Origin of the sequence: Streptomyces melanogenes (assembly GCF_014649795.1) — a bacterium.
GTDB classification, from domain to species: Bacteria; Actinomycetota; Actinomycetes; order Streptomycetales; family Streptomycetaceae; genus Streptomyces; species Streptomyces noboritoensis.
Map to the genome: position 1 here is coordinate 1 of NZ_BMTS01000012.1, position 115,343 is coordinate 115,343.

At 72.4% G+C, this 115,343-nt stretch carries 97 protein-coding genes, 3 tRNA genes and 3 pseudogenes (1 of these 103 running past the window's edge); 69 read left to right on the forward strand and 34 right to left on the reverse strand.

Features of this window, described 5'->3' with window-relative positions:
• The 9 genes and pseudogenes from IE252_RS24765 to IE252_RS24805 all read left to right on the forward strand — a co-directional run.
• Positions 1–420, forward strand: a pseudogene (locus IE252_RS24765) (hypothetical protein); the annotation flags it as partial.
• 14 nt (positions 421–434) lie between these two features.
• Positions 435–1,292 carry a class I SAM-dependent methyltransferase gene (locus IE252_RS24770; RefSeq protein ID WP_190091691.1) on the forward strand — a complete coding sequence of 286 codons (858 nt, stop codon included), beginning with the start codon at positions 435–437 and terminating at the stop codon, positions 1,290–1,292.
• A gap of 1 nt (position 1,293) precedes the next feature.
• Entirely contained in the window at positions 1,294–2,718 is a 1,425-nt protein-coding gene (locus IE252_RS24775) for an NAD(P)/FAD-dependent oxidoreductase (protein WP_190091692.1), read from the forward strand.
• Positions 2,715–3,872 (forward strand): hypothetical protein, encoded by a 1,158-nt coding sequence (locus IE252_RS24780; RefSeq protein WP_229848781.1) that lies wholly within the window; start codon positions 2,715–2,717, stop codon positions 3,870–3,872. The genes IE252_RS24775 and IE252_RS24780 overlap by 4 nt, the downstream gene beginning before the upstream one ends.
• A complete protein-coding gene (locus IE252_RS24785; RefSeq protein WP_190091693.1) occupies positions 3,869–4,642 on the forward strand; it encodes a DUF6182 family protein in 774 nt (257 codons plus the stop codon). Before IE252_RS24780 ends, IE252_RS24785 begins: the two co-directional genes overlap by 4 nt.
• On the forward strand, positions 4,620–5,249 hold the full coding sequence (locus tag IE252_RS24790; RefSeq protein ID WP_190091694.1) for a LysR substrate-binding domain-containing protein: 630 nt from the start codon (positions 4,620–4,622) through the stop codon (positions 5,247–5,249). The genes IE252_RS24785 and IE252_RS24790 overlap by 23 nt, the downstream gene beginning before the upstream one ends.
• Entirely contained in the window at positions 5,246–6,019 is a 774-nt protein-coding gene (locus IE252_RS24795) for an alpha/beta fold hydrolase (RefSeq protein WP_190091695.1), read from the forward strand. Before IE252_RS24790 ends, IE252_RS24795 begins: the two co-directional genes overlap by 4 nt.
• The gene (locus tag IE252_RS24800; protein ID WP_190091696.1) at positions 6,013–6,924 is read left to right on the forward strand and encodes a class I SAM-dependent methyltransferase; all 912 of its coding nucleotides are present in this window, start codon (positions 6,013–6,015) and stop codon (positions 6,922–6,924) included. The genes IE252_RS24795 and IE252_RS24800 overlap by 7 nt, the downstream gene beginning before the upstream one ends.
• A gap of 147 nt (positions 6,925–7,071) precedes the next feature.
• Positions 7,072–7,863: an alpha/beta fold hydrolase gene (locus IE252_RS24805; protein WP_190091697.1), complete on the forward strand. Its 792-nt coding sequence runs from the start codon at positions 7,072–7,074 to the stop codon at positions 7,861–7,863.
• Positions 7,864–7,954: 91 nt separating this feature from the next.
• Here the strand turns inward: IE252_RS24805 and IE252_RS24810 are convergent, their stop codons facing one another.
• The 9 genes from IE252_RS24810 to iolC form a co-directional block, all read right to left on the reverse strand.
• Positions 7,955–8,842: an ABC transporter permease gene (locus IE252_RS24810; RefSeq protein ID WP_190091698.1), complete on the reverse strand. Its 888-nt coding sequence runs from the start codon at positions 8,840–8,842 to the stop codon at positions 7,955–7,957.
• Positions 8,839–11,460, reverse strand: a complete 2,622-nt coding sequence (locus IE252_RS24815) for an alpha/beta fold hydrolase (protein WP_190091699.1) — start codon at positions 11,458–11,460, stop codon at positions 8,839–8,841. Before IE252_RS24815 ends, IE252_RS24810 begins: the two co-directional genes overlap by 4 nt.
• A 112-nt stretch (positions 11,461–11,572) precedes the next feature.
• Positions 11,573–12,367: a maleylpyruvate isomerase family mycothiol-dependent enzyme gene (locus IE252_RS24820; protein WP_190091700.1), complete on the reverse strand. Its 795-nt coding sequence runs from the start codon at positions 12,365–12,367 to the stop codon at positions 11,573–11,575.
• 83 nt (positions 12,368–12,450) lie between these two features.
• A complete protein-coding gene (locus IE252_RS24825; protein WP_190091701.1) occupies positions 12,451–13,848 on the reverse strand; it encodes an APC family permease in 1,398 nt (465 codons plus the stop codon).
• Between the two features lie 441 nt (positions 13,849–14,289).
• Positions 14,290–15,792 carry a CoA-acylating methylmalonate-semialdehyde dehydrogenase gene (mmsA, locus tag IE252_RS24830; protein WP_190091702.1) on the reverse strand — a complete coding sequence of 501 codons (1,503 nt, stop codon included), beginning with the start codon at positions 15,790–15,792 and terminating at the stop codon, positions 14,290–14,292.
• 13 nt (positions 15,793–15,805) lie between these two features.
• Entirely contained in the window at positions 15,806–17,686 is a 1,881-nt protein-coding gene (gene iolD / locus IE252_RS24835; RefSeq protein ID WP_190091703.1) for a 3D-(3,5/4)-trihydroxycyclohexane-1,2-dione acylhydrolase (decyclizing), read from the reverse strand.
• Complete coding sequence (gene iolB / locus IE252_RS24840) at positions 17,683–18,504, reverse strand: 5-deoxy-glucuronate isomerase (RefSeq protein WP_190091704.1); 822 nt, start codon at positions 18,502–18,504, stop codon at positions 17,683–17,685. Before iolB ends, iolD begins: the two co-directional genes overlap by 4 nt.
• A gap of 9 nt (positions 18,505–18,513) precedes the next feature.
• Positions 18,514–19,413, reverse strand: a complete 900-nt coding sequence (locus IE252_RS24845; protein ID WP_444545960.1) for a Cgl0159 family (beta/alpha)8-fold protein — start codon at positions 19,411–19,413, stop codon at positions 18,514–18,516.
• Positions 19,410–20,366, reverse strand: coding sequence for a 5-dehydro-2-deoxygluconokinase (iolC, locus tag IE252_RS24850; RefSeq protein ID WP_190091705.1), 957 nt, complete (start codon positions 20,364–20,366; stop codon positions 19,410–19,412). Before iolC ends, IE252_RS24845 begins: the two co-directional genes overlap by 4 nt.
• Before the next feature lie 131 nt (positions 20,367–20,497).
• On the opposite strand from iolC, the gene IE252_RS24855 reads away from it, so the two are divergent.
• The 5 genes from IE252_RS24855 to IE252_RS24875 all read left to right on the forward strand — a co-directional run bounded on the left by IE252_RS24855 (position 20,498) and on the right by IE252_RS24875 (position 25,779).
• Positions 20,498–21,400, forward strand: coding sequence for a sugar phosphate isomerase/epimerase family protein (locus IE252_RS24855; RefSeq protein ID WP_190091706.1), 903 nt, complete (start codon positions 20,498–20,500; stop codon positions 21,398–21,400).
• A 4-nt stretch (positions 21,401–21,404) separates the two neighbouring features.
• Positions 21,405–22,424, forward strand: a complete 1,020-nt coding sequence (locus tag IE252_RS24860; RefSeq protein WP_190091707.1) for a Gfo/Idh/MocA family protein — start codon at positions 21,405–21,407, stop codon at positions 22,422–22,424.
• Between the two features lie 300 nt (positions 22,425–22,724).
• A complete protein-coding gene (locus tag IE252_RS24865; RefSeq protein ID WP_101388375.1) occupies positions 22,725–22,928 on the forward strand; it encodes a helix-turn-helix transcriptional regulator in 204 nt (67 codons plus the stop codon).
• 130 nt (positions 22,929–23,058) lie between these two features.
• Positions 23,059–23,370, forward strand: coding sequence for a heavy-metal-associated domain-containing protein (locus IE252_RS24870; protein WP_190091708.1), 312 nt, complete (start codon positions 23,059–23,061; stop codon positions 23,368–23,370).
• Positions 23,371–23,496: 126 nt separating this feature from the next.
• Complete coding sequence (locus IE252_RS24875) at positions 23,497–25,779, forward strand: heavy metal translocating P-type ATPase (protein ID WP_190091898.1); 2,283 nt, start codon at positions 23,497–23,499, stop codon at positions 25,777–25,779.
• Positions 25,780–26,094: 315 nt separating this feature from the next.
• Here the strand turns inward: IE252_RS24875 and IE252_RS24880 are convergent, their stop codons facing one another.
• Together IE252_RS24880 and recD2 are read right to left on the reverse strand one after the other, a co-directional pair.
• Positions 26,095–27,393 (reverse strand): citrate synthase, encoded by a 1,299-nt coding sequence (locus IE252_RS24880; RefSeq protein ID WP_190091709.1) that lies wholly within the window; start codon positions 27,391–27,393, stop codon positions 26,095–26,097.
• A gap of 179 nt (positions 27,394–27,572) precedes the next feature.
• Complete coding sequence (recD2, locus tag IE252_RS24885) at positions 27,573–29,789, reverse strand: SF1B family DNA helicase RecD2 (protein ID WP_190091710.1); 2,217 nt, start codon at positions 29,787–29,789, stop codon at positions 27,573–27,575.
• Between the two features lie 288 nt (positions 29,790–30,077).
• On the opposite strand from recD2, the gene IE252_RS24890 reads away from it, so the two are divergent.
• Positions 30,078–30,485 (forward strand): DUF937 domain-containing protein, encoded by a 408-nt coding sequence (locus IE252_RS24890; protein WP_190091711.1) that lies wholly within the window; start codon positions 30,078–30,080, stop codon positions 30,483–30,485.
• Between the two features lie 48 nt (positions 30,486–30,533).
• Here IE252_RS24890 and IE252_RS24895 read toward each other — a convergent pair whose 3' ends face one another.
• Both IE252_RS24895 and IE252_RS24900 read right to left on the reverse strand, forming a co-directional pair.
• Positions 30,534–31,340 (reverse strand): SDR family NAD(P)-dependent oxidoreductase, encoded by an 807-nt coding sequence (locus tag IE252_RS24895; RefSeq protein WP_190091712.1) that lies wholly within the window; start codon positions 31,338–31,340, stop codon positions 30,534–30,536.
• Between the two features lie 142 nt (positions 31,341–31,482).
• A complete protein-coding gene (locus tag IE252_RS24900) occupies positions 31,483–32,550 on the reverse strand; it encodes a LacI family DNA-binding transcriptional regulator (RefSeq protein ID WP_190091713.1) in 1,068 nt (355 codons plus the stop codon).
• Positions 32,551–32,766: 216 nt separating this feature from the next.
• Between IE252_RS24900 and IE252_RS24905 the strand changes: the two genes are divergently transcribed.
• The 7 genes and pseudogenes from IE252_RS24905 to IE252_RS24935 all read left to right on the forward strand — a co-directional run bounded on the left by IE252_RS24905 (position 32,767) and on the right by IE252_RS24935 (position 40,140).
• Positions 32,767–33,930, forward strand: coding sequence for a Gfo/Idh/MocA family protein (locus tag IE252_RS24905; protein WP_229848782.1), 1,164 nt, complete (start codon positions 32,767–32,769; stop codon positions 33,928–33,930).
• Complete coding sequence (locus IE252_RS24910) at positions 33,927–35,081, forward strand: dihydrodipicolinate synthase family protein (RefSeq protein WP_190091714.1); 1,155 nt, start codon at positions 33,927–33,929, stop codon at positions 35,079–35,081. Before IE252_RS24905 ends, IE252_RS24910 begins: the two co-directional genes overlap by 4 nt.
• Entirely contained in the window at positions 35,078–36,013 is a 936-nt protein-coding gene (locus IE252_RS24915) for a sugar phosphate isomerase/epimerase family protein (RefSeq protein WP_190091715.1), read from the forward strand. Before IE252_RS24910 ends, IE252_RS24915 begins: the two co-directional genes overlap by 4 nt.
• A 44-nt stretch (positions 36,014–36,057) precedes the next feature.
• Positions 36,058–36,558, forward strand: a pseudogene (locus IE252_RS24920) (GNAT family N-acetyltransferase); the annotation flags it as partial.
• A 5-nt stretch (positions 36,559–36,563) separates the two neighbouring features.
• Positions 36,564–37,400, forward strand: a complete 837-nt coding sequence (locus IE252_RS24925) for a sugar phosphate isomerase/epimerase family protein (protein ID WP_190091717.1) — start codon at positions 36,564–36,566, stop codon at positions 37,398–37,400.
• Positions 37,401–37,680: 280 nt separating this feature from the next.
• Positions 37,681–39,501: a glycoside hydrolase family 3 protein gene (locus IE252_RS24930; protein WP_190091718.1), complete on the forward strand. Its 1,821-nt coding sequence runs from the start codon at positions 37,681–37,683 to the stop codon at positions 39,499–39,501.
• Between the two features lie 60 nt (positions 39,502–39,561).
• The gene (locus IE252_RS24935) at positions 39,562–40,140 is read left to right on the forward strand and encodes a hypothetical protein (RefSeq protein WP_190091719.1); all 579 of its coding nucleotides are present in this window, start codon (positions 39,562–39,564) and stop codon (positions 40,138–40,140) included.
• A gap of 181 nt (positions 40,141–40,321) precedes the next feature.
• On the opposite strand, the gene IE252_RS24940 is transcribed toward IE252_RS24935, so the two are convergent.
• The 6 genes from IE252_RS24940 to speB form a co-directional block, all read right to left on the reverse strand.
• Positions 40,322–41,725, reverse strand: coding sequence for a S28 family serine protease (locus IE252_RS24940; protein WP_190091720.1), 1,404 nt, complete (start codon positions 41,723–41,725; stop codon positions 40,322–40,324).
• 129 nt (positions 41,726–41,854) lie between these two features.
• On the reverse strand, positions 41,855–42,235 hold the full coding sequence (locus IE252_RS24945) for a hypothetical protein (protein ID WP_190091900.1): 381 nt from the start codon (positions 42,233–42,235) through the stop codon (positions 41,855–41,857).
• 412 nt (positions 42,236–42,647) lie between these two features.
• On the reverse strand, positions 42,648–46,355 hold the full coding sequence (locus IE252_RS24950; RefSeq protein WP_190091721.1) for an ABC transporter ATP-binding protein: 3,708 nt from the start codon (positions 46,353–46,355) through the stop codon (positions 42,648–42,650).
• A gap of 143 nt (positions 46,356–46,498) precedes the next feature.
• A complete protein-coding gene (locus IE252_RS24955) occupies positions 46,499–47,485 on the reverse strand; it encodes a serine hydrolase (RefSeq protein WP_373298608.1) in 987 nt (328 codons plus the stop codon).
• A 154-nt stretch (positions 47,486–47,639) separates the two neighbouring features.
• The gene (locus IE252_RS24960) at positions 47,640–49,310 is read right to left on the reverse strand and encodes a thiamine pyrophosphate-binding protein (protein ID WP_190091722.1); all 1,671 of its coding nucleotides are present in this window, start codon (positions 49,308–49,310) and stop codon (positions 47,640–47,642) included.
• On the reverse strand, positions 49,307–50,278 hold the full coding sequence (gene speB / locus IE252_RS24965) for an agmatinase (RefSeq protein ID WP_190091723.1): 972 nt from the start codon (positions 50,276–50,278) through the stop codon (positions 49,307–49,309). The genes IE252_RS24960 and speB overlap by 4 nt, the downstream gene beginning before the upstream one ends.
• A 156-nt stretch (positions 50,279–50,434) precedes the next feature.
• Here speB and IE252_RS24970 point away from each other — a divergent pair, with 156 nt between their 5' ends.
• The 3 genes from IE252_RS24970 (at position 50,435) to IE252_RS24980 (ending at position 53,972) form a co-directional block, all read left to right on the forward strand.
• Positions 50,435–51,880, forward strand: coding sequence for a PucR family transcriptional regulator (locus IE252_RS24970; RefSeq protein ID WP_229848783.1), 1,446 nt, complete (start codon positions 50,435–50,437; stop codon positions 51,878–51,880).
• A 77-nt stretch (positions 51,881–51,957) separates the two neighbouring features.
• Positions 51,958–53,115, forward strand: a complete 1,158-nt coding sequence (locus IE252_RS24975) for an acyl-CoA dehydrogenase family protein (RefSeq protein ID WP_101388391.1) — start codon at positions 51,958–51,960, stop codon at positions 53,113–53,115.
• Positions 53,112–53,972 (forward strand): acyl-CoA thioesterase, encoded by an 861-nt coding sequence (locus IE252_RS24980; protein ID WP_190091724.1) that lies wholly within the window; start codon positions 53,112–53,114, stop codon positions 53,970–53,972. The genes IE252_RS24975 and IE252_RS24980 overlap by 4 nt, the downstream gene beginning before the upstream one ends.
• Before the next feature lie 12 nt (positions 53,973–53,984).
• Here the strand turns inward: IE252_RS24980 and IE252_RS24985 are convergent, their stop codons facing one another.
• Together IE252_RS24985 and IE252_RS24990 are read right to left on the reverse strand one after the other, a co-directional pair.
• Positions 53,985–54,764, reverse strand: coding sequence for a phosphatase (locus IE252_RS24985; protein WP_190091725.1), 780 nt, complete (start codon positions 54,762–54,764; stop codon positions 53,985–53,987).
• Between the two features lie 78 nt (positions 54,765–54,842).
• A complete protein-coding gene (locus IE252_RS24990) occupies positions 54,843–55,436 on the reverse strand; it encodes an SACE_7040 family transcriptional regulator (RefSeq protein ID WP_190091726.1) in 594 nt (197 codons plus the stop codon).
• A gap of 121 nt (positions 55,437–55,557) precedes the next feature.
• On the opposite strand from IE252_RS24990, the gene IE252_RS24995 reads away from it, so the two are divergent.
• From IE252_RS24995 to IE252_RS25045, 11 genes are all read left to right on the forward strand, one after another.
• A complete protein-coding gene (locus IE252_RS24995; protein ID WP_190091727.1) occupies positions 55,558–57,189 on the forward strand; it encodes a carboxyl transferase domain-containing protein in 1,632 nt (543 codons plus the stop codon).
• A gap of 14 nt (positions 57,190–57,203) precedes the next feature.
• A complete protein-coding gene (locus IE252_RS25000) occupies positions 57,204–59,249 on the forward strand; it encodes an acetyl-CoA carboxylase biotin carboxylase subunit (protein ID WP_190091903.1) in 2,046 nt (681 codons plus the stop codon).
• Between the two features lie 8 nt (positions 59,250–59,257).
• Positions 59,258–60,187, forward strand: a complete 930-nt coding sequence (locus tag IE252_RS25005) for a hydroxymethylglutaryl-CoA lyase (protein ID WP_190091904.1) — start codon at positions 59,258–59,260, stop codon at positions 60,185–60,187.
• A 6-nt stretch (positions 60,188–60,193) separates the two neighbouring features.
• A complete protein-coding gene (locus tag IE252_RS25010) occupies positions 60,194–61,354 on the forward strand; it encodes an acyl-CoA dehydrogenase family protein (RefSeq protein ID WP_190091728.1) in 1,161 nt (386 codons plus the stop codon).
• Between the two features lie 246 nt (positions 61,355–61,600).
• Positions 61,601–61,777 (forward strand): hypothetical protein, encoded by a 177-nt coding sequence (locus IE252_RS25015; RefSeq protein WP_190091729.1) that lies wholly within the window; start codon positions 61,601–61,603, stop codon positions 61,775–61,777.
• A gap of 99 nt (positions 61,778–61,876) precedes the next feature.
• Positions 61,877–62,905 (forward strand): ABC transporter substrate-binding protein, encoded by a 1,029-nt coding sequence (locus IE252_RS25020; protein ID WP_190091730.1) that lies wholly within the window; start codon positions 61,877–61,879, stop codon positions 62,903–62,905.
• 2 nt (positions 62,906–62,907) lie between these two features.
• Entirely contained in the window at positions 62,908–63,747 is an 840-nt protein-coding gene (locus tag IE252_RS25025) for a siderophore-interacting protein (protein WP_190091731.1), read from the forward strand.
• Between the two features lie 144 nt (positions 63,748–63,891).
• Positions 63,892–65,337 (forward strand): pyridoxal phosphate-dependent decarboxylase family protein, encoded by a 1,446-nt coding sequence (locus IE252_RS25030; RefSeq protein ID WP_190091732.1) that lies wholly within the window; start codon positions 63,892–63,894, stop codon positions 65,335–65,337.
• A complete protein-coding gene (locus IE252_RS25035) occupies positions 65,318–66,592 on the forward strand; it encodes a lysine N(6)-hydroxylase/L-ornithine N(5)-oxygenase family protein (RefSeq protein ID WP_190091733.1) in 1,275 nt (424 codons plus the stop codon). The genes IE252_RS25030 and IE252_RS25035 overlap by 20 nt, the downstream gene beginning before the upstream one ends.
• Entirely contained in the window at positions 66,589–67,140 is a 552-nt protein-coding gene (locus IE252_RS25040) for a GNAT family N-acetyltransferase (RefSeq protein WP_190091734.1), read from the forward strand. Before IE252_RS25035 ends, IE252_RS25040 begins: the two co-directional genes overlap by 4 nt.
• On the forward strand, positions 67,137–68,915 hold the full coding sequence (locus tag IE252_RS25045) for an IucA/IucC family protein (protein ID WP_190091735.1): 1,779 nt from the start codon (positions 67,137–67,139) through the stop codon (positions 68,913–68,915). Before IE252_RS25040 ends, IE252_RS25045 begins: the two co-directional genes overlap by 4 nt.
• Positions 68,916–69,121: 206 nt before the next feature.
• On the opposite strand, the gene IE252_RS25050 is transcribed toward IE252_RS25045, so the two are convergent.
• Positions 69,122–70,690, reverse strand: coding sequence for a beta-N-acetylhexosaminidase (locus IE252_RS25050; RefSeq protein WP_308434557.1), 1,569 nt, complete (start codon positions 70,688–70,690; stop codon positions 69,122–69,124).
• Positions 70,691–70,853: 163 nt separating this feature from the next.
• On the opposite strand from IE252_RS25050, the gene IE252_RS25055 reads away from it, so the two are divergent.
• From IE252_RS25055 to glmS, 3 genes are all read left to right on the forward strand, one after another.
• Positions 70,854–71,735, forward strand: a complete 882-nt coding sequence (locus tag IE252_RS25055) for a DUF4429 domain-containing protein (protein ID WP_190091737.1) — start codon at positions 70,854–70,856, stop codon at positions 71,733–71,735.
• Between the two features lie 132 nt (positions 71,736–71,867).
• On the forward strand, positions 71,868–72,146 hold the full coding sequence (locus tag IE252_RS25060) for a hypothetical protein (RefSeq protein ID WP_190091738.1): 279 nt from the start codon (positions 71,868–71,870) through the stop codon (positions 72,144–72,146).
• A gap of 67 nt (positions 72,147–72,213) precedes the next feature.
• Positions 72,214–74,031 carry a glutamine--fructose-6-phosphate transaminase (isomerizing) gene (gene glmS, locus IE252_RS25065; protein WP_190091739.1) on the forward strand — a complete coding sequence of 606 codons (1,818 nt, stop codon included), beginning with the start codon at positions 72,214–72,216 and terminating at the stop codon, positions 74,029–74,031.
• A 98-nt stretch (positions 74,032–74,129) separates the two neighbouring features.
• Here glmS and IE252_RS25070 read toward each other — a convergent pair whose 3' ends face one another.
• Together IE252_RS25070 and IE252_RS25075 are read right to left on the reverse strand one after the other, a co-directional pair.
• Positions 74,130–74,699, reverse strand: coding sequence for a GPR1/FUN34/YaaH family transporter (locus tag IE252_RS25070; RefSeq protein WP_190091740.1), 570 nt, complete (start codon positions 74,697–74,699; stop codon positions 74,130–74,132).
• A 167-nt stretch (positions 74,700–74,866) separates the two neighbouring features.
• Positions 74,867–75,388 carry a universal stress protein gene (locus IE252_RS25075; RefSeq protein WP_067159339.1) on the reverse strand — a complete coding sequence of 174 codons (522 nt, stop codon included), beginning with the start codon at positions 75,386–75,388 and terminating at the stop codon, positions 74,867–74,869.
• Between the two features lie 517 nt (positions 75,389–75,905).
• Here IE252_RS25075 and IE252_RS25080 point away from each other — a divergent pair.
• The 4 genes from IE252_RS25080 to IE252_RS25095 all read left to right on the forward strand — a co-directional run bounded on the left by IE252_RS25080 (position 75,906) and on the right by IE252_RS25095 (position 78,610).
• Positions 75,906–76,166 carry a hypothetical protein gene (locus IE252_RS25080; protein ID WP_190091905.1) on the forward strand — a complete coding sequence of 87 codons (261 nt, stop codon included), beginning with the start codon at positions 75,906–75,908 and terminating at the stop codon, positions 76,164–76,166.
• A gap of 387 nt (positions 76,167–76,553) precedes the next feature.
• Positions 76,554–77,786 (forward strand): helix-turn-helix domain-containing protein, encoded by a 1,233-nt coding sequence (locus IE252_RS25085; RefSeq protein WP_190091741.1) that lies wholly within the window; start codon positions 76,554–76,556, stop codon positions 77,784–77,786.
• Between the two features lie 5 nt (positions 77,787–77,791).
• Positions 77,792–78,394, forward strand: a complete 603-nt coding sequence (orn, locus tag IE252_RS25090; protein WP_190091742.1) for an oligoribonuclease — start codon at positions 77,792–77,794, stop codon at positions 78,392–78,394.
• Positions 78,395–78,537: 143 nt separating this feature from the next.
• Positions 78,538–78,610: transfer RNA gene (locus IE252_RS25095), tRNA-His, on the forward strand.
• Positions 78,611–78,700: 90 nt separating this feature from the next.
• Here the strand turns inward: IE252_RS25095 and IE252_RS25100 are convergent.
• Positions 78,701–79,741, reverse strand: coding sequence for a LacI family DNA-binding transcriptional regulator (locus tag IE252_RS25100; protein ID WP_190091743.1), 1,041 nt, complete (start codon positions 79,739–79,741; stop codon positions 78,701–78,703).
• Positions 79,742–79,977: 236 nt separating this feature from the next.
• Here IE252_RS25100 and IE252_RS25105 point away from each other — a divergent pair, with 236 nt between their 5' ends.
• The 4 genes from IE252_RS25105 (at position 79,978) to IE252_RS25120 (ending at position 84,752) form a co-directional block, all read left to right on the forward strand.
• Positions 79,978–81,330 carry an ABC transporter substrate-binding protein gene (locus IE252_RS25105; RefSeq protein ID WP_190091744.1) on the forward strand — a complete coding sequence of 451 codons (1,353 nt, stop codon included), beginning with the start codon at positions 79,978–79,980 and terminating at the stop codon, positions 81,328–81,330.
• 2 nt (positions 81,331–81,332) lie between these two features.
• Positions 81,333–82,325, forward strand: a complete 993-nt coding sequence (locus IE252_RS25110; RefSeq protein WP_190091906.1) for a carbohydrate ABC transporter permease — start codon at positions 81,333–81,335, stop codon at positions 82,323–82,325.
• On the forward strand, positions 82,322–83,197 hold the full coding sequence (locus IE252_RS25115; RefSeq protein ID WP_229848784.1) for a carbohydrate ABC transporter permease: 876 nt from the start codon (positions 82,322–82,324) through the stop codon (positions 83,195–83,197). Before IE252_RS25110 ends, IE252_RS25115 begins: the two co-directional genes overlap by 4 nt.
• Before the next feature lie 94 nt (positions 83,198–83,291).
• Positions 83,292–84,752 carry a glycoside hydrolase family 1 protein gene (locus tag IE252_RS25120; protein ID WP_190091745.1) on the forward strand — a complete coding sequence of 487 codons (1,461 nt, stop codon included), beginning with the start codon at positions 83,292–83,294 and terminating at the stop codon, positions 84,750–84,752.
• Positions 84,753–84,828: 76 nt separating this feature from the next.
• Here IE252_RS25120 and IE252_RS25125 read toward each other — a convergent pair whose 3' ends face one another.
• The 3 genes from IE252_RS25125 to IE252_RS25135 all read right to left on the reverse strand — a co-directional run bounded on the left by IE252_RS25125 (position 84,829) and on the right by IE252_RS25135 (position 88,728).
• Positions 84,829–86,286, reverse strand: a complete 1,458-nt coding sequence (locus tag IE252_RS25125; RefSeq protein ID WP_190091746.1) for a glycoside hydrolase family 18 protein — start codon at positions 86,284–86,286, stop codon at positions 84,829–84,831.
• A 376-nt stretch (positions 86,287–86,662) separates the two neighbouring features.
• A complete protein-coding gene (locus IE252_RS25130; protein ID WP_190091747.1) occupies positions 86,663–88,030 on the reverse strand; it encodes a sensor histidine kinase in 1,368 nt (455 codons plus the stop codon).
• Complete coding sequence (locus IE252_RS25135) at positions 88,027–88,728, reverse strand: response regulator transcription factor (RefSeq protein WP_190091748.1); 702 nt, start codon at positions 88,726–88,728, stop codon at positions 88,027–88,029. Before IE252_RS25135 ends, IE252_RS25130 begins: the two co-directional genes overlap by 4 nt.
• A 120-nt stretch (positions 88,729–88,848) precedes the next feature.
• Between IE252_RS25135 and IE252_RS25140 the strand changes: the two genes are divergently transcribed.
• A complete protein-coding gene (locus IE252_RS25140; RefSeq protein ID WP_190091749.1) occupies positions 88,849–89,394 on the forward strand; it encodes a hypothetical protein in 546 nt (181 codons plus the stop codon).
• 13 nt (positions 89,395–89,407) lie between these two features.
• On the opposite strand, the gene IE252_RS25145 is transcribed toward IE252_RS25140, so the two are convergent.
• Positions 89,408–90,322: a spermidine synthase gene (locus IE252_RS25145; protein WP_190091750.1), complete on the reverse strand. Its 915-nt coding sequence runs from the start codon at positions 90,320–90,322 to the stop codon at positions 89,408–89,410.
• A 7-nt stretch (positions 90,323–90,329) separates the two neighbouring features.
• Positions 90,330–90,782: a hypothetical protein gene (locus IE252_RS25150; RefSeq protein WP_190091751.1), complete on the reverse strand. Its 453-nt coding sequence runs from the start codon at positions 90,780–90,782 to the stop codon at positions 90,330–90,332.
• A gap of 230 nt (positions 90,783–91,012) precedes the next feature.
• Between IE252_RS25150 and IE252_RS25155 the strand changes: the two genes are divergently transcribed.
• Positions 91,013–92,446 carry an NsdA family TPR-like regulatory protein gene (locus tag IE252_RS25155; protein WP_190091752.1) on the forward strand — a complete coding sequence of 478 codons (1,434 nt, stop codon included), beginning with the start codon at positions 91,013–91,015 and terminating at the stop codon, positions 92,444–92,446.
• 106 nt (positions 92,447–92,552) lie between these two features.
• Here IE252_RS25155 and IE252_RS25160 read toward each other — a convergent pair whose 3' ends face one another.
• On the reverse strand, positions 92,553–93,158 hold the full coding sequence (locus IE252_RS25160) for a histidine phosphatase family protein (RefSeq protein WP_190091753.1): 606 nt from the start codon (positions 93,156–93,158) through the stop codon (positions 92,553–92,555).
• 193 nt (positions 93,159–93,351) lie between these two features.
• Between IE252_RS25160 and IE252_RS25165 the strand changes: the two genes are divergently transcribed.
• The 7 genes and pseudogenes from IE252_RS25165 (at position 93,352) to IE252_RS25195 (ending at position 99,732) form a co-directional block, all read left to right on the forward strand.
• Entirely contained in the window at positions 93,352–94,233 is an 882-nt protein-coding gene (locus IE252_RS25165) for a phosphatase PAP2 family protein (RefSeq protein WP_190091754.1), read from the forward strand.
• A complete protein-coding gene (locus IE252_RS25170) occupies positions 94,130–95,365 on the forward strand; it encodes a hypothetical protein (RefSeq protein WP_373298609.1) in 1,236 nt (411 codons plus the stop codon). The genes IE252_RS25165 and IE252_RS25170 overlap by 104 nt, the downstream gene beginning before the upstream one ends.
• Entirely contained in the window at positions 95,356–96,942 is a 1,587-nt protein-coding gene (locus tag IE252_RS25175) for a hypothetical protein (protein WP_190091756.1), read from the forward strand. The genes IE252_RS25170 and IE252_RS25175 overlap by 10 nt, the downstream gene beginning before the upstream one ends.
• Positions 96,939–98,282 carry an AAA domain-containing protein gene (locus IE252_RS25180; protein WP_190091757.1) on the forward strand — a complete coding sequence of 448 codons (1,344 nt, stop codon included), beginning with the start codon at positions 96,939–96,941 and terminating at the stop codon, positions 98,280–98,282. The genes IE252_RS25175 and IE252_RS25180 overlap by 4 nt, the downstream gene beginning before the upstream one ends.
• Positions 98,283–98,396: 114 nt before the next feature.
• Complete coding sequence (locus tag IE252_RS25185) at positions 98,397–98,738, forward strand: DUF8844 domain-containing protein (protein ID WP_190091758.1); 342 nt, start codon at positions 98,397–98,399, stop codon at positions 98,736–98,738.
• Positions 98,739–99,058: 320 nt separating this feature from the next.
• Positions 99,059–99,668: pseudogene (locus IE252_RS25190) on the forward strand (bifunctional DNA primase/polymerase).
• Positions 99,659–99,732 (forward strand) — tRNA-Lys (locus IE252_RS25195). Before IE252_RS25190 ends, IE252_RS25195 begins: the two are co-directional and overlap by 10 nt.
• An 81-nt stretch (positions 99,733–99,813) precedes the next feature.
• On the opposite strand, the gene IE252_RS25200 is transcribed toward IE252_RS25195, so the two are convergent.
• Entirely contained in the window at positions 99,814–101,082 is a 1,269-nt protein-coding gene (locus IE252_RS25200) for a M6 family metalloprotease domain-containing protein (protein ID WP_373298610.1), read from the reverse strand.
• 330 nt (positions 101,083–101,412) lie between these two features.
• Between IE252_RS25200 and IE252_RS25205 the strand changes: the two genes are divergently transcribed.
• Complete coding sequence (locus IE252_RS25205) at positions 101,413–103,272, forward strand: putative bifunctional diguanylate cyclase/phosphodiesterase (RefSeq protein WP_373298611.1); 1,860 nt, start codon at positions 101,413–101,415, stop codon at positions 103,270–103,272.
• A gap of 242 nt (positions 103,273–103,514) precedes the next feature.
• On the opposite strand, the gene IE252_RS25210 is transcribed toward IE252_RS25205, so the two are convergent.
• Positions 103,515–105,218 (reverse strand): glycosyl hydrolase family 18 protein, encoded by a 1,704-nt coding sequence (locus IE252_RS25210; protein ID WP_190091759.1) that lies wholly within the window; start codon positions 105,216–105,218, stop codon positions 103,515–103,517.
• 303 nt (positions 105,219–105,521) lie between these two features.
• Complete coding sequence (locus tag IE252_RS25215) at positions 105,522–106,634, reverse strand: LLM class flavin-dependent oxidoreductase (protein ID WP_190091760.1); 1,113 nt, start codon at positions 106,632–106,634, stop codon at positions 105,522–105,524.
• 87 nt (positions 106,635–106,721) lie between these two features.
• Between IE252_RS25215 and IE252_RS25220 the strand changes: the two genes are divergently transcribed.
• The 12 genes from IE252_RS25220 to IE252_RS25275 form a co-directional block, all read left to right on the forward strand.
• Positions 106,722–108,107 carry an amidase gene (locus tag IE252_RS25220; protein WP_190091761.1) on the forward strand — a complete coding sequence of 462 codons (1,386 nt, stop codon included), beginning with the start codon at positions 106,722–106,724 and terminating at the stop codon, positions 108,105–108,107.
• A gap of 42 nt (positions 108,108–108,149) precedes the next feature.
• Entirely contained in the window at positions 108,150–109,004 is an 855-nt protein-coding gene (gene ehuB / locus IE252_RS25225; protein WP_190091762.1) for an ectoine/hydroxyectoine ABC transporter substrate-binding protein EhuB, read from the forward strand.
• A complete protein-coding gene (gene ehuC, locus IE252_RS25230; RefSeq protein ID WP_190091763.1) occupies positions 109,001–109,660 on the forward strand; it encodes an ectoine/hydroxyectoine ABC transporter permease subunit EhuC in 660 nt (219 codons plus the stop codon). The genes ehuB and ehuC overlap by 4 nt, the downstream gene beginning before the upstream one ends.
• A 56-nt stretch (positions 109,661–109,716) precedes the next feature.
• Positions 109,717–110,334 carry an ectoine/hydroxyectoine ABC transporter permease subunit EhuD gene (gene ehuD, locus IE252_RS25235; protein ID WP_067161058.1) on the forward strand — a complete coding sequence of 206 codons (618 nt, stop codon included), beginning with the start codon at positions 109,717–109,719 and terminating at the stop codon, positions 110,332–110,334.
• A complete protein-coding gene (ehuA, locus tag IE252_RS25240; protein WP_190091764.1) occupies positions 110,324–111,109 on the forward strand; it encodes an ectoine/hydroxyectoine ABC transporter ATP-binding protein EhuA in 786 nt (261 codons plus the stop codon). Before ehuD ends, ehuA begins: the two co-directional genes overlap by 11 nt.
• 177 nt (positions 111,110–111,286) lie before the next feature.
• Complete coding sequence (locus tag IE252_RS25245; RefSeq protein WP_190091765.1) at positions 111,287–112,045, forward strand: IclR family transcriptional regulator; 759 nt, start codon at positions 111,287–111,289, stop codon at positions 112,043–112,045.
• Positions 112,046–112,118: 73 nt separating this feature from the next.
• Positions 112,119–112,195 (forward strand) — tRNA-Lys (locus IE252_RS25250).
• Between the two features lie 186 nt (positions 112,196–112,381).
• A complete protein-coding gene (locus tag IE252_RS25255; protein ID WP_190091766.1) occupies positions 112,382–113,278 on the forward strand; it encodes a hypothetical protein in 897 nt (298 codons plus the stop codon).
• A 233-nt stretch (positions 113,279–113,511) separates the two neighbouring features.
• On the forward strand, positions 113,512–113,943 hold the full coding sequence (locus tag IE252_RS25260) for a hypothetical protein (protein ID WP_190091767.1): 432 nt from the start codon (positions 113,512–113,514) through the stop codon (positions 113,941–113,943).
• 134 nt (positions 113,944–114,077) lie between these two features.
• Entirely contained in the window at positions 114,078–114,629 is a 552-nt protein-coding gene (gene abmR, locus IE252_RS25265) for an ATP-binding transcription factor AbmR (protein ID WP_190091768.1), read from the forward strand.
• A complete protein-coding gene (locus tag IE252_RS25270; protein ID WP_190091769.1) occupies positions 114,626–115,108 on the forward strand; it encodes a group II truncated hemoglobin in 483 nt (160 codons plus the stop codon). Before abmR ends, IE252_RS25270 begins: the two co-directional genes overlap by 4 nt.
• Positions 115,109–115,223: 115 nt before the next feature.
• Positions 115,224–115,343: the 5' end (the start) of an MFS transporter gene (locus tag IE252_RS25275; protein WP_190091770.1), read on the forward strand. The gene runs 1,398 nt beyond the window's last position; only the first 120 of its 1,518 coding nucleotides appear in the window; it begins with the start codon at positions 115,224–115,226; its stop codon lies off the right edge, out of view.

Consider the following 115,343-nt stretch of genomic DNA (forward strand, 5'->3'; position numbering starts at 1 on the left):
CTCTCCAACACCGCCGGAGAGCGACTGCGCGACGCCCACGTCCTGCGCGCGCTCACCACCGCGCTCGCCGGAGGCGGCCTCGAACTGCGCAACACCGCCTGCCGGGTGCGCCGGGACGGGCGCGGCACACCGGCGTACGAGTTCGCGCTCGCGCCCCACACCCCCTGGACCGACGACGAGACCGACCGGTTCCTGGGCCGCCTCGACCGGGCCCTCGGGGACGAGTCCCCGGGCTACCGGCGGGCCCGCGCCGAGCGGCGGCTCGGTGCGCCCACGGCGCTGCGGCTGCCCGCCGACGCGTTCGCGCGCGACTGGCAGGAGAGCGTCGCCGGCGGCATCCGCCCCACCCAAGTCAAGGACCGCCTCTTCCGCCAGGACCCGGCGCAGTGGCGACGACTCACCGGCCGTACGCCGGAATAAGGAGACACCCACCCATGACCGCAGCACTGGACGCCGTCGAGCGCACCGCCCTGCTCACCGCGGCCCTGCGCGCCGCCGAGACGCGGCGCGAGGACCGGCTCTACGAGGACTCGTACGCCGCCGCGCTCGCCGGGGACATCGGGGCCGCCCTGCTCGCCGAGGTGCGGGACGCCACGTTCCCGCCGGGCGAGCGGCGCAGCGTGCCGAGCACCCCCGACTACAACGCGATCCGCACCCGGTTCTTCGACGACTACCTCCAAGAGGCCGCCCGCGACCCGGAGATGACACAGATCGTGCTCGCCCCGGCGGGGATGGACTCGCGCGCCTACCGGCTCGACTGGCCCGGCCACATCCGCTGGTTCGAGGTCGACCGGCCCGCCGTCCTCGCGTACAAGAAGGAGCGGCTCACCGGCGTCGAGCCGCGCACCGACCTCCGCTCGGTCGCCGTCGACCTGACCTCGCCCGACTGGGAGCGGGATCTGACCGCCGCCGGGTACGACCCCGCGCTGCCCTCGACCTGGCTCCTGGAGGGGCTGCTCTACTACATCCCCGAGCCGGACACCCACCGCATCCTGGAGCGGGTCGCCGCGATCTCCGCGCCCGGCAGCCGGATAGCCGCCGACATCGTCAACTCCGACGCCCTCACGCTGCCCCGGATGCGCGCGCTGCTCGACGTGTTCGCGGGCTGGGGCTGCCCCTGGCTGTTCGGTACGGACGAGCCGGAGGCGCTCTTCGACCGGTACGGGTTCACGGTGTCGGCCCCGCAGCCCGGCGAGCCGGGCGCGGACTTCGGGCGCTGGCCCGACCCGGTGCCGCCGCGAGCCAAGCGCGACCAGCGCCGGGTGTTCTTCGTCAATGGACGAAGGCGCTGAGATGACGACCACGGACAAGACAGCCGTCGTGGCGGGCGCGGGCGTCGCCGGTCTCGCCGGGGCACTGGCCCTGCACGGCATCGGCCACCGCGTACTGGTCCTGGAGCGCGGCGCCGAGCCGCCGGCCGAGGAGGTGGCCGAGGCGGCCGGGCGCTGGGCGCGGCCGACCGTCCCGCAGGGCATCCACTCCCACACGCTCACCTCGCTAGGGGTGAAGGTCCTGAGCGAGCGGGCGCCCCGCGTCCTGGACGCGGCCCTGGCCGCCGGGGCCCGGCTCCTCGACCTCACCGAGGCGCTGCCGCAGGGCTCCGACGGCGGCCGGGAGCCGGGCGACGAGGAACTGGTGGCGCTCGGCTGCCGCCGCACCGCGCTCGAACTCGTGCTGTACCGGGCCGTGGCGGCCCTGCCTGGAGTGGAGATCCGGCACGGCCGTGCCGTCGGCGCGCTCGAACTCGACCCGGGCGACGGGCGGGTGCGCGCGGTGCGCACGGACGGCGGCGAGCGGATCGCGGCCGATGCGGTGATCGACGCCACCGGGCGGCAGGCCGCCGCCCGGAGCTGGCTGCGCGCCGCCGGGGTACCGGTGGCCGAGGACCGGGTGAGCCCGTCGGGGCTGAGCGGCTTCACCCGCTTCTACCGGCTGACCGGCGAGGGGCGGCCCGGCCCGCTCAACCGGGGCAACGCGGCGGGCGACATCTTCGCCCACTACGCGGGAGTGCTGCACCCCGGCGACAACGGCACGTTCTCCATCGCCCTGGCGACCCTGCCGGGCGACCGGGCGCTGCACGGGCTGCTCACCCCGGCCGGTTTCACCGCCGTGGCCCGGGCCACCCCCGGGCTCGGCGCGTGGCTGGCCGACGGCGTGAGCGAGCCGATCTCGCCCGTGCACGCCATCACCAGCCCGCCCAACACCCTGCGCGGCACGGCCACTTCGACGCAGCGCCCGGTCCCCGGGCTCTTCCCGCTCGGCGACGCGGCCTGCGTCACCAATCCGCTCTTCGGGCGCGGGATGTCGCTCGCCCTGGCCCACGCCTTCCGCCTCGCGGACCTGCTGGCCGCGCACCCGACCGTGGACACGGCCCAGAGCCGGGCGGCGGCGCGGGAGGCCGAGGCGCTGTTCCTGCCCTGGTACGAGCAGTCGGCGGCGGCCGACCGCGAGCGGATCGCCCGCTGGCGCGCCCGGATCGAGGGGCGGCGGGCGGCCGCGGCCTCCGCCGCGCTCGCGGACGCCGCCCGCACCGACGCCACCGTCTGGCGCGCCCTCACCCGCATGCTGATGGGTCTGACCGCACCCGCCGAACTCCTGGCCGACGAGAAGCTCCTCGCCCGGGTGCGGGACGCCGCCCCGGCCCCCGCGCGCCCGCAGGCACCGGCACGCGAGGAGCTCGTACGGCTCGTCCGTGACGCGGAAGGAGCCCTCGGGTGACCACGCTTCCCCTGGAGCGCCCGCGTGCCCGCGCCCGCGCCGAGCGGCGCGAGCGCGTCCTGCTCGCTCCCATCACCGTCACCCCGTCCAAGCCCCTGACGCCCAGTCACCTCAAGGGGCTGCTGTGGACGGACGTGATGTACCGGGCCACCCGGGAGCTGGCCGACGTCACCTTCCGCTCCAGCCAGACCACGTACCACCCGACCGAACAGACCCTGGGGTTCTGGGAGTTCCTCGACCGCACGCACGGCGACCGCGAGTACGCCGAGTGCTCCGAGGAGGAGATCGGCGAGCTGTACGTCGCCTTCCGCGCCGAGGGGACCCGCGCGCCCGCCGAGGCGCTGCGGCCGTACGCCGACGCCGTCGAGCACGGCTGGGTCCACCCGGCGAGCCGCCGGGTGCTCGGCCTGTGGTCCGGGCACTACGCCGGGCTCGGCCTGCACGACCCCGGGCTGCTCGCCCACCAGCCGCCCGGCCTCGGGCTCGACGAGACGATCGCCTGGCTCTCGGCGCTGGGGCTGTGCGTGGACCTGCGCGAGGTCGGCGGCCCCGTCCACCTCGACACCACCCGCTTCGGGCTGCCGCTGCGCCAGATCGTCACGGCCGACGGCCGCCCCAACTACCTCGCCTGCGCCCTGCGCGAACTCATGCCGCTCACCGCGGACTTCGACGAGGTGGTGCTGCTGTACGACCGCGAGCTGGGCCCCGACCACCAGCAGCTGGCGCACGTGCTGGCGCTGCTCGGCCCCCGGGTCCGCCGGGTCCCGATAGGCCGGGTGCCGATCGACGGCCGGGTGCGTTCGGCGCGGCACGGCGGCTGGCAGGACAACCACGCGGGCGCGCTGCTCGCCTCGGCCCGCGCCGGATACGCCGAGCCGGTGGTGCGGCTCGGCATGCGGCTGTACTTCATCGCCACGCTCGGGCCGGGCCAGGCCCAGTCCTTCGACCCCGCTCTCGTACGCCAGTGCCTGAAGCGGGCCGAGCGGCTGCTGGCCGCCGCCGCGGACACGGACCCGTCGGACGACCTGGCCGAGCGGCTCGCCCGCCACCGGAAGGACCATGTGTACGTCGACCCGTACCGCCTGACGTCGAGTCTGCTCGGCAGGCGCGGCCCGGTGCCGGGCCATGACCTGCTGTCGGCGGTGTTCCTGTGAGCCGGGAGGAGTCGGCGGCCCAGGAGAGGCTGCGCGAGGCCGCCGCGGCCCGGATCCGCGCCGCCCGGCCGGAGCTCGCGGACGCCCACGACCTGACCTCGGCCGAGGGGCTGATCGCCGTCCGGGCCCGGATCGCGGAGGAGGCGGCGGCGCCGGAACACCTCGCGGCCGTCGTCGTCGGCCGCTTCGACCTGGCCTCCTGGGCCCGCGCCACCTGCGAGTTCGCCCTCGGCCTCGGCCCGGAGCAGGCGGCCGCCTGGCGGCGGTCGTTCACCCGGACCGTCTTCCTCGCGGGCAACCCGGACAACCTCCGGGAGCGCTTCTCCTTCGCGCACTTCGCCGACGACGGCTCGGCCGCGTGGACGGGGCCCGGCCCGGCGGCGGACTCGGCCGGGCTGCGCAGGCTCCTGAAGCTCTTCGACGGCCCGCGCCCGCTGCCCGTCCGGGCGGACACGGTCGTCGAGGTCCCACCGCGCGCGGGCCGCCGCCCGGACCGCCCCCCCGTCCACCGGGAGCTCCACATCGCCGCGTCCGGCTGCCGTGTCTCCGACGCGCTGGTGCATCTCAACCACCTGCTGGCCGAGGCGGTCCTGGACGGGCTGATCCGCCCCGGAGACACCCTGACGATCCGTCATGTCCCGCGCCTCACCGGCCTCACCGACCATTTCGCCGCCCTGCGCGTCGACACCGACCCCACACTCCCCGGCCGGCTCCGCGCCGCCGCCGGACTGACCGAGGAGGCACTCCTTGTCCCCCACCACCGGCCCTGATCCCGTCATCCGGCTCGGCTACCACGGCTCCGTGGAGTTCGCCCACGAGATCGCCCGGCTCGCCGGTCCCGGCCACGCCGAGGTGCGCACCAGCCCGTACGACGTCGTCGACCCCTTCCACGGGGTGCGGACGGGCGGCCTGGACGTGATGATCGTGAAGTTCTCGCTGCGCGAGCCGGACCTGGCGGCCAGCCGCGTCCTCGCGCACGACGGCCGCGCCGCCGTCGTGGGCGCCCACCACCCGCTGGCCGGGCGTGAGTCGGTCTCCATCGAGGAGCTGGCCGACTACAGCACCTTCCAGCGCCCGGGCGTCTTCCCCGACTACGTGTGGGACGAGGTCGTCCCGCCGCGCACCCCGGCCGGACGCCCGATCGACCGCCGCCACCAGGTCTCCGGCATCCCCCGGATGATGGCCCTGGTCGCCGAGGGCGAGGCGGTGCACATCTCGCTCGCCTCGCTGGCCGACGTCGCCCCGCCCGCCGTCCGGATCGTCCCGATCCACGACCTGCCGCCCGCCCCGGTCGTCCTGGCCTGGCGGCGCGGAGTGGAACTGCCCGCACACGTAAGGGAGTTCGTCACCGCGGCCGAAGAGGCGGCCTCCCGGTGAGCGCGGCCCGCAGGACCCCCGTCGTCCTGCTGCACGCACTCTCGCTCGACGCGTCGATGTGGGACGCGCAGCGCCGTGCGCTCCAGGCCGTCGGGCACCCGGTGATCGTCTCCGACCAGCGCGGCTTCGGGGCCGTGCCGCTCGGCGACGAACCGCCCTCGCTCGACGTGGTCGCCGACGACCTGGCCCGTACGCTCGACGAACTCGGGGCGGGGCCGGTGCTGCTCGCCGGTTCCTCCATGGGCGCCTACACCGCGCTGGCCTTCCTGCGCCGCCACCCCGGGCGCACCGCGGGCCTCGCCCTGCTCTCGGCCCGGGCCACCGCCGACTCCCCCGAGGCGAGGGCCCAGCGCCTGCGGTTCGCGGAGCTGGTCCACAGCGAGGAGGTACGGCCCCAGCTCATCGCGAAGACGACCCCGATGCTGGTCGGCGCCACCACGCGCGCGCGGCGCCCGGACGTCGTCGAGCGGCTGCTCGCCGACGCGGCGAAGGCCGACCCCGCGGCCCTGGCCTGGGCCCAGCGCGCCATCGCGGACCGGCCCGACTCCACGGACACGCTCCGCGCCGCCGACCTGCCCGCCGTGGTGATCGCGGGCGAGGAGGACGAGCTGGTCGGGGCCGAGGAGTCCCGGCGGACGGCGGCGCTGCTGCGCCACGGCCGCCTGGTGACCGTGCCGGGCGCCGGGCACCTCCAGCCCCTGGAGACACCGGACCGCGTGACCCGGGAACTCCTGGGTCTGCTCGACGAGATCGGAGCACCCGCATGCTGAGCGCAGGACCCGAAGGACCGGGCGGCCTCCCGGACGGACCCGCCGGGGACCACGAGGCCTGGGGGTTCACCTCCTCGACCGGGCTCGGCTTCACCCACCACACCATCGTCGACGCCCACTTCCGCGCCTGCGCCGTCCCGTACCAGGAACTCCTGGAGCAGGCCCGGATCCAGCGCGCCTGGCGGGTGCTCGACGCGGGCTGCGGCCCGGGCGAGTTCCTGCCGTGGCTGGCCGAGCTGGTCGGGCCCGAGGGCCGGGTGTCGGCCGTCGACCTGGCCGAGGAGAACGCGGCGCTCGCCGCCGAGCGCGTCGCCCGCTGGAAGTCCCCGTGCCCGGTGGACGTCCGCCAGGGCGATCTGCTGAAACTCCCTTACGCGGACGACTCGTTCGACGCGGTGTGGTGCGCCAACACCGTGCAGTACCTGGACGACGAGCAGCTGGCGCTCGCGCTGCGGGAGCTGGTGCGGGTGGTGCGACCCGGCGGGATCGTGGCCGTCAAGGACCTCGACGCCCATCTGATCACCGCGCGCCCGGCCGACCCGTACCTCTTCTCCGACTTCTTCCGCACGGCCGGGAAGACCCCCGGGTACGCGGCCCAGCTGCTGCGCAGCCGCGATCTGTACCGGTGGCTGCGGGAGGCGGGGCTCACCGGGGTGCGGCAGCAGTCGATGGTGATCGAGCACTACGCGCCCTTGTCGGAACCGGCGCGCGAGTTCTACGGGCTGTCCTGCGCCCGGCTCGCGGAGCAGGCCGGGCAGCTCGGGCTGAGCGAGGAGTGGCGGCGCTTCCTCGACCCGGCCGGCCCGGACCACCCGCTGGACGCGCCCGACGGCTACATCAGCGAGGGCAACGTCCTCGCGGTCGGCACCGTGCCCGCCACCACCGCCGTCGACCACCTCCGGTAATCGGGTAACCGAGCGGCAATTCCCCGCCCATTCCATGCTTGTACATGCAATGCAGCCATGGGTAACTTACGCCCAGGCGCAGACGGCCTTCGGGCCGCGCCCGTTTTCGAGATCCGTCCCGTGAGGGAATTTCACAGAGGAGCCCGCATGCCCACCGTTAAGACTTCCAGCGCCGAGGTGGAGTACTTCGTCACCGGCGAAGGCCCCGGCCTCGTTCTGCTGCACGGCACCGGCGGCGCCGCTGAGGGCTTCGCCCACCTCGTCGAGAAGTTCAGCGACAAGCGCACGGTCATCACGCCCAACTACTCGGGCAGCGGCCAGACCAAGGACAACGGCGAGCCGCTGACCGTCGACGCGGTCGTCGAGCAGGTCGCCGCGGCGATCCGCGACGCGGGCACCGGCCCGGTGGACCTGGTCGGCTGGTCGCTCGGCGCGCTGAACTCGGCCGCGCTGGCCGCCAAGCACCCGGAACTGGTCCGCCGCCTCGTGCTGCTGACCGGCTGGTCGGCCCTGGACGAGCGCCAGCGGCTCTTCTTCGACCTGTGGGACCGGCTCGACCGCCTCGACCACGACGCGTTCGGCCGCTTCCTCCAGCTGCACGGCTGGACGGACACCCAGATCAACGCGTTCGGCGTCGCGGGCGTCGAGGGCCTCCTCGCCGGTGGCATCCCGGCGGGCATCGGCCGCCAGATCGCCCTGAACCTCCAGGCCGACATCACCGAGCTGCTGCCGCAGATCACCGTCCCGACGCTGGTCATCGGCGCCAGCCAGGACCGTGTCGTCCCGGTCGAGCACTCGCGCCGGCTGCACCAGGCCATCGCGGGCAGCCGCTACGCCGAGCTGGACGCCGGCCACTTCGCCCTCTTCGAGAAGGCCGACGAGCTGACCGTCCTGCTCCAGGGGTTCCTGTACGAGGACGTGGCCGCGGCCGCCGCCTGACGGGGAAAAGGCCCGGACGGGGCTCCGCCGAGCGGAGCGCCCGTCCGGGCCTTCTCGTGTTTTCGACGCACCCCGAACCGGGCCCGCCGTCCTACGACACGATGTCCTTCTTCTCGAAGCCCCGGAACGCCAGCGCCATCAGCACCAGCGCGTACCCCACCGACACCCCCGCGCCCTGCGCCATGCCGCTCCACTCCAGATGCGGCTGGAGCGCGTCCGCCCAAGCGAACTGCCAGTGCGCGGGGAGGGCGTCGCGCCAGTCGCCCAGGGCCGTGATCGCGTCCAGGACGTTGCCCACGATCGTCAGGCCGACAGCGCCGCCGACCGCGCCCAGGGGTGCGTCCGTCTTGGTGGACAGCCAGAACGCGAGCCCGGCGGTGACCAGTTGGGAGACGAAGACGAACGCCACGGCGATGGCCAGGCGCGGTACCGCCTCCCCGGCCCCCAGCGAGCCGCCGGTCGGGATCTCCAGCGGGCCCCAGCCGTACGCCGCCGTGCCCACCGCGAGCGCCACCAGCGGCAGCAGCACGATCGCCGCCGCGCTCAGACCCAGCGCCACCGCCAGCTTGCTCCACAGCAGCCGGGCCCGGGGCACGGGCGCGGCCAGCAGATAGCGCAGCGACGACCAGCTGGCCTCCGAGGCGACGGTGTCGCCGCAGAACAGGGCGACGGGCACCACCAGCAGGAAGCCCGCCGAGACGAACAGCGCGGTCGCCGCGAAGTTCGCCCCGGACGCGGTCGCCGTGTCGATCAGGGTGATCCGGCCGTCCCGCCCGGACGGCGTGCCGCCGATGGCGAACGCCGTGACCAGGATGAACGGCAGCGCGGCGAGGATGCCGCCCATCACCAGGGTGCGGCGCCGCCGCAGCTGGCGCGCCGCCTCCACCCGCAGGGGCAGGGTGCGGCGCGGCCGGTAGCCGGGGGCGGTCGCCCGCAGGTCCGGCGCGGGCTCGGCCCCGGTGTGCGTCGGCGCACTCATGCCGATCCTCCGATCAGGGTCAGGAACGCGTCCTCCAGGCGGCGGTGCGGGCCGACGCCCGTCAACGGCACGTCGAGGCGGACCAGTTCGGTGATCAGCTCCGTGGCCGTGGCGCCCTCCAGGCGCACCAGCATGCCCTCGTCGGTGCGGGTCGCCGCGCCGATGCCGGGCAGCGCGGCCACCTTGTCGGCGAGCACCTCGGTGACCGGTCCCTCGACGGTCACCAGGAGCGTGTCGCTCTCGCCGGTGATCTCGGCGACCGGGCCCGCCTGGATCAGCCGGCCCCGGTCCATGACCACCAGGTGCGTGCAGGACTGCTCCACCTCGGAGAGGAGGTGGCTGGAGACGATGACCGTGCGCCCGCCCTGGGCGTAGCGGATCATCACGTCCCGCATCTCGCGGATCTGCGGCGGGTCCAGGCCATTGGTCGGCTCGTCGAGGATCAGCAGGTCCGGCAGGCCCAGCATGGCCTGCGCGATGGCCAGGCGCTGGCGCATGCCCTGCGAGTACGTCCGCACCGCGCGCGCGAGCGCGTCGCCCAGGCCCGCGATCTCCAAGGCCTCGTCCATGTGGGAGTCCTCGGCGGGGCGGCCGGTGGCCTGCCAGTACAGCTCCAGGTTGGCGCGGCCCGACAGGTGCGGCAGGAAGCCCGCGCCCTCGACGAAGGCGCCGACCCGGGACAGGACGGGCGCGCCCGGCCGGATGGCGTGGCCGAAGACGCGGATCTCGCCGCTGTCGGGGCGGATCAGGCCCATCAGCATGCGCAGGGTGGTGGTCTTGCCCGCCCCGTTGGGCCCGAGCAGGCCGAGCACCTGGCCCTTCTCGACCCGGAAGGAGAGGTCGCGGACCGCGTACCGGTCGGTCGACTTGGCGTACTTCTTGGTCAGGTCGGTGATCTGGAGCGGGACTTCGGCCAGCTCCGGGTCGGGGGCGGGGGCCGTGGTGCGGCGGGTGACCAGCAGGCCCAGCGCGATCACCGCTCCCGCCAGCGGCATCCCCCAGGCCCACCAGGGCACCCCGGCGGGCTCGGTCTTCACGCCGGGCGCGGTCGGCACCGCGAGCGAGCCGTCCACCAGCGAGACCTTGTACGTGCCGGGCTCGGCCGGGGAGGCGTAGCCGAGGTCGGTCGCGGCGACCACCAGGCGCAGCCGGTGGCCCGCCTCCACGTTGTGGTCGACGGCGGGCAGGGTGACCTCGACCTCCTTGCCCTCCTTGGCGCCGTCCACCCGGACGGGCGCGACCAGTTGGGCGGGGAGGACCTGCTGCTTGCCGTCGGGGCCGACGTCGTACACCTTGCCGAAGAGCACCGCGCCGTCGCCGCTGGAGGTGACCTTCAGCCGGACCTTGGGCGAGCCGGTGATGCGCAGGCCGGGCTTCAGCGGCGCGGAGTCGAAGCGCGCGTACTGCCCGGGGAAGTCGATGGACAGGCCGCCCACGCCGAGCGAGGACAGGCCCGCGAGGCCGCCGCCGACGCCGGGCACGGCGGAGATGGCGGGCGGGGCGGCGCCCGCCGGGTTCTCGAAGGTCTGCTCGCGGCCGGTGAGCCCGATCGCGCGCGTGCCGTCCGCCAGGCCCGGGTAGCTGCCGCTGGTGGCGCCGCGCAGTTGGGCGGCGCCGTCGGTGGAGCTGATGCCGCCGGTCCTGGTGACGCGGAAGGCGGGTCCGGTGGAGGCGCCCTCGTCGCCCTTCAGGTAGTGGTCGAACCAGGAGGCGATCCGGGCGTTGATCCGCCCCGACTCGCGGTCGCCGCCGTCGTGGCCTCCGGTGATCCAGTCGACCGCGACCGGGGCGCCGTTGGCGCGGATCCGCCGGGCCATGGCGTCGGCCTGGCCGAGCGGGAAGAGGGAGTCGCTCTGGCCCTGGACGATCAGCGCGGGCACCTTGATGCGGTCGCCCACGGCGGACGGGGAGCGGGCCGCGAGCAGGTCGCGCGCCTCGGCGTCCGGCTTCCCACTGACCGCGACCCTCTCGTACATGTCGCAGAGCTGCTTCTCGAAGGTCCTGCAGCCGCCGCCGGTGGAGAAGAAGATCCCGGCCCAGAGCTTCTTGAACACCCCGTCGGGGAAGAGCGCGTCCGCCAGGTTCCAGTAGGTGATCTGCGGCGCGATCGCGTCGATCCGCTTGTCGTACCCGGCGGCCAGGAGCGAGATCGCGCCCCCGTACGACGCGCCGGTGACGCCCACGCGCGGGTCGCCCGCCGCGTCGAGCTTCACCTCGGGGCGCTTGGCCAGCCAGTCGACGAGCCGCGAGACGTCCTTCACCTCGAACGCCGGGTCGTTGAGGCCGATCTCGCCCGTGGAGTCGCCGAAGCCGCGCGCCGACCAGGTCAGCACCGCGAAGCCCTCGCGCGCGAGGCTCCGCGCCTGGCCGCGGACGTCGTCCTTGCTGCCGCCGAAGCCGTGGCCGAGGAGGACGGCGGGGCGCTTCTTCTTCGCGTCGCCCGCCGTGAAGTACGACGTGTCGATCTTCGCCCCGGGCATCTCCATCACCCGGTCCTCCTGGTGCACCGCGGGCGTGCCGCCGGCGCCGGAGGCCGTCCAGATGCCGGCGCCGGCGAGCACCGCGAGGGCGGCGGCCACCGCGGCCGCCGCCCTCCCACGAGGTCTGCGCAGTCTCATGGCTCCACCGTAAGCGCCGGGTCCGACAACCGAGCCTGCCGCCAGGTGGAGGTCGCGGGTGTACTCGCGGCGTACGGCACGCCCGCGCCGTACCGCACCGGGAGTACGCCCGTCAGCCGAAGGAGGCCCGCTGGAGCCAGAAGTCCAGGAGCTCGGCGTCGCCCAGGACCTCGACCCGGGGGCTGTCGGCGGGCAGTCGGCGGTAGAAGACGCCCAGGACGTCGGTGAGCGGGCCACGCAGCGCCACCGTGGCCTTCTCGTGGCCGCGCCGCCAGCTCACCCCGTCCTCGCCGAGCTCGATCAGCCACTCGGCGCCGGGCGCGTCGGTGGCGTGCAGATGGATGCTGCGGCCGGGGCCGCGCAGTTCGGCGGCGGCCGGGGCCAGCTTGGCGGCCTGGACGTAGGTGACGATGTCCAGCCACTCGTCGATGGTGTCGGCGGCCAGCTCCGGCGCGAGCCGGTACTCGGCGCCCACGGTGAGGGCCGCGTCCACACGGTGGACCACCGTCTCGTGGGTCATCCGGCGCGCCCAGAACCCGGCGGTCGCCTCGCCCGCCCAGGTCCAGGCGGCCTGGTCGGGCCCGGCGTCGCGCAGGGCGTCGGCGCAGAGCGCGGCGCCCTGCGCGAGCCATTCGTCCAGCGCCTCCGGTTCGTCCTTCTCGGGGCCGGAGGAGTCGAGCACGCGCTCCTGGGGGACGACGGCGGTGGCCTTCGTACGGATGATCTCGGCGACCCAGCGGTGGGCGCCGCCGACATGCACGGCGAGCTGCCGCAGTGTCCAGTCGGGGCAGGTCGGCACGGTGGCGGAGAGGTCCGCACCGGTCAGGTGCGCCCTCAACTCGTCGGTCTGTCGCAGGATTTCGCAGCAGTAGAAGTCGTGGTCGAGAGGCGTGTGCGCGGCTGTCATACCCCAAACCCTAGGCGGGGCCCGCCCGTTGCGTCCCGCGGAAGTACCGCCGGATCCGGACAGACCCCGCCATGGGCCGGGCGTCAGTTCTGCTCGTCCTCGGGGATGCTCACCAGCCACCGCGTCTCGCGGCGCGGGCGCAGGTAGAAGGCCCAGTAGAGGGTGGCGACGGCGGTGATGCCGCCGGTCCACAGCAGGTACTGGGTCTCCTGCTGGGTGAGGATGTACGCGAGGACGGCGATCAGGACCACCGGCACCGCGGGCCACAGCGGCATCCGCCAGGCGGCGGTCTCGCGGTGCGAGCCGCGGCGGCTGAGCAGCGCGGCGACCGCGACCAGCAGGTACATCCCGGTGACCGAGACGCCGGTGACGCCGTACAGGGTGTCGAGGTTGACGAAGCAGAGGGCCGCGCCGGGGACGCCGACCAGGAGGGTGGCGACCCACGGGGAGCCGAATCGGCCCAGTCGGGACAGCCCGCGGTTGACCGGCTCGGGCCAGGCCTTGTCGCGGGCGGAGGCGAACAGGACGCGGGAGTTCTGGATGACCATCACGATGCCCGCGTTGACGATGGCGAGGGCCACGCAGAGGCTGACGAAGGTGCCGACGGCCGAGTTGGACCAGGCGGTGACCATGCCGCTGATGTCGCCGGAGGTGAGCGCCGAGAGGTCGGAGGCGCCCAGGGTGATGGCGATGACGGGGACGAGGATGACGGCGGTCGAGATGGCGAGGGTGGCGAGCACGGTCCGGGCCACGTTGCGGCGCGGGTGCTCCAGCTCCTCGGAGAGGTAGACGGCGGTCGAGAAGCCCTGGGTGATGAAGAGGGCGATGGCGAGCCCGGAGACGACCATCATCGCGGTGACCGTGGAGTGCGTACCGCCGTCCCCGGCGACCGTGCCGTGGACGAGCGAGGAGGCGCCGCGGTGGCTGTGGGAGAAGCCGAGGACGGCGACGACGGCCGCGGCGACGACTTCGAGCACCAGGAAGATGCCGGTGATCCAGGCGTTGGCCCGCAGGTCGAGCAGTCCGGCGAGGGTGGCGAGCAGCATCACGCCGCCGCCGGCGACCGGGGCCGGGATGTGGACGAGCGGGGCAAGGTAGTCGGCGGTGCCCATGGCGATGACCGGAGGGACGATCATCACCACGAGCAGCGAGAGGACGAACACCAGCCAGCCCGCGAGCCGTCCGGCTAGCGTCGAGACCATCGCGTACTCGCCGCCCGCGCTGGGGATGAGGGTGCCCAGCTCCGAGTAGCAGAACGCGACGCCGATACAGAGCAGCGAGCCGATGGCGATGGTCAGCGCGGTGTACGTGCCGAGGCTGGAGAAGAGGTCGGGCACGACCACGAAGAGGGTCGACGCGGGCGTCACGCAGGAGAGCGTGAGCAGGGTCCCGCCCACGACGCCGATGGAACGCTTGAGCTTCTTGGGGGCCTCGCCCGTGGCCGGGGAGAGTACGTGGGGCGGGCTGAGCGTTTCGGTCATCGAGGGTGCGTCCGATCGCGGGTTCGTGGGTGCTGAGCGGGGAGCGCTATCGACCTCCGGGTGGTGCTCGCGGGGCCCGTCCGGCCCCGGTGGTGAGTGGTGGGTCGCTCCCGGGCCGCCATTTCAATCTCCACGCGATCCGCAGGTCAATAGCTGTTCACCTACGGAATTCGTCGCTCCGACACCCTTACGACACTGATACGGCGTTAAGAGCGCAATAAAAGAGCGTGTTCCGACGGTACGGGAACCGCAGCCTCCGCGCCGAAAAAGTTTGCCGAATTCCGAATACCGGAACGCTTTGGCACCCCGTGCCAGGCCTTCCGGTTACCCCCGGTCACCGCCGCGCGCCAGCCGGTGCGCGGCCGGGGCCGCCCCACAAAACGCGGACGGCCGCGGAACCCCTTCTCCAGGGGTTCCGCGGCCGTCCTTCGGGCCCGTACGTCAGTGGTTGCGCGGGAAGCCCAGGTCGACGCCCGTGGGGCCCTCGGAGGGGTCCGGCCAGCGGGTGGTGACGACCTTGCCGCGGGTGTAGAAGTGCGTGCCGTCGTTGCCGTAGATGTGGTGGTCGCCGAAGAGCGAGTCCTTCCAGCCGCCGAAGGAGTGGTAGCCCACCGGGACCGGGATCGGCACGTTCACGCCGACCATGCCGGCCTCGACCTCCAGCTGGAAGCGGCGGGCCGCGCCGCCGTCGCGGGTGAAGATCGCGGTGCCGTTGCCGAACGGCGAGGCGTTGATGAGCGCCAGGCCCTCGTCGTACGACTCCACGCGCAGCACGCACAGCACCGGGCCGAAGATCTCGTCCCGGTACGCGTCGGCCGACGTGGGCACCTTGTCGAGCAGCGAGAGGCCGATCCAGTGGCCGTTCTCGTAGCCCTCCACGGTGTAGCCGGTGCCGTCCAGGACGACCTCGGAGCCCTGCGCGGCCGCGCCCGTCACGTACGAGGCGACCTTGTCGCGGTGGGCGGCCGTGATCAGCGGGCCCATCTCGGAGGCCGGGTCGTCGCCGGGGCCGATCTTGATCTTCTCGGCGCGCTCGCGGATCTTCGCCACCAGCTCGTCGCCGATGGCGCCCACCGCGACGACCGCCGAGATGGCCATGCAGCGCTCGCCCGCCGAGCCGTACGCGGCCGAGACGGCGGCGTCGGCGGCCGCGTCCAGGTCGGCGTCCGGCAGCACCAGCATGTGGTTCTTGGCGCCGCCCAGCGCCTGGACGCGCTTGCCGTTGGCGGAGGCGGTGGTGTGGATGTACCGGGCGATCGGGGTGGAGCCGACGAAGGAGACGGCGGCCACGTCCGGGTGCTCCAGGAGGCGGTCGACGGCCACCTTGTCGCCGTGCACGACGTTGAAGACGCCGTCGGGAAGACCGGCCTCGCTCAGCAGCTGCGCGATCTTCATCGAGGCCGACGGGTCCTTCTCCGACGGCTTGAGGACGAAGGTGTTGCCGCAGGCGATGGCGAGCGGGAACATCCACATCGGCACCATCGCCGGGAAGTTGAACGGCGTGATGCCCGCGACCACGCCGAGCGGCTGGCGCAGCGAGGCGACGTCCACGCGGCTGGCGACCTGCGTCGACAGCTCGCCCTTGAGCTGGACGTTGATGCCGCACGCCAGGTCCACGATCTCCAGGCCGCGCGCGACCTCGCCGAGCGCGTCCGAGTGCACCTTGCCGTGCTCGGCGGTGATCAGCTCCGCGATCGCGTCGCGGTTGGCGTCGAGCAGCGCGCGGAACTTGAACAGCACCGTCGTCCGTTGAGCCAGCGAGGACTGGCCCCAGGTGGCGTAGGCCTCACGGGCCGCGGCGACCGCCGCGTCCACCTCCTCCACATTGGCGAAGGCGACCTGCGTGGTCACGGCTCCCGTGGCGGGATCGGTGACCGGGCCGTACGTACCGGACGCGCCCTCGACGGTCTTGCCACCGATCCAGTGGTTGACGGTCTTCGTCATGCGAATAGCTCCTTCAGAGATGGCGGCGTCGGGCTGCGACTTGCCGGTCGTACTCCTGACGCGCCTCGACCGCCGACGAGCGGGTCGCGGTCTCGGCCACAGGAACATCCCACCACGCCTGTGCCGGGGGCGGGCCCGACACAGTGTCTGCCGTTTCGGTCTCGACGTAGACACATGTGGGACGGTCCGCCGCACGGGCGGCCGCGAGGGCTTCGCGCAGGTCACGAACGGTCTTGGGGCGCAATACGGCCATCCCGAGCGAGGCCGCGTTGGCCGCCAGGTCCACCGGCAGCGGCTCGCCCGTGTAGGTCCCGTCGGGCGCCTTGAAGCGGTACGCGGTGCCGTAGCGCTCGCCGCCCACCGAGGCCGAGAGGCCGCCGATGGAGGCGTACCCGTGGTTCTGCAGGATCACCACCTTGATGGGGAGGTTCTCCTGCACGGCCGTGACGATCTCGGTGGGATTCATCAGATACGTGCCGTCGCCGACCAGCGCCCACACCGGCCGGCCGGGCGCGGCGAGCGCCACCCCGATCGCCGCCGGGATCTCGTATCCCATGCAGGAGTAGCCGTACTCGACGTGGTACTGGTCGCGCGAGCGGGTCCGCCAGAGCTTGTGCAGGTCGCCGGGGAGCGAGCCCGCCGCGTTGATCAGGATGTCGTCGCCGGTGACCAACGTGTCGAGTGCGCCCAGGACTTGGGCCTGGGTGGGGCGGGCGTCCTCGTCCCCGGGCGTGTACGCGGCGGTGACCCGCTCCTCCCAGGCGGCCTTCGCCTCGCCGTAGCCGGTCGCGTACGCGGGGGCGACGCGGTGCCCGCCGAGGGCGTCCGCGAGCGCTTCGAGGCCCGCGCGGGCGTCCGCGACGAGCTGGAGCGCGCCCAGCTTGTGGGCGTCGGCGCCGTTCACGTTGAGCCCGATGAAGCGCACGGACGGGTTCTGGAAGAGGGTCGAGGAAGCGGTGGTGAAGTCGGTCCAGCGGGTGCCGACGCCGAGCACGACGTCGGCCTCGCGGGCCAGCGCGTCGGCCGTGGCGGTGCCGGTGTGGCCGATGCCGCCCACGTCGCAGGGGTGGTCGTACGGCAGCGAGCCCTTGCCCGCCTGGGTGGCGGCGACCGGGACGCCGGTGCGCTCGGCGAAGCGGCGCAGGGCGTCCTCGGCGCGGGAGTGGTGCACCCCGCCGCCCGCGACGACCAGCGGCCGGCGGGCGGCACGCAGCAGGGCCACGGCCTCGTCGAGCTCCACCGGGTCCGGCTCCTGGGCGCGCACGCGCCACACCCGCCGCCGGAAGAACTCCTCGGGCCAGTCGTACGCCTGCGCCTGCACGTCCTGCGGCAGCGCGAGCGTGACCGCGCCGGTCCTGGCCGGGTCGGCGAGCACGCTCATCGCGGCGAGCGCGGCCGGGATCAGGGCCTCGGGCCGGGTGATCCGGTCGAAGTAGCGCGAGACGGGGCGCAGGCAGTCGTTGACCGACACGTCGCCCGCGTACGGGACTTCGAGCTGCTGGAGGACCGGGTCGGCCGGGCGGGAGGCGAAGACGTCGCCGGGCAGCAGCAGGACCGGCAGGTGGTTGACGGTGGCCAGGGCCGCGCCCGTGACCAGGTTGGTGGCGCCGGGCCCGATCGAGGTGGTCACCGCGTGCGCCGAGAGCCGCCCCGACTGGCGGGCGTAGCCGACGGCCGCGTGCACCATGGCCTGTTCGTTGCGGCCCTGGTGGTACGGCATGTCGCTGCCGGGTTCCAGGAGCGCCTGGCCGATCCCGGCGACGTTGCCGTGGCCGAAGATGCCCCAGGTCGCGGTGATCAGGCGCTGCTCGGTGCCCGCGCGGGCGGTGTACTGGCGGGAGAGGAAGGCGAGCAGCGCCTGCGCGGTGGTCAGGCGCCTGGTCGTACCGCTCATCGGTAGCCCTCCGTGTGGTCGGGGTGGAAGCGGATCCGCCAGACGCGTTCCTCGCCCGGGCCCGCCATCACGTTCAGGTAGTACATGGGGTGCCCGGGCGCGGCGATGGAGGGGCCGTGCCAGCCGTCGGGGACGAGGACGGCGTCACCGGTGCGGACCTCGGCGAGCACGTCGGCGCCGCCGGGGCGCGAGGGCGAGACGCGCTGGTACCCGAAGCCCCGCTCGGACGCGAACTCGAAGTAGTAGATCTCCTCCAGCTCCGACTCCTGCCCGGGGACCTGCTCGTCGTGCTTGTGGGGCGGGTAGGAGGACCAGTTGCCGCCCGGCGTGATCACCTCGACGGCGATCAGCCGGTCGCAGGCGAAGACGTCGGCGGCGGCGAAGTTGCGGACCTCGCGGGCGCTGATGCCCGAGCCGCGCCGTTCGACGGGCACCTCCGGCGCGGGGCCGTGACGAGCGGGGAGTCGGCGCTCGCAGCTCGCTCCTGCCAGGGCGAACCGGCCTCCCGCGCCGGAGGCGATCTGTGCGTGGGCGTCGCGCGGGAGGTACGCGAAGTCGGTGACTCCGGCGAACACGCTCTCCCTGCCCAGCAGTTCCATGGTCCGGTCTTCTACATGTACCGTACAGCCACCTTGCAGGGGCAGCACGATCCACTCGCTGTCGCCGGTGGCGAAGGCGTGGCTCCCGCCCGGCGCCAGCTCCAGCACGCGCAGCCCCGAGTAGCCCCAGCCGGCCCGCTCGGGGCCGATGTCGAGGGCGTACGCCTCGCGGGAGGTGGATCCGGCCCGTACGAACAGCTCGTCCTTGTGCTCGTCCATGCCTCCTCCCTACCCCCTCAGCAGCGCGGCGGCGGTGTCGACCGCGCCCGCCACGTCGCCGTCGGCCGGATAGAGCAGGGTGCGCCCGGCCACCAGGCCCTGGACGGTGGGCAGTCGCAGCGCGCCGCGCCACTTCTCGTACGCCGCCTCCTGCTCCCCCGGCGTCTTGCCGATGTCCCCGCCGAGCAGCACGGCGGGCAGCGTGGTGGTCGCCATCACCCGGGCCATGTCGTCCGGGTCCTCGGTGACGGGCACCTTCAGCCAGGTGTACGCCGAGGTCCCGGCGAGGCCCGAGGCGATCGCGAGCGAGCGCGTGACCGCGTCCGCACTGAGATCGTTCCGCAGCCGTCCGTCGCGCCGGTGACAGATGAACGGCTCCACGAAGACGGGGAGCTGACGCTCCGCCATCTCGTCGATGGCACGGGCCGCCGAGTGCAGCGTGTTGAGCGAGCCGGGGTCGTCGTAGTCGAGCCGCAGCAGCAGTTTGCCCGCGTCGAAGCCGAGCCGGGCGAGGTCCTGGGCGCGGTGGCCGGTGAAGCGGTCGTCCAGCTCGAAGGAGGCCCCGGCGAGCCCGCCCCGGTTCATCGACCCCATGACGACCTTGTCCTCCAGGGCCCCGAGCAGCAGCAGGTCCTCCAGGATGTCCGCGCTGGCCAGCACCCCGTCGACGCCGGGCCGGGACAGCGCGAGGCAGAGCCGTTCGAGCAGGACGGAACGGTCGGCCATGGCGAAGGCGTCGTCGCCGACGCCCAGCGCGCCGCGCGCCGGGTGGTCGGCCGCGATGATCAGGAGCCGCCCGGCGCCCCGCACGAGCGGGCGCCGACCGCGCCGGGCGGCGGCTTCGGCGACGGCCTCGGGATTCCGGGTGCGCACCCGGGCGAGGTCGCCGGGACTGATGCGGATGCTCACGCCGCTCCCCCCGCCAGGACGCGCTCGACCTCGGCCGGGTACGGCATGGCGGAGGAGCAGGCGAGCCGGGACGCGACGATCGCGCCGGCGGCGTTGGCGTACCGCATCAGCCGTTCGGTGTCCCAGCCCGCCAGCAGCCCGTGGCAGAGCGCCCCGCCGAACGCGTCCCCGGCGCCGAGCCCGTTGACCACCTCGACCGGGACGGGCGGCACCTCGGCGGCGCTCCCGTCCCGGTGGACGGCGAGCACCCCCTCGGGCCCCTGTTTGACCACGGCGAGCTCCGCCCCGGCCGCGAGCAGCGCCCGGGCGGCGGCGTGCGGATCCCGCTCCCCGGTGGCCACTTCGCACTCGTCGAGGTTGCCGACGGCGACGGTGGCGTGGCGCAGTGCCTCGCGGTAGTACGGGCGGGCCTGGTCGGGGTCCTTCCAGAACATCGGCCGCCAGTCGAGGTCGAAGACCGTGGTGCCGGTACGGGCGCGGGCGGCCAGCGCCGCCAGCGTGGTGGACCGGCTCGGCTCGACGCTCAGCCCCGTGCCCGTGACCCAGAAGATCCGCGCCGCGCGGATCGCGTCCAGGTCGAGGTCCGCCTCGTACAGCTCCAGGTCGGGGGCCTTGGGCTCGCGGTAGAAGTAGAGCGGGAAGTCGTCCGGCGGGAAGATCTCGCAGAAGGTGATCGGGGTCGGCAGACCCGGCACGCTCTTCACCCAGCGCGCGTCGACCCCGAACTCGCCCAGCTCGGCACGGAGATACTCCCCGAAGGGGTCCTCGCCGGTGCCGGTGATCACGGCCGTGCGGCGCCCGAGCCGGGCCGCCGCGACCGCTACGTTGGAGGGCGAGCCGCCGAGGAACTTGCCGAACGACGTCACCCGGGACAGCGGCACGCCGGTCTGGAGCGGGTAGAGGTCCACCCCGATCCGCCCCATGGTGATCACGTCGTACGGAACCGCCTCCATGCACGCCCCCTTCATCGGCGACCCGTGGAGGTCCCAGGTCTAGCCGCCCCTCCCCGACCCTGTCAATCTTTTGTCCTTACATTCGGACGTAGCCTTGACACCGTTCCGGCGCCCCCGGAAGGCTTGGTCCCATGACGACGGCCAAGACTCGCATCCGGATCGGCTCTGCCCCCGACTCCTGGGGCGTCTGGTTCCCCGACGACCCCCGCCAGGTCCCGTGGACCCGCTTCCTCGACGAGGTCGCCGGGGCCGGATACGGCTGGATCGAACTCGGACCGTACGGCTATCTCCCCACCGATCCGGCGCGCCTCGCCGACGAGACCGCGCGCCGCAACCTGCGCGTCTCGGCCGGGACCGTCTTCACCGGTCTGCACCACGGCCCGGCGGTGTGGGACACCACCTGGGAGCACGTCGCGGACGTGGCCGAGCTGACCCGGGCGACCGGCGCCGGGCACCTCGTCGTCATCCCGGCGTTCTGGCGCGACGACAAGACCGGCGAGGTCCTGGAGAGCTCGACGCTCACCGCCGCCCAGTGGCGCGACCTGGCCGGGCAGACCGAGCGGCTCGCCCGCGAGGTGCGCGAGCGGTACGGGCTGCGGATCGTCGTCCACCCGCACGCCGACACCCACATCGACAGCGAGGAGAACGTCGCCCGCTTCCTCGACGCCACCGACCCCGACCTGGTGAACCTCTGTCTGGACACCGGGCACTACGCCTACTGCGGCGGCGACAGCGTCAAGCTGATCGAGACGTACGGGGAGCGGATCGGCTACCTCCACCTCAAGCAGGTGGACCCGGACGTCCTGGCCCAGGTGCACGCCGAGGAGCTGCCGTTCGGGCCCGCCGTGGCCCGGGGCGTGATGTGCGAGCCGCCCGCCGGGGTGCCCGCGCTCGAACCGGTCCTCGCCGCGGCCCAGGCGCTCGACGTCGACCTCTTCGCGATCGTGGAGCAGGACATGTACCCGTGCGACCCGGACCGCCCGCTGCCCATCGCCACACGTACGCGCGCGTTCCTGCGCTCCTGCGGGGCGTGACCCGATGACCTCCGCACCGCTCGGGATCGCCGTCGTCGGCACCGGAAAGATGGGCGCCGACCACGTCCGCCGCCTCACCACCGTGATCGGCGGGGCCCGGGTCGCGGCCGTCGCCGACGTCGACGCGGAGCGCGCCAAGGCCGTCGCGGGCCCGATCGACGGCTGCACCGCCCACACCGACGCGGCGGCCGCGATGGCCGCGCCGGGCGTCGACGCGGTCCTGATCGCCGCCTCGGGCCCGGCCCACGAGCCCGCGCTCCTGGAGGCGTTCCGGCGCGGCCTGCCGGTCCTGTGCGAGAAGCCGCTCACCCCGGACCCGGGCGGCGCCCTGCGGGTCCTGGAGGCCGAGACCCGCCTCGGCCGCCGCCTGGTGCAGGTGGGGTTCATGCGGCGGTACGACGCGGAGTACGTCCGCCTCAAGGCGCTGCTCGACGAGGGCGGGCTCGGGCGCCCGCTGTTCCTGCACTGCCGCCACCGCAACGCCTCCTCCCCCTCGTTCTTCACCACCGAGATGCTGATCCGCGACTCCGTGGTCCACGAGGTCGACGCGGCCCGCTGGCTGCTCGGCCAGGAGCTCACCGCCGTCCAGGTACTCCGCCCGCGCCCGTCCTCGTACGCCCCGGAGGGCCTGGGCGACCCGCAGCTCGTGCTGTTCGAGACGGCCGGCGGCGCGGTCGTCGACGTCGAGATCTTCGTCAACTGCGGCTTCGGCTACGAGGTGCGCTGCGAGGCCGTCTGCGAGCGCGGCACCGCCTCGACCGGCGCCGGGACCGGCCCGGTGGTCCGCTCCGACGGGCGCTGGGGCGGCGAGGTCCCGCAGGACTTCACGGTCCGCTTCGCCGACGCGTACGACCGCGAGGTGCAGGCGTGGGTCGACGCCACCCGGCAGGGCCGCGTCGAGGGCCCGAGCACCTGGGACGGCTATATGGCGGCCGTGGTCTGCGAGGCGGGCGTCCGCGCCCAGCGCTCGGGCGAACGGGTGGCCGTGGAGGCGGCGGTGGGGCGGCCGGGGCTGTACGGGTAAGCGGCGGGGCACTTACGCCGACGGGGCCGCGTCCAGGGGCGCGCCTGCGCTTTCGCGCGCCCGGGGCGTGCCCCCGCCCCTCCCCCTCGTCCCATTCATCACCCGCGTCACAACCATCCGCTTCACGTCACACATGTCTCCATTACGCGGGTCTTGCGTCACAGAGAGTCGACAGCCACACCCCTGCCTTCACTCTCCGTCGTTCAACGGGCACAGGCTGAGTGATCGTCAAGTGCCCGCGCCCAGCTCCCCCGACGGCCGTCAGACCGCCGCTGCGGCGCACGCAGGGAGGTGTCCACCATGACCGACCGACGGCTCTGGTCGTACAAGGAGATCGCCGCGCACATCCGGGTACAGCCGGACACGGTCCGCTCGTACCGCAAGCACGGGCTGCTGCCCCCGCCCGACACCGTCGAGAACGGCAAGCCCTTCTGGTACGCCGACACCATCCGCACCTGGGTCGCGCGCCGCCCGGGGAACCGGAGCCGTAGGGCGAACGACTGACTGAGGAGGTGGAGCGGGTACTGGATTAATACCCCCTAGGGGTATAACGTGGAACCTGTCAGTGGGCCTCGGCTTCCCCGTGACCCCCTGGTGCACCATGGATCCGTACCGCCCCACAGAGGAGAACTCCATGACCTCCGAGACCGAAGCCGCCGTCGCCACGACCGGCTCCTGCTGCTCGCCCGCCGGTTCCTGCCACAGCGACGGCCCGGCCGGCATCCAGGTCGGCTCCGTCACCACCGTGTACCAGGTCTCCGGCATGACCTGCGGGCACTGCGAGGGCGCCGTGTCGAGCGAGATCGGCGAGATCGCCGGCGTCGGTTCGGTGAAGGCGGTCGCCGCGACCGGCGAGGTGACCGTCGTCTCGGCCGCGCCGCTGGACGACGAGGCCGTCCGCGCGGCGGTCGACGAGGCCGGCTTCGAGCTGGTCGGCCGGGCCTGAAAGCCCGATCTTCCTCTTCCGGGCCGTACGACCAGCGCATCCGCGCCGTACGGCCCGGTCCCTTTTTCAGGAGCTCACGTGGAGACCAACGTGGAAAGCAACCTGGTCGAGCTGACCATCGGCGGCATGACGTGCGCCTCGTGCGCGGCCCGCATCGAGAAGAAGCTGAACCGGATGGACGGGGTCGAGGCGACGGTCAACTACGCGACCGAGAAGGCGAAGGTCGCCTTCTCCGACGGGATCGAGGTGGCAGGCCTGGTCGCGACGGTCGTGAAGATGGGGTACACGGCGGAGTCACTGGCACCGCCGGAGCCCCCGCCGCCTCCGGTGGTCGCGGCGCCCTCGGTGGCCTCGGAGCCTTCCGTGGCCTCGGCGGCCGAGGAGCTGCGGGAGGCGCCCGCGGCCCCCGTCGCCGCACGGCCCGACCCGGCCGCCGCCGCGGAGAGCCGCGCGGCCCAGGCCCTGGCCGCCCTGAAGCAGCGGCTCCAGGTCTCGGCGCTGCTCGCCGCGCCCGTCGTACTGCTCGCCATGGTCCCCTCGCTGCAGTTCGACAACTGGCAGTGGCTGAGCCTCACCCTCGCCGCGCCGGTCGTCGTCTGGGGCGGGCTGCCCTTCCACAAGGCCGCCTGGGCCAACCTGAAGCACAGCACGGCCACCATGGACACCCTCGTCTCGGGGGGCACCCTCGCCGCCTTCCTCTGGTCGCTGTGGGCGCTGTTCTTCGGCGACGCCGGGCAGCCCGCGATGCGCCACGGCTTCGACGCCATGGCCGGCGACACGCACGGCGCGTCCACCATCTACCTCGAAGTCGCCGCCGGAGTCGTCACCTTCATCCTGCTGGGCCGCTATCTGGAGGCCCGCTCCAAGCGGAAGGCGGGCGCGGCCCTGCGGGCGCTGCTGGAACTCGGCGCCAAGGACGTGGCCGTCCTGCGCGGCGGCCGTGAAGTGCGCGTACCCATCGGGGAGTTGCGGGTCGGGGACCGGTTCGTGGTGCGGCCCGGCGAGACCGTCGCGACCGACGGCACGGTCGTGGAGGGCGCGTCCGCCGTGGACACGTCCATGCTGACCGGCGAGTCCGTCCCCGTGGACGTGAGTGCGGGCGACGGCGTCACCGGCGCCACCGTCAACGTGGGCGGCCGCCTGGTCGTCGAGGCGACCCGGGTCGGCGCCGACACCCAGCTGGCCCGGATGGCCCGCCTGGTGGAGGACGCGCAGAACGGCAAGGCCGAGGTCCAGCGCCTCGCCGACCGCATCTCCGGCGTCTTCGTCCCCATCGTGCTGCTGATCTCGCTCGGCACGCTGGTCGTCTGGCTGCTCACCACGGACGACATCACCGCGTCCTTCACGGCCGCCGTGGCGGTCCTGATCATCGCCTGCCCGTGCGCCCTGGGGCTCGCGACCCCGACCGCGCTGATGGTCGGCACCGGCCGCGGCGCCCAGCTCGGCATCCTCATCAAGGGCCCCGAGGTCCTGGAGTCCACCCGACGCGTCGACACCGTCGTCCTCGACAAGACGGGCACGGTCACCACCGGGCAGATGACGCTGTACGACGTGTACGCGACGGACGACACCGACGAGAAGGAAGTCCTGCGGTACGCGGGCGCCCTGGAGCACTCCTCCGAACACCCCATCGCCCGCGCGATCGCCCAGGGCGCCGCCGAGCGGACCGGGGAGCTGCCCGTGCCCGAGTCCTTCCTGGCCCTGCCCGGGCGCGGGGTGGAGGGCGTGGTCGAGGGGCGCGAGGTCTTCGTGGGGCGGGGTGTCGAGCTGCCCGCCGCGCTCGCGACCGCCAAGGAGGCCGCCGAGGCCGAGGGGCGCACCGCCGTCGTGGTGGCCTGGGACGGGGTCGCCCGGGGCGTCCTGACCGTCGCCGACGCCGTGAAGGAGACCAGCGCCGAGGCGGTGTCCCTGCTGCGCGGCCTCGGGCTGCGGCCGGTCCTGCTGACCGGGGACAACCGGGCGGTGGCCGAGTCGGTGGCGGCCAAGGTCGGGATCGCGGCCGAGGACGTCCACGCCGAGGTGCTGCCCGAGGACAAGGTCGACGTGGTCAAGCGGCTCCAGGCCGAGGGCCGTTCGGTGGCGATGGTGGGCGACGGCGTCAACGACGCGGCCGCACTGGCCACCGCCGATCTGGGGCTGGCGATGGGCACGGGCACGGACGCGGCGATAGAGGCGTCCGACCTGACCCTCGTACGGGGGGACTTGCGGGTCGCGGCCGACGCCATCCGGCTCTCCCGGCGGACCCTGGCGACCATCAAGGGCAACCTGTTCTGGGCCTTCGGCTACAACGTGGCCGCGGTTCCGCTCGCCGCGGCGGGCCTGCTGAACCCTATGATCGCGGGCGCGGCTATGGCGTTCTCCTCGGTCTTCGTGGTAACCAACAGCCTACGGTTGCGCTCCTTCACCTGATCTCCACAAAGAGAGCTAGATCACAGAGATTATGAGGTAACCATCGGACCGGTTCGGGAGTCTAAGTGGTCGATGCCGAGGACGTCTTGGGGGACGTCCATGGAATGTCTTGGGGGACGTTCCAGGCAGCGCGTTGGCCGGGGCACGTACAACGGGGAGCTTTGAGCGGCCCACCCGTTACGTACGTACCCCGGCAGACCGCCGGACTCCCGGCCGGATCCCGTGGGGGGAATCCGCACCGGGTAAATGGGAAGCGCCCCGGCCGCCGACCCGTGGGGGGATCGGTGGGCGGGGCGCTTCTGTATGTTTTTTGGCTCAGCGGGCCTCGACGGGCACGAAGTCGCGCAGGACCTCGCCCGTGTAGATCTGGCGCGGGCGGCCGATGCGGGAGCCCGGCTCCTTGATCATCTCGTGCCACTGGGCGATCCAGCCCGGCAGGCGGCCCAGCGCGAACAGGACCGTGAACATCTCGGTCGGGAAGCCCATCGCGCGGTAGATCAGACCCGTGTAGAAGTCCACGTTCGGGTACAGGTTGCGCGAGACGAAGTACTCGTCGGAGAGCGCGTGCTCCTCCAGCTTCAGCGCGATGTCGAGCAGCTCGTCGGACTTGCCGAGGGCCGACAGGACGTCGTGCGCGGCGGCCTTGATGATCTTCGCGCGCGGGTCGAAGCTCTTGTAGACCCGGTGGCCGAAGCCCATCAGACGGACGCCGTCCTCCTTGTTCTTCACCTTGCGGATGAAGGAGTCGACGTCGCCGCCGTTGGCCTGGATGCCTTCCAGCATCTCCAGGACCGACTGGTTGGCGCCACCGTGCAGGGGGCCCCACAGCGCCGAGATGCCCGCCGAGATCGAGGCGAACATGTTGGCCTGCGACGAGCCGACCAGGCGGACCGTGGAGGTCGAGCAGTTCTGCTCGTGGTCCGCGTGCAGGATGAGCAGCTTGTCGAGCGCCGAGACGACGACCGGGTCCAGCTCGTACTCCTGCGCCGGGACCGAGAAGGTCATCCGCAGGAAGTTCTCGACGTAGCCGAGGTCATTGCGCGGGTAGACGAACGGGTGGCCGATCGACTTCTTGTACGCGTACGCCGCGATCGTCGGAAGCTTGGCGAGCAGGCGGATCGTCGAGAGGTGGCGCTGCTTCTCGTCGAACGGGTTGTGGCTGTCCTGGTAGAACGTGGACAGCGCCGAGACGACCGAGGAGAGCATCGCCATCGGGTGGGCGTCCCGCGGGAAGCCGTCGAAGAAGCGCTTGACGTCCTCGTGCAGCAGCGTGTGCTGGGTGATCTCGCTCTTGAACGTCGACTGCTGGTCGACCGTCGGCAGCTCACCGTTGATGAGCAGGTACGCGACCTCCAGGAAGGTCGAGCGCTCGGCCAGCTGCTCGATCGGGTAGCCGCGGTAGCGCAGGATGCCCTGCTCGCCGTCGAGGTACGTGATCGCGGATTTATAGGCGGCAGTGTTGCCGTATCCGCTGTCCAGGGTCACGAGACCGGTCTGGGCCCGGAGCTTCCCGATGTCGAAGCCCTTGTCGCCGACGGTGCTGTCGATCACCGGGTAGGTGTACTCGCCATCGCCGAACCGCAGTACTACAGCGTTGTTAGCGTTCTCGCTCACGTCATCCCTCACCGACGTAGTGCCTCTTCTTCGAGGTGCCCTGACTGTCTCTACCATCCCCCATTTGGCTCAGCAGAGTGCACTCGGGGTCGCCCATTGGGCTTATTAGCGGCACTCAGTGCCGTCAACCTGCTCATCCTGCCCCCTTCGCCCCGGTTCTGGAAGCCCCGGGTGATGTTTCACACCAAGGCGCCCCCTGACAGCCGATGAGCGAGTGCGGTAAAGCGTCTGCCTGCGGAAACCGTACGCACTGCCTGGCCGATCGCCTTGCGGGACCCCACCAGGACGACGAGTTTTCTGGCGCGGGTGACCGCCGTGTAGAGCAGGTTCCGCTGGAGCATCATCCAGGCGCCGGTGGTGACCGGGATCACCACCGCCGGGTACTCACTGCCCTGCGAGCGGTGGATCGTCACCGCGTACGCATGGGCCAGCTCGTCCAGTTCGTCGAAGTCGTACGGCACTTCCTCGTCCTCGTCCGTCAGCACCGTCAGCCGCTGTTCGTCCGGGTCGAGCGCGGTCACCACGCCGACGGTGCCGTTGAAGACACCGTTCTTGCCCTTCTCGTAATTGTTCCGGATCTGGGTGACCTTGTCGCCCACCCGGAACACCCGGCCGCCGAACCGCTTCTCCGGCAGGTCGGGGCGGGCCGGGGTGATGGCCTGCTGGAGGAGGCCGTTGAGGTTGCCGGCGCCCGCCGGGCCGCGGTGCATGGGGGCGAGCACCTGGATGTCGCGCCGGGGGTCGAGGCCGAACTTCGCGGGGATGCGCCGCGCCGCCACGTCCACCGCGAGCCGCCCGGCGTCCTCGGTCTCCTCCTCCACGAAGTGGAAGAAGTCGCTGAGGCCCTGGGTGAGCGGCGGGACGCCGGAGTTGATGCGGTGGGCGTTGGTGACCACGCCGGACTGCTGGGCCTGGCGGAAGATCCGGGTGAGCCGGACCCTCGGCACCGGGCCGCCCTCGGCGAGCAGATCGCGCAGCACCTCGCCGGCGCCGACCGAGGGCAGCTGGTCCACGTCCCCGACCAGCAGCAGGTGCGCGCCGGGGGCGACCGCCTTCACCAGCTTGTTGGCGAGCAGCAGGTCCAGCATCGAGGCCTCGTCGACCACCACCAGATCGGCGTCGAGCGGGCGGTCCTTGTCGTACGCCGCGTCGCCGCCCGGCTTCAGCTCCAGCAGGCGGTGCACCGTCGACGCGTCGGCGCCGGTGAGCTCGGCGAGCCGCTTGGCGGCGCGGCCGGTGGGCGCGGCGAGCACCACCTTGGCCTTCTTGGCCCGGGCGAGCTCGACGACCGAGCGGACCGTGAAGGACTTGCCGCAGCCGGGGCCGCCGGTGAGCACCGCGACCTTGCTGGTCAGGGCGAGCCGCACGGCCTCCTGCTGCTCGGGGGCGAGCTCGGCGCCGGTGCGCGCGGCGAGCCAGGACAGGGCCCGGTCCCAGTCCACGTCCTGGAAGCCCGGCATCCGGTCCTCGCGGGTGCGCAGCAGCCGGACGACCTGGGCGGCGAGGGAGAGCTCGGCGCGGTGGAAGGGGACCAGATAGACGGCGGTGACCCGCTCGGCCCCGCCCTCGGGCCCCGGGACCGGCTCGCGGACGACGCCCTCCTCGGTGACCAGCTCGCCCAGGCAGTCGATCACCAGGCCCGTGTCGACCTGGAGGAGCTTCACCGAGTCGGCGATGAGCTGCTCCTCGGGCAGGAAGCAGTGGCCCTGGTCGGTGGACTGGGACAGGGCGTACTGAAGCCCGGCTTTCACCCGCTCCGGGCTGTCGTGCGGGATGCCGACGGCCTGGGCGATGCGGTCGGCGGTGAGGAAGCCGATGCCCCAGACGTCGGCGGCCAGCCGGTAGGGCTGGTTCTTCACCACGGAGATCGAGGCGTCCTCGTACTTCTTGTAGATGCGCACGGCGATGGAGGTGGAGACGCCGACCCCCTGGAGGAAGACCATCACTTCCTTGATGGCCTTCTGCTCCTCCCAGGCGGCTCCGATGAGCTTGGTGCGCTTGGGGCCCAGGCCCGGCACCTCCACCAGGCGCCCGGGCTGCTGCTCGATGACGTCGAGCGTGTCCGTGCCGAAGTGCTCCACGATGCGGTCGGCGATGCGGGGGCCGATGCCCTTGATCAGGCCCGAGCCGAGGTAGCGCCGGATGCCCTGGATGGTGGCGGGCAGGATCGTCGTGTAGTTCTCCACGGTGAACTGCTTGCCGTACTGCGGGTGCGAGCCCCAGCGGCCCTCCATCCGCAGCGACTCGCCCGGCTGCGCGCCGAGCAGCGAACCGACCACCGTGAGGAGATCGCCACCGCCGCGCCCGGTGTCGACCCGGGCGACCGTGTAGCCGTTCTCCTCGTTGGCGTATGTGATCCGCTCCAGGACCCCTTCGAGCACCGCGAGATTGGACATGATCCGACGCTACCGGTGGGCTCGGACACCGCGGGGCGCCTGTGGACAACTTTCCGCGCGGGGCGGCCCGGGGAATTCAAGGGGGCCCGGTCCGTATGACCGGGCCCCTCGATTCCCTCCCCTATCCCTCCCCAGTCGGTGTCCCCTCGGATCCCCCCGGATCCCTCCCCTGGAACGCCGACGCAAAGTAAGACACCGGTCACGCCACAAGGGTTGTACGACTGCGGGCAGTAATTTTTCCGGAATCTCGACGTGCCGACAAAGGGGGGTGGTCGTAGCGTTTCGCCCATGAGTGACGATTCCAGCTTTGAACAGGACGTACTGAACGAGCTGGGGGACGACGGGCTGCAGCAGCTCGCCCAGCAGCTCGGCACGGACCCGGCCGGCGCCCAGCAGGTCGTGGAGTCGGCGGCCGCCGGTCTCGCGGACGGGCTGCCCCCGGACGCGGTGGCGTCGGAGGCGGCGGCCCCGGAGGACCGGCCCCTGGAGGGCGTGGCCACGCTCGGCGGCCTCGGGGCGGTCGGCGGCGGTCTGATGGCCGGGGTCCTGGCGAAGGCGACCAAGCCGGTGGCCACCGCGGTCGCGAAGAGGACGGGCCTCCCGGTCGCGACCGTCACACGGGGGCTCGAGCTGCTGGTGCCGGTGGTGCTGGCGGTGCTGAGCAAGAGGGCGGCGGGCGGCAAGGGGCCCAAGTAGCCCGCCGGGACCCCGCGCCCAGCCCCCTTTGGGAGCCTCACCAAGGCCTCACACCGCCTTCAAGTACCCCCCGTCCACCACGAAGTCCGCCCCCGTCGTGCTGCCCGACCTCGGGGACACCAGCAGGGCCACCGCGTCCGCTATCTCCTCGGGGGTCACCAGGCGGCCCGTGGAGACGTTCATCATCTGGGGGGCCAGGGTGTCCATCACCGTGTCGCGGTCCGAGCCCGCCATCGCCGCGATGATGTCCGCCGCGCCGCCCTCCTCGGTCCACCACGCCGTCCGTACCGCGCCCGGCGACACCGTGTTGAAGCGGACGCCCTGCGGGGCGTACTCCTCCGAGAGGACCTTGGTGAGGTTGGTCAGGGCCGCCTTCGCCGCGCCGTACTCGGCGTTGCCGACGGCGGGCTGACGCGCCAGGCCCGTCGAGACGCTGACGACGGCGCCGCCGCCGTCGGCCAGCAGGTGCGGCAGGGCCGCGCGGACCGCCCGTACCGCCGAGAACAGGTTGAACTCGAACATCGCGGGCCAGTCCGCGTCCGACGCGTCCAGGAACGACGTGCGCGGCAGGGACACGCCCGGCGGCGGGCCGCCCGCGTTGTTGACCAGGATGTCCAGGCCGCCGAACTCCTCGACGGCACGCGCCACCACGCGCGCGGGGGCCTCGGGGTCCATGAGGTCGGCGGCCACGTGGACGAGCTCGGGGCGGGCCAGCTTCTCCAGCTCCGGGCTGGTGCGGCGGGACACCGCGACCACGCGCGCGCCCTCGTCGAGCAGCGTGCGGACCACCGCGAGCCCGATGCCCTTCGAGGCGCCGGTGACGAGCGCGGAACGGCCGGAAAGGTGCAGGTCCATGGGGTTGTCTCCTCGGGGTGCGGCCCTCGCCCCGGACGGGCGAACCGGAGGCCGTGCACACGATCCTGGTGCGCCGCGCCCCCACCCGCTGGCGGGAATCCGGCACCGAGTTGGACCCCACCGAAGACCCCGGACACCGCCTCTACGCGCGCGTGCGTCCCGTCGAGCCCCGGACCATCAACTCGCCGTGCACCGTGGCGATCCCGCCCGGCGGCACCGGCTCCTTGCCCATCGCGAGCCGGCCCGCCCGCGCCCCGGCCTCGTACAGCGGCAGCCGTACCGTCGTCAGGGCCGGGACCGCGTCCGTGCTGAACGGGAGGTCGTCGAAGCCCGCCACCGAGACGTCGTCCGGGATCGACAGGCCCCGGTCGCGCAGGGCCGCGCAGGCACCGAGCGCGACCGTGTCGTTGGCGGCCACGACGGCCGTCAACGACGGGTCCAGGCGCAGGAGTTCGAGGGTCGCGTCGTAGCCGGAGCGGCGGTCGTACGAGCCGTGGACGAGCGGGCCCGGCGCCACGCCCGCGTCCGCGAGCGCGGCCAGGTGGCCCTCGACGCGGTGCCGGGTCGTGGTGCGCTCCTCGGGGCCCGCGACATAGCCGATGCGGCGGTGGCCGAGCGCCAGCAGGTGTTCGGTCAGACGGCGGCTGCCGCCCCGGTTGTCGAAGGTGAGCGTGGCCGCGACGGCGGGCCGTACGCCCGTACCGGCCCCGGCCCCGGGGAGCACCAGCGGCGGCCGCCCGCACAGCACGATGCGGGCCCCCGCCTCCGCGAGCCGTCCCAGCTTCGCCGCGACCGCCGCCGCGTGCCCGGGGTCCTCCAGGGCGCCGCCGGTGAGGATGACGGCCGCCGCGCGCTGGCGCTGGAGCAGCGTGAGGTAGGTCAGTTCGCGCTCCGGCGAGCCGCCCGTGTTGCAGACCACGGCCAGCTTCTCGCGGGCCCCGGGGCCGCCGCCGATCTCCGACTGGGCCGCGCCCGCCATGATCCCGAAGAACGGGTCGGCGATGTCGTTGACGAGTATGCCGACCAGGTCGGAGGTGGCGGCGGCGAGCGAGCTGGCGGGCCCGTTCAGGACGTAGTCCAGTTCGTCGACGGCCCGCAGGACGCGCTCGCGGGTGGCCGCGGCGACCGGGTAGTTGCCGTTGAGCACCCGCGAGACGGTCGCCGGGGACACCCGGGCGCGCGCCGCCACATCCGCCAGGGTCGCTGTCATCTCTGCCTCCGGGCACGTCTGTTGGGCACTTGGGGTGGTCCGGCCGCGCGCCTCTTGTCGGCGGCGCTGTGCGCAGGCTAGCGTCCCCCTCGATAGAAAGCGCTTGCTACAGCTGTTACCAGTAGCTGAACGCTGAATCACCGCACCCCGGCCGCCGGTACGGAAGGAACGTCGACACCGGTACGGAAGGGGCACAAGGGATGGAGGGGACTTCGGATGACACCGAAAGCCGCACGCCGGACCGTGCGGATCGCCATGAACGGCGTCACCGGCCGGATGGGCTACCGCCAGCACCTCGTACGCTCCCTGCTCGCCCTGCGCGAGGAGGGCGGCCTCGACCTCGGCGACGGCACGGTCCTGTGGCCCGAGCCCGTCCTGGTGGGCCGCCGCGAGTCCGCGCTGCGGGCCATCGCCGAGCGGCACGGCCTCGCCCACTGGTCCACCGACCTGGACGCGGTCCTCGCCGACGACACCGTGGAGATCTACTTCGACGCCCAGGTCACCTCCGCCCGCCAGGAGTCCCTGGTCAAGGCCATCGCGGCGGGCAAGCACGTCTACACCGAGAAGCCCACCTCCACCGGCCTGTCCGGCGCCCTGGAGCTGGCCAGGCTCGCCCGGGACGCCGGGATCAAGCACGGCGTCGTCCAGGACAAGCTCTTCCTGCCGGGCCTGCTGAAGCTGAAACGGCTCGTCGACGGCGGCTTCTTCGGGCGGATCCTGTCGGTGCGGGGCGAGTTCGGCTACTGGGTCTTCGAGGGCGACTGGCAGAGCGCCCAGCGCCCGTCGTGGAACTACCGCGCCGAGGACGGCGGCGGCATCGTGGTCGACATGTTCCCGCACTGGGAGTACGTGCTGCACGAGCTGTTCGGCCGCGTCACCTCCGTACAGGCGCTGGCGACCACGCACGTGCCGCAGCGCTGGGACGAGGGCGGCAAGCCGTACGACGCGACCGCCGACGACGCCGCGTACGGGATCTTCCAGTTGGAGGGCGGCGCGGTCGCCCAGATCAACTCCTCCTGGGCGGTCCGCGTGCACCGGGACGAGCTGGTCGAGTTCCAGGTCGACGGCACCGAGGGCTCGGCGGTGGCGGGTCTGCGCACCTGCCGCGCCCAGCACCGCGCCGCCACCCCCAAGCCGGTGTGGAACCCGGACCTGCCCGCGACCGAGTCGTTCCGCGCGCAGTGGCAGGAGGTGCCGGACAACACCGCGTTCGACAACGGCTTCAAGGCCCAGTGGGAGCTCTTCCTGCGCCATGTCGCCCTCGACGCGCCTTACCGCTGGGACCTGTTGGCGGGCGCGCGCGGGGTGCAGCTGGCCGAGCTGGGGCTGAAGTCGTCGGCCGAGGGCCGTCGTATCGAGGTGCCGGAGATCGCGCTGTGAGCCTGCTGCTGCCGCGCGCGGGCGGGGCGCTCGTCCGGTACGAGCCGCGCCCGGGCCCGGTCGTCGTCGCCCCGGGCGGCCCGCCCGTCTCCCGTACGGTCTTCTCGGCGGCGCACGTCGTCGCCGACCCGTACGCCGACACCGCGCCCGGCGGTCCGGCCGCCGTCGACTGGGAGACCACGCTCGCCTTCCGCCGCCATCTGTGGGCGCACGGACTCGGGGTCGCGGAGGCGATGGACACCGCGCAGCGCGGCATGGGCCTGGACTGGCCGGTGGCCGCCGAGCTGATCCGGCGCTCGGCCGCCGAGGCGCGGGCGGTAGGCGGGCGGATCGCGTGCGGGGCGGGCACCGACCAGCTCGCCCCGGGCGCCTCGCTTCCCGAGGTGACGGCGGCGTACGAGGAGCAGCTCGCGGTCGTCGAGGGCGCGGGCGCCCAGGCGGTCCTGATGGCGTCACGGGCGCTGGCGGCGGTGGCGCGCGGCCCGGAGGGCTATCTCGCGGTGTACGGGCGGCTGTTGGAGCAGACGGCCCGGCCGGTGATCCTGCACTGGCTCGGCCCGATGTTCGACCCGGCGCTCGCCGGATACTGGGGATCACCCGACCTGGACACGGCCACGGAGGCGTTCCTGGTGATCGTCGCCGCCCACGCGGAGAAGGTCGACGGCGTCAAGGTGTCACTGCTCGACGCCCGCCGGGAAGTGGCGCTCAGAAGGCGGCTTCCGGACGGCGTGAAGTGCTACACGGGCGACGACTTCCACTACCCCGAGCTGATCGAGGGCGACGAACAGGGCTTCAGCCACGCCCTGTTGGGGATCTTCGACCCGCTGGGACCGCTGGCCGCCGACGCGGTACGGGCGCTGGACGCGGACGATCCGGCGGGCTTCCGCAAGCGCCTCGACCCGACCGTCGAGCTCGCCCGCCACCTCTTCGCGGCGCCGACCCGCTTCTACAAGACGGGCGTGGTCCTGCTCGCCTGGCTGGCGGGCCACCAGGACCACTTCACGATGGTCGGCGGCCTCCAGTCGGCCCGCTCGCTGCCGCATCTGGCGCGGGCGTACGAACTGGCCGACGGTCTGGGCCTGTTCCCGGACCCGGAGGCGGCCGAGTCCCGTATGCGCACCCTGCTCACGGTCCACGGAGTCACCTCATGAGCCCCCACACCCCTGTTGACCTCTCCCGTCTCAGCATCAACCAGATGACCGTCAAACAGCTCTCGCTGCCCCAACTGGTCGACGCCTGCGTGGAGTCGGGCGTACCGGGCGTCGGGCTGTGGCGCGAGCCCGTGCGGGCGTACGGCGTCGAGGCGGCCGCGCGGCTCGTGCGGGACGCCGGGCTGGGCGTCACCACGCTGTGCCGGGGCGGCTTCTTCACCACGGCCGAGCCCCACGCGCGCGTACGTGCGCTCGACGACAACCGGGCGGCCATCGACGAGGCGGCGGCCCTCGGCACGGACACGCTGGTGCTGGTGTCGGGCGGACTGCCCGAGGGCAGCCGGGACCTGGCCGGGGCGCGCGAGCGGGTCGCCGACGCGCTGGCCGAGCTCGGGCCGTACGCGCACGCCCGGGGCGTCCGTCTGGCGATCGAGCCGCTGCACCCGATGTACGCCTCGGACCGCTGTGTCGTCTCCACCCTCGGCCAGGCCCTGGAGCTGGCCGAGCGTTTCCCGGCCGAGGAGGTCGGGGTCGTCGTCGACACCTACCACCTCTGGTGGGACGACCAGGCACCGGCCGCCGTGGCCCGCGCCGGGGCGGGCGGGCGCATCCACTCCTTCCAACTGGCGGACTGGATCACGCCGTTGCCCGCCGGAGTCCTGACCGGACGCGGCCAGCTGGGGGACGGCGTGATCGATCTGCCGGGCTGGTACGAGCGGGTGGGCGCGGCGGGGTACACGGGCCCCGTGGAGGTCGAGCTGTTCAACGAGGGGCTGTGGGGACGGGAGGGGGTGGAGGTGCTGCGGGAGACGGTGGAGCGGTTCGGGGAGGTGGTGCGGGGAGGGGCGGGCGCGCCGGGTGGATCGGTGCAACCCCTCGCGTCCGCCGGGCCGACGACTGCCGCGCCTCCGTTCGGGTCCTCCGTCCGGTGACCCCCGCCCGGCATACTGGCCCCGTGGCCGACACACACTCCGCCCCGCCCCGCCCCGAGCCCGTCCTGCGGGACCCCCGCCCGGGGGACCTGGGCTGGATCGTGGAGCGGCACGGCGCGCTGTACGCCGCCGAGTACGGCTGGAACACCGACTTCGAGGGCCTGGTCGCCGGGATCGTCGCGGGCTTCGCCCAGGACCACGACCCGCATCTGGAGCGCGTCTGGATCGCGGAGCTGGCCGGGCGCCGCGTCGGGTGCGTGATGTGCGTGCGCGACGACGCCCCGGCCACCGCCCGGCTGCGCCTGCTCCTGGTGGAGCCCGAGGCCCGCGGCCACGGCCTCGGGGACCGGCTGGTGGCCGAGGTCGTCGCCTTCGCGCGCGAGGTCGGCTACCGCGAGCTGGTGCTGTGGACCAACGACGTGCTCGCCGCCGCCCGCGCGCTCTATCTGCGCCACGGCTTCACCCTGGTGGCCGAGAAGCCCCACCGCTCCTACGGCGCCGACCTGGTCGGCCAGGACTGGCGGCTCGGACTGGCGGACCGGTGAACGGCGTGCGCTACGCGTTCTCCACCCTCGGCGTGCCCGGCCTCCCCGTCCCCGAGGTCGTCCGCCTCGCCGCCGCACACGGCTACCACGGCGTCGAGCTCCGCGCCCACCCCGAGGAGCCGGTGCACCCCGGCATCGACGCACGTCAACGAGCAGACGTGGCAAAGCAGTTCGCGGCTGGTGGCGTCCGCGTGCTCACGGTCGCCGGGTACGCGCGCGTGGCCGACCCCGACGACGCCGAGCGGCTGGACGCGCTGGTGGACCTCGCGTACGACCTCGGCGCCTCGTACGTACGTGTCTTCCCCGGCGGCCGGGGCAGTCCGGAAGACGACGGCGTCGCCGTGCGGCGGCTGCGGTCGGTGGCCGCGCTCGCCGCCGACCGGGGGGTGCGCGTGCTGCTCGAAACGCATGACTCGCACCGCACGGGCGCGGCCGTCGCCCGCGTCCTGGACCGGGTCGGCGCGCCCTCGGTTGGCGCGCTGTGGGACGTGATGCACACCTGGCTCGGCGGCGAGAGCCCCGCCGAGTCGTACACGGCACTCGCCCCGCACCTGGGATACGTGCAGGTCAAGGACATCACCTCGGCCCAGGACACCACCCCGCTGCCGCTCGGCGCCGGGGTGCTGCCACTGGCGGACGCATTGGCACCGCTGGGTCCGGACGGCTGGCTGTGCTGGGAGTACGAGAAGCGCTGGTATCCGGAGGCGGCGGAGCTGCCGGGGCTGCTGACGGCCGGGCGGGAGCGGCTGGCCGCGCTGCTCGCGGAGACAAGGACGCCACCCCACCCGACCCCTTGGCCCCGGCCGCCCGGTTCCGTACCTATTTCCCGCAGCGGGCCGTGACCCGGAACCCCTCGGTGGCGGGCTCCGTCCAAGTCCCGTACTGCCGGTGAGTCTCCGCAGAGCGGTGTCGGTCCTCGCTGCTGGCTGCGAACGGCCGACTCCCCTCTCCAACCGCCTGCGGCCGGCAGCACAGCCGCCACCGGCGCGCCCCCCTCCGACTGCGCCGGTGGCGGCCGCTCCCTTTTCCGGGAGCGGCGGTGCGCGCCCCCTTGACCGGCAATAACTTTCCGGTTATCGGTTCGGTTTGGAAGTTTCTTCCAGACCTAGGGATGGAGTGCCCGTGTCGTACCGCACCTCCAGACGCACCCTCCTCGCCACCGCCGCCGCGACGGCCGCCGCGGCCGCCGTCGGGCCCGCGCTCCCCGCGTACGCCGGGACCCTGCGCGCCCCGAGCGACCGCCTGCGCCGGATCGTCTCCCGGATGTCCCTGGCGGAGAAGGTCGGCCAGCTCTTCGTGATGCGGGTGTACGGACACTCCGCGACCGCGCCCGACCAGGCCGACGTCGACGCCAACATGAGCGAGATGGGCGTACGCACCGCCGCCGAGCTCATCGCCAAATACCACGTCGGCGGCATCATCTACTTCAGCTGGGCGCACAACACCCGCGACCCGCACCAGATCGCCGAGCTCTCCAACGGCATCCAGCGGGCGGGCCTGTCCCAGCCCACACCGGTGCCCCTGCTCATCGCCACCGACCAGGAGCACGGCATCGTCTGCCGGGTCGGCTACCCCGCCACCCTCTTCCCGGGCGCGATGGCGCTCGGCGCCGGGGGGTCGCCGCGCGACGCCCGTACGGTCGGGCGCGTCGCCGGGGCCGAGCTGCGGGCGCTGGGGATCCGGCAGAACTACTCCCCCGACGCCGATGTGAACGTCAACCCGGCCAACCCCGTCATCGGCGTCCGCTCCTTCGGCGCCGACCCGGCGGCGGTCGCCCGGATGGTGGCGGCGGAGGTGCGCGGCTACCAGGAGGCGGGGATCGCGGCGACCGCCAAGCACTTCCCCGGGCACGGCGACACCACGGTCGACAGCCACACCGGCATCCCGGTGATCACCCACACCCGGCAGCAGTGGGAGGAGCTGGACGCGCCGCCGTTCCGGGCCGCGGTCGCCGCCGGGATCGACTCGATCATGACGGCGCACATCCAGTTCCCGGCGCTCGACGCGACCAACGACCCGGCGACGCTGTCGCACCCGATCCTCACCGGGATCCTGCGCGAGGAGCTCGGCTACCGCGGGGTGATCGTCACCGACTCGCTGGGCATGCAGGGCGTACGGGACAAGTACGGCGACGACCGGGTGCCGGTGCTCGCCCTGAAGGCCGGAGCCGACCAGCTGCTCAACCCGCCGGACCTGGCGGTGGCCTGGAACGGTGTGATGGCGGCGGTCACCAGTGGCGAGATCGGCGTGGCCCGGCTCGACGAATCGATCCTGCGGATCCTTGAACTCAAGGAGCGGCGGGGCCTGTTCAGCCATCCGTACGTGTCGGGGCCAGGCGTGGACCGGGTGGTCGGCATCCGGCCGCATCTGGCCGCCGCCGACGCGGTGGCCGAGCGGACGACGACGCTGCTCGCCAACACGGGCGGGCTGCTCCCGCTGTCGCGGCGGCGCCACCGGAACGTGCTGGTCGTGGGCGCGGATCCGGCGTCGCCGTCCGGGACGACGGGTCCCCCGACGGCGGTCCTGGCGAAGGCCTTCACGGAGCTCGGCTTCACCGCGACCGCCCTGTCGACCGGCACCCTGCCCTCGCAGGCGCAGATCGACGCGGCGGTGGCGGCGGCGCGGGGCCGGGACGTGGTGGTCGTGGGCACGTACAACGCGGGTCCCGGCGGGGCGCAGGCCCGGCTGGTGGCGGCGCTCGGCGCGACGGGCGTGCCGGTGGTGCACCTCGCGATCCGCAACCCGTACGACATCGCGCACCTCAGCGGGTACGCGGCCTCGCTCGCCACCTACTCCTGGACGGACGTCGAACTGCGGGCTGCGGTACGGGTCCTGGCGGGCCGGGCCGCGCCTGCCGGGCGGCTGCCGGTGGCGGTGCCGCGCGGGGACGATCCGGCCCAGGTTCTGTACCCGATCGGCTACGGGCTGTCGTACCAGAGATAACCCCCGGGCCCTCTGGCGTGTTTTCGCGGTGAGCGGTCACGCTGAGGCAGGGGGTCGGACATGTACGAGTACGGTGCCGCAAGGTCGGTTTGGGTCGTTCCGGCGGCGTTCTGGGCGCTGCTCCTGACGGGCTGCGGCGAGACCCCGACCGCGTCGGCGCCCCCGTCCCCCACTCCCTCGTACGGCGCCACGTTCCTCGGGGCCGGGGACTGTGCGGCGCGGGGGCGGGCGTTCAGCGAGGTGCCGTGTACCAGTGAGCGGGCGGTGGCGCGGGTGTCCGTGCGGAGCGAGGGGGCGGCGCGGCGGGGTGGGGCGGCGGGGTGTCCGCTCGATACGGACTTCGTGCTGTACATCGGGGGTGACGGGGCTTCGGGGTACGCGTGTATGCGCAACCTGGAAGCGCCGCATCCGGGTGACCCGGGGATGGGGGGCGGGCCCTTCACCGTGGTGGGGGACTGTGTGTACCGGGCGGGGGCGGGCCAGGTGAAGGAGGCCGCGTGCGACGGCTCGGGCGCCAACGCGCCGGAGTACCGGGTGACTTCGTCGGTGCCGCGCCGGGCCGACTGTCCGGCGTCGACGGCGCTGTATGTGGAGCTGCCGGGGGGTGGGGAGGGGGTGGGTTGCGCGCGGCGCGTGTGATCCCCCACCCCACCCCTTCCCGAAAGCCCTCTGGCGGGCGGCCGGGTTCGTCGTCTGCGGACCGTGGGTGGCTGGCCGCGCAGTTCCCCGCGCCCCTTAAATGCGCCCCTTCGGGGCGCTCCTAGGGGCGCGGGGAACTGCGCGAGCAACCCACCACGGTCCGCAGACGAACACCGGGCCCCTACGGGCGCAGGGTCGGCTCGCGGTCCAGGGGCTGGTGGTCCAGGGTCGCGTCAAAACGCGCCAGCGGCTTCGCCGTCGAAGACGACACGCCCGCCCAGCGCAGGATCGCCGACGTCGCCGTCGTCTTCTCCTGCGCCGCCAGACCCGCCACCTTCGACCCGTGGTTGCCACCCGCGACCGTGAACACGTATGAGTCACGCGCCCCGGCTCCGAGCCGGAACCGCTCCGCGCCCCACGGGTCGTTCTGCCCGTACACGTACAGCATGTGGTCGGCGTGCTGCCGCACCCACGTGTCGACCGGCGGCATCGCGGCGGGGTGGAAGCGCATCGGGATGGAGCGCGGGACGAAGTTGCGCGGCGGCTGGTAGCCGTAGCGGCTCAGGTCGCCGAGCCAGGGCTGCCGGATGGTCGGCGAGCCGAGCTGCGTACCGGCCTGGTAGTAGTACGGCGTGTACGGCTCAAGACCCTGGTCCGTGTAGAACGAGAAGCCGGAGATCGTGTCGACCGTGTCCCAGATCGCCTGGTCGGTCGCGTGCGGCGCGTCCGCCGGGATGGTGCCGCAGTCCGCCAGCAGGTGATACTGCCAGAAGCCCCACACGTAGTCGAGCACGACCGCCTCGTACGACTTGTCGAGGGAGCCGGTCGTGGTGAAGGTGTAGCCGTTGGCCTTGGCGTACTCCGCGTACTTGGCCTCCAGCGGCTTGCGGCGCACCAGCGCCTCGCGCTGCACCGCCTCCAGCTTGTCGCGGCACTCCTTGGTGCCGACGTTCTGGAAGAAGCGGTCGTACGCCGAGTCCTCGTTGTTCACGACATCGTTGGGGGCGACGTACGCCACCACGCCGTCCATGTCCTTGGGGTAGAAGCGCTTGTAGTACGTCGCCGTCATCCCGCCCTTGGAGCCGCCGGTGGTCAGCCAGTTCTTGGCGTACACCGGCTTCAGGGCCTCGAAGATGCTGTGCTGGTCGCTGGCCGCCTGCCAGATGTCCAGCTTGTTCCAGTCCGCCGGGGCGGGGCGGGACGGGGTGAAGTAGCGGTACTCGACGGAGACCTGGTTGCCGTCCACGATCTGGGTCGGCTCGGAGCGGCTGGGGTTGGTCGAGACGCTGTAGCCGCTGGTGTACATGACCGTCGGGCGGGCGGTGTCCTTGTGCAGCAGGGTGATCCGCTGCTGGAAGGTGCCGGCGGCCGGGTTGTGGTGGTCCACCTGCTGGGTGAAGTTGAGGACGAAGTACCGGTAGCCGGGGTACGGCTTCTCCTCGATGAGACTCACCCCGGGTATCGCCAGGATGCGGTCCTTGATGTCCGGCTCGGCGGCGGTGGCCGCCCCTGCCGCGGCTCCCGCCACGCTCACCGTGCCTATGAGCACGACGAGTGAAAGAAGCCATCTGAGCGTCTTGCGCATGCACTCTCCCCTGGGGTCACGACGTGACGCGATCGTCGTGAACCTAGCGGGGCGAACACCCGTGCCACCAGACCCAATTGCCCTGGCACCGGGTTATGGCAGCGTTGTCATCCTCTGCTCAGGAAGGTCTCAGCACAGGATCCAGCCCGTGGAGCCGCCGCTGCCCGCCACCGAACCCGACGCCCGGACACAGCGGTTGATCGCGTGGACCGTGACCGGGCCCGCCTGCTGGGTGAACCGGCCGCTGTCCGAGACCGGGCCGCCGCCGCGCGCCTGGATCGTCACCGACATCTGCCGTCTCGCGCCGGGCGACTTGGCGACCGCCAGCGCGCACGCGTAGCCGTGCGTCTTGTAGACGCGCAGCTCGCCGGTGGCGAACTGGACCGTCTTGACCTGCCGTCCGCCGCACGAGGCCGCCGCGTCGGCGCTCCCCGCGCCCGGCCCGAGCACGGCCAGTGCGGCCGTCACCAGGAGCACGGCGACACCCGGACCGGCCCGCCCGCCCCGCATTCCCCCACCGAACACGCTTGCCACCTTCCGTCACACGAACGTATGTGAGTACGGACGCGCGGGGGCTACCGGCGGTTGCGCGGGGCGCGCGGGCGGCACCGGCGACGGCGAGGGCCCAGCCGAGCTGGTCGCCGCTCACCCCGTGGGAGGCGCAGTCCGGGTAGTAGTCGCCGTAGGTCAGACACCGGGCAAACCGGTCCGAGCTCGCCACCACGAGCACCGCGAGGACCACCGCCGGGATCAGGCCGAGCGCCGAGAGTACGGCCGCCGAGCGCAGCCGGGGCAGGGAGGTCGTCGGGGTCGGGGCGGCCTGGGACGCGGTGTTCGTGGTCATGCCCCGATCCAACCGGGGACGGCCCGCCGAGCGGACCGTCCCCGGTACTCATTCGCGTCCGTACGCGTACTCAGCCGCTCACACCGCCGCGGGCTCGTCCTCGCCGATGAAGGTGCGCCACAGGCTCGCGTACCGGCCGTCCTGGGCGAGGAGTTCGTCGTGGGTGCCGTCCTCGACGACCCGGCCGTGGTCCATCACCACGACCCGGTCCGCGCGGGCGGCCGTGGTGAGGCGGTGGGCGACGACCAGGGTGGTGCGGCGGCCGGTGAGCCGGTCGGTGGCCTGGTTGACCTGGGCCTCGGTGGCCAGGTCCAGGGCCGCGGTCGCCTCGTCGAGGAGCAGGACGTCCGGATCGACCAGCTCGGCGCGGGCCAGCGCGATGAGCTGGCGCTGTCCGGCCGAGAGGTTGCGGCCGCGCTCGGCGACCTCGTGGAGGTAGCCGCCGTCCAGGGTGGCGATCATGTCGTGCGCGCCGACCGCCCGGGCCGCGGCCTCCACCTGGGCGTCGGTGGCGTCGGGCCGCCCGTAGGCGATGGCGTCCCGGACGGTCCCGGCGAACAGGTACGCCTCCTGCGGGACCACGCCCAGGCGGTGGCGGTAGGCGGTGATGTCGAGCGAGCGCAGGTCGGTGCCATCGGCGGTGACCCGGCCACCGGTCGGGTCGTAGAACCGCGCGACCAGCTTGACCAGCGTCGACTTGCCCGCGCCGGTCTCGCCGACGAAGGCGACGGTCTGCCCGGCCGGGATCCGCAGGTTCACGCCCGACAGCGCCTCCTCCTCGTCGCCGTACGCGAAGTCGACGTCCTCGAAGGCGATCTCGCCGCGCAGCGAGAGCACGTCCAGCGGCTCGGCGGCCGCCTTCGTGGAGGTGGGCTCGCGCAGCAGCTCCTGGATCCGCTTGAGCGACACGGCCGCCTGCTGGTAGCCGTCGAAGACCTGCGAGAGCTGCTGTACGGGGGCGAAGAACAGGTCGATGTAGAGGAGGTAGGCGACGAGCGCACCGGTCGTCAGGGTGCCCGCGTCGACCCGGTGGGCGCCCACGATCAGCACCGCGGCCGCCGCGACCGACGACAGGAGCTGGACGAAGGGGAAGTACACCGAGATCAGCCACTGGCCGCGGATGCGGGCCGTGCGGTAGTCGGCGCTGCGGGCGGTGAACCGCTCGCCGCCGTCGCGCTCGCGGCCGAAGGCCTGGACGATCCGCAGCCCGCTGACCGACTCCTGGAGGTCGGCGTTGACCCCGGCGACCCGCTCGCGCGCCAGCTCGTACGCCTTCACGCTCTGCTTGCGGAAGAAGTACGTGCCGATGATCAGCGGCGGCAGCGTCACGAAGACGACCAGGGCGAGCTGGAGGTCGATGACCAGGAGCGCCAGCATGATGCCGAAGAAGGTGACGACCGAGACGAACGCGGTGACCAGGCCGGTCTGGAGGAAGGTGGCCAGTGCGTCGACGTCGGTGGTCATCCGGGTCATGATGCGGCCGGTGAGCTCGCGCTCGTAGTAGTCCAGGCCGAGCCGCTGGAGCTGGGCGAAGATCTTCAGCCGGAGGCTGTAGAGGACGCGCTCGCCGGTGCGCCCGGTCATCCGGGTCTCGCCGAACTGCGCGGACCACTGGATCAGCACGGTCAGCAGGGCCAGGCCCGCCGCCGCCCACACCGCGCCGAGCGCCAGCTTGGAGACGCCCTGGTCGATGCCGTGCCGGATCAGGACCGGCAGCAGCAGCGACATGCCCGCGTCGACGGCGACCAGCGCGAGGCTGACGGAGAGCGGCTTGCCGAAGCCGCGCAGCAGCCGGCGCAGCCCGTACGACTCCTCGGGCTGTACGGCCCGGGCCTCGTCGATGCCCGGGGTGTCGTCGGCCGGGGGCAGCGCCTCGACCTGGGCGAGGAGTTCGGGGGTCGCCGGCATGCCGCCGGGGGCGGAGGAGACGGGCTTGTCCTCGCGGATCCACAGCGGGGGCGTGATGCCCCGCTCGGCGTCGAACTCGGCGTCCAGCTCGTCCCGTACGGTCCGGTCCTCCACCGCCTCGACGGGCACCACGTGGCCGGGCGAGACCGCGCCCAGCTCGTCGGGGTCGGTCAGCAGACGGCGGTAGAGCGCCGAGTCGCGCTGGAGCTCCTCGTGGGTGCCGAGGGCCGCCAGGCGGCCCCCGTCGAGGACGGCGATGCGGTCGGCGAGGTTGAGGGTGGAGCGGCGGTGGGCGATGAGCAGCGTGGTGCGCCCGGCCATCACGGACTTCAGGGCCTCGTGGATCTCGTGCTCCACGCGCGCGTCCACGGCCGAGGTGGCGTCGTCCAGGACCAGCAGGCGCGGGTCGGTGAGGATGGCGCGGGCCAGGGCGACGCGCTGGCGCTGGCCGCCGGAGAGGGTCAGGCCGTGCTCGCCGACCGTGGTGTCGTAGCCGTCCGGCAGGTCGGCGATGAAGCGGTCCGCCTGGGCGGCGCGCGCGGCGGCCTCGATCTCCTCCTGGGTGGCGTCCGGCTTCCCGTACGCGATGTTGGCGCGCACGGTGTCGGAGAAGAGGAAGCTGTCCTCCGGCACCAGGCCGATGGCGGCGCGCAGCGAGGCCAGGGTGAGCTCGCGCACGTCGTGGCCGCCGACCAGGACGGCGCCGTGGGTGACGTCGTAGAAGCGCGGCAGCAGCAGCGAGACGGTGGACTTGCCGGATCCGGAGGCCCCGACCACGGCGACGGTCTCGCCGGGGCGGATCTCCAGGGAGAAGCCGTCCAGGACCGGGCGCCCGTCCTCGTAGCCGAAGCGCACGTCGTCGAACTCGACGGTGGCCGGGGCGTCGGCGGGCAGCTCCTTGGTGCCGTCGGCGAGGGACGGCTCGGTGTCGATCAGCTCCAGGACGCGCTCGACGCCCGCGCGGGCCTGCTGGCCCACGGTGAGCACCATGGCCAGCATCCGCACCGGCCCGACGAGCTGCGCCAGATAGGTGGAGAACGCCACGAAGGTGCCGAGGGTGATCTCGCCCCGGGTGGCGAGCCAGCCGCCGAGCGCCAGCATGGCGACCTGGCCGAGCGCGGGCACGGCCTGGAGGGCCGGGGTGTAGCGGGAGTTCAGCTTGATGGTGCGCAGTCGGCCCGCGAAGAGCTTGCGGCCCACCTCGCGGAGCTTGCCGGTCTCCTGGTCCTCCTGGCCGAAGCCCTTGACCACGCGGACGCCGGAGACGGCGCCGTCGACGACGCCCGCGACGGCCGCCGCCTGGCCCTGGGCGTACCAGGTGGCGGGGAAGAGCCGGGTGCGGCTGAGCCGGGCGATGAACCACAGCGCGGGCGCCACGGCCAGCGCGACCAGGGTCAGCAGCGGGGAGAGCCAGGCCATGATCGCCAGGGAGATCAGGAAGAGCAGGATGTTGCCGATGGTCATCGGCAACATGAAGAGCAGGCCCTGGATGAGCTGGAGGTCGCTGGTGGCGCGGCCGACGACCTGGCCGGTGGAGAGCTCGTCCTGGCGCCGCCCGTCGAGCCGGGTGATCGTCGCGTACATCTCGGTGCGCAGGTCGTGCTGGACGTCGAGGGCGAGGCGGCCGCCGTAGAAGCGGCGTATGTACGTCAGGACGTACACGACGACCGCCGCGGCTATGAGCAGGCCGGTCCAGACCGCGAGGGACCGGGTGTGGGCCCCGATCACATCGTCGATGATCACCTTGGTGACCAGCGGGACCAGAGCCATCACCGCCATGCCGCCGAGCGACGACCCGAGGGCCAGCACGACATCGCGCCGGTACCGCCAGGCGTACCCGGTGAGCCGCCGTGCCCACCCTTGCTCCGACGCCGCCACTGGTGCCTCCCGTTTGTCCGCTCCGCCGGAAGGCTCCAACGCCGTCACCGGCGGATTTCATCCCGTAGCAACATTCGGAAACGAAAGACCCGCCTCTGGTCCTAGGACCGGGCGGGTCTTCCGGGGGGGTGGGCAGCGGCGCGCTAGTGGGCCTGGACCGTCGAGACGAGGTCGCGGCCCGCGGGGGCCTCGGGCACCGGCGGGATGGCCTCGCTCGCCACGGTCGGCCGCTTCGGCGGGTTCCACGGCTTGCCGCCCTCGGACGGGCGGCCGAGGTCCGCGTGGACGGCGCGGGCGACGGCCTCGATGGTGCTGATGCCCTGGCCCATCGTGCCGTTGTCCTCGGTGAGGACGGCGATGCCGTAGTCGTGGCCGTTGTCGGTGAAGGCGCCGATGCTGTGCACCCGCCAGCCGTGCGTGGCGCGCGACAACCAGCCGTTCTTGACCTGCACGGTCGTCCCGCCCTGGACGCCGGCGGGGGTGCCCCAGCGCTGGTCGGAGCGGACCCGGTTCATCAGGCCCAGCTCGTACTCGCGGGCGTCCTCGCTGAGCACCGAGTTGGGGGAGGTCAGCAGCGCGAGCAGCTTGGCCTGGTCGCGGGCGGTGATCCGGGTCAGGCCCCAGTAGCCGTCGGAGCCCGGCGTCGTCTGGGTCATCCCGGCGGCCTTGAGGAACGCGGACACCTTGCCGGTGCCGAGCTGCTTCCACAGGGTGCTCGTCGAGGCGTTGTCCGACTCGGTGATCATCTTGGTGGCCAGGGCGCGCTCGTTCGAGGTGAGCGAGCGGTGCTGCTTGGTCGCGTCCCACAGCAGCGTCGCCAGCACGGTGGCCTTGACCACGCTGGCGGAGTCGAAGGTGTCGGTCGCCCGCAGCTCGCACTTGGTGCCGGTGGAGCGGTCGTACAGGGCCACGGCCGTCAGCGACGAGCGGCCGCTGAGCGCCGAGGTGATGTCCTTGGACAGCTTGGCGGCGAGCCCGGCCTTGTTCGAGGTGCAGGTCACCGACGCGGCGGCCGAGGCCGGCGCGGCACCCGCGACCACCGGCGCGAGCACACCCGCGGCGACGGCCAGGGAGAGCGCGCCGCGCCGGGCGCGGCGGGATATTCGGGCGGTGCGGAAGTGTCTGGGCAAAGCGTCCCCGTCCCCGGAAAGTCGTGAGGCGGGCGCACCTGTGTGGCGCGCCCGCCTGAGATGACTAGTCGAGGACGGGAAAGTTGCCCGCCGAAGACGTTGAAATCTGTCACAGCTCTGTCACCGGCGGACCCAAAGCGGTCCGATTCCGGCATTACAGATGCGTCGGCGCGAACATCCTCAGCACGGCGGGCAGCACGACCACCGAGGGCCCGGGGGCCGCCAGCGCCTTGCCCAGGTCCTCCCGGAGCGACTCCACGCTCGTATGGACCGCCGGGACGCCGAAGGACTCGGCCAGCGCGACGAAGTCCGGGCGGGCCAGCTCCGTGGCGGTGGGCTCGCCGAACGCGTCCGTCATGTACTCGCGCAGGATCCCGTAGCCGCCGTCGTCGACGATCAGCCAGGTCACCGGCAGGTCGTACTGCTTCGCGGTGGCGAGCTCCGCGATCGAGTACATCGCGCCGCCGTCGCCGGAGACCGCGAGCACCGGCCGTGTCGGGTCGGCGGCCGCGGCCCCGATCGCCGCCGGGAAGCCGTAGCCGAGGCCGCCCGCGCCCTGCGCCGAGTGCAGCGCGCCCGGCCAGGCGGACCAGGCCCAGTACGCCAGGATCGTCATGTCCCAGAAGCTGGGCGCGTCGGCGGGCAGCGCCGCGCGCACATCGGCCAGGATCCGCTGCTCGGCGTCCAGGTCCTGCCCCGCGAGGCGCTCGCGCACCTTGGCCAGGACGGTCCGTACGGAGTCGGCCGCCGCCGGGTCGGTGCGCTCGCCCACGGTCTCCAGGAGCGCGGAGAGCGCGATGCGGGCGTCCGCGTGGATGCCGAGCGCGGGGTGGTTGGACTCCAGCTTGCCGAGGTCCGCCTCGATCTGGATCACGCGGCCGCGCGGCCTGAACGTGTGGTAGTTCGAGGAGAGTTCGCCCAGGCCCGAGCCGACCACGAGCAGGACGTCGGCGTCCTCCAGGAAGTCCGTGGTGTGCCGGTCCTCCAGCCAGGACTGGAGCGAGAGCGGGTGCTCCCAGGGGAACGCGCCCTTGCCGCCGAAGGTGGTGACGACCGGCGCGTCCAGCCTCTCGGCGAGCGCGCGGAGCTTGCCGGAGGCGTCGGCGCGTACGACACCGCCGCCCGCGATGATCGCCGGGCGGGCCGCGTGGGTCAGCAGCTCGGCCGCCACGGCGGTCAGTTCGGGGCGCGGCACCAGGTCGTGCGGGGTCGCGTCCACGGCCGTGACGACCGGCAGGCGGGTCTCGGCGAGCAGCACGTCCTGCGGGATCTCCACCCAGACCGGGCCGTGCGGGGCGGTCAGCGCGGACTCCCAGGCCGCCGCGATCGCGGACGGGATCTGGGACTGGCTGCGGACGGTGTGCACCGACTTCACGACGTCGCGGAACGAGCCCTGCTGGTCGCGGAGTTCGTGCAGATAGCCGTGGCGGCCGCCGCCGAGCCCGGCGGTGGGCACCTGGCTGGCGATGGCGAGCACGGGGGCGCTCGCGGCGGCCGCCTCCTGGAGCGCGGCCAGCGCCATCAGGGCGCCGGGCCCGGTGGACAGCAGCAGCGGGGCGGCCTCGCCCGTGACCCGGCCGTACGCGTCGGCGGCGAAGCCCGCGTTGTTCTCGACGCGCAGCCCGACGTACGCCATCGACGAGCGCCGCAGCGCGTCGAACATCCCGAGGGCGTGCTGCCCCGGCAGCCCGAACACGGTGGTGGCCCCGAGCCCCCGCAGCGTCTCGACGACCAGGTCACCGCCGATGCGGCCGGGGGGCGGGTTCAGCGCCGCGCGGGTCTGCGCCTCGGTGGGGCGCAGCACCACGTCGTGGTCATGCGTCACTTGGACGCCTTGGCCGCCGCGATCTGCCGGGACATGATCGTGGTCAGCTCGTACGCCGTGTGGGACGCGGCCACCGACGTGATCTCGGCGTGGTCGTACGCCGGGGCGACCTCGACGACGTCGGCCGAGACCAGGTTGCAGGAGGACAGGCCGCGCAGGATCTCCAGGAGCTCGCGGGAGGTCATGCCGCCCGCCTCCGGGGTGCCGGTGCCGGGGGCGTGCGCCGGGTCGAGGCAGTCGATGTCGATCGAGATGTACAGCGGGCGGTCGCCGATGCGCTGGCGCAGCTGGTCGGCGATCTCGTCGGCGCCGCGGCGGTAGACGTCGGCCGAGGTGACGATGCCGAAGCCCATCTTCTCGTCGTCGGTCAGGTCCTGCTTGCCGTAGAGCGGGCCGCGGGTGCCGACGTGGGAGAGCGCCTCGGTGTCGAGGATGCCCTCCTCCACGGCGCGGCGGAACGGGGTGCCGTGGGTGTACTCGGCGCCGAAGTAGGTGTCCCAGGTGTCCAGGTGCGCGTCGAAGTGGAGCAGCGCGACCGGGCCGTGCTTCTTGGCGACCGAGCGCAGCAGCGGCAGCGCGATGGTGTGGTCGCCGCCGAGGGTCATCAGCCGGGCGCCGGTGCCGAGCAGGTCGTCGGCGGCGGCCTCGATCGTGTCGACGGCCTCGTTGATGTTGAACGGGTTCACGGCGATGTCGCCGCCGTCCGCGACCTGGGCGAGCGCGAAGGGCGAGGCGTCCTGCGCCGGGTTGTACGGGCGCAGCAGACGGGAGGCCTCGCGGATGGCGTTGCCGCCGAAGCGGGCGCCCGGGCGGTAGGAGACACCGCTGTCGAAGGGCACGCCGACCACGGCGACGTCGGCGGTGCCGACCTCGTCGAGGCGGGGCAGCCGGGCGAAGGTCGCGGGGCCGGCGTACCGCGGGACGCGGGACGAGTCGATCGGACCGCGCGGCGTTTCGTTGCTGCTCATGTCGGGGTGCCCTTCGTGATCGGCATGCGTACGGACCCGACGGCCCGTGGTTCCTCCGGGCCGGTGCGGCCCGCGCTGGCCACCCTAGGTGGCCGTACCGCCATACTGAAGTGTACGTTTCCTACACTTATGGCCTCACCGATGTACGGAGTGCCCATGACTGCCGAGCCCACGGCAGCCCCACCCACCACTCCCGTCCCGCTGGCCGCCCTGCTGGCCCGGCCGGACCTGGGTCTGCGGCAGATCGCGGGGCCGCCGGACGCCGTCGTGCACTGGGTGCACACCTCGGAGATGGCCGACCCGTACCCGTATCTGCTCGGCGGGGAGCTGCTGCTCACGGCGGGCGTGCAGCTCACGGACCCGGAGCGGTACGCGGCGCGGGTCGCCCAGGCGGGCGCGGCGGCGCTCGGCTTCGGGCTCGCGCCGGTGTACGACGCTGTTCCGGCGGCCCTGGTGGCCGCCTGTGAGCGGCACGGGCTGCCGCTGGTGGAGGTGCCGCCGCCGACCACGTTCACGGCGATCGCGCGCGCCGTGTGGGGCCTGATGACCGAGGCCCGCCACCACGAGCTGCGCCGGGTCTCCCAGGCCCAGCAGGGCCTCGCCTCGGCGGCCGCACGACCCGACCCGGTCCCGGCGGTCCTGCACCAGCTCGCGGTGCGGCTGGGCGGCTGGGCGGGGCTGCTGGACGCGGACGGCGCGGTGCTCGCCGGTGCGGGGCCCGACCGGCCGGACGAGGTGCGGGACGCGGTGCGGCGGCTCGCGGGGGTGGTGACGGGTCCGGCCTCCGGCGGCCCCAAGGCGCTGACCGCCACCGACGCCGTCGCCGGGGAGCAGCTCGCCGTCCACGCGCTCGCCGGGACCCGGGGGCTCACCCTCGCGGTCGCCGGTCCCGGGCGCGACCCCGGCGACCACACCATCGCCGGGGTCGCGGCCGTACTGCTCTCGCTGCTGACCGCCGAGCGGCAGGGCGCGGACGAGGCCACCCGGTCGGCCGCGCTGGTGCGGCTGCTCCTTGGCGCGGCCCCGGCCGAGGTCGCGCCGCTGCTCGGCGAGGCGCCCTGGACCGTCGTCCACGCGCGCGGCGAGGGCGCCCCGCCCGACCTCGGCAGCCCGCTGGTGGAGGCGGGCGACGGCCACGCGCGCGTGCTCGTCCCCGGCGGGCAGGACGTCGGCCCGCACCCGGGCTGGACGCTGGGGGCGAGCGCGCCCGTGGCGGCCGGGGAGCTGGCCGCCGCCGACGCCCAGGCCGCCCGGGCGCTGCGCCGGGCGGAGGCGGCCCGTTCGCCCCTGGTGCGCCACCGCACCGGCGGGTACGCCTCGCTGGTGGACCCGGAGGAGGCCGCCGCGTACGCCCGCGGGCTGCTCGCCCCGCTCGCCGAGCCGCTGCTCACGACCCTGCGCACCTGGCTCTCGCTGCACGGCAGCTGGGACCGCACGGCCGTGGCGCTCGGCGTGCACCGCAACACCGTCCGCCAGCGCCTGGCCCGCTGCGCCGCGCTGCTCGACGCGGACCTGGACGACATGGACGTCCGTACGGAGCTGTGGCTGGCGCTGCGGAGTGCGGGCGGACGTGCGCAGGCTCACTCTGGACAGTGCGAGTGACCGCCGGGTAACTTCGTATTTCAAGCTCTGAGCAAGCGCTTAGCCAAAGCCGCCGCCACCGTCGAAGGAGAGGCCCCGTGCGCCGTACGGTATTCAACGAGGACCACGAGGCGTTCCGGGAGACCATCCGGGCCTTCATCGAGGCCGAGGTCGTCCCGGTCTACGACGAGTGGTTCGCCGCCGGCCAGGCGCCGCGCGACTTCTACTACAAGCTCGCCGAGCTGGGCGTCTTCGGCATCCGCGTCGACGAGGAGTTCGGCGGCGCGGGCATCGACTCGTACAAGTTCGAGGCCGTGATGTACGAGGAGACGTCCCGCGCGGGCGTCCACTTCGGCGGCTCCGGTGTGCACGTGCTGCTCGGCCTGCCCTACATCAAGATGCTCGCCACCGACGAGCAGAAGAAGCGCTTCCTGCCGAAGTTCGTCTCCGGCGAGGAGATGTGGGCCCTGGCGATGACCGAGCCGGGCACCGGCTCCGACCTCGCGGGCATGAAGACCACCGCGAAGCTCTCCGAGGACGGCACGCACTACGTCCTCAACGGCTCCAAGACGTTCATCACCGGTGGCGTCCACGCCGACCGCGTGATCGTCTGCGCCCGCACCGCCGCGCCCACCGCCGAGGACCGCCGCCACGGCATCTCGCTGTTCGCCGTGGACACCAAGGCCGAGGGCTACTCCATCGGCCGCAAGCTCGACAAGCTCGGCCTGAAGACCTCCGACACCGCCGAGCTGGCGTTCGTCGACGTGAAGGTCCCCGTCGAGGACCTCCTCGGTGAGGAGAACAAGGGCTTCTACTACCTCGGCCACAACCTCGCCTCCGAGCGCTGGGGCATCGCCTTCGGCGCCTACGCGCAGGCCAAGGCCGCCGTCCGGTTCGCCAAGGAGTACGTGCAGGAGCGCACCGTCTTCGGCAAGCCGGTCGCGCACTTCCAGAACACCAAGTTCGAGCTGGCCGCCTGCCAGGCCGAGGTGGACGCCGCCGAGGCGGTCGCCGACCGCGCCCTGGAGGCCCTGGACGCGGGCGAGCTGACGCCGGCCGAGGCCGCCTCCGCCAAGCTGTTCTGCACCGAGGTCGCCCACCGCGTCATCGACAAGTGCCTCCAGCTGCACGGCGGTTACGGCTTCATGAACGAGTACCCGATCGCCCGTCTGTACGCCGACAACCGCGTCAACCGGATCTACGGCGGCACCAGCGAGATCATGAAGTCGATCATCGCCAAGGACATGGGTCTGTGACCGAGGCTCTGGATGCCCTGCTCGATCTGCTCGACCTGGAGCAGATCGAGCGGGACTACTTCCGGGGCCGCTCACGCTCGGCGCTCGTACCCCGTGTCTTCGGGGGCCAGGTGGCGGCCCAGGCGCTGGTCGCCGCGGGCCGCACGGTCCCCGGGGACCGCCCGCCGCACTCCCTCCACGCGTACTTCCTGCGTGCCGGGGACCCGGGCGCACCGATCGTCTACATGGTCGACCGCATCCGCGACGGCCGCTCCTTCACCACCCGAAGGGTGGTGGCGGTCCAGCACGGCAACCCGATCTTCCACCTCTCCGCGTCTTTCCAGACGTACGAGGAGGGCCTGGAGCACCAGACGGACATGCCGTCCGCTCCGGACCCCGAGTCGCTCCCGACGGCGGCCGAGATGCTGCCGCGCCATCTGCCCGCGGACGTCGCCGAGCGGCTGATCGAGGCCCGCGCGGCCGTCGACCTGCGGTACGCCGACGCGCCGCCGTGGGCCAGCGTCGGCACCGCGCGCGAGCCCCGCTCGCAGGTCTGGTTCCGTACGAACGGCAAGCTCGCGGACGACCCCCTGCTGCACATCGCGCTCGCCACCTACGTCTCCGACATGACCCTGCTCGACTCGGTGCTGCTCGCACACGGCCGGGGCGGCTGGGCGGTCGGCGACGTGGTGGGCGCGTCCCTGGACCACGCGATGTGGTTCCACCGCCCGTTCCGGGCCGACGAATGGCTCCTGTACGACCAGGAGTCCCCGTCGGCCTCGGCGGGCCGGGGCCTGGGCCAGGCCCGCATCTACACCCAGGACGGCCGCCTGGCGGTGACGGTGATCCAGGAGGGCGTGGTGCGGGTGCCGCGCTAGCGGCCCCCGCGCTCAGACCAACTCGGCCGCACCCAGCAGGTACTCGGTCATCGGCTCGTAGTAGCGCGGGTCCACCACGTGGTCGTCGAGCGGCACGGCGACCTGAAGGGTCCCCTCCGCCTCCGCCAGGAACAGCGCGGGGTCGTTGCAGTCGGCGTAACCGACCGCATCGATCCCGCGCTGGGCCGCGCACCCGGCCCAGCCGTGGTCCGCCACGATCAGATCCGGCAGCGGCCGCCCCTCGCGCTCCAGCGCGTCCAGGATCGCCGCCATCGGCGCGGGCGAGTGCGTGTGCCACAGGGACGCGCCGCGCTCGAACAGCGAGACGTCCGCGAACTGCACGACGCAGCCCTCGTCCGCGAGCACCCCGTCCGGAATGCGCACGATCTCGCACCCGGCCGCACGCAGCGCCGCAGCGGTCCGGCTGTGCACGTCGATGAGCGCACCCGGGTGCCCGGTCGCGAACAGCACCCGCTCCCGGCCCGCCACGGCCTTCCGCAGCCGCGCCGCCATCCGCTCCAGCGCGTCGACGGTGAGCTCCGGGTCGATGGTGTCCTGGCCCGTACGGTGCCCGGGGTCGTCGACGACCCCGCAGCGCTCGGCCATCACCGCGAGCACGTCCTGCTCGTCGGTCCAGCGGTCGCCCAGTTCCAGGCCCAGCCAGTAGTGGCGGTCGCCGTTGGCGAGCTTGCGGTAGTGGGAGAGGTTGTTGTCGCGCGGGGTGGCGACGTCTCCGGCGATACGGGTGCGGACGAGGTGGTCGACGAGAGCGGCACGGCTGGGTATCGGCATGCGCCCCATTCTGCCCCGGTGCGCGGCGCCGGGCGCCGTCGTCCGCGCAGTGGACGCGCCCGCGCGCGCGTGGCGGACTCAGCCCCCGAGCGCCGCGAACGCCCCGTGCGCCAAGCGCCGCAGCAGCGCCTCCGTGGCGTTGCGGTCGCGCAGCCCCGCCCCGTACGCCCCCAGGTGCGGCGTCGAGTTGAGCAGGCCGAACACCGCGTGGACGGCCGTGCGGACCTCCGCCTCGGACCCGAGCGGGTACAGCTCCCGTACGACCCCGACCCACAGCTCCACGTACTGCCGCTGCAGCTGCCGCACCAGCTTGCGGTCGCTGTCGCGCAGCCGGTCCAGCTCCCGGTCGTGGAGCGTGATCAGGGCCCGGTCGTCGAGGGCGAAGTCGATGTGGCCGTCGATGAGCGAGCCGAGGAGCGCCTCCGGGCCCCCGGAGGCCTCGGCGACCCGCTTGCGGCCGCCGTCGTACAGCCGCCCGCTGATCCCCACCAGCAGCTCCGCCAGCATCGCGTCCTTGCCCGCGAAGTGCCGGTAGAGGCCGGGGCCGCTGATGCCGACCGCCGCGCCTATCTCGTCGACACCCACGCCGTGGAAGCCGCGTTCGGCGAAGAGGCGGGCGGCCTCGCGCAGGATCTGCTCGCGGCGGGTGGGGGCATCGGTCCGGGTGCTCATGAGAATTCATTCTAGACAACGCGGTTAGCGCTCGTTAACCTGAAGGAAACGAGTTAACGGTCATTAACATCCGGCCGGAAAGCGTCGCCGGAACTGCGTACGGGCAAGGGGGCTCGACACGATGCAGCAGGCACCGGTCCTTGGGAGCGCGGCTGATCCCGCGTCCGAGGCTTGGCGGGCCAACGAGGCGGCGCACCGCGCCCTCGGCGAGGAGCTGCGCGCCAGACTGGCCGCGGCCCGCCTCGGCGGCGGCGAGCGGGCCCGCGAGCGCCATGTCGCGCGCGGCAAGCTGCTGCCGCGCGACCGCGTCGACACCCTGCTCGACCCCGGCTCGCCCTTCCTGGAGCTCGCGCCGCTCGCGGCGAGCGGGATGTACGGGGACCAGGCCCCCGCCGCCGGGGTGATCGCCGGGATCGGGCGGGTCAGCGGCCGCGAGTGCGTGATCGTGGCCAACGACGCCACGGTCAAGGGCGGCACGTACTACCCGATGACGGTCAAGAAGCACCTGCGCGCCCAGGAGGTGGCCCTGGAGAACCGGCTGCCGTGTCTGTACCTGGTGGACTCCGGCGGCGCCTTCCTGCCGATGCAGGACGAGGTCTTCCCCGACCGGGACCACTTCGGCCGCATCTTCTACAACCAGGCCCGGATGTCGGCCGCCGGGATCCCGCAGATCGCGGCGGTCCTCGGCTCCTGCACGGCGGGCGGGGCGTATGTGCCCGCGATGAGCGACGAAGCCGTGATCGTCCGCAACCAGGGCACGATCTTCCTCGGTGGCCCGCCGCTGGTGAAGGCCGCCACCGGCGAGGTCGTCACCGCCGAGGAGCTCGGCGGCGGCGAGGTCCACTCGCGCACCTCCGGCGTGACCGACCACCTCGCCGAGGACGACGCGCACGCGCTGCGGATCGTCCGCAACATCGTGGCCACCCTCCCCGCGCGCGGCGAGCTCCCGTGGAGCGTGGAGCCCGTCGAGGAGCCCAAGGCCGACCCCTTCGGGCTGTACGGGGCGGTGCCGGTCGACTCCCGCACGCCGTACGACGTCCGCGAGGTCATCGCGCGCGTGGTCGACGGCTCCCGCTTCCAGGAGTTCAAGGCCGAGTTCGGCCAGACGCTGGTCACCGGCTTCGCCCGGATCCACGGCCACCCGGTCGGCATCGTCGCCAACAACGGCATCCTGTTCTCCGAATCCGCCCAGAAGGGCGCCCACTTCATCGAGCTGTGCGACCAGCGCGGCATCCCGCTGGTGTTCCTCCAGAACATCTCGGGCTTCATGGTCGGACGGGACTACGAGGCGGGCGGCATCGCCAAGCACGGCGCCAAGATGGTGACGGCGGTGGCGAGCACCCGCGTGCCCAAGCTGACGGTGATCGTCGGCGGGTCGTACGGGGCGGGGAACTACTCGATGTGCGGCCGCGCCTATTCGCCGCGCTTCCTGTGGATGTGGCCCAACGCCAAGATCTCGGTGATGGGCGGCGAGCAGGCCGCCTCGGTGCTCGCCACCGTCAAGCGCGACCAGCTGGAGGCGCGCGGCGAGGAGTGGCCGCTCGACGCCGAGGAGTCCTTCAAGGACCCCATCCGCGCCCAGTACGACCAGCAGGGCAACGCCTACTACGCGACGGCCCGGCTGTGGGACGACGGGGTGATCGACCCGATGGAGACCCGCCAGGTCCTCGGGCTCGCCCTGACGGCCTGTGCCAACGCCCCCCTCCCCCAGCGGGACTACTCGGCGCCCGGCTTCGGCGTCTTCCGGATGTGAGGCGGACCATGACGATGTTCGACACAGTCCTCGTCGCCAACCGGGGCGAGATCGCGGTCCGCGTCATCCGCACCCTGCGCGCCCTCGGGGTGCGCTCGGTCGCGGTGTTCAGCGACGCGGACGCGGACGCCCGGCATGTGCGCGAGGCCGACACGGCCGTGCGGATCGGCCCGGCGGCCGCGTCCGAGAGCTACCTCTCCATCGACCGGCTCCTGGAGGCGGCTGCCAGGAGCGGCGCCCAGGCGGTCCACCCGGGCTACGGCTTCCTGGCGGAGAACGCGGCCTTCGCGCGCGCGTGCGCCGAGGCGGGCCTGGTCTTCATCGGCCCCCCGGCGGACGCGATCTCGCTGATGGGCGACAAGATCCGGGCCAAGGAGACCGTGAAGGCGGCCGGTGTCCCGGTGGTGCCCGGCTCCTCGGGCAGCGGCCTCACCGACGGCCAACTGGCCGACGCGGCCCGCGAGATCGGCATGCCGGTGCTCCTCAAGCCCAGCGCGGGCGGCGGCGGCAAGGGCATGCGGCTGGTCCGCGACGAGGCGGCGCTCGCCGACGAGATCGCGGCCGCCCGCCGCGAGGCCCGCGCCTCCTTCGGCGACGACACGCTCCTGGTGGAGCGGTGGATCGACCGCCCCCGCCACATCGAGATCCAGGTCCTCGCGGACGGCCACGGCAACGTGGTGCACCTCGGCGAGCGCGAGTGCTCCCTCCAGCGCCGCCACCAGAAGATCATCGAGGAGGCCCCCTCGGTCCTGCTCGACGAGGAGACCCGGGCCGCGATGGGCGAGGCGGCGGTCCAGGCGGCCCGCTCCTGCGGCTACGCGGGCGCGGGCACGGTGGAGTTCATCGTCCCGGGCAACGACCCGTCCTCGTACTACTTCATGGAGATGAACACCCGCCTCCAGGTGGAGCACCCGGTCACCGAGCTCATCACGGGCCTGGACCTGGTGGAGTGGCAGGTCCGGGTCGCGGCGGGCGAGGAACTGCCGTACGGACAGGGGGACATCACCCTCACGGGCCACGCCATCGAGGCCCGCATCTGCGCCGAGGACCCCTCCCGCGGCTTCCTGCCCTCGGGCGGTACGGTCCTGGCGCTGCGGGAGCCGCAGGGCGACGGGGTGCGTACGGACTCGGGGCTGAGCGAGGGCACGGAGGTCGGCAGCCTCTACGACCCGATGCTCTCCAAGGTCATCGCGTACGGACCGGACCGGGCGACCGCGCTGCGCCGGCTGCGGGCGGCGCTGGCCGACACGGTGACGCTGGGCGTGCCCACCAACGCGGGCTTCCTGCGCCGACTGCTCGCCCACCCGGCCGTGGTCGCGGGCGACCTCGACACGGGCCTGGTGGAGCGCGAGGCGGACTCGCTGGTGCCGGAGGGGGTGCCGGAGGAGGTGTACGCGGCGGCGGCGCTGGCTGCTGCGCAGGCGGAATTCCCCCACCCCGCCCCTTCCCGCAGCATCGATATGCGGCTCCGCCGCGTGGCCGCCGGGGGCTGGACAGACCCCTTCGCGGCTACCAGCGGCTGGCGCCTCGGCGGCGAACCGGCCTGGACTGTGCGCCACTTCCGGGTGCCGGGCCAGGACCCGCTGGCCGTCCGCGTCCGCGCGCACGCTGGTTTCACGGAGGCCCGGCTGGGCGAGCAGGATCCCGTACGCACCCGGCTCGCTCACGCCGCTGCAGGCCGTGTCTCGGTCGAACTTCACGGCCTCACCCACACCTTCACCACCGTCCCCTCCCCGGAGGGGACCTGGCTCGGGCGGGACGGGGACAGCTGGCACGTGCTGGACCACGACCCCGTCGCGGCGAGCCTCACCGGCGCCGCGCGCGGCGGCCTCGACACGCTGGCCGCGCCGATGCCCGGGACCGTCACCGTCGTCAAGGTGGCGGTCGGCGACGAGGTGGACGCGGGCCAGAGCCTGCTGGTGGTGGAGGCGATGAAGATGGAGCACGTCATCTCCGCCCCGCACGCCGGCACCGTCACCGAGCTGGACGTCTCCCCCGGCTCGACCGTGGCCATGGACCAGGTCCTGGCCGTGGTGACCCCGAAGGAGGAGGACCAGTGACGCTGCCCATGGTCGTACCGGCGCAGGGCCTGCCCGCCTCGGTGCGGATCCACGAGGTCGGGGCCCGCGACGGCCTGCAGAACGAGAAGGCCGTCGTCCCCACCGAGATCAAGGCGGAGTTCATCCACCGCCTGGCGGAGGCGGGCCTGACCACCATCGAGGCGACCAGCTTCGTGCACCCCAAGTGGGTGCCCCAACTTGCCGACGCCGAGCGGCTGTTCCCGATGCTCGACGGCATCGAGGGCGTGGCGCTGCCCGTGCTGGTGCCCAACGAGCGGGGCCTGGACCGCGCGCTCGCGCTCGGCGCCCGCCGCATCGCGGTCTTCGCCAGCGCCACGGAGTCGTTCGCCAAGGCCAATCTGAACCGTACGGTGGACGAGTCGCTCCAGATGTTCGCGCCCGTCGTGGCCCGCGCCAAGGAGCAGGCGGTCCATGTCCGGGGCTATCTGTCGATGTGCTTCGGCGACCCGTGGGAGGGAGCCGTCCCCGTCCACCAGGTCGTCCACGTCGCCAAGTCCCTGCTGGACCTGGGCTGCGACGAGCTGAGCCTCGGGGACACGATCGGGGTCGCGACCCCGGCGCACGTCCGGAGCCTGCTCGCGGCCCTGAACGAGGAGGGCGTGCCGACCTCCGCGATCGGGGTGCACTTCCACGACACGTACGGCCAGGCGCTCGCCAACACCCTCGCCGCGCTCCAGCACGGCGTGACCACGGTCGACGCCTCGGCGGGCGGCCTGGGCGGCTGTCCGTACGCCAAGTCCGCCACCGGAAACCTCGCCACCGAAGACCTCGTGTGGATGCTCCAGGGCCTCGGTATCGACACCGGGGTCGACCTCGGCAGGCTCACCGCCACCAGCGTGTGGCTCGCCGAGCAGCTGGGACGGCCGAGCCCGTCCCGCACCGTCCGCGCCCTCTCCCCCGACTCCCACAAGGAGTGACCCCCCATGTCCCTTGACCACCGGCTCTCCGAAGAGCACGAAGAACTCCGCCGTACGGTCGGGGAGTTCGCGCACGACGTCGTCGCCCCGAAGATCGGCGACTTCTACGAGCGCCACGAGTTCCCGTACGAGATCGTCCGCGAGATGGGCCGCATGGGCCTGTTCGGGCTGCCCTTCCCCGAGGAGTACGGGGGCATGGGCGGCGACTACCTCGCGCTCGGCATCGCCCTGGAGGAGCTGGCGCGGGTCGACTCCTCGGTCGCCATCACCCTGGAGGCCGGGGTCTCGCTCGGCGCGATGCCGGTGTTCCGGTTCGGCACCGAGGAGCAGAAGCGGGAGTGGCTGCCCCGGCTGTGCTCCGGCGAGCTGCTGGGCGCGTTCGGCCTGACCGAGCCGGACTGCGGCTCGGACGCGGGCGGCACGCGCACGACGGCGGTGCGCGACGGCGACGAGTGGGTCATCAACGGCACCAAGTGCTTCATCACCAACTCGGGTACGGACATCACGGGCCTGGTGACGGTGACGGCGGTAACCGGCCGCAAGCCCGACGGGCGTCCGCTGATCTCGTCGATCATCGTCCCGTCCGGCACGCCGGGCTTCACGGTGGCCGCGCCGTACTCGAAGGTGGGGTGGAACGCGTCGGACACCCGCGAGCTCTCCTTCGCGGACGTCCGCGTCCCGGTCGCCAACCTCCTGGGCGAGGAGGGCCGGGGCTACGCGCAGTTCCTGCGCATCCTCGACGAGGGCCGCATCGCCATCTCGGCGCTGGCCACGGGGCTGGCACAGGGCTGCGTCGACGAGTCGGTGAAGTACGCGCACGAGCGCCACGCGTTTGGCCGTCCGATCGGTGACAACCAGGCGATCCAGTTCAAGATCGCCGACATGGAGATGCGGGCGCACATGGCCCGGGTGGGCTGGCGCGACGCGGCGTCCCGGCTGGTGCGGGGCGAGTCCTTCAAGAAGGAGGCGGCGCTGGCGAAGCTGTACTCGTCGACGGTGGCGGTGGACAACGCGCGCGACGCCACGCAGATCCATGGCGGCTACGGGTTCATGAACGAGTATCCCGTGGCCCGGATGTGGCGCGACTCCAAGATCCTGGAGATCGGGGAGGGGACGAGTGAGGTGCAGCGGATGCTGATCGCTCGGGAGTTGGGTCTGCCTGCGTGAGCTTCGGCCCGGGGTTCGTCTGCGGGTGAGTGGGGGGCTGGTCGCGCAGTTCCCCGCGCCCCTTAGATGCCGCTCCGCGGCAATCCCCTGGGCGCCCCGCAGGGGCGCATCTCAGGGGCGCGGGGAACTGCGCGACCAGTTGGGGACGGCCCGCAGACGAACACCGGGCCCGCGAGCTTCGCTCGAAGGGGTGGCCTCGCGCCGTACACCCCGCGCCGCCCCCACCCCCCGCACCACCCTGGGCCCGTGACCCCGCCCACCTGCCCCGCCTGCCCCACGCGTCCGCCGTTGTGGAAGGACACCTCCACCACCGCCCCCGGCGCCGCCGACCACTGGCACTGGCACTGCGTCGGGTGCCGGACGCTCTACGAGCCGACCGCGTCCCACAAGGTCCGCTTCACGTACGCCCCGCTGCGGCGGTAGGCACTCCCGGGAGACCCCTCTACAGATCCTTGTGAGGTTAGGCTAACCTACCCAGGAACTGCCAGAGGCCGACCCCGGCACGTACGAAAGCGGATCGTCATGCCCATTTCCCGAGCGTCCCACCTCTCCCGTCGCGGCCTGCTGGCCGCCGGCGGCGCCATCGGCCTCGGGGCCGCGCTGGCCGCGTGCGGGGACGACGACAAGAAAAAGGGCGACTCGCAGAAGGCCGCGGAGAAGTCCGGCCCCTGGTCCTTCAAGGACGACCGCGGCAAGGCCGTCGAGGCGAAGTCCACCCCCAAGACCATCGTGGCCTTCACCGGCACCGCCGCCGCCCTCCACGACTACGGCATCGAGGTCAAGGCCGTGTTCGGCCCGACCAAGACCAAGGACGGCAAGCCGGACGTCCAAGCGGGCGACCTCGACATCAGCAAGGTCGAGATCCTCGGCAACGTCTGGGGCGAGTTCAACGTCGAGAAGTACGCGGCCCTCGCGCCCGACCTGCTCGTCACGGACATGTGGGAGAAGGACGCCCTCTGGTACGTGCCGGACAACAGCAAGGACAAGATCCTCAAGCTCGCCCCCAGCGTCGCGCTGTGGGCCGCGCAGCTCAGCATGCCGGCCGCGCTCCAGCGCCGCGCCGACCTCGCCGCCGCCCTCGGCGCCGACCTGAAGGCCGCCAAGTTCACCGAGGCCAAGGCCCGCTTCGAGAAGGCCGCCGCCCGGCTGCGCGCCGCCACCAAGGCCAACCCCGGCGTCACGGTGATGATCGGCTCGGCCAGCGCCGACCTGTTCTACGTCTCCGCGGCCAAGACGTCCGCCGACACCGCGTACTTCCAGGAGCTGGGCGTCAAGTTCGTCGAGCCGAAGGTCAACGCGCAGGGCTTCTTCGAGGAGCTCAGCTGGGAGAACGTCGGCAAGTACAAGGCCGACGTGATCATGATGGACAACCGCTCCACCGCCCTCCAGCCGGACGCCCTGAAGTCCAAGCCGACCTGGACCGGGCTGCCCGCCGTCAAGGCCGGCCAGATCACCCCGCGCACCACCGAGCCGATCTACTCGTACGACAAGTGCACCCCGATCCTCGAAACCCTGGCCAAGGCCATCGAGACCGCGAAGAAGGTTGCCTGACCATGACGCTGACAGCCGAGACCGCCACCGTCCCCTTCCGTCTCTTCGACCTGAGCGTGGTACGGACCCGGCGGCTCGGCCCGTCGCTGATCAGGATCACCTTCGACGGCGAGCAGTTGGCGTACTTCGAGGGCGGCGGCCGGGACCAGAGCCTCTCGCTCTTCCTGCCGCACCCCGGCCAGGACGCGCCCGTACTGCCGCACACCCAGAACCCTCAGACGTGGTTCGCGGACTACCGGGCGCTGCCCGACGACATCCGGGCCGTGATGCGCTCGTACACCCTGCGCGAGCAGCGCCGCGACCCCGACGAGGTCGACATCGACTTCGCGCTCCACGAGGACGGCGGCCCGGCGTGCCGCTGGGCGGCGCGCGCCGAGCCCGGGGACCGGGTGGCGGTCCTCGGTCCGGCGGTCGCCGACAACACGGCGGTGCGGTTCCGGCCGCCTGTCGGTACGGACTCCGTCGTCATCTGGGGCGACGAGACCGCGCTGCCCGCCGTCTCCGCGATCCTGGAGTGGCTGCCGGCGGGCACGGCCGCCCGGGTGTGGCTCGAAGTGCCGTTCAGTGGGGACCGGATGCCGTTGCTGACGGCTGCGGACGCGGAGATCACGTGGCTCGTACGGGAGGAAGGTGCGCCCTCCGTCCTGGACGCCGTCCGTGCCGAGCCCGCTCTGCCGGGGGTCGACCCGTACGTGTGGATCGCCGGGGAGGCGTCCACCATGCGGGAGCTGCGGCGACACTTTGTGAATGACCGTCAGGTCGATCGCAGGAACGTTACTTTCGTCGGCTATTGGCGACGGGGGCGTTCCGAGGACCAGTTGCGCGAGGAAGAGGCCGTATAGGTCTCACGAAGCTGCGCCCCAGGGGGCGAGGGCTTGTTGAGATCGAAGTTAGGTTAGGCTAACCTAACTTCGAGATCGCGGTCCTCGCCCCCTTCCTTTCTGCCCGGAGGGCCCGACGAAGTCCCCGATCCGGGAGGACAGTTCATGCGTTCGCACCTGCTCAATGACACGACGGCGGAGAGCTACCGGCGCTCCGTGACCGAAGGAGTCGAGCGGGTGGCGTCGAAACTCGCCGCGACACGCCGCCCGTTCACCGGTGCGGGCGTCGAGGACATCGCCCCGCTCATCGACCGCGTCGACCTCGACCGGCCGCTGGGCGACACCTCCGCCGTCCTGGACGAGCTGGAGGACGTGTACCTGCGCGACGCCGTCTACTTCCACCACCCCCGCTACCTGGGCCACCTCAACTGCCCGGTCGTCATCCCCGCCGTCCTCGGCGAAGCGGTCCTCTCGGCCGTCAACTCCTCGCTGGACACCTGGGACCAGAGCGCCGGCGGCACCCTCATCGAGCGCCGTCTGATCGACTGGACCGCCGGCCGCGTCGGCTACGGCCCCTCCGCCGACGGTGTGTTCACCAGCGGCGGCAGCCAGTCCAACCTCCAGGCGCTGCTGCTCGCCCGCGAGGAGGCCAAGACCGAGGACCTGTCGAAGCTGCGGATCTTCTCCTCCGAGTGCAGCCACTTCAGCGTCCAGAAGTCCGCCCAGCTGCTGGGCCTGGGCCGCAGCGCCGTCGTGTCGATCCCCTGCGACCACGACAAGCGCATGCAGACCGTGGCGCTGGCCCGCGCCCTGGAGCGCTGCGCCGCCGAGGGCAACGTCCCGATGGCCGTCGTCGCCACCGCGGGCACCACCGACTTCGGCTCCCTCGACCCGCTGCCGGAGATCGCCGAGCTCTGCGCCCAGTACGGCGCGTGGATGCACGTGGACGCCGCGTACGGCTGCGGACTGCTGGTCTCGCCGACCCGCCGCCACCTCCTGAACGGCATCGAGCACGCCGACTCGGTCACCGTGGACTACCACAAGTCCTTCTTCCAGCCGGTGAGTTCGAGCGCGATCCTGGTCAAGGACGGCAGCACCCTGCGGCACGCCACGTACCACGCGGACTACCTCAACCCGCGCCGGGCCGCCGAGGAGCGCATCCCCAACCAGGTCGACAAGTCCCTCCAGACCACCCGCCGCTTCGACGCCCTGAAACTGTGGATGACGCTGCGCACCATGGGCGCCGACGGCGTCGGCTCGCTCTTCGACGAGGTGTGCGACCTGGCCGCCGAAGGCTGGCGGCTGCTCGCCGCCGACCCGCGCTACGACGTCGTGGTCGAGCCCACCCTGTCCACCCTGGTCTTCCGCTTCATCCCGGACGCCGTCACCTCGCCCGCCGAGATCGACCGCGCCAACCTCCACGCCCGCAAGGCGCTGTTCGCGTCCGGCGAGGCGGTCGTCGCCGGTACCAAGACCGGCGGCCGCCAGTACCTGAAGTTCACCCTGCTCAACCCCGAGACGACGGTCTCCGACATCGCCGCCGTCCTCGATCTGATCGCCGGCCACGCCGAGCAGTACCTGGGAGAGAACCTTGTCCACGCAGCCTCGTGAGCCGTACGACTTCATCGGGATCGGCCTCGGGCCCTTCAACCTGGGCCTGGCCTGCCTGACCGAGCCGGTCGACGAGCTCAGCGGCCTCTTCCTGGAGACCAAGCCGGACTTCGAGTGGCACTCGGGCATGTTCCTGGAGGGCGCCCACCTCCAGACCCCGTTCATGTCGGACCTGGTCACCCTGGCGGACCCGACCTCGCCGTACTCCTTCCTCAACTACCTGAAGGAGTCGGGCCGCCTCTACTCGTTCTACATACGCGAGAACTTCTACCCGCTGCGCACCGAGTACAACGACTACTGCCGCTGGGCGGCCGGCAAGCTCTCCTCGATCCGCTTCAACCAGACGGTGAAGACGGTGGCGTACGAGGACGAGGTGTACGTCGTACGCACCGAGGACGGCTCCGAGTTCCGCGCCCGGCGGCTGGTGCTCGGCACCGGCACCCCGCCGTTCGTTCCGGAGCCGTGCCAGGGCCTGGGCGGCGACTACCTGCACAACTCCCGCTACCTGGACCACAAGGAGGCGCTCCAGAAGAAGGAGTCGATCACCCTGGTCGGCAGCGGGCAGTCCGCCGCGGAGATCTACTACGACCTGCTGAGCGAGATCGACGTCCACGGCTACCGGCTGAACTGGGTCACCCGCTCGCCGCGCTTCTTCCCGCTCGAATACACCAAGCTGACGCTGGAGATGACCTCACCGGAGTACGTGGACTACTTCCACGCGCTGCCCGAGGCCACCCGCTACCGCCTGGAGACGCAGCAGAAGGGCCTGTTCAAGGGCATCGACTCGGAGCTCATCGACGCGATCTTCGACCTGCTCTACCAGAAGAGCCTCAAGGGCCCCGTCGGCACCCGGCTGCTCACCAACTGCTCACTGAACGCGGCGAGCCACGACACCACCTCCGGCACGTACACCCTGGGTCTGCGCCAGGAGGAACAGGAGAAGGACTTCAGCCTCACCACCGAGGGCCTGGTCCTGGCCACCGGCTACAAGTACGCCGAGCCGGAGTTCCTCGCGCCGGTCGCCGACCGCCTCAAGCGCGACGGCCGGGGCCGCTTCGACGTGGCCCGCAACTACGCCATCGACACCAACGGCCGCGAGATCTTCCTCCAGAACGCCGCCGTGCACACCCACTCGATCACCTCGCCCGACCTGGGCATGGGCGCCTACCGCAACGCGTACATCATCGGCGAGCTGCTCGGCCGCGAGTACTACCCGGTCGAGAAGTCCATCGCCTTCCAGGAGTTCGCCGTATGAGCACCACGCACACCCCCTCCGGCATAGGTGCCTTCACCGTCCGGGACCTCGACCCGCTGAAGGACGCCGAGCTGCTGCACGGCTGGGTCACCCACCCCAAGGCCGCGTTCTGGATGATGCAGGACGCCAAGCTGGAGGACGTCGAGCGGGCGTACATGGAGATCGCCGCCGACGAGCACCACCACGCGCTGCTCGGACTGCACGACGGCGAGCCCGCCTTCCTGATGGAGAAGTACGACCCGGCCCACCGCGAGCTGGTCGGCCTCTACGAGCCCGAGCCGGGCGACGTCGGCATGCACTTCCTGGTCGCGCCGACCGGCACGCCGATCCACGGCTTCACCCGCGCGGTGATCACCGCCGTGGTGGGGCACCTGTTCGAGGACCCGGCGACCCGGCGGGTCGTCGTGGAGCCGGACGTCGGCAACAAGCCCGTCCACGCGCTCAACGCCGCCGTCGGCTTCGAGGTCGTCGGCGAGATCACCAAGCCGGAGAAGAGGGCGCTGCTGAGCGTCTGCACACGGGCCGCGTTCGAGGAGGCCACCCGATGACGACGACCCCCGACATAGCCGTCCCCCACCTCACGCCCGAGCTGTGGGCGCGCGCCAACCGGCTGCTGATCCGCAAGGCGCTCGCCGAGTTCGCGCACGAGCGGCTGCTGACACCGCAGCCGCTGGGCGAGGACCGGTACAGCGTGCGCAGCGACGACGGCACGGTGGAGTACCGCTTCACCGCCGCGCTGTACGCGCTGGACCACTGGCAGGTGGACCCGGAGTCGGTCACGCGGCACGGGTCCACCGGCCGGCTCCCGCTCGACGCCCTCGACTTCTTCATCGAGCTGCGCGCGACGCTGGGCCTGAGCGACGAGATCCTGCCGGTGTACCTGGAGGAGATCTCCTCCACGCTCTCCGGTACGGCGTACAAGCTCACCAAGGAGCAGACCCCGGCGGCCGAGCTCGCCAAGGCGGGCTTCCAGGCCATCGAGACGGGCATGACCGAGGGCCACCCGTGCTTCGTGGCCAACAACGGGCGGCTCGGGTTCGGTGTGCACGAGTACGCGGCGTACGCGCCGGAGGCCGCCACGCCGATCCACTTGATCTGGCTGGCGGCGCGGCGCGACCGGGCGACCTTCACCTCGGGCGCGGGTCTCGACTACGAGACGCTGATCGAGGCGGAGCTGGGCGCGGCGACGCTGGAACGTTTCGCCGCGACGCTGGCGGCGAAGGGGCTGGACCTCGCGGACTACCAGCTGCTGCCGGTCCACCCCTGGCAGTGGTGGAACAAGCTGTCGGTGACGTTCGCGGCGGAGGTGGCGCAGGACAGGCTGGTGCCGCTGGGGGTGGGCGACGACACGTACCTGGCCCAGCAATCGATCCGCACGTTCTTCAACACCACAGACCCGACGAAGCACTACGTCAAGACGGCCCTGTCCGTCCTGAACATGGGCTTCATGCGGGGTCTGTCGGCGGCGTACATGGAGGCGACGCCGGCGATCAACGACTGGCTGGCGGGCCTGGTGGAGCGCGACTCCGTGCTCCAGGCGGCCCGGTTCTCGATCATCCGCGAGCGGGCGGCGATCGGCTACCACCACCGCGAGTACGAGCGCGCCACCGACCGCCACTCGCCGTACCGCAAGATGCTGGCCGCGCTGTGGCGGGAGAGCCCGGTGCCGTCGCTGGCGCCGGGCGAGCGCCTGGCGACGATGGCGTCGCTGCTGCACGTCGACGGGGCCGGGGCGTCCTTCGCGGGCGCGCTGATCGCGGAGTCGGGGGTGGGGGCGACGGAGTGGCTGCGCCGCTACCTGGACGCGTACCTGCTGCCCGTCCTGCACTCGTTCTACGCGTACGACCTGGTCTACATGCCGCACGGCGAGAACGTGATCCTGGTCCTGGCGGAGGACGGCACGGTGTCGCGGGCGATCTTCAAGGACATCGCCGAGGAGATCGCGGTCATGGACCCGGACGCGGTGCTGCCGCCGGCGGTCGAGCGGATCCGGGCGGACGTGCCGGACGACATGAAGCTGCTGTCCGTCTTCACGGACGTCTTCGACTGCTTCTTCCGCTTCCTGAACGCGACGCTGGTGAGTGAGGGCGTGGTCGGGGAGGACGAGTTCTGGGCGGCGGTGGCGTCGTGCGTCACGTCCTACCAGGCGTCCGTGCCGGAGCTGTCGGACAAGTTCAAGCAGTACGACATGTTCGCGCCGGAGTTCGCGCTGTCGTGCCTGAACCGGCTGCAGCTGCGGAACAACCGCCAGATGGTGGACCTGGCGGATCCGGCGGGGGCGCTACAACTGGTGGGCAACCTGCGGAACCCGATCGCGGGTTGATCGTTCGTCTGCGGGCCGTCCCCAACTGGTCGCGCAGTTCCCCGCGCCCCTGAAGATGCCGCTGCGCGGCAATCCCCCTGGGCGCCCCGAAGGGGCGCATCCAGGGGCGCGGGGAACTGCGCGACCAGCCATCTACGGTCCGCAGACGGAGCACCCGGCCGCCCGCCCAGGGCTTTCGGGAAGGGGCGGGGTGGGGGAATCAGGAATCACTCCCACCGCACGACCGGCGACCGGTAGAAGTTCACCCCCAGGGCCGCCAGCCGCGGACCCTGCGCCCCCAACCGGGCCCGGTACGACGGCCAGTCGTGGGTGCGCGCCGGGGACCACCCGAGCTCGGCGATCCCGGGCAGCCGCGGGAACGCCATGTATTCGATGTCCGCGCTCGTCGTCAGCGTCTCGGACCACAGAGGGGCCTCGACACCCAGGACCGACCCCGCCGGGAGGTCCTTGATGAAGGCGTCCGGGTCCCAGGCATAGGACTTGTCCACCTCCACCAACCCCGCCCAGTCCAGCCCGAGTTCCGTGTTCGCGTCGTACTTCATATCCAGGTACGCCCGATTCGCCGGCGACATCACCAGCTTCGTCCCCGCCTTCGCCGCCGCGACGACCTCCGCCTCGTTCCCGTCGGTGCCCCAGTACTGGGCCACCGCCCCGGCGACCGGCCGCGCCCCGGCCAGTTGGTGCCAGCCGACGACCGTCTTGCCGTACTTGCCGACGATCGCCTGCGCCTTGTCCATGAAGGCCACATAGTCCGCGTGGGCCGTCGAGTGCGCCTCGTCGCCGCCGATGTGGATATATCGACCCGGAGTCATCGCCGCCAGCTCCCGCACGACGTCGTCCAGGAACGCGTACGTCACCGGCTTGGGCACGCACAGTGAGCTGAAACCGACGTCCGTGCCGGTATAGAGGGGCGGCGCGACGCCGTCGCAGTTCAGGTCGGCGTAGGAGGCGAGCGCCGCGTTCGTGTGGCCGGGAGTGTCGATCTCGGGGATCACTTCCAGATAGCGGCTCGCCGCGTACCGGACGATCTCCGCGTAGTCCGCCTTCGTATAGAAGCCGCCCTTGCCGCCGCCCACCTGCGTCTGCCCGCCGTACGCCGCCAGCCTCGGCCAGGAGTCGATCGCGATCCGCCAGCCCTGGTCGTCGCTGAGGTGCAGATGCAGCTTGTTGACCTTGTAGAGCGCCAGCTGGTCGATGTACCGCTCCACCTGCGCGGGCGTGAAGAAGTGGCGCGAGACGTCGAGCATCGCGCCCCGGTAGGCGTACCGCGGACTGTCCTCGACCGTCCCGCCCGCCACCTGCCACGGGCCCGGCTGCTTCGTCCTCTTCTCCACCGCCGCGGGCAGCAGCTGCCGCAGCGTCTGGACGCCGTGGAAGAGCCCGGCCGCCCGGTGCGCCGTAAGGGTGACCGCGCCCCGGCCGCTCTCCAGCCGGTACCCCTCCTCCCCCAGCCGCGCGTCGCCGGAGAGCCGCAGCCGGATGCCGCCCGGACCGTCGGCCTTCACCGGCAGGGCGTACCCGGTCGAGGGGCGCAGCACGTCCGCCAGATACCCGGCGATCCGGCGGCCCTCGGCGCCCGAGGCGGCGTCGACCCGGATCGCGGTGGTGGACGTGATCGTGTACGGGGTGCCGCCCGGCGCGACGGACGCGGGCGCGGGGACGATCTGGCCGAGGGGGCGGGGAGCGCGGGCCGCGGTGGGAGGGGAGCCGGTCGCGGCTCCGGCCGAGGTGCTCGCCGCTGCCACCAGCAGCAGGGCACCGAGCAAGAGGGACACAGTTCTGCGCTGACTCACTAGCGGTTCCCTTCAACGGGGGTACGCCGAGCAACCGAACGGAACCCATCACAACCGCCCGCCCCACCGGCGGTCAAGGTGTAGACCACTGCGGACCCACCGCCCAACTGCCCAGCCGCCCAGGGCCGGATGGAAGAATCACCTCATGGCGGAAATCATCCAGAAGGACGGGACCTGGAGCTTCGACGGGGACGCCGTGCGCATCGTGCCCGGCAGCGACAAGGGCGTCAGCCTGCTGCGCCGCACGCTCGGCGAGGTCGCGGTCCCGCTCGTGGCGCTGGCCGGGGTGGCGTACGAGCCGGGGCGCAAGACCGGGCGGCTGCGGCTGAAGCTGCGCGACGGGGCCGACCCGCTGCTCCAGGTGACGGGCGGCAAGCTGGACGACGCGTCCGACCCGTACACCCTGACCGTGGAGACGAAGGCGGCCGCGATAGCCGAGTACTTCGTGGACGAGGTCCGCAACGCCCTGCTGCTCGACTCGGTGCCCACCGGACCCGTAGACCGCTATCTGCTGCCGGGGCCCTCGCTGCCGATGACCGTGGGCGCGGGCGACGGCACGGCCAGCTTCGACGGGCGCACGGTCCGGCTTGAGTGGACCTGGCACACCGACGAGGTGAAGACGGGCTCCGGCCCGGCCACCATCGCGCTGGAGGATCTGCACGAGGTGGAGTGGCTGCCCGCGCGGGGCCTGGTGGACGGGCATCTGCGCTTCGTGAGCTCGCCGAACGCGCCCCGGGTGCCCGCCGGGCGCGATCCGCACGCCGTGGAGCTCAACGGGTTCAAGAAGGACCCGCTGATGGCGCTGCTCGCCGCGGCCGTGGTGGCGCGGATGCCGCACCCGCACGCGCCGGAGCTCGCGGCCGCGCCGGAGCCCAAGGCACTCGGCCCGGCGCCCGGCGCGACCGCCGACGACGACCCCGACGCCCTGCTGCGGCGGCTGCGCGAGCTCGGGGAGCTGCACACGGCCGGGGTCCTCACCGACGAGGAGTTCAGCCTGGCCAAGCAGGCCGTGCTGAAGCGGCTCTGAGGACGCCCATCCCGTACCTCCTGAGCCCTACTGGTCCAGACCATCTCCCGATTCGACCTATGATCATGAGAATCCTGCCCGAAATCGGGCAGGATTCTTGCGTGCGGCCCCCATACCCCTCAATATCGACGAGTGCTCGAACGACGCCCGTCGTCCCACGACGACCTCATCGACCACCTGGTGCGCAGCACCGCGCTCCAGCGCGGCGAAGCGGCCCGGGTGGTGCTCGATGTGCTGGCGTACTTCGACGAGACGTACGAGGAATTCGTCCGCCGCCGCCACCGTGAGCTGCAGTCCGGTGGCCTGGTGAACGCGGAGATCTTCGAGCGGATCGCGGCCGAGCTGCCGCACCGCGCCGTGGCGCCACCGGAGCTCTCGCTCCGGCAGCTGCGCCGCATCGTCTACGGCTAGGTCGTTCGACGGCCCCAGCGGCCGGCACACGTACGAACTTTGAACGTCGATGGAGGGGCAAGACTCTATGTGCGGAATCGTCGGTTATATCGGTAAGCGTGATGTCGCTCCCCTGCTGCTCGAAGGTCTGCAGCGGCTGGAGTACCGGGGTTACGACTCCGCGGGCGTGGTCATCAACAGCCCCAAGTCGGGCGCGCTGAAGATGGTCAAGGCCAAGGGTCGCGTCCGCGACCTGGAGGCCCGCGTCCCCAAGCGCTTCACCGGCACCACCGGCATCGCGCACACCCGCTGGGCCACCCACGGCGCCCCCAGCGACGTGAACTCGCACCCGCACCTGGACCCGGAGAACAAGGTCGCCGTCGTCCACAACGGCATCGTCGACAACGCCGCCGAGCTGCGCGTCAAGCTGGAGGCCGAGGGCGTCGTCTTCGCCTCCGAGACCGACACCGAGGTCATCACCCACCTGATCGCCCGCTCCCAGGCCGACTCCCTGGAGGAGAAGGTCCGCGAGGCGCTCAAGGTCATCGAGGGCACCTACGGCATCGCCGTGATGCACGCCGACTTCGCCGACCGCATCGTGGTGGCCCGCAACGGCTCCCCGGTCGTCCTCGGCATCGGCGAGAAGGAGATGTTCGTCGCCTCGGACGTCGCCGCGCTGATCGCCCACACCCGCCAGGTCGTCACCCTGGAAGACGGCGAGATGGCCACCCTGAAGGCCGACGACTTCCGTACGTACACGACCTCGGGCACCCTGACCAACCCCACTCCCGAGACCGTCGAGTGGGAGGCCGCCTCCTACGACATGGGCGGCCACGACACGTACATGCACAAGGAGATGTCGGAGCAGGCCGACGCCGTGGACCGCGTGCTGCGCGGCCGCATCGACGACCGGTTCTCCACCGTCCACCTGGGCGGCCTCAACCTGGACGCCCGCGAGGCCCGCGGGGTGCGCCGGATCAAGATCCTCGGCTGCGGCACCTCGTACCACGCCGGTCTGATCGGCGCCGGCCTCATCGAGGAGCTCGCCCGCATCCCCGCGGACGCCGAGCCGGCCTCCGAGTTCCGCTACCGCAACCCGGTCGTGGACCCCGACACGCTGTACATCGCGGTCTCGCAGTCCGGTGAGACCTACGACGTGCTCGCCGCCGTCCAGGAGCTCAAGCGCAAGGGCGCCCGGGTCCTCGGCGTCGTGAACGTCGTCGGCTCGGCGATCGCCCGCGAGGCGGACGGCGGCACCTACGTGCACGCCGGTCCCGAGGTCTGCGTCGTCTCCACCAAGTGCTTCACCAACACCGTCGTCGCCTTCGCGCTGCTCGCGCTGCACCTGGGCCGCATCCGCGACCTGTCGGTGGCCGACGGCAAGCGGATCATCGAGGGCCTGCGCAAGCTGCCCGGGCAGATCTCCGAGATCCTGGCGATGGAGCCGGAGATCGAGAAGCTGGCCAAGGAGTACGCGGGCGCCCAGTCGATGATGTTCATCGGGCGCGTGCGCGGCTACCCGGTCGCCCTGGAGGCCTCCCTGAAGCTCAAGGAGATCTCCTACATCCACGCCGAGGCCTACCCGGCCTCCGAGCTCAAGCACGGCCCGCTGGCCCTCATCGAGCCCGCGCTGCCGACGGTCGCCATCGTCCCCGACGACGACCTGCTGGAGAAGAACCGCGCGGCCCTGGAGGAGATCAAGGCCCGCAGCGGCCGCATCCTCGCCGTCGCCCACCGCGAGCAGGAGAAGGCCGACCACACCATCGTCGTCCCGAAGAACGAGGACGAGCTGGACCCGATCCTGATGGGCATCCCGCTCCAGCTCTTCGCGTACCACACGGCGCTGGCCATGGGCCGCGACATCGACAAGCCGCGCAACCTGGCGAAGTCCGTCACGGTCGAGTAGCGGCACCCGCAGCGAAGAGCGGCCCCGCACGCGCCACCAGGCGTGCGGGGCCGCTCCCTTGCCTGCCGGTGCCGCCCAAAGCACCGGCCCGCGGCTGCCTAGCCGGCGGCCGTCACCCCCCGGCCGGCAGCGCGTCGCGGAATCGCCGTCGGCCAGTTGGCCAGGCCCGCCGTCGCCCCGTACCAGGACACGGCACCCGCGACCGCCGCCACCCAGCCGCCGGCCTTCGCGAGGCCGTCGTTGGTGGCGAAGTCGGCGATCGCGAGGAGCACCAGGGAGACGAACAGCAGGGCGTACGAACCCTGCCGGATGGGTCCGGCGCCCGCCGCGCCCGCCGCCAGGCTCAGCGCGAGGAGCCCGAACAGCAGCAGGAACAAGCCCGCCGCGTTGGTCGAGAACTTGGAGTCCGCGCCGCTGGCCCAGGTGAACCAGAAGGCGCCCAGGCCCGCGAACGCGGTACCGGTGAAGGCGTCCTGGTCACGGAACGCGACGATTCCGAGGACGAAGAGGCCGATGCCGCCGACGTAGGTCGCGATCGACACGGCGTCCGCAACGGTGACGCCGTCGACGACCTTGGTGGTGCCGAGGCCGAAGGCGAGCAGGGTGAGTCCGAGTGCGAGGTGGCCGAGAGTGGAAGTGATGCTTCCCGCGGGGGCTTCGTGGTCCACGGCGGGCTCCCTTCATGTGCAGTTGTGCTGCAGGTGGTGCTGCTTCCCAGCGACCCTTATGTACCCTTCACAAGGGCACAATCCACCCCCTACCGGAGGGTAGATTCACCTCGGAACAAAGGGAGTTGACAGCGTCTCAGCTGGGACAACAAACGGACACGGCCGGGTTACGGGATGACGACCACGGGGCGCTGGGCGCGCCGGGCCAGACGGCCGGCGACCGAGCCGAAGATCCGGCCCACGATGCCGTGCGTGGAGCCGACGACGATCGCGTCCGCCGCGTACTCCCGCCCGACTTCTTCCAGTTCGTGGCAGATGTCCCCGCCGCGCTCGACCAGGATCCAGGAGACCTCGGCCAAGTAGTCCGCACAGGCGAGCTCCAGGCCGAGCACTTCCGTCCGGTGGTCCGGCACGTCCACGAAGACCGGTGGCTCGCAGCCCGCCCACACGGTGGTGGGCAGCCGGTTGGCGACATGCACGATGATCAGACCGGAACCTGAGCGTCTGGCCATGCCGATGGCGTACGCGAGGGCGCGCTCGCTCGACGTGGAGCCGTCGAATCCGACCACCACTCCGTGCCGGAAGGCGGGGTCACAGGACAGACGTGGTTCTTCTGCCGCCTGGAGGTCCGACGTCGGGTCGGCTACCTGCTTGCGGTCCGCGGGTTCGGGGAATTCTTGACCGGCCATGGGTGTCTCGGCGTTTGGATCCTCATGGGAGGGCGACAGTTGGCGGCGGAGCTGTGTCCGGGAATCATCTTCCCAAGCCCATACCCCCAAGGGTACGGCGACACTCCTCTCCTGCCCAGAGCCGCCGATGCTGCACGGCGTTCCCCGGAGCATGCACGAGCCCGCCCCGGATGGCAATGGCCGATGGCCGGTACAGAGGTCCCTTCTTCAACATTCTGTGCACGTTCGATCCACTTCGGTGACGCCCGGACGTCCCTGGGCTGTGGGTCGGCTGTGCACGCGCAGTGACCGGAACGCGTACCCGCCCGTTAGACACGTGGCCGTTCCGACGCTGTTCCGACACCCCTCCATGGAGCCCATGCCCGTGCCCTCCCCGCCGCTCGCCCAGGACGCCTCCCCGCCGACCCCACCCGGCGGCTCCCGCCGGGGCGCGCACGCCCCCCAGGGGCCGGGCGCGCCCGCGCCCGCGCAAGGGTCGCGGGGTGCCGAGGGGAGCGCGGAGGGGGGCGCGCACGGCGTGCGGGCGGGCTCCGCGGTTGCCGGGGACTGTGCGGGCGACGTCGTGCGCTGGGCGGCGTTCAGCTGCGTCCTGGTGCCGGTGGTGCTCGTCGTCTACGGTTCCTCGTTCGCCGGAGCCACCGGCTCGGCGGTCGGGCTCGCGGCGATCACCGCGGTCTGTCGGCTGCTGCTGCGCCAATCGGAGCGCGCGGCGGCCCGGCCGGGGTCCGGCCGGCACCGGGACGGCGGGGCGAACGGCGAAAGTTCGCCGTTGGACTGACGCGTTCGTACACACGGACCCGTATGTTTTCAGCCAACTTCCCCTCCCCCCTCTCCCCTGCCCGAAATGGCCTGCCAACCCCCTTGCCACCAGCGGAAAACGGGCAGGGGTGGCGGCTTTGGCCATACGGGTACGGGCCATGCACGCGACGCCCACTTCCCTACGGGCGCCCTGGATGAAACCCTTCGTGATCGAACGCTTCGCGCCAAGTTGCCAAGTCGACATAGCGCTGAGTACCGGACTTGTCACGCCGACGCCACAGAACGCAGTAGATTCGATCATGCGTATCGAAGGCTGGGGGACTCGTGCAAAACCAAGGGGAAAAGTGCAGGAGCGACAAGCCCGACAAGAACGGGGAGCCGCGAACACCGAGGGGGGCTTAGCAAAATGAGCCAGGCCTCCGCTGCCGCATCACCGGAGGCCACAAGGAAGCTCGCCGGCCGTCGACGCCGGGAAGTCGTAGCCGTACTGCTGTTCAGTGGCGGCCCCATCTTCGAGAGCTCCATTCCGCTCTCCGTGTTCGGGATCGACAGGCAGGACGCGGGCGTGCCCCGCTACCGCCTGCTGGTCTGCGCCGGAGAGGAGGGCCCCCTGCGGACCACAGGCGGGCTCGAACTGACCGCGCCCTATGGGCTGGAGGCCATCAACCGGGCCGGCACCGTGGTGGTGCCCGCCTGGCGGTCCATCACCTCGCCGCCACCGGCGGCCGCGCTCGACGCACTGCGCCGGGCGCACGAAGAAGGGGCCCGCATCGTGGGCCTCTGCACCGGGGCGTTCGTCCTCGCGGCTGCCGGGCTGCTCGACGGCCGCCCGGCGACCACGCACTGGATGTACGCGCCGACGCTCGCCAAGCGCTACCCGTCGGTCCACGTGGACCCGCGGGAGCTGTTCGTCGACGACGGGGACGTCCTCACGTCGGCGGGCACGGCGGCCGGGATCGACCTCTGTCTGCACATCGTGCGGACCGACCACGGCAGCGACGCCGCCGGAGCCCTCGCGCGCCGGCTCGTCGTCCCGCCGCGGCGCAGCGGCGGTCAGGAGCGCTATCTCGACAGGTCTTTACCTGAAGAGATCGGGTCCGACCCGCTGGCCGAGGTCGTGTCCTGGGCGCTGGAGCACCTCCACGAGCAGTTCGACGTGGAGACCCTCGCCGCTCGCGCGTACATGTCACGCCGTACGTTCGACCGGCGGTTCCGCTCGCTGACCGGATCGGCCCCGCTCCAGTGGCTGATCACCCAGCGGGTGCTCCAGGCCCAGCGTCTCCTGGAGACGTCGGACTACTCGGTCGACGAGGTCGCGGGCCGCTGCGGCTTCCGCTCGCCGGTCGCGCTGCGCGGGCACTTCCGCCGCCAGCTCGGCTCGTCCCCGGCGTCCTACCGGGCGGCGTACCGGGCGCGCCGGCCGCAGGCGGAGCCGTCCGGGGGTCCGCCGACCCTGGAGACGGTGCCGCCGCAGGCCCTGCCGCAGTCGCGGCGCACGGCCGCGGCCAGCGCTCTGGTCGGTCCGACGGCGATCTCGCACGCGCCGCCGCCGGACCCCGGCAAGTCCGTCTCGGAGCTGTACGCCACCGGTTACATGCGTCCGAGTCTGCCGGGGCAGCGGAGCGGCCCCGTAGGCTGAGACACATGAACGACCGCATGGTGTGGATCGACTGCGAGATGACCGGGCTCTCGCTGGCGGACGACGCACTTATCGAGGTGGCCGCCCTGGTCACCGACTCGGAGCTGAACGTGCTCGGTGAAGGGGTGGACATCGTGATCCGTCCCCCGGACGCCGCGCTGGAGACCATGCCGGAGGTGGTGCGCGAGATGCACACCGCCTCCGGGCTCCTCGACGAGCTGGCCGGCGGCACCACGCTGGCCGACGCCGAGGCGCAGGTCCTGGCGTACGTCCGCGAGCACGTGAAGGAGCCGGGCAAGGCCCCGCTGTGCGGGAACTCGGTCGGCACCGACCGCGGCTTCCTGTCGCGGGACATGTCGGCCCTGGAGGAGTACCTCCACTACCGGATCGTGGACGTCTCCTCGGTGAAGGAGCTCGCCCGCCGCTGGTACCCGAGGGCGTACTTCAACAGTCCGGACAAGAACGGCAACCACCGGGCGCTCGCGGACATCCGTGAATCCATCGCGGAGCTCCGCTACTACCGCGAGGCGATCTTCGTCGCCCAGCCGGGCCCGGACTCGGACACGGCGAAGTCGATCGCGGCGAAGCACGTCCTGCCTGCGGAGTAACCCTTCGGGGGGACTTCAGGGGCGCCCCGGGAGGGGGCCGCGAAACATGTGCGCGAGCACCCTCCCGGACCCTGTACACTTTTTCTCGGCCGGTAGGAAAACCCCCAGGGGCTTCCAAGACCACAACAGTCCGGTCACGCATGGTGGGTATAGCTCAGCTGGTAGAGCACCTGGTTGTGGTCCAGGATGTCGCGGGTTCGAGTCCCGTTACTCACCCTGATCGGGAAGGCCCGGTCCGCTTCGGCGGACCGGGCCTCTCTCGTTCCCGGAAGCTTTCCCGAAAGTGTTCCCGGGAGGCCTCCGGGCTCAGGTCGACGACCGGACGACCAGCTCCGTCGGCAGGACCAGGCGCGGGCGGGACGGCTCGCCCGCCGCGATCTGGGCGAGCAGCAGCTCCGTCATCGCCCGGCCCATCTCCTCGATCGGCTGGCGCACGCTGGTGAGCGGCGGCTCCATGTGGCGGGCGATCGCCGAGTCGTCGAAGCCCACGAGCGAGACGTCCTCCGGAACCCGGCGGCCCCGCTCGCGCAGCACCTGGCGGGCGCCGGACGCCATCACGTCCGAGGCCGCGAAGACCGCGTCCACCTCCGGCGCCCGGCCCAGCAGATCGGCCATCGCCCCGCGGCCGCCCTCCTCGGTGAAGTCCGCCGGGGATATCAGGTGCGGGGCGGCGGGCAGCCCGGCCTCGGCGAGGGCGGCCCGGTAGCCGTCCAGGCGGCGGCGCGCCCCGTACACGTCCAGCGGCCCGGTGATCGTGGCTATCGAACGGCGCCCGCGCGCCACCAGGTGGGCCACGGCCGCCCGCGCCCCGGCGAAGTTGTCCGAGTCCACCGAGGCCAGCGGCTCGTCCTCGGAGCGCGGGCCGCTGATCACCACCGGCATGTCCAGCTGCTCCAGGAGCTCGGGCAGCGGGTCGTCGGCGTGCACGCCCACCAGCAGCACGCCGTCGACCCGATGGCCCGTCAGGTACTGGGCGAGCCGGCGGCGCTCCCGGTCGCTGCCCACCAGGGTCAGCAGGAGCTGCATCTCCGTCTCCGCGAGGGCCTGGCCCACCCCCCGGACGACCTCCGAGAAGTACGGCTCCGCGAAGAAGCGCGTCTCCGTCTCGGGGACGACCAGGGCGATCGCGTCCGTACGGTTGGCGGCCAGGGCGCGGGCCGCACGGTTGGGGACGTAGCCGAGCTCAGCCACCGCCGCCTCGACGGCCGCGCGGGTGCGGTCGCTGACCCGGGGCGAGCCGTTGATCACCCGCGACACCGTGCCCCGGCCGACCCCGGCACGCGCCGCCACCTCTTCAAGGGTGGGCCGCCCGGCTCCGCGGCCCCGTACCGTGCGAGCTGCTGTCATGCCTGCCTCCCCGTCTCGCCGCACATCGCGGAACTGGGGTGAAAGCTAACAGCCCGACCTCGGCCGCGGGCTGCCTTTGTCCGCTCCCTTGACACCCTCCCGGGCAGTCGCCACCCTTCAACACATCACGACTGGGAGCGCTCCCACCCCGGGGTACCCGTACACCTTCCGCACCTTCCCCCACTGCACGACTGACCGTCAATCACCCTGCACGGCAAGCCAGTTGGAGGATCACCATGCGTATACGCACAAGAAAACGCGGGCCCGTCCGGGTCGCGGCCCTGGCCGTCGTCGCGGCGCTCGGCGCCTCGCTGCTCGCGGGCTGCGCCGACGACGGCGGCAGCTTGGACTCCGCCTCGTCCGGCTCCTCCTCCGGCGGCAGCGGGGGCGGCGGCACCAGGACGACGCTCACGGTGGGTGTCTTCGGCGCCTTCGGCCTCAAGGAGGCCGGGCTCTACGACGCGTACATGAAGCTCCACCCGGACATCGAGATCAAGCAGACGTCGATCGAGCGGAACGAGAACTACTACCCGCAGCTGCTCACCCACCTCGGCTCCGGCAGCGGGCTCGCCGACATCCAGGCCGTGGAGGTCAACAACATCGCCGAGGTCACCGCCACCCAGGCGGGCCGCCTCGAAGACCTCGGCAAGGTGAAGGGCGTCGACAAGGACGCCTTCCTGCCCTGGAAGTGGGGGCAGGCCACCACCAAGGACGGCAGGACCGTCGGGCTCGGCACCGACATCGGGCCGCAGGGCATCTGCTACCGCAAGGACCTGTTCGCCGCCGCCGGGCTGCCCACCGACCGGGACGCCGTGGGGAAGCTGTGGGCGGGCGACTGGCAGAAGTACCTGGCGGCCGGTGAGCGCTACAAGGCGAAGGCGCCCAAGGGCACGGCGTTCGTCGACTCCGCCTCGGGGGTCATGGCCGCCATCACCGGCGGCAGCGCCACCCGCTACTACGACGGTGACGGCAAGGTCGTCTACAAGTCCAACCCGGCCGTGAAGGAGGCCTGGGACACGGCGACCTCGTTCGCCACGCACGGGCTGACCGCCAAGCTGCAGCAGTTCCAGCCCAGTTGGGACCAGGGCTTCGCCAACGGCACCTTCGCCACCGTCTCCTGCCCCGCCTGGATGCTCGGCTACATCCAGGACAAGGCGGGCGAGGCCGGCAAGGGCAAGTGGGACGTGGCGGCCGCGCCCAAGCCGTCCAACTGGGGCGGCTCCTTCCTCGTCGTCCCCTCGGCGGGCAAGCACCGTGCCCAGGCCGCCGAGCTCGCGGCCTGGCTGACCGCCCCGGCCCAGCAGGCGACGCTCTTCGAGAAGCGCGGCAGCTTCCCCAGCGCCCGCGCCGCGTACGCCCTGCCCGCCGTCTCCGGCGCCCAGCACGCCTACTTCGGCGGCGCCCCCATCGGGAAGATCTTCGCCAAGGCCGCCGAGGGCACCCCGGTGCAGATCCTCGGCCCGAAGGACCTGATCATCGCGCAGAACCTCGCCGACGTCGGGATGCTCCAGGTCGACCAGAAGGGCCGCTCCCCCGAGGCGGGCTGGAACGCGGCGGTGAAGGCCATCGACAACGCGCTGGACCAGTGACGGTGACCAGCGGCACGGGGGCGGTGGGCGCTCCCGCCGCCGCCCCCGCCGACCCCCTCGACCCCGCCGAGGCACGGCGGCGGGAGCGGCGCAGCCGGTGGTATCGGCGCGATGTGCGCTGGAGTCCGTACGCCCTCGTCGCGCCCTTCTTCCTCTTCTTCGCCGCGTTCGGGCTCTTCCCCCTCCTCTATACGGGCTGGGCCTCGCTGCACCAGGTCGAGCTGACCGCTCCGAACGAGATGCACTGGGTCGGGCTGCGCAACTTCTCCCGGCTGCTGTCGGACGAGTTCTTCTGGAACGCGCTGCGCAACACCTTCACCATCGGCGTCATCTCCACCGTCCCCCAGCTCCTGATCGCGCTCGGCGTGGCCCATCTGCTCCACTTCAAGCTGCGCGGCTCGATGTTCTTCCGGGTCGCCGTCCTCACCCCGTACGCCACCAGCGTGGCGGCGGCGACCCTGGTCTTCGTCCTCCTCTTCGGGCGCGACTACGGCATGGTCAACTGGGCGCTGGGCCAGCTCGGCTGGGGCCCGGTCGACTGGCAGAACGGCACCTGGACCTCCCAGTTCGCGGTCTCCACGATCGTGGTGTGGCGCTGGACCGGCTACAACGCGCTGATCTACCTGGCCGCGATGCAGGCCATCCCGCCCGACCTCTACGAGTCCGCCGCGCTCGACGGGGCCTCGCGCTGGCAGCAGTTCCGGCACGTCACCGTGCCCTCGCTGCGGCCGACCATCCTGTTCACCTGCGTCGTGTCCACGATCGGCGCGACCCAGCTGTTCGGCGAACCGCTGCTGTTCAACGGCGGCGCGGGCGCCACCGGCGGCTCCGACCACCAGTTCCAGACGCTCGGCCTCTATCTGTACGAACAGGGCTGGGTGAACCTCCACCTCGGCCGGGCCTCCGCCATCGCCTGGACGATGTTCCTGATCCTGCTGCTGATCGGCGCCGCGAACTGGCTGATCTCGCGCGCGCTGCGCAAGGAGACGACGTGAGCGCCAAGACGACGGCACCGGCCGTCCCCCGATCCGTCCACCGCGCCGGGCGCCAACTGCACGGCGGACGGCTGACGTACGCGATCCTGATCCTCTTCACCGCGGGCTCGCTCTTCCCTCTGGTGTGGACGGCGGTCGCCGCCTCCCGCAGCAACGAGCGGCTCGCCCAGACTCCCCCTCCCTTCTGGTTCGGCGGCAACCTCTTCAGGAACCTCAAGATCGCCTGGACCGACGCCCACATGGGCACGGCCCTGCTCAACACCACGATCGTGGCGGGCTCGATCGCGCTCGGCACGGTCTTCTTCTCCACGCTCGCCGGCTTCGCCTTCGCCAAGCTGCGGTTCCGCTTCAAGAACCTGCTGCTCCTGCTGGTGATCGGCACGATGATGATCCCGCCCCAGCTCAGCGTCGTCCCCCTCTACATGATGGTGGCGAAGCTGTCCTGGACCGATCAGCTCCAGGCGGTCGTCCTGCCGACCCTGGTCAGCGCCTTCGGGGTGTTCTTCATGCGGCAGTTCCTCGTCGAGGCGCTGCCCACCGAGCTGATCGAGGCCGCCCGGGTCGACGGCGCGAGCAGCTGGCGGGTGGTGTGGCACGTGGTCTTCCCGGCCGCCCGGCCCGCGATGGCCGTCCTGGGCATGCTGACCTTCGTGATGGCCTGGAACGACTTCTTCTGGCCGATCATCGCGCTGACCCAGAACGGCAGCCCCACGGTCCAGGTGGCGCTCACCGGACTCGGCCGCGGCTACATCCCCGACCAGTCGGTCATCATGGCCGGCGCCCTCCTCGGCACCCTGCCCCTGCTGCTCGCGTTCGTGCTGTTCGGCAAGCAGATCGTGGGCGGGATCATGCAGGGCGCGGTGAAGGGCTGAGCGGGTGCCGGTGCCTGCGCCGGTGCCCGTCCTGGTGCCTGAGCCTGTGCCTCACATCAACCTCCTTCCGTACGACCACGATGGGAGCGCTTCCATGTACGAACCCGTGCCCGCGTCCGCATCCGACACCTTCCCGCCCGACTTCCTCTGGGGCGCCGCCACCTCCGCGTACCAGATCGAGGGCGCGGTCGCCGAGGGCGGCCGGACGCCGTCCATCTGGGACACCTTCTGCCGTACGCCGGGGAAGGTGTCCGGCGGGGACAGCGGGGACGTCGCCGTCGACCACTACCACCGCTGGCGGGACGACGTCCGGCTGATGGCGGACCTGAACCTCACCGCGTACCGCTTCTCGGTGTCCTGGTCGCGGGTGCAGCCGACCGGGCGCGGCCCCGCCGTCCAGCGCGGGCTGGACTTCTACCGCGCGCTGGTGGACGGCCTCCTGGAGCGGGGCATCAGGCCCTCCCTCACGCTCTACCACTGGGACCTGCCGCAGGAGTTGGAGTCCGCGGGCGGCTGGCCCGAGCGGGACACCGCCCACCGGTTCGCGGACTACGCGGGGCTGGTCGCCGAGGCGCTCGGCGACCGGGTGGATATGTGGACCACCCTCAACGAGCCCTGGTGCAGCGCCTTCCTGGGATACGGCTCCGGCGTCCACGCACCCGGCCGCACCGATCCGGTGGCGGCGCTGCGGGCCGCGCACCACCTCAACCTGGGCCACGGGCTCGCCGCCCGGGCACTGCGCGCCACGCTGCCGAAGGCCGCCAAACTGGCGATCAGCCTCAACCCGAGCGCGGTCAGGGCCCGCACCCAGTCGCCCGCCGACCTGGACGCGCGCCGGCGCATCGACGCGCTCGCCAACCGGGTGTTCACGGGGCCGATGTTCAAGGGCGCGTACGACGACGACCTGCTGCGGGACACCGCTCGGCTCACCGACTGGTCGTTCGTCCACGACGGCGATCTGAGCATCACCAAGCACCCCCTCGATCTGCTGGGCATCAACTACTACGCACCCTCAGTTGTATCCGCCGCCACTGACAATTACCCCGACAACGGCCCTGACCTGCGCGAACCCCGTCCCGACGGCCACGGCGAGAGCGCGCACTCGCCGTGGCCCGGCGCCGACTCGGTCCGCTTCCACCGGCCGCCGGGCGAGCTGACGGCGATGGACTGGTCGATCGACCCGACCGGCCTCTACGACCTGCTGATGCGCTACACGCGGGAGGCGCCGGGCGTACCCCTGATGATCACGGAGAACGGCGCCGCGTACGACGACAAGCCCGCCCCCGACGGCGCGGTGCACGACCCGGACCGCATCCGCTATCTGCACGGCCACCTCGCGGCGGTGCGGCGGGCGATGCGGGACGGGGCGGACGTACGCGGGTACTTCCTGTGGTCGCTGCTCGACAACTTCGAGTGGGCGTACGGCTACGGCAAGCGGTTCGGGGCGGTGTACGTCGACTACGAGACGCAGGCCCGTACGCCCAAGTCCAGCGCGCGCTGGTACGGGGAGCTGGCGCGGACGGGGGTGCTGCCGGAGGCGGGCCCCGACGCGTGACGCCGACGCGCGCGCCCCGGCCGGGTGGGGGGGTGAACCGGCGGGGCACGCACAGGGGTTGGGGCCTCGGGTCCGGCTACTTCAGGGCGGCGAAGGCCTTCGTGAAGGCCAGCGGGTCCTGGAGGACGGAGGAGCAGGTCGGGTCGGCGGAGTTCTTGGCGCCGCTCGCGCACTGCTTGTCCCGGGCGCCGGACCACATGGCGAGCCGGCCCAGGCCCGTGGACTTGGCGAAGTCCACCAGCTGGGTGGCGTCGTCGACCTTGAACGTCTCAGAGCTGACGTCGTTGACGCCGATCATCGGGGTGACGGCCACGGCCTTCCAGGCGGCGGCGTCGGAGAGCCCCAGGACGCCCTTGATCTGGGCCTGGGTGGCGGTCGCGGCCTGGATGGCGTACGTGCCCATGTCACCGCTGTACGCCGGGCCGTAGTCCATCGCCATGATGTTGACGGCCGAGACGGCGACGCCGTTCTTCTTGGCGTCGGCGACGAGGTCGACGCCGGGCTGGGTGAGGCCCTCCGGCATCACGGGCAGCGTGAACGCCACGTCGAGGCCCGGGTGGGACTTCTGGAGCTGCGCGATGGCCTGTGCGCGGCGGGAGTTGGCGGCGGTGTCCGGCAGGGCCGCGCCCTCGATGTCGAAGTCGACCTTGGTGAGCTTGTACGCGTCGATGACCTTGCCGTACGCGGCGGCGAGCTCGGCGGTGCTCTTGCAGGCGAGGCCGAGTTCGGAGCCGGCCGCGCCGCCGAACGAGACGCGTACGTCGCCGCCCTTGGCGCGCAGGGCGCCTATCTGCGCGGCGACGGCGTCGCTGTTCAGGTCGCTGACCCCGCCCCACTTCGGGGCGCAGCCGCCGCCGGAGGTGACGAAGGCGAGGTGGAACTCCTTCACGCCGGTCTTGGTGGCGGTGTCGACGAGGTCGTACGCGGGGTAGAGGGAGGTGTCGATGTAGGGGGCGAAGCGGGTGGTGGTGCCGGGGGTGGGGGGTTGGGGGGTGCTCGTCTGGGTCTTTGTGGGGGTGGGGGTGGGCTTGCTGGTCGCCGTGGGCGTGGGCTTGGGCTGGGTGGTCGGGCGGCCGGTCGGGGCGGGGGTCGCTCCGGTGTCGACCGAGCACTTCTCCTGGTTGATCAGACAGCCGGTGGGGTCGCCCGCGGTGCCGGTGGAGTCGGTGACGAAGCCGACGGTGACGGAGGCGCCGGGGGCGAGTCCGTTCTTGTCCCAGGCGGCGGGCTTCACGGTGACGTGCTGACCCTTGACGGTCTGCTCGCCGTTCCAGAGGGAGGAGAGCTTGGTCCCGGCCGGGAGGTCGAACTCCAGGGTCCAGTCGGCGAGGGCCTTGCCGGAGTCGTTGGTGACGACGTACTGGCCGGTGTAGCCGCCGCCCCAGCTGCTGGTCCTGGTGTACGCGGCGCCTACGGAGGCGGCCTGGGCGGTGCCGGTGAGCGCGAAGGCCGCGCCGCCGATGACGGCCGCGGCGACCACGGCGCCGATCGCCTTCGTCTTGCCGCTCGCGCGGCGGCGGTGAGTGCGGGTCATTGTGGGTGCGCCTGCCTCTGGGGTTGGGGGTGGGGGGTGGTGCGGGTGGGGGGTGCGGGCAGCACGCTAGCTCTTGGGAAACGGGTAAATGGGGTGCCGGGGGTAGGGGTTGGATCTTTTAGGGTGGGCTTAAGGGGTGGATGCGGCGCGGTTAATCCCCGGGGGGTGAGAGCCCCCACCCCGCCCCTTCCCGAAAGCCCTCTGGCGGGCGGCCGAGTTCTTTGTCTGCGGACCGTGCTGGGTTGCTCGCGCAGTTCCCCGCGCCCCTAGGTGGTCAGGGGCGCGGGGAACTGCGCGACCAGCCACCCACGGTCCGCAGCCGACGGACCCGGCCGTCCGCCGGAGGACTTTCGGGAAGGGGTGGGGTGGGGGTCACTCACGTCGGAGACGGGCGGCGCGGGCGGCGGCGGGCCCTGATCCGCGATGTCGGGCGTGGCGCGCCCAGGCCGATCCAGACGCGGACCTCCGTCCCGCCCAGCACCGACCGCCCCAACCGCACGTCACCCCCCGTCGACTCCGCCATCCGCCGCACGATGTCCAGGCCCAGGCCCGTCGAACCTCCGCCGCTGGACCCCCGCGCCAGCGCCGCCCGAGGATCCGCGATACCCGACCCCGCGTCCGAGACCAGCACGATCACCGCGTCCTCCCCGTTGTGGACGTCGACCGAGAACGCCGTCCCCTCCGGGGTGTGCCGGAACACGTTGCCGAGCATCGCGTCGAGCGCCGCGGCCAGTTCGGGCCGCGCGACCGGGATGCGGACCGGGCGTTCGACGCCCGCGAGCCGTACCTCCCGGCCCTCGTCCTCCGCCAGCGCCGACCAGAACGCCATCCGGTCCCGGATGACCTCGGACGCGTCGCACCCGGCGCCCGCCCCGGCGGGCTGGGTCTGCGGCTTGGCCTCCCGCGCCGTACGGATGATCGTGTCGACCTCGCGCTCCAACTGCTCGACGGCCGCCCGCGTCTGCTCGGCGGCGGGCCCCTCCCCCAGGGAAGCCGCGTTGAGCCGCAGCACCGTCAGGGGGGTGCGTAGTCGGTGCGACAGGTCCGCCGCCAACTCACGCTCGTTCGCGAGGAGTTGGACCACCTGATCCGCCATGGAATTGAAGGCCACCGCCGCCGAGCGCAACTCCGCCGGGCCCTCCTCCGGCACCCGCGCCCCCAGCTTCCCCTCCCCCAAGTCGTGCGCCGCCCCCGCCAGCCGCTGCGCCGGGCGCACCATCCGTACACCCAGGCGGTCCGCCACCGCCACCGAGCCGATGACGAGGGCGATGCCCACGCCCGCCAGGACCAGCCACGCCGTGGCCACGCCGTTGGTGACCTCGGCCTCGGGCACGTACACCTCGACGATCGCGATCTCGCCCGAGCTCAGCGCGGTCGGCTGGAGCAGGGTGGAGCCGCCGGGGACGCTGGAGATGTACGCGCGGACCACCTTCCGCGTCGCGTCCAGGTCCTTGCGCGGCGCCCGCCCCCGGCCGACCTCGACGGGCGCGCCGCCCGGCGCCGCCGGGACGTGCACGGCCATCCGGCCCGCCGCGCCCGCCTGGGTGGAGGCGACGGCCCGTTCGAGCGCGTCGCGGTCGGCGGTGATGGAGAGGGTCGGGCCGATCGCGGCGGCCTGCCGCTCGGCGTTGGAGAAGGCGCGGTCGCGGGCCATCTCCTTGATGACCAGGCCCAGCGGTACGGCGAAGGCGAGCACCACCATCAGCGTGACGGCGACCGCGACCTTCACCAGCGCCCACCTCATCGGCCGGGCTCCGACCGGGGTGGCTCCAGCTTCACACCCACCCCGCGCAGGGTGTGCAGATAGCGGGGTTGCGCGGCCGTCTCGCCCAGCTTCCGGCGCAGCCAGGACAGATGGACGTCGATGGTCTGGTCGTCGCCGTACGACTGCTGCCACACCTCGGCCAGCAGCTCCTTGCGCGGGACGACCACCCCGGGGCGCCCGGCGAGGAACGCCAGCAGGTCGAACTCGCGGCGGGTGAGGTCCAGCGGCAGGCCGTCCAGTTCGGCCTGGCGGCGCAAGGGGTCGATGGAGAGCCCGCCGACCCGTATCAGCGTCGGCGGCGGCTCGGCCCCGGCGGCCCGCGCGCGGCGCAGCACGGCCGTCATCCGGGCGGACAGGTGCTCCACCGAGAACGGCTTGACCAGGTAGTCGTCCGCGCCGTCGTTGAGCAGCCGCACGATCTCCGTCTCGTCGTCCCGCGCGGTCGCGATGATGACCGGTACGTCGGTGATGCCGCGCAGCATCTTCAGCGCCTCGGCCCCGTCGAGATCGGGCAGTCCGAGGTCGAGGACGACCACGTCGAACCGGAAATGGGCCACCTCGCGCAGCGCCTCGAGCGCGGTGCCGACGCTCCGTACGGTGTGGGAGGCCTCGGTGAGGTGGCGGATGAGGGCGGAGCGAACGAACTGGTCGTCCTCGACCACGAGCACACTTGCCATGGGCGGCACCGTACGCCATCCGCAGGACACCGGTCCCGGCCGGGACGGGAGCGGGCGGGCACAGGTGAGAGGGGACACGCGTGGGGCGCGTGGGGCAGTATGGCCCCCGTTATGACGCCCATGCACCGAGGAATCGTCCACGTCTGCGCCTGGTCGCTCGCCACCGGGGCGGCGGTCACGCTCTCCTGGTGGGGCGTCCACACGGTGATGGCCGGGACGGCGTACGACCCTCCGCGCGCGGTCCCGCTCACGGGCGACGGGCACACCACCCAGGGCGCGGTGCGGCCGCTGGCCTCCTCGACGCGACGGCCGAAGGACTCGCCGTCGCCGTCCGGACCTGGCAGCCCCTCGGCCACCCCCTCACAGCCGGGGGATGGGAAGCCGTCCGGGAGCCGTTCCCCCGCCGGGCCGTCCAAGTCGTCCCCTTCGTCCCGCTCTTCGGGGAACGTGAAGGGCTACAACGTCGCCGGCGGCCGGGTCGTCTTCGACATCGGCACCGCGTCGGCGGAGCTGGTGACGGCGACGCCGGACACGGGCTGGCAGATGCAGGTGTGGAAGCAGCCGACCTGGATCCGGGTCACCTTCAGCAAGGGCACGCGCGAGGTGTCGGTCTTCTGCACCTGGTACAACCACGCGCCCACGGTGGAGCTGGACGACCGGGGCTGACCGGCCGGTCCGCCTACCGGAACACCGACGGCGGCGGTACGGGAGAGGGCTTGGCGGTCGCGTCCGTCACCGGGGCCGCCCCGCCCGTGAAGTCGGCCAGCGCACGGCCGTGTTCGACGCGCCCCGGGTGCGGGTCGCTCGCGATGCGGCGGGTGAACTCGGCCACCGGCAGCGGCACGTCCGAGGCGAGCAGGACCGCGTTGCCGAACCGCTTGCCGCGCAGCACGGTCGGGTCGGCGGCGAGCGCCAGCTCGGGGAAGAGCGCGGCGGCGGTGGCTATCTGGGCGCGCAGATGCGCCAGCGGCGGCCCGTCGGCGAGGTTGGCCGCGTACATCCCGCCGGGCCGCAGCACCCGGCGCACCTCGCCCAGGAACTCGGTGCTGGTCAGGTGCGCGGGGGTGCGGGCGCCGCTGAAGACGTCGGCGACGACCAGGTCGGCCCAGCCGTCCGGGAGCTTGGCGAGCCCTTCGCGCGCGTCCAGGGAGCGCACCCGTATCCGCGCCTGCGGATCGAGCGGCAGCTCGCGGCGGACCAGGCCCACCAGGGCCGCGTCGACCTCGACGACCTGCTGGGTGGAGCGGGGGCGGGTGGCGGCCGTGTAGCGGGCGAGGGTGAGGGCGCCGCCACCCAGGTGCACCACCTGGAGGGGGCGGCCCGGCTCGGCGGCGAGGTCGATGACGTGGCCCAGGCGCCGCTGGTACTCGAAGGTGAGCCGCTCCGGCGCGTCCAGGTCGACGTGGGACTGGGGGGCGCCGTCGAGCAGCAGGGTCCAGCCGCGCGGCCGGTCCCGGTCCGGTATCAGCTCGGCGAGGCCGCCGTCGACCGCCTCCACGACGGCCTCCGGGGCGGCCGGACGACCGCGCCGCCCGCCCGGCGCGGCCTTCGGCCCGCCCTTCGCCCCGTTCTTCGTACCGCTTCGTGCCGCCATCCGACCATTATCGGCCGCCGGCCTCGGTGATGCCGTCCGCGGCCTCGATCAGCCGGGCCGCCTCGCCGAGCGCGACGCGCAGCACGGCGGGGTCGGTGACCGCCACCGCGTCCGGCGGCAGCAGCCAGCCGCCGCCGGAGACCGGCGGCTCGGCGGGCAGCCCCGGGATGCGCAGGCCCCGCCCGCTGGTCTCGGTGCAGGCGCTGCCCGGCACGTCCCAGGCGGCCGCGGTGCCGGGCGGCACCAGGAAGCCCAGGGTGTCGCAGGCGCCGTCGTGCACGACCGGGCCGACGGCCGCCGGGGCGACGGCGCGGCGCAGGATGTCCACCGCCTCCAGGCCCTGGCGCGCGGGCACGGTGACGAGGTCGCAGGGCTCCTCGCCGCCCGGCGGTCCGCTGACGTCCTGGGTGGGCCGGTGCCGCGCGGTCGTCGTGGTCGTCCCGGTGCCATTGATGTCCATGCCGGCCTCCAACAAGGCAACCCCCACGTGGTTTTTGCGGGTTGGCGGTATCCGCATGGTTCAACGCGGGTCCGTGTCAACGGCTACGGCGGTACGCCGCCGCAAAGGATGGCAGTTCATAGCAGATCGCGGGTGAGATATCCCTTTTGTAGCCAAACTCCGGTTGTCGGAGCCGATGTTGCCGGTACGTTCTTCCTCCGCACCACCCCGCCAAAGAGAGCTGCTGAGCCATGGCGACGTCAACGGATCCCCGTGCCGGGGCGAACTCCGCCGCACGGGCCCCCGAACGGGGTCCCGCCAAGGGCCCCAACACCGCGTTCCGGGAGCTGCGGGGGCAGCGCTCGCCGGGTGAGTTCGCGGCCGCGGTCCGCCGGGCGGCGCGCGAGATCGGTGAGCAGGTGGCCTGCGACGCGCGGTACGTCGGACGCGTGGAGGCCGGTGAGATCCGCTGCCCCAACTACGCGTACGAACGCGTCTTCCGGCACATGTTCCCGGGTTTGACGATGGCGGAGATGGGGTTCTCGGCCCGTGAGGCGGTACGGGGCCGGGGGGCGCGTGCGGGGTGTGGTGCGACCCCGTCGTACACGACGCATCCGGAACAGGACGACGGCACCACCGACCACGAAGCGGAACGTAACGACGAGGAGAGCGACGTGCTGCGTCGCGCATTCATGACCGGCGGCTCCGCCACCCTGGCGGCCGTCTCCCTGGGACTGCTCCCCGAGCACGCGGCGGCCGCGCCCCAGGACTGCGTACGGCAGCCGGTACGGCGGGTCGGCGAGGCCGAGGTGGGCGCGGTCGAGGAGGCGGTGCGGCGGATCCGGCTGCTCGACGACCGGCACGGCGCGAACGGGCTCTACCGCAGGGCCGCCCAGCCGCTGCGCACCGCGTACGCGCTGCTCGACGCGGGCACCGCGCGCCGCTCCACGGCCGACCGGCTGCACGCGGGCGCCGGGGAGCTCGCCATCTCGGTGGGCTGGCTCGCCCATGACTCGGGCCACTACGAGGAGGCTCGCTCGCACTACGCGGAGGCGCTCGCGACCGCCCGGCTGGCGGGCGACCCGGCCCTTGAGGCGCACGCTTTCTGCAATATGTCGTTCCTGGCCAGGGACGCGGGGCGGCCGCGCGAGGCGCTGCGGGCCGCGCAGGCGGGCGGGCGGGCCGCACGCCGCCTCGGCTCGCCCCGGCTGCTCGCGCTGCTGAGCCTGCGGGAGGCGGGCGGCTGGGCCGGGCTCGGGGACCGGGGGGCGTGCGAGCAGTCGCTCGCCCGGGCGCACGCGCTGTTCGGGCGCGGGCCGGCCGAGCGGGACCCGGAGTGGATGACGTTCTTCGTGGAGGCCGAGCTGGAGATGCTGGAGGCGCAGTGCTGGTCGGCGCTGGGCGACTGGCCGCGCGCGGCCCGGCACGCCCGCCGCGCGGCCTGCCTCCAGGATCCGCACTTCGCCCGCAACCTGGCGCTGTACCGCGCGGAACTCGCCGACGACCTGGCCCGCGCGGGCGCCCCCACGGAGTCGGCGGCGGCGGGCCACCAGGTCCTGGACCTCCTCCCCGAGGTCCAGTCCACCCGAATCCAGGCCATGCTGGCCGACACGGCCCGCATCCTGGCACCCCATGCGACGTGCCCGGAGGTGGCGACGTTTCTGGACAGGAGGGCGACGGTGTGAATTCAGCCCCTCCGGCGCTTCCAGGGGCGCGGGGAACTGCGCGAGCAACCCACCACCGGGCCGCAGACGAACGCGGGGTCCGGGGCGAAGCCCCGGTGAAGGGGGCTTACACCTCCAAGTGGCCCGTGTCGTTCCACCGCTCCACCGCCGGCGCCCCGTACGCCCACCCCAGCACCGACAGCGACGTCGGATCGAGCTTGATCCGGGCCGCGAAGCCGATCGGCTCGCCGAGCCAGCGCGCCGCGATCGACCGCAGGATGTGCCCGTGCGCAAAGACCAGCACGTCCCGCGAGGCGGACCGTGCCCACTCCACGACCTCGTCCGCCCGTGCCGACACCTGCGCCAGCGTCTCGCCGCCCTCGACCCCGTCGCGCCAGATGAACCAGTCGGGCCGCCCCGCCTTGATCTCGGCCGGGGTGAGCCCCTCGTACGCCCCGTAGTCGAACTCCATCAGCGCGTCCCAGTCGGTCGCCCGCTCGCCGAACCCGGCCAGGTCGCACGTCTCACGCGCGCGTACCAGCGGGCTGGTGCGGACCTCGACGTCCGCCAGGCCGTCCCAGGGCGCCCGGTGCAGCCGCTCGCCGAGCAGCTTCGCGCCCCGGCGGCCCTCTTCGAGCAGCGGGATGTCGGTACGGCCGGTGTGCTTGCCCAGGAGCGACCACTCGGTCTGCCCGTGCCGGGCGAGCAGGATGCGCGGTTCGGCGGCTGGCATGTCAGGTCACTCCCTGGTGCGCGTGCAGTACGCCGAAGTTCGGCGGAGGTTCACCTCCATCATCGCGCACCCTTCCGGCCCTCCTCCGCGTCCTTCGGGGGTGGGTGCGAATGCGCGCTCACGACCCCCGTACGGTTGAACACCTGAACGGGGCCCGAAGGGGCCCTGAAGACGAGATGGAGAGGGTCCGGAGATGCAGCACCCCGCGCCTCGGCCCCGCTGGTGGACCGAGCTGCCGCTCATCGCCATCGTCTATGCCGCCTATTCGGCGGGCCGCCTCCTGGTGAGCGGCAGCGAGTCGCAGGCAGTGGATCACGGCCTGGCGATCCTGCGCATAGAGAAGTACCTGCACATCAACGCCGAGCACCCGCTCAACCGGCTCTTCACCCGCACCCCGTCGCTCGGCATACCCGCCGACTTCGCCTACGCGTCGCTGCACTACCTGGTGACGCCCGCGATCCTGGTGTGGCTGTTCCGGCGGCGCCCGGTGCAGTACCGCGCCGCCCGCACCTGGCTGATGCTCTCCACCCTGATGGGGCTGGTCGGCTTCTCGCTGCTGCCGACCTGCCCGCCGCGCCTGCTGGATGCCTCGCACGGGTTCGTCGACACGATGGCGCAGTACAGCTCGTACGGCTGGTGGGGCGGCGACGCCAGCGCGCCGCGCGGCATGGGCGGCATGACCAACCAGTACGCGGCGATGCCGAGCCTGCACGTGGGCTGGGCGCTGTGGTGCGGCGTGATGCTGTGGCGGTTCGGCGGCCGCCGCTGGACCCGGGTCCTGGGCGTCGCGTACCCGCTGACCATCACGTTCGTGGTGATGGGCACCGCCAACCACTATCTGCTCGACGCGGTCGCCGGGGCGGCCGTGATGGGGCTCGGCCTGCTGCTTTCGCGGCCCGCGATGCGGCTCGCGGACGCGGTACGCGCCCGGGTCGCACCCGGCACGTTCGGCGCACGGGCCCCGATTGTCAGTGCCGGATGCAAGACTTCCACGGGTGAGCGAATCCCAGGGCAGCGCGCGTCCGACGACTCCACCGCGGGAGCGGACGACAGCCATCCGTCAGCGGCTCGCTGAGCTGCGCGGACCCACCGCGGTGCCGCGCCCGCTGGACGCCCGGGCGCTGGCGGCCCTGGCCGCCAACCCGGGCTGCCGCCGGCGCGCGCTGCTCGACGGGGCGGGCGTCGACAAGGGCGCGCTCGCCGAGGCGCTGGGCTCCCCGTCGGCGGCGTTCGGCCAGTCCCAGTTCGCCATCGCGCGCGGCAACACGTTCGAGTCCCGGGTGAAGTCCGACGGCGGTACGGAACTGCTGCGGCTGCTGCACGAGCACACCGGCGGCGAGGCCCCGAAGGACGCGGCCGTGCCCGACCTGGCCGCCGCCGGTCCCGAGGGCCGGGCCGCGAGGACCGCGCTGGCCCTGCGGGAGGCGACGGCTGCGGGCGGCTGGACGCTCCTGGACCACCCGATGCTGGCCCTGGAGGTGGCGGGCTCGCCCGCCTATCTGGAGCCGGACGCGGTGGTGGTCGCCCCCGACGGCCGCTGGACGGTCGTCGAGATCAAGTCCTTCCCTATGATCGACGCGGCCGCCGACCCGTCCAAGGTCGGCGCGGCGGCCCGCCAGGCGGCGGTGTACGTGCTGGCCCTCGAGCGGGTGGCGGGCCTGCTGGGCGACACCCCCGGCCCCGCCGACCGCGTCGCGCACTCGGTGCTCCTGGTCTGCCCCAAGGACTTCTCCAACCTGCCGACCGCCTCGCTCGTCGACGTCCGCAAACAGCTGTCGGTGACCCGGCGCCAGCTGGCCCGGCTCACCCGGATCGAGGAGATCGCCGACGCCCTGGCGCCCGGTGCCAGCTTCGCGCTCGACCGGCCCGCCCCCGAGCTGACCGAGACCGTCGAGTCGGTCCCGGCGGCGTACGCACCGGAGTGCCTGGCCGCCTGCGAGCTGGCCTTCCACTGCCGCGACCGGGCCCGCGCGGTGGACGCGGTGACGGCGCTCGGCCGGGGCCTGCGGGCCGAGCTGGGCGGGCTGGGCGGGCTGGGCGGGCTGGGCGGGCTGGGCGGGCTGACGAGCGTCGGCGCGGTCCTGGACGCCGCGCGCGGCCGTGCGGGCGACCCGTCGGACCCGGCGGTGGCGGCGCTGCGCAGGGCGGCCGCCCTGCGGGCCGAGGCGCTGGAAGGCGCGGCCGCGGGAGGCGCCGTATGTCGCTGATCGCCACCCTGGCCCGCCTTGAGGCCGTCGAGACCGGGCGGGCCGCACCGCTGGCCACCGTCCGCCACCGGCACCTGTCCGAGCGCCCGCTCGTCCTCGTCCCGCTGACCACCTCCGGAGAGGCGGGCGCGCCGCTCGGTGCGCTCGTCGGCACCGACCGCGAGGCGCCCCGGCTGCTCGTCGTGCCGCAGCCGCGCGACCGCGAGCTGCGGTTCGCCTTCCTCGCCGAGCTGGCCGACGCGGTCCTGCCGCACCTGGACGCGTACGCGGACGAGGTGGAGGCCGCCGAGCGCAACGAGACCGACCCGGAGACCGGCAAGAAGGTCAAGGTCGAGGTCGAGCTGTGCGCCGACGCGCCGCAGATCGTGGTGCCGGGCCGGGCCGCGATCGACTTCGTCCGGCTGCTGGGCCGGTCCATGCGCTTTCGCCGGACCGCCGAGCAGGACCCGGACACCCCGCACCCCGCGCCGCCGCGCGTCCCGCTGCTCGGCCGCTGGCTGACGCACTACGGGGAGCGCGCCCGCGTCCCCGGCTCCGCGCTGCTGCTCGCCGCAACCGACCTGCTGGGCAGGCACTGGGCGACCGGCCAGTCCAGCCTGGAGGACCAGCACCTGGGGGCGCTGCTCGCCTGGATCGACCCGCCCGAGGGCGCGAGCGGCGCCGAGGCGGCCCTGCGGGCCGAGCTCGCCCGGGACGGGGACGGCCAGCTGCTGTGCCCGCCCGCGGGCCCCGCCACCGACCCGGCCTTCGACAACAAGCTGCTCGCCCCGGCGATCGACCGCTACGACCGCGCCCGCCAGGCGCTGTACGCGGCGCAGGACGGCGAGGCGGCCGACGCGCGCCTGGGCGACCTGACCCGGGCCGAGCAGGAGATCCGCCGGCTGGTCGGGGAGCAGCTGCGGCCCACCTGGGAGGCGGTGTGGCAGTCCCTGGACCTGCTGCGGGAGCTGCCAGGGGCGCCGCGCACGGCGGACCGCTGGACCCGCGACCGCTGGTCGTTCACCGCGCACCGGGACCGGGTGCGGGCCGGTGAGCCTCCGCAGCCGCGCCGCGACGACGCGGTGACGGCGGCCGCCAAGCTCGCCTCGCGCGAGACCGCGCAGGCCCAGCTGGAGGCGCAGGAGGCGCTGGACGACCCGCTGGTGATGGCGGGGCGGCGGCTCGCCGGGGAGGCGTTCGCGGGCGAGGTCGTCGACGTGGTGATGGCCTGGTCGGAGTCGAAGCGGCCGAGCCCGCGCCCGCTGGTCACCGTCCGCACCGACGACGCGCCGCACCTGGCCGAGCGGGCCAAGGTGTTCCGCTCGCTGGACGGCAAGCCCCAGTCGGCGGAGTTCGTGGGGTACCAGGCGGACGGCGCGCTCGTGCTGCGGCTGCTCGACAAGATGGGCCGGAGCAAGGACCCGGCGCCCGGCTCGGTGCCGGAGAAGGGCGACCGGGTGTGCTGGACGCTCTTCGAGCACGACCAGCGCGGCGGGCCCAGGCTGCCCGACCCGGAGGCCACCCCGTGGACCCACGGCGGCCCGCCGGGCACGGACGCGGAACACCCCGACCCCCTCACCCCGGAGGACCTGCTGTGACCGTCGCCGAGCGCGGCTTCGACCCGGGTGCGGCGGCGGCCGAGGCCACCGGGCGGATCCTGCACGACACCCTCCACGGGCAGGCCCGGGGCGTCGTCGTGGACTCACCGCCGGGCGCCGGGAAGTCGACGCTGGTGGTGCGCGCGGCGCTCGAACTTGCCGCGGCGGGGCGCCCGTTGATGGTGGTGGCGCAGACCAACGCCCAGGTCGACGACCTTGTCGTCCGGCTCGCGGAGAAGGAGCCCGACCTGCCGGTGGGCCGCCTCCACAGCAGCGACGCCGACCCGTACGACAAGTCCCTGGACGACCTCCCGAACGTACGGAAGTCGTCGAAGGCCGGTGATCTGGCGGGCCTGGACGTGGTGCTCTCGACGGCCGCGAAGTGGGCGCACGTCAAGGACGTCGAGCCGTGGGGGCACGCGATCGTGGACGAGGCGTACCAGATGCGCTCGGACGCGCTGCTCGCCGTGGCCGGGCTGTTCGAGCGGGCGCTGTTCGTGGGCGACCCGGGCCAGTTGGACCCGTTCGCGATCGCCGACTCCGGGCAGTGGGCGGGGCTGTCCTACGACCCGTCGGCGAGCGCGGTGACGACGCTGCTCGCGCACAACCCCGAGCTGCCGCAGCACCGGCTGCCGGTCTCCTGGCGGCTGCCCGCGTCGGCGGCGCCGCTGGTCTCGGACGCGTTCTACCCGTACACCCCGTTCCGCAGCGGTACGGACCACGGCGACCGGCGGCTCTCCTTCGGCGTCCCGTCCGACGGCTCGGCGCCGGACGGGGCGCTCGACGAGGCGGCCGAGGCGGGCTGGGCCCTCCTTGAGCTGCCAGCCCGGCACACCCCGCGCACCGACCCGGAAGCGGTACGGGCGGTGGCCCAGGTCGTCCGCAGGCTCCTCGACCGGGGCGGCGCGGCGACCAGCGAGCGCTCCCCCGATCCGGTGCCGCTGACGGCCGCGCGGATAGCGGTCGGCACGGCCCACCGCGACCAGGCGGCGGCGGTGCGGGCGGCGCTCTCGGAGCTGGGGGTGACGGGGGTCGCGGTGGACACGGCGAACCGGCTCCAGGGCCGCGAGTTCGACGTGACGGTGGTCCTGCACCCGCTGTCGGGGCGCCCGGACGCGACGGCGTTCCACCTGGAGACGGGCCGCCTGTGCGTCCTGGCCTCCCGGCACCGGCACGCCTGCATCGTGGTGTGCCGCGCGGGCGTCACGGACCTGCTCGACGAACACCCCTCGACCGAGCCGGTCCAACTGGGCGTGACGGTGAAGTTCCCGGACGGCTGGGAGGCGAACCACGCGGTGCTGACGCATCTGGGGGAGCACCGGGTGGTGTGGCGGCCGTAGGGGCGCGGTGGGGGGCGCTCGGGGTTGGGCGAGGCCCCCTTGCGGGGAGCGCGACAATGGAGGGTGGCCCGGGGCGGACTCCGGGCCGTTGAACTGCGGCAGGAGGAGACCCCGATGGCGGAGCCCGAGCGGAAAGAGCAGCGGCTGAGGCCGGCGCCGTTGCTGTTCGAGCCGGCCGAGGCCGCCGCCGATCCGGAGCACTTCTTCGACCTGGAGTCGATCGAGGACCCCCGGGAGCTGCTGTCGCGCTCCACGGAGCTGGCGCTGGCGTTCCGCGCGGCGGCGGACCGGGCGGTGGAGTTCCAGGCGATCGCGGCGGCCCAGCTGGCCGACCCGCGCCGCTTCGACCGCCTCACGGCGGCGGACATCGCGGGGCGGGCGCAGTGGACCGAGGACTACGCGAAGAAGATGGTGGAGTTCGGTCGGGATCTGGCCCGGGGGGCGGATTCGCACTGAGCGATGCCCGGTCTTCGTCTGCGGCTGAGTGGGTGGCTGGTCGCGCAGTTTTCCGCGCCCCTAGGTAGTCCGCCGCAGCCGGAGAATCCAGCTCAGCCACAGGCTTTTAGGGGCGCGGGGAACTGCGCGACCAGTTGGGGACGGCCCGCAGACGAACACCGGCCCGATAAGGGGCGCGCGACCAGCCCGCCACCCAGCCGCAGACAAAGTCCGGGCACATATGCCAGCGGCCGCGCAAGATACACCTCACCGCCCCACCCTGTCCCGGTTTCCGGTAATCCGGCCGGACGGGCGCGGCCGGGGCCGTAAATCTGGTGCGTATGAGCACATTGCAGCGCGACGAGGCCCTGCTCCCCCTCGACCCCGACGGTGTCGACGGCGTCGGCGACGTGACCCCCGACGGCGCCGCCTGGCTGGCCTCCGCCGCGCCGTATCCGCGCAGCACCCTCGCCCTGTGGGAGGACCGGCCCGGCGCCCCCGCCGTCCTCCCGTGCGGCGCGGCCTTCGACGTGGTCAACGTGCCCGCCGTCTTCGGGCGCCGGATGCTCGACCTGCTGTGGGGCACGGGAGCCGGCTCCGGGCCCGTCGCCCTGCACCGGGGCCGGATGCTGCTCTTCGCCGCCCCCGGCACCGCCCACCGGCTGCCCGCCCTGCTCGGCTGGGAGGAGTGGGCCGAGGTGCCGCCGCCGCTCTGCCACGGCACCGGCGACGCGGTCACCGTGCCGGGCCTGGCGCGCCCCGAGCACCCCGGCGCCGCCCGCTGGCTGGTCGCCCCGGACACCCGGCACCCCTGGCTCCCGGGCCCCGACGTACTGCTCTGGGCCTGCGTCCGGGCCGCCCGGGACACCCACCCCGGCCGACCGGCGCTTATCGATTTTTCCTCCCGCCGATCAGGATGCTAAGGTCTACGACGTCAGCAGGCGCCGCTAGCTCAGTTGGTTAGAGCAGCTGACTCTTAATCAGCGGGTCCGGGGTTCGAGTCCCTGGCGGCGCACAGACGGAAAAGGCCCCTCGCGCAAGCGGGGGGCCTTTTCGTGTCCAGGAGCGGACGGCACGAACACCACAAGCGCCACGCCTACGGCGTGACCCGCACCGTCCACCCCCCCGACCGCGTCCGCCCCGTCGCCTCGATCCGGATCCCGTCCCCCGGCACGGTGAACGTCTCACCCACGTTCAGCGGCGCGTCCGCCAGCGCCGGGTAGACCGAGTGCTCCCAGCACGCCCCCGAGTCCGGGTGCGTGTCGAGGACCTCGACAGGGCCGGTCCCCGACGCCGACTCGCTGCGGACCCGGTAGATCAGCAGGCCCGCCGTACAGGTCGTCCGGTCGTTGCCCGCCGAGTCCCGCGCCTCGATCGCGACCGCGCTGTCCTCCGAGGTCCGCACGACCGCGAGCCGGACCCCGCCCGGACCCACCCGTACGGGCGACTCCGAGAGCGGCGCCAGGGTCAGCCGGGTGGACCCGCGCGTCGCCACGCACGCCACCTGGCGCCGGTCCAGCCACCCCAGCTTCCACTTCTGCCAGCCGAACAGGTCCGGCGCCATCCCGAACTGGCTGCCCATCACGTCCCAGTCCCCGACGTACGTGTCCCAGTCGCCCTTGCCGTCCATCGGGCGGTGGTAGAGGTCCGGCAGGTCGAAGACGTGCCCGGTCTCGTGGGCCAGCACGTTGCGGTCCGGCGGGTGCTGCTCGAAGACCGTGACGACCCGCTTCAGGTCCGTCCCGTCGACCCGCAGCGGACGGTCGAAGTTGACGACCTTCGTGGCGTCCGAGTCGACGCCCGGCGCGTACGGGTCCGCGACCAGGTAGACGATGTCGTACGCGGAGAAGTCCACCGTCGGATCGGCCGCCGTGACGGCGTCGCGCAGGTACTCGGTGCGCCGGTCGGCGTCCCAGTCGCGCTGTATCCGGTACGCGGTGGACGGCTTCGGCATCCGCACCCAGTCCGGCTGCGGATGCGCCTTGAGGCGGAACTTCCCGTACGAGGCACGGGCGAAGAAGTCGCTGGTCGCGGGGAAATAGTCGGCGGCCAGGTCCTTGGGGGCGGAGACCGGCGCCGAGTCCGGGAAGGAGAGGAAGACCATCACCGCGTTGAGCGTGCGCACCGGGCGCGGATAGGCGGTGTTCCAGGTGTCCACTCCGAGCGAGTGGTGTGCGGCGGTACGGGGCAGGGCGCAGGGGATCGCGGATCGGGCGGCCACGGCGGGGCCCGCCACGAGGGTGGTGGCGGCGACCGCCGTCAGGGAGGTGAGCGCGGCGGCGGCACTGCGCAGCCGGGCACGCTCCACTCCCCCGGGTGTCAGCTGACGATCCACGTCGACCTCCGGGTGCGGAATGCGGGACACCTCACCCACCTTGTGGTGGTTTGTGGGATTACGCCCTGTTCCGCTGCCCCAGGTGGGTGAGGGGCCCGACACCAGCCCGACACCCCGACGCCTTACAGAAAGTCACAATCGGTCACACGAGGATCGCCGCTGGCCAGGCGCGTGCAGAAACGATCGGCCTCGGCCCTCCGGTGCGCATGATCACGGTCGTGGAGCTGGATCGGCCGTTGCGCCTGCCTCTATGATCGGCACACTTTCCTGCGTGGATTCAGCCCCGGGCGGCTGTCGTCCACCCGTCCGACGGCCCCGACCACATCTCTGTACGACTCGAATGCACAGCGGGAGCGAGCGGTGAGCGGAACCCCCGAAGGACCGGGAGCAGCCCCCGGGACCATGCGGCCGCCGGTCACAGAGCGTCATCCGAAGGGGCCCGAGCGGCCCGTCGGCCTACCGCCCGAACGTCACGCGGTCGGGCGCACCACGGCCGAGCCGCGCGACTACCGCGCGGCCTTCGAGGCGGCCCATCTGGCGATGGCCGTCGTCGACCGGGACGGCACGGTGACCGCCGTCAACACCGCGCTGGCCGAACTGCTCGGCTCCGAGCCCGCCGCGCTGTGCGGGCAGGCCGCCGCCGATCTCGTGGACCTCGCCGCCGACGCCCGCACCTGGCACATCTACCAGGAGGTGCTGGGCGGCAGCCGCTCCCGGTTCCGCTGCACCCGGCGCCTCAAGCACCCCGACGGGCACTCGCTGTGGGCCGAGGTCACCGTCTCGCCGGTGCGCGACAGCCCCGGCGCGCTGCTCTCCATCACCGACATCAGCGACCGCCGCGAGCTCCAGGCGCGGCTGCGCCACCTCCAGATGCACGACCCGGTGACCCGGCTGCCCAACCGCACGCTGTTCTTCGAGCGGCTCGCGGGCGCCATGGAGGCCTCCACGTACGGGCGCGGGGGCACCGGCCGGATCGGGATCTGCTACCTCGACCTCGACGGCTTCAAGGCCGTCAACGACACCCTGGGCCACCGCATCGGCGACCGGCTCCTGTCGGCGGTCGCGGCCCGCCTCACGCACTGCGCCGACCAGTGCGGCTACGCCCGCAGCGGCGGGCACCTGGTGGCGCGCCTGGGCGGCGACGAGTTCGCGGTCCTGGTCGAGGACTCGACGGGGACCGAGCAGCTGGCGGACCTGGCGCAGTCCGTACTGGCCGTGCTCCAGCAGCCGTTCGACCTCGCCGGGCAGCGGCTGTCGGTCTCGGCGTCGATCGGCGTGGTGGAGCGGGCGGTCGCCGGGACGACGGCGACGGGTCTGATGCAGGACGCCGACACGACCCTGTACTGGGCCAAGGCCGACGGGAAGGCCCGCTGGACGCTCTTCGACCCGGAGCGCAACGCGCACCGGATGACCCGTCAGGCGCTCTCCTCGACGCTGCGGCCGGCCGTGGAGCGCGGCGAGTTCGGGCTGGAGTACCAGCCGCTGGTGGACATGGCGGACGGGGTCGTGGAGGGCGTCGAGGCGCTTGTCCGATGGAACCATCCGCAGTTCGGCACACTTGCGCCGAATCGGTTCATCGGAATTGCGGAAGAGGACGGCTCGATCGTCCAGCTCGGCCGCTGGGTGCTGCGGACGGCCTGCCAACAGGCGCGCCGCTGGCAGATCGAGCATCCCGGGGTGCCGCCGATCTTCGTGAGCGTGAACGTGGCCGTGCGCCAGGTCTGGGACTCCGACCTGGTCGCGGACGTGGCGGAGATCCTGGCCGAGACGGGCCTGGCGCCGCACCTGCTGCAGCTGGAGCTCACCGAGTCCGCCGTGATGGGCTCGGCGGGCCGCCCCCTCCAGGCCCTCCAGGCGCTGTCCGACATGGGCGTACGGATCGCGATCGACGACTTCGGCACGGGTTACTCCAACCTCGCGTACCTCTCCCGCCTCCCGGTCTCCGTCCTGAAGCTCGACGGCTCCTTCGTCCGCGGCTTCCAGTACGACGAGGGCGGCACGCACCCCAACCCCGCCGACGAGACGATCGTCGAGGCGATGGTCCAGCTGGCCCACCGCCTGGGCCTGAAGGTGACGGCCGAGTGCGTCGAGACGTCCCACCAGGCGGGCCGCCTACGCCGCATCGGCTGCGACACGGGCCAGGGCTGGCTGTACTCGCGAGCGGTACACCCCGAACTGATCGGAACGATGCTGGGGGATCCGGGGTTCGTCTGCGGCTGAGTGGGGGGCTGGTCGCGCAGTTCCCCGCGCCCCTGGAAGCGCCCCTGCGGGGCGCCCAGGGGATTGCCGCGGAGCGGCATCCTTAGGGGCGCGGGGAACTGCGCGACCAGCCATCCACGGTCCGCGGACGAAGCGACCCGGCCGCCCGCCAGAGGGCTTAAGGGAACGGGCGGGGTGGGGAAAGGAAAACCGCCCCACCCCCGGCACGGGGTGAGGCGGCTTTCCCCCCAAGGGGGCTCAATTCAGCACGCGCCCAGGTCCTGCCACACGCCCCACTCCCCGGTCGTCCCCGGCTCCTCCCCCTGCGTCCACCACTTGGCCTTCCAGTTGTGGCCCTTGTGGGAGACCTGCGTACCACCGGTGTACGTACCGGCCTTGTCCCAGGCCGCAGCCGTGCACCCGGACGTCGGCGGGGTGGTCGGCGGAGTCGTGGGCGGCGTCGTCGGCGGAGTGGTCGGCGGAGTCGTCGGGTCCGGCGTGGAGGACGGCGACGAACCCACCGCCGTCACGATCTGGTTCAGCAGCGTCGTCTTGTCGTCGAGCCCGAGCAGCGAGTACATCATCGCGCCCGCCAGCCCCCGGCTGTGCGCGTAATCCGCCCGCGCCTGGATCGACTTCTGGTTCAGACCGGTGAAGAACTCGCCGTCCTTGTAGAAGTAGGACGCCTTCGCCTGGTCGTCCCAGAACGTCGTCGACGCGTTGTCGACGATCCCGCCCAGCTCCTTGTAGTGGGCGATCCCCGGCTGCTGGCTCAGCGGCCGCGCCCCGGACGGACCGGTCGCGGTCTGGGCGAGGCCGTTCGCGGAGCCCGCCGGGACGCCCTTCCAGCCGCGGTAGTAGAACTCGTACCCCAGCGTCAGCTTGTTCGCCGGGAACCCGCCAGCGATCCCGTACGCCGCGTTCCCGTCCAGCCACGAGTCGACCGCGCCCGCGATCGAGTACTTCTGGGTGCCCGGCTTGATGACGTCCGTGGGGTCGTTCGCGCCCGAGTACAGCGGCGACTGGTGGTACGTCGGCCCGTCGCCGTCCCAGGCGCCGTGCATGTCGTACGTCATGATGTTGGCGTAGTCGAGGTACTGCCCGACCTTGTCGGTCTCGATGTTCTTGATCTTGTCCTGGCCGGCCGGCATCGCCGCCGTCAGCAGGTACTTCTTGCCGCCGTGCGCCGCCCCGTACTCATCGAGCTGCTTGCGGAACTCGGCGAGCAGCAGCGTGAAGTTCTGCTTGTCCTCGGCGGCGTAGTGGTTGCCGAGGTGGCCGTCGGGCGAGCCCGGGTACTCCCAGTCGATGTCGATGCCGTCGAAGATCCCGGCGGCGGAGCCGGGGCCGCCGTAGCCGCCCTCGACCGGCAGGTCGCCCTGGATGTACTGCTTGATGCAGGACGCCACCAGCTTCTTGCGGCTCGCGTCGGTCTTGGCCGCGTCCGAGAAGTACTTGGAGTAGCTCCAGCCGCCGATCGAGATGTTGATCTTCAGCTTGGGGTACTTGGCCTTCAGTTCCTTGAACTGGTTGAAGACGCCGACGATGGGCTGGTCCCACTTGTCGGCGGTGCCGTCCACGCTGTCGGCGGCGCTGAAGGACTTCTGGTAGTCGGCGTACGAGTCGCCCGCGCCGTCACCGGCACTGGCGTTGTTGTCGTCCCCCGCCGCCTTGTTGGCCTCGAAACAGGTGAGGTCGGTGGGGTGGATGTTGCCGAACGAGTAGTTGATGACGTCCAGCTTGCCCGCGATGCCCCGGGTGTCGAGGTGCTTGGGGTAGAAGGCGTTCCCGTACACGCTCCACTGGTCGTAGTACGCGATCTTCACGCCACCGGTGGACGCGGCGACGTTCTGCGCGTCCGCGGCGGAGGCGGAGCCTGCCGGGCCGAGGCCCGCGAAGGCGGCCAGCGCGCCGGCGGCGAGCGTCGCGGTCGTGAGGGCTGCGGCTAGAGGTCTGCGGACGGGCACGGTCGGCCTCCGGGGGTGAGCGGAACGGCGGTTGGAGCAGTGATAGCGATCACGCCAGGGCCGCGTCAATGGTCTGAACCAAATTGAGGACTAGACCAATTTGAGTGCGAAACCGCTTGTCAGGGGGGTGGAGCGGACGCACGAACCGCCCGCCACCATCGGTGACGAGCGGTTTAAGGCTGGCTTATGGATCTTGGGCGGGCCGGTGAACGGGTTGGACCACCGCCCCCGCGAAATCCAGGATTTACCGGCCGGTGATCGCCGCGTGGGCGCTCCGGTGAGCACCGCGCGGCGCCCCCGTGGTCACGCGGTGGGCGCCCCGTACACGTCCGCGATCAGCTCGTAGGAGCGCAGCCGCGCCTCGGGCCCGTGCGCGTTCGCGGTCAGCATCAGCTCGTCCGCGCCGGTCCGCTTCTGGAGCGCGTCGAGCCCGTCGCGCACCTCTTCGGCGGTCCCGGAGACCACGTTGGCGAGCCAGCCGTCGACGAACTCCCGCTCCAGCGGGCTGAAGGAGTACGCGGCGGCCTCCTCCGGCGTCGGCACGAGCCCCGGGCGGCCGGTGCGCAGCCGCACCATCGACAGGGCGTTGGTGAGCGTCTGGCGGCGCGCCTCCTTCTCGTCGTCGGCGGCCAGCGCCGAGACGCCGATCAGCGCGTACGGCTGGTCGAGCACCTCGGACGGCCGGAACGACTCGCGGTAGAGGTCGAGCGCGGGCACGGTGTTGGCGGCCGAGAAGTGGTGCGCGAACGCGAACGGCAGGCCCAGCACCCCGGCCAGCCGGGCGCTGAAGCCGGAGGAGCCGAGCAGCCAGATCGGCGGGCGCCCGCCGGGGCCCTGCACCGGGCCGGGGACGGCGTGGATCTTCGCGTACGGGTGCCCGTCGGGGAAGTCGTCGTCCAGGAACCTGGTCAACTCGGCCAGCTGCTGCGGGAACTCGTCCGCACCCTCGTCGAGGTGGTCCGTGCGGCGCAGGGCCGCCGCCGTCGCGCCGTCGGTGCCGGGCGCGCGCCCCAGGCCCAGGTCGACGCGCCCCGGAGCCAGCGCCTCCAGGGTGCCGAACTGCTCCGCGATCACCAGCGGCGCGTGGTTGGGCAGCATGACGCCGCCGGAGCCGAGCCGGATGCGCTCGGTGTGGGCGGCGAGGTGGGCCAGGATGACGGCCGGGGACGAGGAGGCGACGCCGGGCATGGAGTGGTGCTCGGCGACCCAGTGGCGGGTGAAGCCGCGCCGCTCGGCGAGCCGCGCGATCTCCACGCTGGTGCGCAGGGCCCTGGTCGCGGTGTAGCCGCTGCCGACCGTCACCAGGTCCAGCACGGACAGGGGCACGGGCGCACTGCCGAACGCCGTCCCTCGAATGTCGTCCACGTCCACCGGTCCGCTCCTCCAGTTCGTGCCGTACGGATACGCAAGGCACAAACAGGAGGCAGTCTCCGTTTTATTCCCGGCAGGTCCGCCGCCCGCCCCGCCCGCTGTCGATCAGCAAACGCGGGTACGAACCCGGGCATGACCGATCCGACGACAGGCCCCACCTCACTCGCCGATCTGACTGCCCGTCAACTCATGGCCGGATACGGCAGGAACGACTTCTCCCCGGTCGACGCGGTCCGGGCGGTGCTGGAGCGGACCGCCGCCGTACAGCCCCGGCTCAACGCGTTCGTCCGGGTCGACGCCGAGGCCGCGCTCGCCCAGGCCGAGGCGTCCGCCGCCCGCCGACGGGCCGGGGAGCCGCTGGGGCTGCTCGACGGGGTGCCGGTGTCCGTCAAGGACTCGCTCCCGGTGGCCGGCGGCCCGACCCTGCGCGGCTCCACGGCCCCGCCGGGACCGGGGCCCTGGGACGTGGACGCGCCCGCCGTGGCGCGGCTGCGCGAGCACGGGGCGGTGTTCGTGGGGAAGACCACGATGCCCGAGTTCGGATGGAAGGGGGTCACCGACTCGGCGCTCTCGGGGATCACCCGCAATCCGCACGACCCCTCCCGCACGGCGGGCGGCTCCAGCGGCGGCAGCGCGGCGGCGGTGGCGGCCGGGGCGGCGCCGCTCTCGCTGGGCACCGACGGCGGCGGCTCGGTGCGCATCCCCGCCGCGTTCTGCGGGGTCCTCGGGCTGAAGCCCACCTACGGGCGGGTGCCGATGTTCCCGCCGAGCCCCTTCGGGTCGCTGGCGCACATCGGGCCGCTGGCGCGGGACGCGGCCGACACGGCGCTGCTGCTCGACGTGATCAGCGGCGCCGACTGGCGCGACTGGTCGGCGAACGCGCCCGTCGAGCCGGTCTCGCCGGGCCTGGCGGAGGGCGTGAAGGGCCTGCGGATCGCGTACTCGCCGTCCTTCGGCGGCCAGGTGGCCGTGCGCCCCGAAGTCGCGGCGGCGGTACGGGCGGCGGTGACCCGGCTCACCGGGCTCGGCGCGTACGTCGAGGAGGCGGACCCGGACTTCGCGGACCCGGTGGCCGCCTTCCACACGCTGTGGTTCACGGGCGCGGCGCGCATCGTGGAGCGGCTCCCGTCGGAGCGGCGGGCGGCCCTGGAGCCGGGCCTGCGGGAGATCGCGGAGCAGGGCGCGCGGTACACGGCGCTCGACTACCTGGCCGCGCTCGACGTCAGGGCGGCCCTCGGCTACCGCATGGCCCGCTTCCACCACACCTACGACCTGCTGGTCACACCGACCCTGCCGATCACCGCGTTCGAGGCGGGCGCGGAGCTCCCCAAGGGCTCCGGCCTGCGGCGATGGACCGGGTGGACCCCGTTCACGTACCCCTTCAACATGACCTGCCAGCCCGCCCTCACGGTCCCCGTCGGCACGGACGCGGCGGGCCTGCCCATCGGCCTCCAGCTGGTCGCCGCGCGGCACCGCGACGACCTGGTGCTGAGGGCGGCGTACGCACTGGAGGGCTGACCGGGAGGAATGGCGGCGTCGAACGCGGGTAGCGGCGCCGCCATGGTTCGAGCAACTGCACGACGAACGTTTCTGGCCTCAGGCGTCGGCGCGGCCCTCGCCGTCGCCGGCTGCTCCCGGGTGCCCGACGGCGACGCGCTCGGGCGCCTCAGATCGCAGGGCACGGTACGGCTGGGGATCGCCGGAGAGGTTCCGTACGGCTATGTCGACGAGGACGGCCGGTTCACCGGGGAGGCGCCGGAACTCGCCAAAGTGATCTTCAAGCGGCTCGGCATCGACCGCGTCCAGCCCGTCGCCACCGACTTCTCCTCGCTCATCCCCGGCCTCAACTCCCAGCAGTTCGACGTCGTCTCGGCCGGGATGTACATCAACAAGGAGCGCTGCGCGCAGGTCCTCTTCGCCGACCCCGAGTACCAGATGCTCGACGCGTTCATCGTGCGCAAGGGCAACCCCAAGGGGCTGCACACGTACGAGGACGTGGTGCGCACCCGCGCCCGCTTCGCCACCGGGACCGGCTACGCGGAGATCCAGTACGCGGCCGCCGCCGGGATACCGGAGAAGGACATCGTCATCCTCCAGGACCAGGTCGCCGGGCTGAACGCGGTGGAGTCCGGCCGCGTCGACGTGTTCGCCGGGACCGCGCTGACCACCCGCGCGGTGGTGCGCAAGAGCGGCCGCGCCGAGACCACCGCCCCCTTCGCCGCCGTCGTCGACGGCAGGCAGAAGGTCGACGGCGGCGGCTTCGCCTTCCGGCCCACCGACACCACGCTGCGCGACGCGTTCAACACCGAGCTGCACAAGCTGCGCTCCAGCGGCGAACTCTTCCGGATCCTGCGGCCGTTCGGCTTCACCCGGGCCGAGATGACCACCCTCACCGCCAAGGAGCTGTGCCGATGACGGCCGGACTGTGGCAGCACTGGGTGCTGCCGGGCATCTGGATCACCGTCCAGCTGACCGTGTACAGCGCGGCGCTGGCCGCCGCCGTCGCCTTCGGGATCGGCATGGCCCGCACCCACCGCTCCCGGTTCGTGCGGTTCCTGGCCGGCTTCTACACCGAGGTCTTCCGGGGCACCTCCGCCCTGGTCCTGATGTTCTGGCTGTTCTTCGTGCTGCCGCCGCTGGTGGGCTGGCAGCTGGTGCCGATGTGGGCGGCCGTCCTGGCGCTCGGCCTCTCCTACGGGGCGTACGGCGCGGAGATCGTCCGGGGCGCGCTGAACGCCGTCGCGCCCGCCCAGCGCGAGGCGGGCATCGCGCTGAGCCTCACGCCGTGGCAGCGGATGCGGCTGGTGCTGCTGCCGCAGGCGGTGCCGGAGATGCTCCCGCCGTTCTGCAACCTGCTGGTCGAGCTGCTCAAGGGCACCGCCCTGGTCTCGCTACTCGGCGTCGGCGACGTGTCGTTCGCCGCGTACCTGGTCCGGCTCGCCACCCAGGACAGCGCGCAGATCTACAGCGCCACCCTCGTCGTCTACTTCGTCCTCGCCTTCGGGATCACCCGGGGCATGAAGGCGCTGGAGCGCCGCACCAAGGCCAATCTGGGGGTGACGGTCAAGTGACGTACTCGGCTGGGGCGGCGGGGTCCTCCTGGGACTGGTCCGCCGTCTGGGACTTCATGCCGCGCTTCTGGGACGGGGTGCTCGTCACCCTCCAGGTCCTCGCGCTCGGCTCGCTCATCTCCTTCTCGCTGGGGCTGGTGTGGGCGCTCGGGCTGCGCGCGCCGTCCCGGCTGGTGCGCTGGCCGGTGACCGCCGTCACCGAGTTCATCCGCACCACGCCGCTGCTCGTGCAGCTGTTCTTCCTGTTCTTCGTGCTGCCCGAGTGGGGCGTGAAGTTCTCCGCCCTGACCACCGGCGTCCTCGCCATCGGGCTGCACTACTCGACGTACACCGCGCAGGTCTACCGGGCCGGCATCGACGCCGTGCCCAAGGGGCAGTGGGAGGCGGCCACCGCGCTCAGCCTGCCCGTGCACCGGACCTGGCTGGCGGTGATCCTGCCGCAGGCGGTCCGCCGGATCGTTCCGGCGCTCGGCAACTACGTCATCTCGATGCTCAAGGACACCCCGCTGCTGGCCGGGATCAGCGTCCTCGAACTCCTCCAGCAGTCCCGCCTGGAGGGCGCCTCGACCTTCCAGTACACCGAGCCGCTGACCGTCGTCGGCATCGCCTTCATCCTCATCGCCTATCCGGCTTCCCTTCTCGTACGAGCCCTGGAGCGCCGCCTTGCCCGCTGATCTCTCCCCCGCGCACACGCCCGTCCCCGCCGACTCCGACAGCCCCCTCATCACCTTCGACAACGTCACCAAGCGGTTCGGCTCCACCACCGTCCTGGACGACCTGTGCTTCTCGGTGCGGCCGGGGCGGCACGTCACGCTGATCGGCCCGTCCGGCTCCGGCAAGACCACGATCCTGCGGCTGCTGATGACCCTGGAGACGCCCGACTCCGGGACGATCCAGGTCAATGGGGACCGGCTGTTTCCGGCCGCCGAGAGGGAGCGCCGCCAGGCCCGGAAGAAGATCGGGATGGTCTTCCAGCAGTTCAACCTGTTCCCCAACATGAGCGTGCTGCGGAACATCACCGAGGCGCCGGTGCGGGTGCTCGGCCTCGCGCCCGACGAGGCCGAGGCGCGGGCGAAGGAGCTGCTCGACCTGGTGGGCCTCGCCGACCGCGCCGACGCCAAGCCCGCGCAGCTCTCCGGCGGCCAGCAGCAGCGGGTGGCGATCGCCCGGGCCCTTGCCATGCGGCCCCAAGTGCTGCTTCTGGACGAGGTGACGTCCGCGCTGGACCCGGAGTCGGTGGCCGGGGTCCTGGACGTCCTGCGGGACATCGCGACGACGACGGACATCACCATGCTCTGCGTCACGCACGAGATGAACTTCGCGCGCGACATCTCCGACGAGGTCATGATGTTCGATTCCGGGAAGGTCATCGAGTCGGGTCCGCCGGAGAAAATCTTCGCCGCACCCGAGCACGAACGCACGCGCGAGTTCCTGGGTGCGGTGCTCTGACCTCACGTTCCGGCCAGAGACCCTGACGCTGGCATATGCCAAGCGGATGCGCCCCAGCGTGCGGGCCGGGGCGCATCATCAATCTCGTCAACACCCCCACCGGAAAGGGCCCTTGGCGGCTATCTTGGAAAGGTGAAGCTGTCCACCTTCGCAGCCTCGACCTGCTAGGGGGAAACCGTGGCGCTGAAGCCCGAGCCGACCGCGCCGTTCCACTCGGTGCAGTACGCCTTCCGCGTCCTGGAGACGATCTCCAAGCACGCAGGCGGAGTGACCGACGTCCAGATCGCCCGAGAGACCGGCCTGCCGACCGCACACCTCGCCTCCCTCCTCCTCATGCTCCGCTGCGAGGGCTATGTGGAACAGGTGGCCGACGGGGCGTACGTCATCGGCGACTCCACCGTCCTGCTCGGCTCCGGCGTGGTGCGCCAGCAGGCCCTGGAGGCCAAGCTCCAGAGCACGCTCACCGAGCTGCGCGACTCGGTCGGCGCGGCGGTCTACATCAGCCGGTACATCGACGGCGAAGTGAAGATCACGCAGTACGCGGACGGCCCGCGCGCCCCGAAGGTGAACGAGTGGGTGGACTTCCGCTCGGCGGCCCACGCCAGCGCGGTCGGCAAGTGCCTGCTCACCCAGCTCGACCAGAACGGGCGCCGCGACCACCTCTCGCGCCACAAGATCGCCCGGCTCACCTCGCGGACCATCACCAACGAGCGCGTCCTCTTCAGCAAGCTGGACAGCCAGCCGGCGACGGTCCCGGTCCTCGACCTCCAGGAGTACGCGGTGGGCACGGTCTGCGCGGCCGTGCCGCTCACGGCGGGCTCGGCGGTCGGCTGCCTGGCCCTCTCGATGCCGATCGAGCACGCCCACCGGCTGCGCTCGGCGGCGGACACGCTGAACCGGCGGGCGGCGCCGGTGGTGCTGTCGCTGGCGATCTAGGAGTTTCGTTTCCGTAATCCGACGGAGTGCAGGAGCACCCCCTCGGACCAGGTAGTATTTTCTCTGTCAGCAGGCGCCGCTAGCTCAGTTGGTTAGAGCAGCTGACTCTTAATCAGCGGGTCCGGGGTTCGAGTCCCTGGCGGCGCACCATCTGCGACCTGGGCGTTCTCTCTTTGGGGAGAACGCCCTTGGTCGTTTTCGGGGCCAGCTACCGGCGAGGGGCTGACGCCACCGCCGTCCGGCCGCACGGCCGGTGGTAAGCATCTTTGTCGAAGCACTCCCGCAGAAGCGGACTCAGCGTCACACTGAGCAGCCTGCGAGTGGGGGAGAGCGCGAATGACGGACGCGACTACGCCAGAAAGCACTGGGCAGTCTGACGCCGACGACGCCGGAGAACCGCAGCAGAGCGCCGGCAGACAGGCGAAGACCTGGATAGTCGCGGCCGTGGTCGCGGGACTGGCCGCCGGCATCGGGGCTGAAACTCAGGGCGCCTTCACGGCGACGGTGGACTTCGTCAAAGATCTCTTCACGACGACCGATCCCCACGACGACGTACCGCTCACCGCCAAGGCGTCGTTCGTCGACCCCTGGGATGTTTGCGAAGGGGGCGGGGGCATGGTCTATCTCAAACCACCGACACTCCCCGCCATCGAGCAGGAGTTCGGGAAGCGCTGGGAGATCAACTCCTCGTACTCGACACAATCCACCTTCGACTCGACCTATGAGGCCAAGGCGGCGAACTACACCATCGTGAACCTCCTCATTCAAGGCAAGAGCGCGGACGCGGTTGTCATCAAACGCATCAGAGTGAAGCCTGTCGAGGTGCGGCCCGCCCCGAAAGCCCTCCGTCTGCGCTCTTCGGGCGGATGCGGTGATGCCAACATGAGCAGGTTCTCTGTCGATCTGGACAGCCCGCAGCAACAACTCAAGTTCAAGGACGGAAAAACCGACCAAGGAAAGCAGCGGGTGAGCGGCTTCCCGTACCGCGTCACCAAAGCTGATCCTGAGGCAGTGGTCGTCGTGCCGGTCACCAACCAGAGCTACTGCCGTTTCGATTTCCTCGTGGAGTGGGAGAGCGGAGAGCAGTCGGGTGTACTGGAGGTGGGTGACGGTGACCACCAGAACGCGCCGTTCGAGGTGGTCTCCGGCTCGGCCTCGCCGAAGTACTCCATCGATCAGGACTTGAAAGCGCGCCCCATGACGGAATCCAAGGTTGTCGACCCATTGGGGTGAGGATTTTGAGACGGACCGCACTCCGCAGGTCATTACTCATAGCCCTGGCATGGGCACTTTCCTTCGTCGTCGGCGGGCTCCTGTACGGGTGGTACCGTTCCGGGTCCGGTTCAGACCCCACCAAGTCCGATATCGACACCACCGGTCTGCGTCATACGGATTGGCGCAACGCGGAGATACCAGGCGATCTATGCCGCTCACCAAGCTCCATCCACCTGCATGACGGTTTGGCCTTGGCACCCTCGGACTTCGACGGCCCTGAACAGAATATGCCGCAGGACGTGAGCGCCTCCGCGGACAAGGTCGCCTATGGCGATCTGACAGGAGACCATCACGACGAGGCGGCACTACCCGTATTGTGCGCCAACCACAATTCCACCGCCGCCGGGCAAAGGGCGATGGGGGTCATGGTCTTCGACGGGGCCGATCACCCACTCCGATTGATCGGAACATTGGTAGGTCAGCAGCCGAGGTTGGGTGAACCGCCCAATTTCCTGGAGATCTGGCAGATAACGCCCGGCAAGATCGTGGCGACCGAAACATTTTACGGTCCGGGAGATGCCAACTGCTGCGCCTCTGGTAAAGCCACAGACACGTGGACCTTTGAGAGCGGGAAGCTGAACCCCACCAGTAGCGTGGTGGACACACCGCCGGACAACGGATAGCGGAGCACGCCGGGCGCACACAGACAGGAGGAGCCCCTCGCGGAAGCGGGGGGCTCCTTGCGTTGCCCCTACACCTTTCAGGCCCACGGCGAACACCCTTGGCAGCCCGCCCCCGCGCGAGTAATCCTGATTACATGATTACAGCCGAACAGCACGAGCAGCTTCGCGGCTGGTTCTCCGGCCGCGTCCCGGACGGTCTCTACGAGCGTCTGGTCGAGGTGGTGGTCGACCGCGAGGAGATCACCGTCGTCGGGCGCGTCCCCGAGCCCAAGCTCGCGGACGACGCCTCCCCCGCCGAGCGGGCCGCCGCCCTCGACGGCCGCATCCAGGAGTTCCGCGAGCGCACCCGCGACGAGCGGATCGCCGTGGCCCGCGAGGCCGAGCACCGGTACGGACGCAAGGTGTCGTGGGGCGCCGAGTGCGGCGGCCGGCGCGCGATGTTCACGCAGGTCGCGGCCCCCGTCATGACCCGCCTCAAGCAGCCCGAACGCCAGGTCCTGGACACCCTGGTGGCCGGCGGGGTGGCCCGCAGTCGCAGCGACGCCCTTGCCTGGTGCGTACGGCTCGTACAGAGTCACACCGACGACTGGCTCGGGGAGCTGCGCGACTCCCTGGAGCGCGTACGGGAAGTCCGCGCCCAGGGTCCCGACCGCGCGTCGGGGCCCGCCGAGGAGGAAAACGCATGAGCGACGCTCCGGGGATCCCCAGCGTCTACGAGTGGATGGGCGGCCAGGAGGCCCTCGACCGCCTGACCGAGGTGTTCTACGGGCACGTGCACAAGGACCCGGTGCTCGCACCGGTGTTCGCGGGCGCCCCGGCCGAGCACGCCCACCACGTGGCGATCTGGCTGGCCGAGGTCTTCGGCGGCCCCGCCGACTACACCGCGGCCCACGGCGGCCACGACCACATGGCCGGGCGCCACGTGGGCCGCGGCATCACCGAGGAGCAGCGGCGGCGCTGGATCTCGCTGCTGATGGACGCGGCGGACGAGGTGGGGCTGCCCGACGACCCGGAGTTCCGGGCGGTGTTCGCGTACTACATCGAGTGGGGCACGCGGATGGCGCTCGTCTACTCGGGCCCGAACCCGCCGCCGGTGGAGGGGACGGGGGCGACGGTCCCGAAGTGGGGCTGGAACCAGACCCCGCCCTGGCAGCCGAAGGGTTAGCCCAGACCTCTCAACTCGCTTGCGTACGGCCCCTCCCGGACCCCCGGAGGGGCCGTACGCATGTCTTATACATTCGTTCTAGACAACCGTATTAAACAGCCGTACAGTTCCTGTCATGACGCACTCACCGAGCACGAACCTCCGCGCCGGGCGCAAGGAGTGGACCGCCTTCGTCGTCCTCCTGCTGCCGCTCCTCCTGGTCTCGATGGACGTCTCCGTCCTCTACTTCGCGATC

Excerpts from the sequence above, each read along its gene's own strand:
- IE252_RS24800 (WP_190091696.1), top strand. The coding sequence starts at position 6,013 with ATGCTGAGCGCAGGACCCGAAGGACCGGGCGGCCTCCCGGACGGACCC.
- IE252_RS24935 (WP_190091719.1), top strand. The coding sequence starts at position 39,562 with ATGTACGAGTACGGTGCCGCAAGGTCGGTTTGGGTCGTTCCGGCGGCG.
- IE252_RS25120 (WP_190091745.1), top strand. The coding sequence starts at position 83,292 with ATGTACGAACCCGTGCCCGCGTCCGCATCCGACACCTTCCCGCCCGAC.
- IE252_RS24945 (WP_190091900.1), bottom strand. The coding sequence starts at position 42,235 with ATGCGGGGCGGGCGGGCCGGTCCGGGTGTCGCCGTGCTCCTGGTGACG.
- IE252_RS24775 (WP_190091692.1), top strand. The coding sequence starts at position 1,294 with ATGACGACCACGGACAAGACAGCCGTCGTGGCGGGCGCGGGCGTCGCC.
- IE252_RS25025 (WP_190091731.1), top strand. The coding sequence starts at position 62,908 with ATGACGCTGACAGCCGAGACCGCCACCGTCCCCTTCCGTCTCTTCGAC.
- recD2 (WP_190091710.1), bottom strand. The coding sequence starts at position 29,789 with ATGTCCAATCTCGCGGTGCTCGAAGGGGTCCTGGAGCGGATCACATAC.
- IE252_RS25220 (WP_190091761.1), top strand. The coding sequence starts at position 106,722 with ATGACCGATCCGACGACAGGCCCCACCTCACTCGCCGATCTGACTGCC.
- IE252_RS25055 (WP_190091737.1), top strand. The coding sequence starts at position 70,854 with ATGGCGGAAATCATCCAGAAGGACGGGACCTGGAGCTTCGACGGGGAC.
- IE252_RS24905 (WP_229848782.1), top strand. The coding sequence starts at position 32,767 with ATGACACCGAAAGCCGCACGCCGGACCGTGCGGATCGCCATGAACGGC.
- IE252_RS25135 (WP_190091748.1), bottom strand. The coding sequence starts at position 88,728 with ATGGCAAGTGTGCTCGTGGTCGAGGACGACCAGTTCGTTCGCTCCGCC.
- IE252_RS24770 (WP_190091691.1), top strand. The coding sequence starts at position 435 with ATGACCGCAGCACTGGACGCCGTCGAGCGCACCGCCCTGCTCACCGCG.
- IE252_RS25130 (WP_190091747.1), bottom strand. The coding sequence starts at position 88,030 with ATGAGGTGGGCGCTGGTGAAGGTCGCGGTCGCCGTCACGCTGATGGTG.
- IE252_RS25030 (WP_190091732.1), top strand. The coding sequence starts at position 63,892 with ATGCGTTCGCACCTGCTCAATGACACGACGGCGGAGAGCTACCGGCGC.
- IE252_RS25140 (WP_190091749.1), top strand. The coding sequence starts at position 88,849 with ATGCACCGAGGAATCGTCCACGTCTGCGCCTGGTCGCTCGCCACCGGG.
- IE252_RS25125 (WP_190091746.1), bottom strand. The coding sequence starts at position 86,286 with ATGACCCGCACTCACCGCCGCCGCGCGAGCGGCAAGACGAAGGCGATC.
- IE252_RS25085 (WP_190091741.1), top strand. The coding sequence starts at position 76,554 with ATGAGCCAGGCCTCCGCTGCCGCATCACCGGAGGCCACAAGGAAGCTC.
- IE252_RS24895 (WP_190091712.1), bottom strand. The coding sequence starts at position 31,340 with ATGGACCTGCACCTTTCCGGCCGTTCCGCGCTCGTCACCGGCGCCTCG.
- speB (WP_190091723.1), bottom strand. The coding sequence starts at position 50,278 with ATGAGCAGCAACGAAACGCCGCGCGGTCCGATCGACTCGTCCCGCGTC.
- IE252_RS24985 (WP_190091725.1), bottom strand. The coding sequence starts at position 54,764 with ATGCCGATACCCAGCCGTGCCGCTCTCGTCGACCACCTCGTCCGCACC.
- IE252_RS24855 (WP_190091706.1), top strand. The coding sequence starts at position 20,498 with ATGACGACGGCCAAGACTCGCATCCGGATCGGCTCTGCCCCCGACTCC.
- IE252_RS24900 (WP_190091713.1), bottom strand. The coding sequence starts at position 32,550 with ATGACAGCGACCCTGGCGGATGTGGCGGCGCGCGCCCGGGTGTCCCCG.
- IE252_RS25000 (WP_190091903.1), top strand. The coding sequence starts at position 57,204 with ATGTTCGACACAGTCCTCGTCGCCAACCGGGGCGAGATCGCGGTCCGC.
- IE252_RS24820 (WP_190091700.1), bottom strand. The coding sequence starts at position 12,367 with ATGACAGCCGCGCACACGCCTCTCGACCACGACTTCTACTGCTGCGAA.
- abmR (WP_190091768.1), top strand. The coding sequence starts at position 114,078 with ATGATTACAGCCGAACAGCACGAGCAGCTTCGCGGCTGGTTCTCCGGC.
- IE252_RS25005 (WP_190091904.1), top strand. The coding sequence starts at position 59,258 with ATGGTCGTACCGGCGCAGGGCCTGCCCGCCTCGGTGCGGATCCACGAG.
- IE252_RS25150 (WP_190091751.1), bottom strand. The coding sequence starts at position 90,782 with ATGGACATCAATGGCACCGGGACGACCACGACGACCGCGCGGCACCGG.
- iolC (WP_190091705.1), bottom strand. The coding sequence starts at position 20,366 with ATGGAGGCGGTTCCGTACGACGTGATCACCATGGGGCGGATCGGGGTG.
- ehuC (WP_190091763.1), top strand. The coding sequence starts at position 109,001 with ATGACGGCCGGACTGTGGCAGCACTGGGTGCTGCCGGGCATCTGGATC.
- IE252_RS25045 (WP_190091735.1), top strand. The coding sequence starts at position 67,137 with ATGACGACGACCCCCGACATAGCCGTCCCCCACCTCACGCCCGAGCTG.
- IE252_RS24805 (WP_190091697.1), top strand. The coding sequence starts at position 7,072 with ATGCCCACCGTTAAGACTTCCAGCGCCGAGGTGGAGTACTTCGTCACC.
- ehuB (WP_190091762.1), top strand. The coding sequence starts at position 108,150 with ATGGTTCGAGCAACTGCACGACGAACGTTTCTGGCCTCAGGCGTCGGC.
- IE252_RS25040 (WP_190091734.1), top strand. The coding sequence starts at position 66,589 with ATGAGCACCACGCACACCCCCTCCGGCATAGGTGCCTTCACCGTCCGG.
- IE252_RS25155 (WP_190091752.1), top strand. The coding sequence starts at position 91,013 with ATGGCGACGTCAACGGATCCCCGTGCCGGGGCGAACTCCGCCGCACGG.
- IE252_RS25145 (WP_190091750.1), bottom strand. The coding sequence starts at position 90,322 with ATGGCGGCACGAAGCGGTACGAAGAACGGGGCGAAGGGCGGGCCGAAG.
- IE252_RS25020 (WP_190091730.1), top strand. The coding sequence starts at position 61,877 with ATGCCCATTTCCCGAGCGTCCCACCTCTCCCGTCGCGGCCTGCTGGCC.
- orn (WP_190091742.1), top strand. The coding sequence starts at position 77,792 with ATGAACGACCGCATGGTGTGGATCGACTGCGAGATGACCGGGCTCTCG.
- IE252_RS24940 (WP_190091720.1), bottom strand. The coding sequence starts at position 41,725 with ATGCGCAAGACGCTCAGATGGCTTCTTTCACTCGTCGTGCTCATAGGC.
- IE252_RS24865 (WP_101388375.1), top strand. The coding sequence starts at position 22,725 with ATGACCGACCGACGGCTCTGGTCGTACAAGGAGATCGCCGCGCACATC.
- IE252_RS24815 (WP_190091699.1), bottom strand. The coding sequence starts at position 11,460 with ATGAGACTGCGCAGACCTCGTGGGAGGGCGGCGGCCGCGGTGGCCGCC.
- IE252_RS25160 (WP_190091753.1), bottom strand. The coding sequence starts at position 93,158 with ATGCCAGCCGCCGAACCGCGCATCCTGCTCGCCCGGCACGGGCAGACC.
- iolD (WP_190091703.1), bottom strand. The coding sequence starts at position 17,686 with ATGAGCGGTACGACCAGGCGCCTGACCACCGCGCAGGCGCTGCTCGCC.
- IE252_RS25165 (WP_190091754.1), top strand. The coding sequence starts at position 93,352 with ATGCAGCACCCCGCGCCTCGGCCCCGCTGGTGGACCGAGCTGCCGCTC.
- IE252_RS24825 (WP_190091701.1), bottom strand. The coding sequence starts at position 13,848 with ATGACCGAAACGCTCAGCCCGCCCCACGTACTCTCCCCGGCCACGGGC.
- IE252_RS25175 (WP_190091756.1), top strand. The coding sequence starts at position 95,356 with ATGTCGCTGATCGCCACCCTGGCCCGCCTTGAGGCCGTCGAGACCGGG.
- ehuD (WP_067161058.1), top strand. The coding sequence starts at position 109,717 with ATGCCGCGCTTCTGGGACGGGGTGCTCGTCACCCTCCAGGTCCTCGCG.
- IE252_RS25075 (WP_067159339.1), bottom strand. The coding sequence starts at position 75,388 with ATGGCCGGTCAAGAATTCCCCGAACCCGCGGACCGCAAGCAGGTAGCC.
- IE252_RS25255 (WP_190091766.1), top strand. The coding sequence starts at position 112,382 with ATGACGGACGCGACTACGCCAGAAAGCACTGGGCAGTCTGACGCCGAC.
- IE252_RS25100 (WP_190091743.1), bottom strand. The coding sequence starts at position 79,741 with ATGACAGCAGCTCGCACGGTACGGGGCCGCGGAGCCGGGCGGCCCACC.
- IE252_RS25185 (WP_190091758.1), top strand. The coding sequence starts at position 98,397 with ATGGCGGAGCCCGAGCGGAAAGAGCAGCGGCTGAGGCCGGCGCCGTTG.
- IE252_RS24970 (WP_229848783.1), top strand. The coding sequence starts at position 50,435 with ATGACTGCCGAGCCCACGGCAGCCCCACCCACCACTCCCGTCCCGCTG.
- IE252_RS25010 (WP_190091728.1), top strand. The coding sequence starts at position 60,194 with ATGTCCCTTGACCACCGGCTCTCCGAAGAGCACGAAGAACTCCGCCGT.
- IE252_RS25105 (WP_190091744.1), top strand. The coding sequence starts at position 79,978 with ATGCGTATACGCACAAGAAAACGCGGGCCCGTCCGGGTCGCGGCCCTG.
- glmS (WP_190091739.1), top strand. The coding sequence starts at position 72,214 with ATGTGCGGAATCGTCGGTTATATCGGTAAGCGTGATGTCGCTCCCCTG.
- IE252_RS25270 (WP_190091769.1), top strand. The coding sequence starts at position 114,626 with ATGAGCGACGCTCCGGGGATCCCCAGCGTCTACGAGTGGATGGGCGGC.
- IE252_RS24995 (WP_190091727.1), top strand. The coding sequence starts at position 55,558 with ATGCAGCAGGCACCGGTCCTTGGGAGCGCGGCTGATCCCGCGTCCGAG.
- IE252_RS24990 (WP_190091726.1), bottom strand. The coding sequence starts at position 55,436 with ATGAGCACCCGGACCGATGCCCCCACCCGCCGCGAGCAGATCCTGCGC.
- IE252_RS24810 (WP_190091698.1), bottom strand. The coding sequence starts at position 8,842 with ATGAGTGCGCCGACGCACACCGGGGCCGAGCCCGCGCCGGACCTGCGG.
- mmsA (WP_190091702.1), bottom strand. The coding sequence starts at position 15,792 with ATGACGAAGACCGTCAACCACTGGATCGGTGGCAAGACCGTCGAGGGC.
- IE252_RS24890 (WP_190091711.1), top strand. The coding sequence starts at position 30,078 with ATGAGTGACGATTCCAGCTTTGAACAGGACGTACTGAACGAGCTGGGG.
- IE252_RS24915 (WP_190091715.1), top strand. The coding sequence starts at position 35,078 with ATGAGCCCCCACACCCCTGTTGACCTCTCCCGTCTCAGCATCAACCAG.
- iolB (WP_190091704.1), bottom strand. The coding sequence starts at position 18,504 with ATGGACGAGCACAAGGACGAGCTGTTCGTACGGGCCGGATCCACCTCC.
- IE252_RS24860 (WP_190091707.1), top strand. The coding sequence starts at position 21,405 with ATGACCTCCGCACCGCTCGGGATCGCCGTCGTCGGCACCGGAAAGATG.
- IE252_RS24870 (WP_190091708.1), top strand. The coding sequence starts at position 23,059 with ATGACCTCCGAGACCGAAGCCGCCGTCGCCACGACCGGCTCCTGCTGC.
- IE252_RS24875 (WP_190091898.1), top strand. The coding sequence starts at position 23,497 with ATGACGTGCGCCTCGTGCGCGGCCCGCATCGAGAAGAAGCTGAACCGG.